A 115,343-nucleotide genomic window follows, 5' to 3' on the forward strand; every position below is an offset into this window, starting at 1 on the left:
CAACCTGTTTTTTCATCTCTAATTCACAATGCTAAGTAATTTGGACTCTGTTTTCGACTGTTCAGTCACGTATGAGTCAAATTAGAATCCATTCAGAATAGTAAATAAGTGTCTCAAAAAATCAATTCATACATGATAGAAGGAGGCCTCATAAGAACAGAGGAGGTTTTATCTTTGAAAAAAAACCTTATGGGTAACATGCGGATAATGTGCTGCCGTTTTGGATCGCCTGGAAGAAACTCAAGTCATATCACCTGTGTATCGTTTATAAATCGATCGCTGTGTTCCTGTCTTCTTTGAGACCCACCGGCGGGTACTTCGGTATAAGAAAATGTCATCGCCATGCAACTCATAGGCGCAGAGGTATAAATGCAAGGTCGGCTGGAAGAAAGAGCAGTAGTAACCAGGCGATTATTCCGGCAAGTAGTCCATACAAAATACACACTCCAAGATTTTCCTTAATGATTATGCCTTCCCTTCCAATAAGGCCAACGGTGGTAAGAGCTGCGACGACATTATGAATACAGATCATATTTCCCACAGCTGCTCCCACAGACTGTAACGAAAGCACCGAAACAAGATTCAACTGCGCCTCAACCGCCGTTGAGAATTGAAAGGGGCTAAACATGATATTTGAAACAGTAGCGCTGCCGGATATAAATGTTCCAAGTATTCCAACAAAGGGGGCGACCAGATACCATGCCGAGCCGGTGTACTGTGCCGCAGCCTGTGCTACTACAATGAGCATGGAATCTCTCTGGGTGGCGTCCCCTGAGTACATAAGAATGTACACCATTCCCAGAGTAAAGAAGAGCGCGATAGATGCTGGTATAATCATTTGAACGGTTTCTTTTACGGCACTAAGCGCTTCCCGGTAGGGAAGTTTATGGATAAGGGGAATGATAAGCGCGATAACTAAAAAGGGGAATATGCCAGGATTATACAGTGGCTCCACATTGCGGCTCACAGTAGTTCCAAAAATCTGCTCCCAGCCAATACTCCAGGCTCGTAGTACAGGGGTAAGCTGGAAAAAAGGTACCCGTGCCAACAGTAGTATAATTCCGATGAGTATATAAGGGGTCCAGGCCTTTACCGGGCCTATTCTGGGAGCCTGCGGTTCACCTCGCCCGGCTTTAAGATCCCCTTCCCAGCTTTGTTTCCAGTTTTCATGAGGAGGGAATTTCCATTGATCTTTGGGCATCAGGAAACCGTGTTTCACTGCAGGGATAAAGATCACCATTCCAATAAGTGACCCAAGGAGTGTTGGTAGCTCCGGACCCACAAAGTTTGCGATCAATACCTGCGGAATGGTAAATACAAGGCCTCCAAACAGTGCTATTGGCCACACTCTTAGGCCAGCTCTGAATGATCCCCCTATCACTTTGGTCATCAATGAAACGAGGGCCAGGGGCATAAAGGAACCAATAAGAAAGTGTAGTATGGCAGAAAAAGCCCCTACATTGAACAGAAATTGGGTAAAAGGGACTGCTTGTCCATTAATCAAAATGGGCCACTCTGCTACTTCCTCCAGAGCTGCAAGGCCGCCCCAAATTGGAACACCGACAGCTCCAAAGGTCACTGGTGTTGTGTCTGCCATAAGAGTGGCACCAGCAGCAATAAGAGGCGGAAACCCCAATCCAACCAAAAGCGGAGCGGCTACCGCGGCCGGGGTACCAAACCCTGCTGCCCCCTCGAGAAATGAACCCATAAGCCAGGCTATGATAATTAACTGAACTCTTCGGTCGTTTGAAATTTGGGCCATTGAGTGCGATATCCCACCTATGCCACCACTTTTTCGCATTATCTGGAGTATCAGAATAGCTCCAAATACAATAAACAGTATATCTATTGTATTTATCAGGCCACCAATGGTCGCCGCGATAAGCCACAGGGGAGGCATATCCCAGAAAAAAAAGGCAATTATTGCAGCTGCAACCCACCCCAGTGGCATTGCCCGTGCAGAAGGCCACATAAAGACGATCATCAGTATACCAACCAAAAATATCGGAAAAATGGCAAGAAATGGCAGCATGTGTAATATCCCTCTTTAAAGATCAAATGATTACCTTTTCACCTACAATAATCGTTCCACCTTCAGGTTAAACAACTATGGCCTGTCCGTTGCTCTTAACATTTATAAAACTTACAGTCCCAGGGGAGTATAAAGGAATTGGAGAGGGATATGCACATAAAGATGGTATTTATTCTAATCGTTTGTTTGTTTGCTTCTGTGTATTCATCGCAGACAGATAGCCAAAATGAAGACAGATCAAAGATAATTCAGGAAAATAATGATGAAGAAGAGGAAGAGGAACCACAGCGGGTGTTTAATACTGTGGGTGTGGGGCCAGCAGGACTGGGAAGTCTTGATAGCGACAATCTTGCTGTAAGTGCTTATTATGGAAGTATGTTGATAATCAACCCTTATGTTAATGGTAGGTTTTTGCTGGAGCTTACAACCGACGTTACCGATGCGGTTTTTAGTAACTTTGAACTTGGAGTCGATATCTTTTTAGCAGATGCGTTTCTGGCTCCCTATTTTGGAATCGGACTGGGTGGGGGATTTGCAAGAGGAGCAGAAGAAAATGTGTTTGGGTTAACTGTAAGTACACAAGCCGGCCTTATCATTTTTAGAAATGCTTCTTTGCAGTTTGATCTGCACGGTAAACTTCACCTTATGCTCAACGAAATCGACCCGGGTTTTCCACACGTCTACAGTCTGAGGCTGGGGGTTTTATTTTAAAAATAAAACTAAAGTTAAGAATAAATCTGCCGAAATGAATAAAGGAGATATACCGGTCTGCCCAGAGCAGATCGGTTAAAAAAAAAGACGAAAGCAAAATAGCTTCCGTCTTTAGGAGTAGGAGAAACGGCAATTTCTCATACTTGTGTATCGGCCAGGATGGAAAAATACTTTAGCAGGGATTGCAAATATGTTGAACAAACATGCCAATGAGGCCTTTAAATATGCTGTGGTGGAAACGGAGAAGGGAAATTTCGATACTACTGCATCGGCTGAAAAGGATAGTGTCGATACCTACTCTGACCGTACTGAGCAGCTAAGACTAATTAAACACAAAATCAGCAGAGGTTTTTATAATTCGGAAAAGGTCCTTAATGATCTAAGTCACTCTTTTGCCAAGGCAGTGGACACTTCTCTTTAATTCACCTCCCCAACGCACTTCTATCCTACCTTCCAATTATCTGATTTAAAACATTGACCTTACCTTAGAAAAAGCTATACAATTAAAAATTAATTCTGGGAAAATGTTCTTTTTTTGAAAGGTTTTGGCAAAAATGAAAAAACCGAGTAATGCTTTTGGCCTGTCACTCTGTTTTATAAGTATTCTTTTATCATGCTCTTTGTTTGAGGCACGATTTCTACAGGTACAGGTAGTGATAGGAGATGTTACATTAATTCGCTCCGGAACTGAAAACGAACCCTTTTCATCTCAGTGGCTTAAAGAAAACGATACGTTGATGCTCAAGCAGGAAGCAAAAATAAAAATAGAGAGCACCGAAGGAAGTGTTTTGTATCTCAACGGACCTGCAATAGTAGCCATAGGAGAACATGAGACCGGAAAGTTGAACCTTCATTTGTCTGAAGGTGAACTGTATGCCACATCACCTGATTCAGCAGAGGCTATTTATTGTAAGACAGACGACTTGGCACTCAGAGCTGAAGAAGCTGACTTCTCCCTTTTCACCGAAACGGAGACAAAAAAAAGTAGTCTTACGGTTCTCTCCGGAACACTATCCATTGAGAGCAGGCAGAGGGGTAGTTTAGGGGCCTGTAGCACCGTTGTTTTTTATATGGGTACAGACCTGTCTTCCCAAAGTATAACTTCAGATGAAATCGAACACCTTAAAAGGTGGGTGGGAGAGAAAACGGTTAGTTCCTCCCTCAAAGAGTGCTTCTTTGCTACCACAGAAGAGCATAATCAGCCCCCGCAGTGGGTGACTAAGCCGGTGAAAAGCATAACTCAGGGTGAGCAATTGAGGGACACTTTGCTTGCTAAAAGCATAAGTGGAGAAGAGGTGACCTATAGCATTTTGGAGGGTCCCCAGGGAATGAAAATAGGTCCTGAAAACGGAGTTTTGACATTTAAACCACAAGAACCGGGAGCATTTTCGGTAAAGTTAGCAGCGGAGGAAGAAAACGGGCTTTCCAATCACATTGAGTATACTCTCAGGGTAAAAGAGAGCGAAGAAGATGCGACAGCAACGGGGGTGAATCTGAGCATGCCTTCCGTTGCTCAACGTAACGATCGTGTTAAAATTAGCGCTTCACCAGTGCCGGAAGGTTTAGATGTAAGTAATTACCAGTTTCGGTTCGATACCAACGGGGATGGAGCTTTTGATATGCCTCATGGGGGGGACTTTGGCTCTGAATCCAGTTTTGAAAAGACCTTTGAGAATGAGGGAGAAGTAAGAATAACCGTTGAGATGGCAGGGGATGAAGGGCTAACCTATACTGCACACAACTCAATTATGATAAACAAGCCCCCTGTTGCCAGCCTAAAGATTACTCCGAAAACGGGAAGGGTGGGAACTGAATTCACTTTTGATGCAGGAAATAGCAGCCGCACCGGTGAGCAGTTGGTCGCCCGGTGGGATTTAAATGGTGATGGTTCATGGGATTACCCTGTTGAGGGCGATTTCTCAGACCGTTTAGAGGTAACTCGTACTTTTAAAACCCCGGGTCTCCATAGGGTAACAGTTGAAGTACGTGATAGGAATGGTATTACAGATAGTGCTACTGCTGCGATTTCTATAGACCCGCCTCTCAGTATTAAGGAAATTGAAGGGCCTGATAGTGCCTATGCGGGGCAGAATATCCAATTCAGATGTGTTGTTTCGCAGGCGGGAAACGATATCGAAAACTATAAGTGGATCTTTAGTAGCGATACTGTAAATATAGAGAAAGCAACTGAGAATCCCGAACTTGAACTGTTATTGCCCTATGCAGGAGAGTACAGTGTGGAATGCTTTGTGCTAAGCTATACTGGTGAGCAGGTCTCACAACAAACTCAGATCCAAATCGTAAATACTCCTGCAGAGATTAGCGCAGGAGGTCCCTATAACGGGCGCGTGCATCACCCTGTTACATTCAAGGGAGATGTTCAAACTACGTTTGGAGAAATCGTCTCTGTATATTGGGATTTTGACGGAAATGGGGAAAATGATTTTTCCGGTACAGATGGAACCGTGGCAGAGCATATTTTTAGTAGCAGCGGTGATTATAAAGCTGTGTTTAGTGCAGAGTTAAGCGACGGTTCATTGCTCAGTGACACTGCTCTGGTCAGTATCGCTCACAGACCACCACAAGCTGATGCCGGGGAGGATGTTACTTCAAGGTCAGGGCGCAGAGTAAGACTAAGGGGCAACGCCACAAAAACCGATGCTCCGATCGAAAAATATGAGTGGGATTTTGATGGTAATGGCGATTTTGACTGGTATTCAAAGGAGAGTGGAGAGGTTGTTCATCGGTTTCAGGAGTATTCCCGGGCAGTGTTTAAAGTTACCGATATATACGGTGCAGTTGCACTCGACACAGTACTAATAGTAATTTGTCCAGATGATATGGAGCTTGTTGAAGAGGGGAAATACTGCATAGACCGATACGAGTGGCCCAATACCAGAGGTACTCTTCCCGAGGTTGGAATGACTTACAAGCAGGCAAGTGATGCTTGTGAAGAGATAGGAAAGAGGCTTTGTACTCCTGTAGAATGGGAAACAGCCTGCAACAGTGCAAATCAGAGACAGGCCTATCCCTATGGAAGAAGGTATGATGTAGACCGCTGCAACACTCTGGGCAATCCGCGTTCAGAAAATGAACTTGCCCCCTCTGGCTATTTTCGTGATTGTGTGGGAAGGGCCGGTGTGTTTGATATGAGTGGAAATGCAGCAGAGTGGACGGCTTCAGAAGATAACTATGAGGCTGCGGTATATGGGGGATTCTATCAGAGTGGCCAAAGAGATAGTCGCTGTGATTCAAAACTGAAACTGAAAAAAGATCAATCGTACTTCTACACTGGATTTAGATGTTGCAAGTAATAGTAAGAAAAATAGTTCAATTTTATGAGAGTGGAAACAGGTGGTGGTTAGCGTTACTGAGTGGGTTAATGTATCCCCTTGCATTACCGCCCTTTAACAGTGAACTGCATCCTGCATTCACGTTCTTTCCTCTTATTTCAGTTGTAGCACTTATTCCGCTCTTTTTTCTGGTTACCAGAACGCCCTTAAAAAGAGCCCTGTTTCACACCTTTCTATTCTCCTTTTCACTTTGCCTGGGCCAGTTTTATTGGATAGGGTTTGTGACCGCAGACGGCCTTTGGATTCTAATTTTTGTGGGAATGTTTTTGGTATCGGCTGCAGTAGCTCTCTTTTACTTGTGTGCTGCATTGATGTTTCGGTTTTTCTACTTTAATGTACCACGCTTTTCCTTGTTGGCGTTTCCTGCCGCGTGGATTCTAATTGATTATTTTCGCACACTTACCGATATCTCTTTTCCCTGGGCTTTCCTTGGATACTCCTTAACAGGTTTTCTTCCCCTGGCGCAGTTAGCTTCGATTACCGGAGTCTGGGGGCTTACCTATCTTATTGTTATCGGTAACATGCTGATTTATGAGCTGCTGAAATCTTACTACACCAGGGGCTCATTAAACAGGGGAAATAAACTACACTTCTCCGCTTGGGCTGTAATCGTTTTAGTGGCCAGCATTTGGGGCTGGGGCAGAATGGGCTCCGAATTAGACGGTGAAGGGGAAGTAAAGGTAGCGTTGCTTCAAAGCTATATGGACCAGTTTAACTGGACTGGTAACTCTATTGACACAGCTTTTACCGTTACTGAGGAAATGATTTCAGAAACTATGGCTGAAAGTAAGCCAGATTTGATGATTTTGCCCGAAAGCGCTTTGCTTTGTTACCTTGAAAGGCAATTGGAGCGGCGCAGACGAGTGCAAAAGTGGGTTTCGCAATCCGGTGTACCACTTGTAGTAGGGGCGCTTCACTGGGATGAGGCCCAGGAGGGTGAGAGCGCGGGAAGACGTTTTAATGTGTATAATTCGGTTTTTCTGGTTGAACCGGATGAAGCAGAGCTAATACCCTATCATAAGATCAAACTGGTGCCTTTTAGCGAAGCTATGCCATTTGAGGCGAATTTCCCTATTCTTTCCAGAGTTAATCTGGGGGGGGCTGGTTTCAAAAGAGGGAAGGAGGAAACCATATTCCACATTGATGACAGGATAAATGGAGCTCCTTTTATTTGCTATGAAATTATTTATCCCGGCTTTGTACGAAACAGACTTGATGAAACGACTAATATGCTCATTAATGTCACCAATGACGGGTGGTTTGGACGTTCTTCCGGACCCTTTCAGCACGCTTCAATGGCACAGATGCGTTCAATTGAAAATGGTATATCTTTAGCCAGATCTGCTAACTCCGGCATCAGTATGAATGTCGATCCACACGGGCGTATCCTTCAGAAAAGCCCATTGTATGAAAGAGTTATTCTAACGGGCAATCTGCCTCTAAAGCGACTACCTACACTCTATTCCCGCTTTGGAGATTGGGTTGTGGTCTTTTCTTTTCTGTTAGTTGTATCGGGTGTTCTTGGCATTTTTTATACCAAAGTTAGAAGTAAAAATAGCAGTGAAGATTGTAGAGACCTCAAAAAACCTCATAACCGAAAAAAAACCAGCGAAAATCGAGTTGTCAGATAGCGTACGCTTCAAAACCGTAACATGGCTATTATGGCCTGAACAGGTCCAATCTCACTCTCTAAACTAGTAAAAATGGTGTTTTTCTGCCGTAGGGCTCCTATTCACATTATAAAAAGAAGAAACTATTATTTATATTATTCCATTATTCTGAGAGTGATAGAGTTAGAGATTTGATAAAAAATGTCCTACAAAAATTGGAGGAGTCCGTTCGATGTTAGATATCCAGCGCATAAGAGAGAACCCTGAACAGATAGCGCAGGCTGCAGTAAGAAAGAAAGACCCTGTAGATATACCTGCAATTATTGAGCTCGATAACAGGCGCCGGGAAGTTATTGGGGAAGTAGAACGTCTTAAAAGCTTACGAAACACTCGTTCACAGGAGATATCAGCACTGAAGAAGCAGAAAAAAGACGCATCTTCATTGATTGCAGAGATGAAGGAAGTCTCTGAAACGATAAAGAAAATGGATGAATCGCTTTCAGAAATTAACGACGAGCTTCATCAGTTGCTTATCCGTGTTCCCAATGTGCCTCAGGATTCCGTTCCGAAGGGGAAAAGCGAGGAGGACAATGTTGTTGTGTCTGAGTGGGGAGAGAGTGGTGAGTATGATTTTAAGCTCAAAGATCACCTGGAACTTGGCACATCACTCGACATTATTGATTTCACCAGGGGGGCTAAAGTTACGGGGGCAGGATTTCCGGTTCTTAAAGGTGCGGGGGCGATGCTTGAGCGTGCTCTGTTAAACTTTTTCCTCGATACACATGCAGCAGAAAATGGATATCATGAGATTTTTCCGCCTTTTTTGGCAAATAGGGAGAGCCATTTTGGTGTTGGGCAGCTTCCAAAAAACGAAGAGCAGATGTACTATATTGGAGCAGATGACCTTTTCTGTATTCCCACCGCAGAAGTTCCGGTAACAAATCTTCACAGAGCTGAAATACTTAGTCCTTCTCAGCTTCCCATTAAATACTGTGCCTACAGCGCATGTTTCAGACGGGAGGCGGGTTCTTACGGTAAGGACACGAAAGGGTATCTCCGTGTTCATCAGTTTAATAAAGTTGAGTTGGTAAAGATTGTTGAACCGCAAAAATCTGCCGTTGAGCATGAGGCGCTTCGCAAAGATGCAGAAATGATACTTCAGAAACTTGGCTTAAAATACAGAGTCCTTGAGCTTTGTGATGCTGATCTGTCTTTTGCCGGCGCTAAGTGTTATGATCTGGAGGTGTGGGCTCCTGCAGAAGGAAAATTCCTGGAAGTGTCTTCATGTAGCAATTTTGAAGATTTTCAGGCCAGAAGAATGAATATTCGCTACAGACCTGAAGGTGAAAAGCGACCAGCATTTGTACATACTATAAATGGTAGTGGGCTTGCGACTGCAAGAATAATTGTGGCATTGCTTGAGACATATCAAACCAAAGAAGGTTCTGTTCGTATCCCACCCGTACTCCAGCCTTATATGCGTGGGTTGACTGAAATTACCTCCTGAATAAATTTCGGGTGAAAATGGAGACTCTATGTCTACATCAAGAAAAAAAATTTTATGGGTAGATGATGAGATTGAGTTTTTCAGAGCTCATATTAGCTATCTTGAAACTCGTGGGTACTATGTTATTCCGGCATTCAATGGAGACGATGCGATTGAAAAAATCAAAAATGATCCAGATTTTTTTGACATCGTTTTTATTGATAAATTGATGCCTGGTAAAGACGGACTTGCTACTCATTCAGAAATAAAAAAAATCTCATTCACCACACCTGTAGTATTGCTAATAAACAGGGCTACTGATAAAAAAGAAATAGCAAGGTCCTTAGAGACCAAAATTAGTGCTTTTGTTACAAAACCTGTCGGTTGTTCTCGGTTGTTATCAGTATTAAAAAACCTTTTCGACAAAAAAGAAACTGATACCAGGCATATTGTGGAAACGTTCTTAAGGGATTACACTCAAATTAAGAATTTGCTCTCGGCATCATCATTGGATTATGCGGGATATATTAAGCTGTACCAGTCTCTTAACAGGTGGAGTATTAAACTGGATAAGGTGGACAATGAGGAGCTGCGACAAATGCATGCAGGGCAGGTATCTGACTGTAATATGCATTTTAGTAACTTTGTATCAGAGCAGTATGTTCGTTGGGTCAGTGGGTGTTCCAAAAAACCACTCTTGTCAAATGATGTAATGAAGAAAGTTGTTGTTCCAAAGCTTATAAAAAAGCAACAGGTAATACTGATTGTTTTAAGTGGTATGAGAATGGATCAGTTTGTTTTGATGGAATCTTGGTTAAAGAAGGCCTTGTCCTATAAAAAAAGATACTTTTTCTCAGTTTTACCTTCTTCTTTTCAGTATTCACATCGTTCGCTTTTAAGCGGCCTGTTACCTGCTGAGCACTCTGCAGCCTGCATGGGTTCATCTGTTATGGATTCCCTTAAGCTGGGGTTAAAAAAACACTGCGATTGCGAACCGGCCGCAAAACATATTGATGCTTCCGGGAAGAATAATTACAGCAGTTTGATTTCGCAAGTGAATAGAGATACCCGGTCTTTTATTGTGATTACTTCTGATATTATGGAGCATCTTAAATCAAATAAAGGGACCTCAAAAACTTTTGAAGATGATTCTACACTTAGAGAACAAACCTGTGAATGGGTAGCACAGTCATCTATCGTTGATTTTATTAAAGGTATATCCAATGAAAGCAGAGAAGTAATACTAACCTCCGATCATGGACATGTTTATAGTACCAGGTGTACTGAAATCTATGGTACAGATGAACTACCGGAAAACAGGAGGTATTTTACCGGAGAACGGATAAGCTCAGATGAAAGGAATGCTTTGTATATTTCTGAACCTGAGCAGTATGCTCTTCCAAACACTTCACCTCAATGTAAATGGCTTATTGCCCGTGAAAACTTTTGTTTCACTAAACCTGGTAAGTTTGAGATGTCACTTCAGCAAAGCAGGTTCAGTTTTCAGCAAGGGGGTATTTCGATGGAGGAGATGATTATGCCATTATATATATGCAGCCCCAAATAGGGTGTGTAGTGAGACGTCAGTAGTACACCGTGATAAAAAGATTAAAAAGGTATAGGTAATGATCCTGCTTACAAAATCAATTATTGAAACACGAGCTATAGGTGAAAAGTTAGCGTTATATGCAACACCGGGAGATGTATTTTCTCTTGAAGGGGATCTTGGTTGTGGTAAGACTGAATTGGTCAGAGGTTTTGTACATGCTCTTTCACCCGACGCATATGTTCGCAGTCCTACCTTTTCTATAGTAAATACGTATGAAACTTCTAAGCTGCCGGTTTACCATTTTGATTTTTACAGGTTAGCAGATCCTTTTGAGCTTGATACCATAGGTTTTATGGAGTATGTTGATTCTGAAGGGGTGTGTTTGATAGAGTGGGGGAATATGTTTAAGGATTCACTTCCCTGTGAAGCAAAAACCATTCGTATCGAGGAATCCGGGGAGAATGAGCGTATATTAAAGAGTGATTTTGATTTTAACCTGGAGAACGTATCGTGAGTAGTGCTATATGTCAGGTGTACTATTTAACCGGAACAGGAAACAGCGTTCAAATTACCAAAAGACTTGAAGCTGAGCTTGGAGCTGAGATTAGGGGAATGGCTTCGTTTCAGTCAGAACAGAAAATCAGGGTTGAGTGCGATATGCTGGGGTTAGTAGTGCCGGTTTATTTCCTCGACATACCACATTTTGTAAAAGAGTTTGTTTCTAAGCTTGAGATTCATCCTGATACATTCGTTTTTTCAATAGTACACTGTGGGGCTCTTCCTGGCTTTTCACTCTCTACTCTACACAAAATGATAGAAAAAAATGGGGCAAAACTAAACTCTGCACATATTGTTTACATGCCTGATAACAGTATCGTTTTTTATACCAAAAAAGAAAAAATACACAAAATGCTTCAGGACTTCGATCACCGACTCAATGAAGTAATTGCTTCTCTGAGGGTGAAAAAGGAAAAGTCTGTAAAACGTGATACACCAACTTTCTTTTTACCTGAGATTACTAAATCAATATTCCATCTTTTTGGTGTAAACAAAAAAAGGGTACTAGCTCAGCAATGTATCAACTGTGGGTTATGTAAACGGCTATGCCCGGTAGAGTGTATCAGTTACACTGATGGGGAACCTGTGTGGAAAAAAGGATGTGTATACTGTTTTGCCTGTATTCATTGGTGTCCAAATCGTGCTATCAGATTTGGATCTTTGAAAATAACAGACAAGAGTGGTTACACAAATCCAAATTGCAGTGCAGAGGAGATTGAAGCTCAGAAGTTTGTTAGCTAAAATTAATATCCCTCAGCCTTTTCAGAGTTATTCGTCTTCCTTAAACAACTTCCCTTTATTATCAAGCAGCCATTTAGCATAATCCCGGTACACAGTATTTAAAAGTGTTTGGGTACTGTCTTTTGCTGGATCAATGTTTATGGCTTGTGAGAGCAGTTCTGAAAACCGGGATTTATCGTTGTTCTGCAGTGCAAATGATTTTGCACCAGTTACAAAGGTAGACGCCCTGTTGTTTGAAGAGTATTGAAGGGCTTTCTGGAAGTGATAGTTTGCTTTTTCTTTATCACCGCCAAGGGATGAAGGTGCGGATGCAAGGTAGATACTCAGCGCTTCATGAGCCGAACCGTTACCAAAATTACTTTTGAGCTCAACTGTTTTCTGTAGCATCGACAGAGGGCGTCTGGCTGTAAGACCCAGGGCAAAATCTCTTCTGTCTGCATTAACCGCTCCAAGCCACGCTGCGGATGCCCAATAAAGATAGGAGGTGTCGGCAAGAGAAACTCTGCTCAGCGCTGAATCGACTGACCCGCTTCGTATTTCAGCTTTTATTCCGGGATGAATCAGATCGAGCCCGTTTAAGATATAATCTCTGCCTCTGAGAAAGTGGCTTTTGGCTCGCTGGCGCAGCGCGTTAGCCTGTATGGGGTCGCTACTCATAGTGTCCGCCTGCATCATTAAGAAAACCTGTGCATTAAGAATAAACAATTTGCCGGTTGATAAGTGTAGCTGCGGGTTTTTGTTGTCCTGATTTAACAATATTTCATGAAACTTGATGGTGAATGGCAGGGCATCTCTAACCAATTGAGGATCATCATCACCAGTGAATACCGTTGATTCCTTTGCGAGATTATCGCTGATATTTCTAAGCATCATCTGGCGTGGGGAACAACCAAACATAAAAGCAATAAGCATAACAGAGATAAAAAAGATTATTTTCATGGCTCAAATCGTAATAAAAGGGTTAAAATTGCTGTTTTTAAGTAAAAAAATCTAAAGATCACTATAAAAATTACTTCAAGCCGTTTGAAAAAAACATATTTTATCGCCTTAGGATAAAAAGCGAATCTTTAATTTCACTTTTTGGGGAGGCATGCAGAATGGATCTTGATAAAGTTATAAGAAAAGTACCCGATTTTCCCAAACCAGGGATCCTTTTTTATGATGTTACAAGCATTTTTCTTGAACCTACAGCATTTAAGTATGTAGTAGACACTATGCTTGAGAGTTATAAGGATAAGCAGGTTGATGGTGTTATATCGATTGAGAGTCGGGGATTTCTTCTGGGGTCTTGTTTTGCATATACCAATAAAGTTCCTCTTGTGCTTGCACGCAAAAAAGGCAAACTGCCAGGGAAAACAATTTCACAAAGTTATCTTCTTGAATATGGCTCCGCAACTTTGGAGATACATGAAGCAGACCTTATACCTGGGAAAAATTGGTTAATAATCGATGATTTAATTGCCACTGGCGGAACGCTTGAAGCAGTGAGCTCGATGATAGAAACGGTTGGAGCGAATGTGGCGGGAATTTTCTCGATTATTGGGCTGCCGTTTCTTAACTACAAGGAAAAAATCGGAAAGTATCGCCCCAAAACACTTATTGAATATAACTCTGAGGAGTGCTAAGTTCTGATTTGCTGATACTTTCGTTGTGGTATCATTTGCTCTTAACATTAAAATTAAAGATTTCTATGGATGCAAATTTATGGATAAGTTAATAAAAGAGATACTCTCTTCTTCTAATGCCGGTGTTGATGTAAAGGTTAGCGGCTGGGTCAGAACCCGACGAGAATCTAAAGAGTTTTCATTTTTGGAGATCAATGATGGTTCCACACTTTCGGGACTTCAGGTTATTGCTCCAACTACACTACCTAACTATACTGACGATGTTGCACGCATAACTACAGGAAGTAGTGTTACTGTTGAAGGTAAATTGGTTGAGTCACCCGGTAAGGGGCAACGCTACGAAGTTCAGGCTACAAAGATTAGTATTCATGGATTAGCGCCAAAGGATTATCCGTTGCAGAAGAAACGGCACTCCTTTGAGTTTCTAAGGGAGATTGCTCACCTTAGACCACGCACCAATTCCATTGGTGCTGTAGCGCGGGTAAGAAGTAGCCTCTCCAATGCTGTGCACTCCTTTTTCACACAAAATGGCTTTGTGTATGTACACACTCCCATTATCACCACCAGTGATTGTGAAGGTGCCGGTTCGATGTTCAGGGTATCGACTCTGGACCCAGATAACCCTCCCCGTAAAGAAGACGGCGCAGTAGATTACACCAAAGATTTTTTCGGCAGGCAAGCATCTCTTACGGTGAGTGGACAACTTGAAGGTGAAGCGTATGCTCTTGCATTGAGCAGAATCTATACTTTCGGACCTACCTTTAGAGCAGAAAATTCAAACACTGCCAGGCACCTGGCTGAGTTTTGGATGATAGAGCCAGAGATGGCGTTTTGCAGATTAATGCAAAATATGGATGTGGCAGAGGAGTTTGTGAGGTATCTTGCACAATATGCACTGGAGCACAATGGTGAAGATCTTCAGTTCTTTAATGATCGCATTGATAAGAGTGTGATTGCAACACTTGAAAATATCAAAGCACAGCCTTTTGAGAGGCTTAGCTACAGCGAAGCTGTTAAGATTCTTAAGTCTAATGACTCGAAGTTTCAATATCCGGTTTCTTGGGGTGCCGATTTACAGTCAGAACATGAACGTTTCCTTACTGAAGAGGTGTTTTCCAAACCTGTAATTGTATACGACTATCCAAAAGAGATAAAAGCTTTCTACATGCGCCTTAATGATGATAATGAAACCGTTGGCGCTATGGACCTTCTGGTTCCCCGAATCGGTGAATTAATTGGGGGAAGTGAGAGAGAGGAAAGGCATGAGGTACTTTCAAGCAGAATGCGTCAATCGGGTCTTAATGAAGAAGAGTATCGCTGGTATCTTGATTTAAGAAGATTCGGTAGTACCCCTCATGCAGGTTTTGGGCTCGGTTTTGAACGTTTGTTACTACTTGTAACAGGTATGCAGAACATAAGAGAAGTGATTCCATTTCCGCGGTTCCCGGGAAATGCTCAGTTTTAACACTCTTTATAATTTATGTAGCCTTTGAATCGTTTGTGAAACCACCCGAACCAGTGCTCCGGATATTTTCGTATCAGCTCCGAGAGCACATCATTGTGTTGGGTTTGTAACATAGTAATCGCCTCATCATTACTTAGTCCGGTTAGATCTGGTGGTTGTATCTCCTGTATGTGGATGTCATAGCTATAATTCTTGGTCATTATGCCATGAACAACAACCACTGGCGTCCCGGTCTTTTTTATCAGGCCGGCAACCGTGCGTACAGTATTGGCTGTTTTACCCAAAAAAGGTGCTGGAGTTCCCATTTTTTTGCTAACGTGCTGATCAATGAGAATCGCTACACATTGGTTCTTTATTAGAGCCTCATACATTTTTCGTAAGGCATTGCGAGTATAGATTGTATTGGTATTAGCACCACATCTCTTTTTGTGTAGCCAGTTTTCAACGATTGGATTTTTCATTGGCTTTGCTACGACGTTTACATTGCCAACTTTGGATCCAAATATATCAGCAAGAATTTCCCAGTTACCTAGATGAGCGAGCAATACAATCACACCATTTCCCCTCCTTAACTTTTCATTAATAAGGTCAAAATTTTGAACGTTATAAGGCGGAGTTTTAGCACCCCCACGCAGAAAATCTGTGATATACAAACCCATGTTTCTGTAAAGAGAATAGGTGAATTTTTTTATTTCACTCTCGGGAATGATTCCTGTATGCTGTAGATTCTTTTTAACAGTTTTACGGTAAGCTCCGGAAAAATATAAAAATGTGCCCAAAAGCAAACCAATTGTAAGGGCAACTCTTCTTGGAAGAGCTTTAAAGGCCGATTGAACAATACGTAGAAAAATGTATTCAAGGTTGTATGTAAGGTGCTTACGATTCAACATTAACTCGATTCTGTCTGACGGGTCGTTTGTTTATTGCTAATCATACTTGTAATTCTCTCACGAACCTCAAGAGCTATTTCAGCCTTGTTTTTATTTTTTAGTTCGGATGGGGATATCGGGTCTCCAATAGCTAAAGTTACTTTGCCGGGAACAATACGGCATGAACTCTTTGGTAATCTTTTGGCAGCGTCAATAATCGCCACAGGAACAAGTTTAACATTCGCTTGAAGAGCCAGTGAAAAACTTGCTTTTTTAAATTCCCCAACACTTCCATATTTGCTTCGGGTTCCTTCAGGGAATAGGATAAGTGAAACCTTTTCTTTGTGCAAACGATTGATGGCTCGTTTAATAGAGTTGTGCGCTTTGCGCGCGTTGGTTCTGTCAATCCAGATATGTCCAACAGCCGCGAGTCCCCACCCAAAAATTGGGATCATGAAGAGCTCTTTTTTAGCGATAAAACTTACGTTGTGGTACAGTTGGTAAAGAACGGGTATATCAAGAGCGCTTTGGTGATTTGAGACAAATACATAATGCTCATCAGAAGAAAGTTTCTCTTTACCAATAATGTGTACTTTGACTCCAGCGATTTTTAAGAGCTGAACATTCCATAAACGGGCAAGCTTCCTGGCTATATTTTTGTTGAAAACGCTTAAAAAAATACAAGCTAAACCATAAAGGATAGTAAAAACAAAACACCAGGTAACAAAAAGGAAGGTATGTAAAAGGTTACTTTTTCCTTCTATGCTGCAGTCTTTGAAATCCATACATTTTCCTTTCCTAATTTCTTTTTAAGCTCATTTAAAAGATTCTCACTTGGTGCGACTTTGATTTTCCCGGCTTTTATGTGATATTCATTTTGTGATGCTGCCAAAAGATGCACTATCAATGAACATTCACCACTGGTTTGATTACAGACATTACAGATATCTTCAATCTTTTCTTTTTCCAGTGAATCGGTTGAGAGTTTAATGTGAACACTTCTTGTAAGTTTTTCACGGGCTTCGTCGAGGGCGATACAATTTTCAACTCTTAATTTTGGTTTGTCATCGCTGTTTTTGTGACTGATTTGTCCGTGTACAAGTACCATTGCGTCTGTTCCAAGTAGAGTATGAAACTTCTCGTAAGCATCTCCAAAAACCAGTAATTCAATGGAACCGTCGAGGTTTTCGAGTTGAAGAAACGCCATCTGTTTACCATTTTTTTGGGTGTAAGGCTTAAAGGAAGTTATCATACCGCCTACAGTAGCATTTTTGCCATCCTTTATGTCCGCCAACTTTTCGGGCTCAAGAGAGATTGTAGAAAAACCTTTAATTTCATCAAAATAACGGTCCAGAGGATGACCACTGACATAGAAACCAAGGATTTCCTTTTCTTTCTGAAGTAAGATATTGTAAGGCCAATCATTGATTTCAGGAAGAGATGGTTCCGGTATAATGGTTTCTGCTGAATTTTGGTTATCGAACATGTCTTCAAAAAGATTCGCTTGTCCGGAGATTTTATCCTTTTGAAAACTGGCTCCAAAATCTATAGCCTTGTCAATCGCTTCTGAAAGTTGGGCCCTCGTTCCTTCAAGGCAATCCATTGCCCCCGCACAAATAAGTGATTCCAGACTTTTTTTGTTGATACTTCTCAGATCAACTGTCTTACAGAGGTCAAAAATTGAGTGAAAAGGAGCTCGGTCTTTCCTTGCGGTGATTATCGCTTCTGAAGATTTCCCCACGTTTTTAACTGCTCCCATACCAAGTCGGATATTACTGTTATCTATGCTACACTCATCTTCACTTCTGTTTATGTCCGGTGGGAGTATTTTAATGCCCATGCGGTTAGCTTCATTTCTCATAGTCAAAAAACCATCAGGAGAACCGAGCCATGAGGTAAGGTTAGCGGTCATATATTCAAGCGGATAATGGGCTTTTAGGTATGCTGCCTGATAAGAAACATGGGCATAAACGGTGGCATGAGCTTTATTGAAACCATATTCGGCAAACTTAGCCATTAAATCGAATACGCTTTTAGCGGTTTTGGGGTCAATGCCTTTGTTTTTTGCTCCATCAATAAACTTCTTTCCCATCTCTTCCATAGCTGCAGCATTTTTCTTTCCCATAGCCTTACGAAGTATATCCGCTTGCCCTAGCGAAAAACCACCCATGTTCTGGGCGATACGCATCACCTGCTCCTGATAGATAATGACTCCATAAGTCACATCAAGAATCTCTTCGAGCATTGGGTGCAGATAGTTTATGGTTTCTTTACCATGTTTACGGGCAATGAAAGTATCGATGTTGTCCATTGGTCCCGGGCGATAAAGAGCAGCCATAGCGATTAGATCTTCAATACAGGTAGGTTTAAGCTTACGGAGATATTCCTGCATACCCGATGATTCAAACTGAAAAACTCCCGTGGTTTCCCCTCTTCCAAAAAGCTCATAGGTCTTCTGGTCACCGTCTGATAAGTTCCACAGATCAATGTCCCTATCGTGGTATTTTTTTATAAGACGCAATGATTCCTGAAGTACCGTAAGTGTCCGAAGTCCCAGAAAATCCATCTTTATGAGACCGACCTTTTCGACATAGTTCATGTCGAACTGTGTCATTACAACCCCGGAACCCGGCTGTTTAAATAGGGGAGACCACTTAACAACGTCTCCGGGAGCGATGATTACACCGCCCGCGTGCATACCAGCCTGTCTGGCTAATCCCTCAAGAACAGAGGCATGCTTGAAAAGTTCACCGTATTGTGAATTGCTTTCAATTGCTTTAGCTAAATCAGGGTTTGCTCCTAGGGATTTTTCCAGATTTTTTTCGTTAACCAGGGATGATAAACGGTTAGCTTCAGCTACGGGAATGCCCATTGCCCTGGCAACATCCTTAACTACCATTTTCGCTTTCATGCGACCGAAGTTAATAATCTGGCACACTGCATCTCTACCATATTTATCGATCACATAGTCAATAACCTTATAACGGTCTCTATCGGCAAAGTCGATATCAGCATCAGGCATGGACACACGTTCTGGATTGAGAAATCGCTCAAATATAAGGTCAAATTTTATGGGGTCAACGCTTGTAATACCGGTTACATATGCTACCAGACTTCCGGCAGCGGAACCCCGGCATCCTACCATAACTCCCTGTTTTTGTGCAGCCAAAACAAAATCACGAACAATGAGAAAGTAACCTGGAAATCCCATGGAGCGTATTATTTCAAGTTCATACTCCAGCCGCTCTTCAATTTCGGGTGTAATGTTTTCATATTTCTCTTTTAGCCCCTGCCTTGAAAGTGCAGCGAGATATTCATCGCCTTTTTCAAACCCTTTAGGTAGATCGGGGACCGGAAGCTGTGGTTTTTCCTTTATCGAGACATCGCAGCGCTGAGCAATTTCCAAAGTATTTGACATAGCCTCAGGGATATCAGGGAAAAGCTGGGCCATTTCCTGAGGCGATTTAAAATAAATTTGATCTGAAGAGAAACGATATCTGTTTGGATCGTTCATGGTTGTTTGGGTTTGTATGCAGAGGAGCACTTCGTGTGAAATAGCATCTTCTTTTCTAAGATAGTGCGCGTCATTAGCTACTATGAACGGTACACCGATCTCCTTACCCAGTGAGATTAACTGCTCGTTGGCGATAATTTCGTCTTCTATACCATGGTTTTGGAGTTCGAGGTAGAAATTGTCCTCTCCAAATATTGAAAGATGCTCATGAATGAGGTTTCGTGCTTTGTCTAAATTGCCTTCAAGAACAGCCTGTGGGATCGCACCTGCTACACAGGCACTCGTTGCAATGATTCCTTCACTGTATTCCCTAAGCACTTCCATATCGATTCTTGGTTTATAATAAAACCCTTCCAGATACCCAATCGTGCTTAAGCGCATGAGATTTTTCCAACCCGTATTATTACGGGCCAGAAGAATCAGATGACAGTAATTACGTTCATCCTTAAGAAGTGTTTTCTCTTTACGAGAATTTGGTGCCACGTAGGCCTCAAATCCAAGTACCGGCTTGATGTCTTCGCTTTGACATGCTTCAAAAAACTCTACGGCTCCAAAAACGCCGCCGTGATCTGTTATGGCCAAGGCTGGCATTTCAAAAGCTTTGGCCTGCTTTACCAACTCTTTTATCTTTATTGCTCCATCCAGAAAACTGTACTCTGTATGGTTGTGAAGCGAAACGAAATTTGAACTCATTTGGAAATAACTCCGATTTTCCTGATTTTTCGAAGATAAAATTGCTTGCGGGTTCTTGTTCTGGGTACTTCGGCTTCGATTATTGGTTCAGTACCCTTTTGTATCTGAAGAGGTAAAATAGTGTAAATGTTAGGTTTAATATATGGACTACCTTCGTAATCTATAATTATTCTCTGCCCCGTTAAAATTGCATAATCTATGACATGAGTCATCTCACTTAATTCAAGCTCTTTAAGTTCTTCTCCATATTTTGTTCCCCTCATAGCGGTTTTATGGGGTTCGGTTTTCTGATCTATTTCTGTAACCGGCTCCCAGATGCTAAGGCTTTCTTTTAGTGCCTCCGGGATATGATCTTCGCATGAAATTTTTACACCGTCTTCACTTGGCATTCTCGGATCGAAGCCCAGAGATGTGAGTATTTCTTTTACCTTATTTTCGCTACCAGGGTGTATTCTAAAAACAGCGTGGGCGCTTACTGGTTCCAGATGTTTTCTTAGTGGTTCGTATGATGAAATTTGAACCGTTACTCTCTCTTCGGAGGAAACAAGAATACTGTTTGAGCTTACATAAAGGCGTAAAAATTCTCTCATCCATTCCTGAACAGTGGAAATTACGTTTGTCGGTGCTGAGTGCTCAACAAGCCAGTCACGTATTGTCGTAGATTCGACACCTTTGCTCATTGCACTGGAAATAACATCCTTATCTATAGACCCTTTATATACTTTGTCAAAATCAGTGGCTTTGCCAATCTGCATATACTGGAAAAAATGTGCAGGGTGAATTTCCTGTGGAAGAATAGTGGTAAAATCCGGCATTATAACGATAGGGGTAGCTTTAAATCCTTCATGAGTTATTTGCTCGGATTCATCATTGAAATGGTTGATCACAGCGAACTGAATTTCATTATTGGATTTACGGGTCTCCAACATACCCATAGCCTGAAATGCTTTTAAACCCTCAGTGAAAAATTTAAGATTAGTATCCGAAAAAACTGAACTTGATATCCAATAACCATCTGATTTGGTTAAGATTTGTTTCAACAGTTCGACTCTTATAGCCCCGCAGTATATTGAAGCATAGTCTGTCATTTGGCGCAACTGATCTTTAAAAGGTTTGGCTAACCAGGTTTTAAAGCATCTGCTATCAAGAGCGAATTCATCGCCTGTATCAGTTAGAAAAGATTTCTTTATACAGAAACTGATTAGAAATCCTGATGCTGAAGGGTCACCCTGGCCACTTTTGCCAGATAGTGTTTTGTCGTGGGTTATTTTCTTTAATTGATTGAGAGCGCTTCTTGAAAGACCACCGGTTTTTGTTTTAGTGATTTGGCCCTGGAACGCAAGTCCTGCTACTGCGGTCAAATCACAAAGTGGTCGCCAAAAGGGGATGGGGGGAAGGTGAGATTGCTCATCGGTTTTTGCGGCTTTGAGAAATGTTTCTACAAGCAGTGTTCTTAAAAATGGTTCAAATTCATTGAAACCAAAGTAGCGAATATTTCCGCTATTATCTTTAGCACCAAACACAAGAAAAGACTGAACGAGGGGATTGTCTATACCGTCATATTCGCTGATATTGATCCCATTACCTCCACTTAAATAGGCAAGGGCACATTTTAGCTTAAGCTCCTCATCAAGCTCCTCAAAACGTTCAGTTAATTTGGCTTTGGATATAAACTTTGCTGCTTCTTCCTCAATCATACTCGAAGAAAGTATGCGTCTGGATCCATTCGATTCTCTGATAAAGTGTTCAAATACCCACTTAGGTGGTAGCAATTTTACATATTCAACAAAATGCACTGCCCCGGGGGTTTTAACCCTTTCCATAACAGACCACTTTCTACGTTTTAATTATCGGATTTGGATTTTCATACAGAAGCCCTTACAGGCCCTAAGTAGTATATCTAATATACATAGCGCCAACAGCTTCTCTACAATGCAAAAGAGCATAATTATGCCTGAATTTTGGAATAGTACAGGGTAACCGTTGAAGCTTCTGCATATTTCAGAAAAATGCTTATTACAGTCATCTATGGTTTTGGGATATAATATTTTGAAGATGCAAATTTGGTTTAAATTCATTTATAAGTCTAAAATTACAGGAGCCGCTCAGTACAATGGCAATTTCAGCGAGATTGGATTTTAAAAGAAAACCGGGTGTTGTGCTTATAGTAGATAAAATGATGCCAGTGGATGAACTGAAGGAATTCAGCAAACGTGGTGCAGATTTATTGGAACTGAGAGTTGACCTTTTCAGTGAACCCATAGAAAAAATCCTTACTTATCTTGAATGTATCAAAAATTCGGTGGATATTCCTGTTCTCGGTACCGTTAGAGAAAATGAAAGAACCCGTTTGCACAGAGTGGAGCTATTTAAAGCTATCGCTCCTTACATTGACTGCGTGGATGTTGAGCTAGGGGCAACAGATTCAGATCAAATCGTTTCTGCTGCAAGTGGTAAAACCATAATGATCTCGGAGCATGATTTTGAGAAGACCCCGGATCAAAACGGCCTTGAAGATATAGTAAAACGTTCGATAGATCAGGGCGCTGATATAGTGAAAATAGCGGTTATGGCGAACAATCAAAAGGATGTTACGCGCTTAATGAGGTTCACTGAAGACTCTTCGAAACTACTGGTGACGATTTCTATGGGTGCTATGGGGAGTATAAGTCGCATCGCAGCACCCATATTTGGCTCACTTTTTACCTATGGATTTCTGGGTGAACCGGTTGCACCCGGGCAGCTCCCGGTAATGAAGCTTATCGGGGAGCTGAATGCATACTTCCCATTCTCAAGGGGTTGCGATCAGAAGAACGACGGCCTGGGAGAAGATAGTCCGGTTGATTAATTCTACCCCAGCTATCAAAATCAAAACCTATAGAAAACGTAAACCGGTGCCCCCCTTTATCTTTAGATTTATCGATACCGTGATCCCATCTTAGGTTGACGGCAAGGGGGTAGGTGCTAAATGTTTGTGCCTGAAGGCGAATCTCCGCTCCATATGAAAGTAACCAATCAGCTCTGTTGAAATCAAAGAAATCCATTGGGTTATCCAGTCCGGTTCCACCCGAAAGGTTGATAGCTCCGTAGAGGTATTCGAAATGGATGAAACTAAGCCGGCGATTGATATTTCCTGGCCACAGTGGGAAGCGATAAGAGAACCTTGCATCAAGAACAGCATTTCCTGAGATAAGAACGGTGTCACCAGTTCTTGAAGTGGTATCACCATGTTCTATACGCTGCAACTCGTCCCTGTAATAATAGGTATAGCCGGGGAGCCATGTTACAGGAAGATAAAACGATGGTAATTGGGTGTCGTTTACAGGTTTAACATAAGAGCCGGACAGGTCAAAGTAAAGATCATGCATATTGTGCAATGGTGATCCGGTTCCCATAATAGCTCTTGCGTTTATTTGATGAAAATTGTAGGTGTCATAATTTTCTCTCATTCTGCCACCATCTATATCGAAACTGTTTTCTTCCTTTAACGAATACTGGTTCCAAAAGTCGTATTGAACTTTTGCAGCAAAGCCACGGGGAGAGATAGATGCTCGTTTGTTATTGGAACGGTTTACAAAAGTACCCATAGTTCCGATTCTGTACCCTTTTCCTAAATTGTACGAAAAAATTCCTTCTCCTGGATAGGTTTTGCCAAGATTAAGCTTTACATCATCTCTGTTGAAACCGGTGAAAAGATACACACCAAAGCCAGCTGGTACTCTGCCCAGGACAGTAGCATTAGAATGGTGAGAAGCTATGAGGAGCAAATTGTGGATCTGAATTTTGTATGGAAGGGATAGTTCTTCACCTTCGGATTCATCATAAAAAGTGTCATTGCCGGTTACCCCTCTGAGCATATAATCGATTGTTACATCTACTGGAAGCAGGCTTGTTACGGCAAAAGCACCAAGATCGTAGTTTACAGAGGTACTGATCCCCCCATCATCAAAATTAAAAAATCTGAAAATTTTACCTGCTTCAATTAGCGCGTAGGCACCGATCTCAGTACCTAATCCGGCCCATGCGAAGGGGTCCATGAGATTAATGATAGCACCAAGTTTAAAACTACTTACACCTTTAAATACGTCGTCTTCACTCGTTGTAGCTGCTTCAGAAATAAGAGTTGGGGTTAGCAGTACTTGACGGGGATAATAGGAGTATGCGCGGGGTAAACTTACAGAAGTTTGTGGTTGATCGATTTGTGGCTTACTACGGGCTGTAACCCCATCGACTTTAGTCTGTGAAGAGAGCACTTTAATAGAATCGAGCATGTAAATATGGTGCCCCTCAGGGTCGTAACCTGCATAAACAAGTCTTTCTTCATCAGGACAAACACCGGGAGAGAAAGCACCACCTGAAACATTTGTCAGTTTTTCGAGAGTATTGGTATCAAAGTTAAATCGGTATATGTTAAATATACCGGTGCGATCCGAAGAAAAATACAATGAAGAGCCATCGGGGCTGAAATAGGGGTCTCTTTGATCGTGTTTAGTTTCACACACCACGGTAAATGTACCAGTTAAAGTATCATACAAACCAATTTTGCGGTTAGTGTTATCTATGTAATCAAGCGCTATAGTTCTGCCATCAGGAGACCATGTCACGTCGTAAATTTTACTAAAAAAGTTTTCGTAGGAAGATGTATCGGGGTACAGGACTCTAAAATTTTCACCAGAGGTATCTACCTGAGCGAGAAAATAACGATCAATTCGACGCTGTACGGCAGCCAGTATGTCTCCATCAGGTGAAAAGGAACCTGAGAAGATACCTTTTTGTTCGGTAACTTGTCTGTAAGTTTTGTTCCTGCGAAAAAAGGAAGGCTTAACAGGTTCAGAAGGCAAAGTGTCTATAAAAAGGTCAAACCTTCTCTGCCCACCATCTTTTGCATTCATTCTTGAGCTTCTGGAGTGGTTAGAGGTAAAAGATATAAGATTGCCTGGTCCGTTAAAATGGAAATTACCACTAATGGGGGACTCAAATCTTAAACGATTATCCTCTTCAACTGTATCACTTAAGCTGTAGGATACAAGCGTCTGTCTGAAGGAGTGGCTTTCGCCATTGGAGAGATAATAGATACGATCACCAGATGGTGAAAAGCGGGGCCTGAAATTGGAAAACCCAAATTCACTGATTTTTCTACCAAAAACCTGGGTACCAATGTTTTCAATTTGTTCATGGTAATTATTGTAGAGATATAGTTGCCACTCATTGTAGAGCTCTTGACCCGATATACCTAAAACAGCCTTAACTGCTCCGTCGAATGTAAGTCTGTCAATTCGTGAGCACTCACGCAGCAATGAAACAACTTTTTCGTATCCATAGTTTTCGGCAATGTAGATAACCAATGAAAACCCATGATTATATGAGTTTTCGTACTTATCTATGGTACCGGTAAATACATGCATATGGTCCCAGGAAAGCATATTTCCCGATAGTGCAAGGGTACGCATGATCATATCTCTGTGGCTATCCCATCGATCGGAGCCGTGCAAAGAGCTTTCATACTGTGCTATACCTTCAGCAAACCACTGTGGAAGAATTGTGGATGGGAAAACGTGAAGTGCTTCAAGGCGGTTGGGTTCATTTGGATGCGAGAAGGCACCGCCCTGTATATAAGGGATCCAGGGGGGTAATTTGGAGGAGCTTCTGATTGAAACTATATGGGCAAATTCATGAGTAATAACATCATCAAACCATTCGTGACTTCCTCTGAGATTGAAATCAAAGTTATGGGTGCCAATAAAGATAGTGTTTAGTGGGGGATAGGCAAATGCATTTGGTAAGTCTTCATCATAAAGAATTACATCTGTTTTCCCGGGTAGTTCGATATGGTACGTGTTGGCGAAAATATCGTAGAGTTCTTCAAGTTTGCAGGCTGTTCTATGAACAAGATGATCTAGGCCGTTGTGGTAATGGATACGAAAGTTTTCAGATTCCACAGTATACAGATCAAGGCCAAAGGCATTGAATCTGGCAGTATGGCCTATACTAAAAAAGAAGAGTAGAAACAGAACAGAAATAACATATTTTTGCATATTTACCTGCTTAGATAATTCCCTAATTATTTTGTAACAGCCATTTTCCAGTATTTAACATGTCGCCTGCCATTAATTGTCGCTTCAAGACGGCATCTGTAAACACCAGGGCCGTAGTGTCTGAGCGGTACCGCAAACTCATTCCACCCGGGATAACTTCCGGAGATGTCTCTAAAGGAATCCATTTCAAATCCGGTGACTGAGAAAATGTCAAGCCTCACATTTTGTGCTTCATCTGAAAACTGGTATTTGAAAACAGCCTCCCTGCTTCCCTGGGTAGGATTGGGGTAGCTGAAGAACTCAATAGGTTCCGTTTGAACTTCGATAATGTCAGTTAAAGAGCCCAGGTATGCAAATGATCTTGCAGCATCATAGCCGGTTTGGGGCCAGAAAAGTGAGTCGGGCATGATTTTTTGCGGTAATCTCCAGCGATAAACAGACCCTCCGGAAGATACTGCAAAAAGATCCGGTTGCGCTCGGTGATCGGTTCGTGCAACAAGAGGGGATGTGGTAACAGGGGAACCGGTTGTAATTGGCCATGGTGATTGAGGTAGAGGTCCGGAGCCGGGTAATGATGATGAAAGCGGACGATTTGCAGATGAATTAAGTGCATCGATGAATCCGCCGGGTAAAACATAAGGAGCTATGATTGAATCATTGAGCGTAAGTATAGTATCAACTTCTGAGCTCGAAAGATCCCATATGCTATCAAGCACCCCATCAGTTCTGTAAAAAGAAACAACACCTCTTTCCCTGTCAGCACTTTCTATTTTGGTAAAAGTGTAAGTGGAGTTTTCACCGGTAGGGGATGAAAACAGAATGTGAGGTTCTGAATTTTCATTGGTAAGAATTATGGGAGAAGAGGTAATACTGCCCCGTTGATACCAGTAACGATTATCCAGGTATGCTGGCCAGTCACTTAAAAGCACCCCTTTGTAATTAAGTGCATACACTCCGTTTGTTCCTCCAACAACTATATCCAAATAACCATTTCGGTCAATGTCTGCAAAAACAGGCGCGGATACATTATAATGATACTTGTTGCGGTCTCGATTTTCGTCTATACTTTCGTAATGATATGCATTAGGCCAGTCATTGGGTTCTTCGCTCCATCCGTAAGCAAGCTCAAGCTCAGAAGTATACACCCAAATGCCCTGTCTGCTGTCGGTAACAATAATTTCACTGTTTTCATTTCTATTAAGGTCTCCTGTAACGAGTGAAAACGGAGGGATACCATGAGAGATCTTCGTACTTCGTTCAGGAGATTCTGAGTAGAGATTACAAATGGAGAGCTTACCGTTGCTTTGAACCGATACAATCTTCTCCGGTGCATCCCTGAGCGCTGCAATAGCGTTAACGGAGCTGTCTGATGAAAGCTTGACCATTTGAGTGGTGTTTGCACCCGATCCGAATACTACGTAGCCACCTTCAAGCCCTACAGCCCAGGTCGAATCACCAATCGAACTTATGTAAGAGCTTGGGGGGTGTGGCAGTGTTATGTGCTCTATCTCAGACTGGGATGAATTTACTGCGCGTAAAACGTGGATAAAACCATCTTTTGAAGGAGTGTAGACATGGTCATTCACCAGTGTTGAAAAGGTAAATAAACCCGGTATACTATCCAGATATGTTACAGAGGTTGAAGAGTCAGTAAGTGTATCTCCCAGGAAGTTGACCTGTTTATGATATTCGCTTCTTTCACCAAAGGACTGTGGTGTTAAACTATCTAAGCTAAATACATACATTCTGCCCGAAGCACCTGTAAGTATCAGTTCCCGGTCTTCAGATTGCGAGTCTAAATTGGCGAGTAAAGGATCATAGAAAAAATCCGGAATCGCTTTACGTGGCCAGGATGGGTGACTGTGATCTCTTCTGACTGTAACATTGAAGATTGAGTCCACGTAGTTATAGGAGAAATAATCTCCACCACCACTTCTGATCATTCGCTCACGTCTGGGAGAATCGCTTGAATGATCGATAGTAATTTCAAGAAAGCTGTGTCCACCATCGTTGCTTCGGGTTGATGGGCTGGTATAGGGGCCAAAGCTGTTTACTCTTGATATCGCCCCGCTTGAATCCCTGGTGTGGGGAAAGACATCCTCGGCACCCCCATAATCATAGGCTGCCTGGTAGAACATGTTGGTGAAAGTAACCCCAAGATCATTGATCCCATCAGCTTCCACAAGACGAACACCTCTGTAACTCGAATCAGCGTTGACCTGATTGTACCTCATTCTTTTGCGAATAATTCGTTCATCCACATGCCATACAAGAACCCCTGATGCAGGAAGGCTGATGTCATTATTTATTGCGCTTTGAATAACATTTGATCTGCCTGTAACCGAATCGATATTTTCATCAAGATCGAAATTAAAAGGATATGAACGGATATATTCCCGGTTTCTTAACGTGTCATACAAAAATTTATCCCTGTTTCCCGAGAGATTGCGTTGTCTGTTTTCAACAAGGTAATACTCATGATCATTTATAGGAATAAGCAGGATGGTGGTATCATTCCACAACTCTTCGGGAGGTTTATCAAGAACCATTGAAAGAGCTTTCACCCGATTTGTATAGTTTTCTCCAATTTGTACTGTATGAGCCCGATCCCATCCCATAAAGGCGCGCACCCAGGCTGAAGGGTAGGGTGGAATAAAACCTCTACCAGCTGAGTATCCAGCGAAATCCATAATGCAAAAAGCTCCTATAGCAGTAACGCCGCTTGATGTAGAGAACAGGTCAGGAATACCGAGCTGACGAGCAATTTGATTAACGAGAATACCCTGAATACCCCAGTTGAGTCCGTCCTGGTTCGAGGTCTCTGAGCACATCATGACTTCATCAATGAGAATGGAACCGGAAGAACCGGTAACGGTAACCCCTTCCTGATCGAGCTCAAGGGTATCCTGGTAATAGCTGAAAAAATCAGGATTGATAAAAGCATCAATCATATCTGAAGGAGAGTCGGCATAAGCCGCTCCATCCATCCCTCCATCAGTGAGGTAGGATGAGCCAGCGTGAAAGATGAGTATAACAGCTTTTTTGTTTGTGCCAACTTCCCGCAAAATTCCATTAGAGTCGCGGTAAAGATTTCGAAAGGGAGATGTCGATTGGTCTCTATCAGCTACTTCAATTGCATCTCGTATGAATTCGACTAATCCAAATGTTTTTCTCTCATAGTATTCATCCCATGATTCTGCACTCCTTTTGTATCCGGGTGAGTAGTGGATCATCGTTGAATCTACCTGGTATCCTGTTTCACCGGAACCTGAGGGATATATTCTATGCTCTAAGGTAAGACGACCACGAGAGACTTTATTATAATATTGACTTACAGCATCAAGCTGCTGAGCAAAGTAGAGAGAGTCATGAGGTAGTTTGTCATACCTGTAAACGGTGTCTTTGTTAATGTATTTCTGTTCTTTAGAATCACCACCACCTCTCATTCCAAAGAGGCCGTTTCCTGTATTTAAATCAGAGGTATCCCTTTTAAATTCGACCCTAAGAGCAATGACGAGAAGTGTATCATTGCCTTGCATCGGGAAATTCAATGACCATTGATGATCTCGGGCGGTTTTAACCAGGTTTTTTTCACTTGTACCTTTAAACAGATAGGGATAGTTACCTCGTGGTCCACCGACAACTGATTCGGAGCTGGCTTGAATAGTACTGAGTGCTCCGGTCATAAGAAGACCGGAGATTAGTAAAAAGAATTTAATCATGATTGTGTTTCCAAAAAAGATTACCCTGGAGTTTCGCTTCTGATGTAAGCATTAGAAACTAAAGAGAAGTGATAAACGCCACTGGCCATGACGGCTCCCATTAGCACCAGTTTTTTGAGAGTTAATTTTGTTTACAACACTCTCCATAAAACCTTCTGGCGAATGAATGTATGACCAGTCAAAATTGAGATTTCCATATTTAATACCAAGCCCTAAAGTAAGCTCATAACGTTCCCCTATATAGTCTGCCATAAATCCGGACCGCAGGGCTACAAAATCAGAATACCAGTATTCTGCCCCCAAGCTCAGTATTATTTCTGCCAATTCATCAGTCCATCTGGTGTCTTCATTTGCAAGCATCCCTGTCCATAATGCTTTCCAGAATGGATCCGGAGGATCGTCCTGATAATTTTTAACGACCTCTCTGTATGCGTCAAAAACAAACGTCAGATCATGGATTGGCGTTTGAACCGCATGATAGGCAAGCCCAAGTCTTAAAGTAAAAGGGATTGGGTCTGCCTGATCCTGACTAACATAAAATATCCGGGGTCCCATATTCTGAAGCATAAATCCAAAGTCAAGATTATCTATTAGCATATCTTTTTTGAGTACAGATGCATCAACCGCGAAGGTTCGCCCTACCCCTTCACCATGATCCCCAACTCCCGGGGCAAGTGCACTGTGAACGTATTTTACATTTAATCCAAGCGCGAGATCTTCCTTAATTGAGAATCCATAAGAGAGGCCAAAAACCCCTTCCCATGATCTTTGTTCTCCAATAACTACATCCGATTCGGATGTTAGCTCGTTATTTCCCATGTTAATATAATTAACAAAGAAACCAAATGTTCCCCAGTCTTCTGTGGGATAAACAAGCGTGAGGTATATATGCCAGAGATCAGGAAGGTTAAATTCTGGCAAAAGCTGCTCATAGAAGAAAGAGAATTGACGTTCTGCATAATCGTATTGTTGAACAGCCTTGTCTGTGGCTAACCATACGTCATTGTCATGCATAGCTATATGATAAACATTATCGCCCCGTAATACGTTCCTTGAATGATAAGTCTGCCACTCGGGGGTGCTGCGAATAGCAGTTCCATCTTCACTAACCTTGGCAGGACCTTCAGTATAAGTGATCACACCCTGGTTTGTTCCTATCCATACGGCCCCACTGTTATGCTCTGCAAAGGTGTAGATATAGCTATCGGGGAAACGAAAACGTCTCCATCTGTTGCCTTGGTTTATTGAAATGCCTCCCTCACCACCTGTCCACAATCTTTGCTGTGAGTCATAGAAAAGTGCTGTAACGGAGTTGGAAATTAGTCCCGCTGAGGTATCTAACACAGTAATACCGGTATTATCTTTCCGAAGAAGGCCTTTTGATGTACCTGCATAGATCGCGTTTGACGCAGTAATAGCTATAGAAGTAACAGTTGGGTGGGGGAAATGTTCAGAATCGATCGTATCCCATCCTCCGGTTCTAAAAACAGCTGCACCGTTGTCTGTTCCTACTGCAACTACTCCACCTCTTCCGGTTGAAAGGGCAGTGATTCTGTTTGAAGGTAGGCCATTCTGGGTTGTATAATGGTTCCACTGTTCACCATCGAGGCGCCATAGTCCCTTTGGTGTTCCAATCCATAAACGCTCCGAATCATCTAAAAGCATTGCTGTTACTGTATCTTCAATAGCAATTGTGTATGGAATTTCGATGTCTAGGAGGTCTTCAAGGTGTCTGTCAGGAGTAGCGAAAAGCTCGACAATTGTTTGTGAGAAAGTGTTTACATTTGCAGAGTCAACATAGTCAGAAAGCAGTGATTGGACATGAAATAAGTTTTGTTGAGAAGGGGGCAGAGAACTGAGTTCTCTTGCAAGGGAGCCGGGAGTTTTTTGGGCAGCTTCAAAAATATCGGAACTAATATTGTCCTTAAGAGCGGAGGAGATAAGTGCATATGTTTTCATTCCTATATCATTATGCTTTTTTATCTCCCAGATTGCGTCTTCGATCATCGATTCATCATCAATGTTTAACCGTCTTTTCACGATAGATTGTAAGTCATCATCGGGGTTCAATAGATAAGAGACGCTGTTTTCCCATGCTCTTCCGTTAAATCGTAACAGACCGCCATCAAACCCGGCCCATACTCGGTTTCTGACTCCAAATTCACCTCTGGGTTTTGTTGCAACAGCATTAAATGAGGTGTCTGGCAGAAATGTCTTCCAGGTGCTTGCCATGGGTGAGAGCCCCAGGCCAGCGGGATTGTAGAAGGTCGCGTTGGCATCATTAGCAAGCCCGGTAAATGCTTCACCAAGAGCTGTAGGACGGGCTCCTACGGGAAAGGCAAGAGTTATAACAGCAGACTGAGACGCAAATGCTTCATTGGCATAAATTAACAGTAATGCTGTAAGTAGAAGATATTTCCCGGATTTTTTTGGATTATTTACCGCTTTCATCAATTGCATACCTCTGTTTGTCAGGAGATTTTACTATACAGGTCCACTCAGGAAGTTGAGGGATCTGTCCTTTATCGAAAAATGGGCGCAAGCCCGTTTCAGTCGTTTCCCTAAGATTTTCGGTACCACTGTGAGGAATAATCATGCATACACAGCCAAGGTGAAAAGGAGGAATAATATGGGGGTGCTTATATATCTCCTCCCGGCTTACATAGTGCCCCCTTGAGAGAAAGTCTTTGCACCCGGGGCACTCATAGGGAAAGTCGTAATAATAGAATTCAACACCCTGACTATCCCCTTTCTCTATGGCCAGGACATTTTTATCGATATAGCTATTCCAGGCTACGATTATCTCCTCACGATCAGAGTCACTGAGCGGCAACTTACCTATGTCTTCGTTTTTAGCGCTTAGATATTTTCGGATTTCTTCTTCTGAAGGTCTGATTTTTTCAAGTTGCTCCCGTGGATCTCTTCTAAACACAGAGTAGATTCCACTTACATGGATCTGTGAATCGATTGGGGTTTCTTCCGCCTCCTCCTTCTCCACGCCTACTCTTATTGCAATAATAACAAGGATTAAAACAAGTATCAGACCTATCAGAAACGCTGCCATTTTGTTTGCTCCAGAGTCTAAGAAGTGGTTGTGTCCGGGTTGAGCACAACCACTTTAAAACATCTTACATATTATTCACGATTTCTTTACCGAACTGTGAACATGATACTGTCTGTGCACCATCCATAAGACGTGCAAAATCATAGGTAACAGTTTTCTTACGAATGGCATTTTCAATGCCATTAATAATCAGATCCGCAGCCTCTGTCCAACGCATATATCGAAGCATCAACTCACCGGAGAGAAGAACGGATGAAGGGTTAACCTTATCCTGGTTTGCATATTTGGGTGCAGTACCATGGGTTGCTTCAAAAATCGCATGCCCTGTATCATAATTGATATTTGCCCCCGGGGCGATTCCTATACCCCCGACTTGGGCTGCAAGAGCATCACTGATATAGTCACCGTTAAGATTCATTGTTGCAACCACATCAAATTCATCTGCCCGTGTAAGTGCCTGCTGAAAGAAAATGTCTGCGATGGCATCCTTAATAAGTATCTGCCCTGGCTGTGGATTCCCGTTACACTCATCCCAGCTTACAACTTTTCCGGCGAATTCGGATGCAGCAAGCTCATAGCCCCATTTTCTGAACGCGCCTTCAGTGAACTTCTGAATATTTCCCTTATGAACAAGAGTAACACTTTTGCGGTTATTTTCAATGGCATAATTTATGGCTGCGCGAATAAGGCGCTGTGAACCTGTTTTTGAAATGGGTTTGATTCCAATACCAGAATCTTCTCTTATATCCCAATTATATTCTTTTTTACAGAAATTGATAAGTTTTTTTACTTCATCTGTACCCATTTCAAGCTCTTTACCAGAATAAACATCCTCGGTATTTTCCCTAAAAACTGCCATGTCTACCTTTTCGGGGTTTTTAACGGGAGAAGGGACACCTTGGAAGTATCTAACAGGTCTGAGGCAAACATAAAGCTCAAGGATCTGTCTGAGCGCAACATTCAAAGAACGGATACCTTCACCTACAGGTGTAGTAAGGGGCCCCTTTATACCCAAAAGGTATTCTTTAAAGGTACTGATAGTTTCATCGGGAAGCCAACTGCCAGTCTGATTAAACGCTTTCTCACCGGCTAAAACTTCTTTCCACACTATTTTACGTTTGCCCCCATAAGCCTTCTGAACGGCCTGATCAAGAACATAGCTTGCCGATTTCCAGATATCTGGACCTGTTCCGTCTCCTTCAATGTAGGGAATTACCGGGTTTTCAGGAACCTTAAGCACCCCATTTTCCATTGCTATCTTCTCTGCCATTGATAACTCCTAAAGATATTTTTTTAAAGGTGAAAGTGAAATTAGAGCCCAATATAGCAAATACCTGAGAAAGATGCCCATGATTAAAGCATTTTTACCTACTTTTTCTACAGGTATTGTAAAATACGTTTTCACTCACTCCACTTACAAGCCTCTAGGGTATTGACAGCGATTGCAGTAATATATATCTTTATCCACATTCGCGGGAGTAACTCAATGGTAGAGTGCAACCTTCCCAAGGTTGAGGTCGCGGGTTCGAGTCCCGTCTCCCGCTTTAATTTACTCCTCAGTCTTTCTTTCCAAAAAAAACAGTAAGATATTGCCACAAAAAGAAGAATGCTCTCCAGAGCAATCAACTATGTTTAAATCAATGGTTTAGGAAGTGGTTGCGGACTTGGGCAGAGAAGTATATTTATTTTTCTGGTGACGTTTTCAATGTAGTGAGAAGCAAATAGTATGAAGAAAAAAATCGTTGTTGCTGTTTTGGTCAGTTTAGTACTTTTGCCACCGTTATTTTATTTCGGTGGAAATTTTCTTCTGGGTATGTATGTTACTATTGGTGCAAAAAGACTCATCGCTTTGGAAGAAAAAGGGCTTTTGAGCACCGATTACGGATTCGTCTGGCAGGAGATTAATCTCAATGCAGAGATGGCTCAAGCGGCTCAGAAGGAAGTGGCGGAAAGAAAAAAAACAGGTGACGATCAGAAAGAAAAGATACGGGATTTTCCCTCACTTGCCGCAGTTACTGAACTTAACCAGATACGTGATTTTAGAAAGACTATACGAGTAACTGATAGGCACGGTATACCGCTTTCGGAAATACAGACAACTCATACCTGTGTTTCACTGGATGAAATAGATGATTTGCTGCTAAAAGCGTTGATCATTACAGAGGACCAGCGCTTTTATGAGAGAAAAAATGCCTACGACTATAAAGCTCTGGTCAGATCTTTGGCAGATGCCTTGGCACGATCTGCTTCTTCCGGGCGATTATTAATGCCCAGAGGAACAAGTACCATTCATATGCAGGTCGCCAGGTTTCTTATGCTACGGACCAACAATCTGGGCTACGCCTATTCTCAAAGGGGAATAGCTAACAAATTAAAGGAATTGCAACTTGCCCAGGCTCTTAAAAAACGTTTCACTGATGAAGAAATTTTAACAGTCTATATCAATCACTGCGTTTCAGCTGGTCGGGGAATGCGGGGATATTATGACATAAGCAGGGGACTTTTTGGTAAACCTCCCAATGAACTCGATACAGCTCAGAATCTTTATCTGGCCAGATTGGTTAGATGGAACCGACATCTCCCGGGCAGAATAATTGCCCAGGTTAAAGCCAGTATGCCGGAGTTGGCCAATCATCTACAATGGTCCGATAAACAGGTAGAATCGATTAAAGGTTCTCTTGATAATCTCACCTTTCAGTCTCCCCGGCCAATCATTCCCAGGCACAGCCATATACTTGATCTAGCCAATGAATACTGGCGAAAAGTAGCTAAATCAAAGGGGATGAGCACTGAAGAAGTTACTCAAATGGATATCGCAAACCCGGAGAGTATGGTCAGGCGCTTTGGAAATCTCACTATTCAATTAACAATCGATTACAGGCTTCAGAGATACCTTGAAAAACAGGTAGACTCAAGAGGCTTTGGTCCGGATACCGTTATTAGAACCGATAGGAGAATCGGGAGCAAGGGAATCAATCTGGAAATGGAAAAACTACCTCCAGATACCCTTAGACGTTTATATGTGTTACAAAAGGATTCTGTATTCACAGACCCTGTTTCTAAGACTACCGTCCAATTAAATAAAAATGATACCATTGTCACAAACATCCGTTACCGAAGCAGGGATGGAGGAGTTGTGCGACGTTCCTGTTTCTACTATCTGCGTGATACCATGTCTGTACCTGGCCAGTACTATGCTTATGCAATGATGGATTCAAAAAACCATCAGCTCCTTGCCTACTATTCGAAAGACCGACTTGGCAGCAGGCTTACGTCACTTTTACGAAACAGGATTCCCAATGGTTCAAGTATTGCCAAGCCGATTCTCTTTGCCCTCGCTTATGATCTTGGGATCTACCGTCCCTATGAAATGGCCTCAGATGAGCTTGAGATTTCAGATTCGGTTGCATGGGCAAGAACGCTTCTTCTAAACGACAAAGAGCCTGTTGGGATGAGATACATTAATGCACAGGGGGATCAGGGATATCCGGTCCATAATCATCACCGCTCATTCGACGGATATGACTTTCTGTATAATCACCTTGCACGATCCAATAACATACTAACTGTAGAAACCATATACAGACTCAACACCGATTTGAAAGAAACTGAGAATTCTCTAGCAAAAGAAGTTATACATTTCTATAAAAGGCTTGGATTGCAAGTGCCCCGCAATGAGATTACCGGACCCGATATTTACAAAGCCATTGCAGGCATTATTGCAGATCCTTCTGCTGTTAAATCATCAAACACACCATCAGATCTGTACTCTGTAGCACTTGGAACACTTGAACTGTCTCTTTTCGAGCAGATGTATCTGTTCAATGCGCTACATAATAATAAGCTTGTGCTTCAGCCGGCAAACAACCCCGGATTGGTGCTAAAACAGATCACCCTGGCGGGAAGAGATATTCAAATCAACGATACCCTACGACATGTTGAATTGCTTGGCGATCCTGAGAGCTTAAAACCTGTACAACTTGCGCTGCATAAAAGGCTTACCTCCTCACCTCAGGATAATTTGGGGTCTTATGATATATGTCTTGAAGACAGTTTTAGAGAGGGAGTGGTAAGCAATTTTGCAAAAAGTGGTACTACCGATCATATAATAAGGCCATTTAATGCCGATGTGAATGATGCTTCACGGACAAACTATGGGTTATGGAACGCTGTTTTGAGACTTCGTCTCACCCGGGAGGATTTGATTAGAAGCGTAGAGAAGGATAAGTGGGTAGATACGATTTCAGATCCGGAAAAGATACCTGAAGAGGAGCTATTGGATGTTACTCTGACAGGTATCGCAGAAGGTAATTTGCATTATACTGGAGCACGTGATGGCAAGGGGCTTCATGGCTATTTATCACGTAATCTGTTACACGACTTTGGGATCTCCTGCACGGAAGGTTTCTATAGTGACTATGAGTCACAAATTACTAATCAGGTATCAAGAGATGAGATATATAGTTTTCAAATGGAGGAAACCGATCTTTCCCTGCTATCCCGTACTTTTATTAGGCTTAGGACCGGTTTAAGATCAGATATTGAACCTGATGAGGTGGTATTTGAAAGAGCAAGGAGAGGAAGGTTAAGGTTGAGGGGAAAAAATTACAGCAAAATGTTAAGTTTTGCACCCTATTTGGGTGAACAATCTGAAAAGTATCATAACCTTGTAAACGAGCTTAGAAACCCGGGTTCCAAAGAGCGGGCAGAATCTGTTTTAGCTCAAATCTTAGAGCTTGAGCCTGATAATCGCTTTTTAAAACGGGACATTCAAACAGCGATACAGTCACTGCTTAGTAGTTTAAAGAATTGAATCGTGCATTTATTTAACGCTTTTGGTCAAGGAATTCACGTACTGTTTTTAAAAGAGTCTTAATTTCAAAGGGTTTTTCCAAAAATGCATCTCCACCTGACTCTCTGGCCATCTCTTTGTCGCTTTTTTGAGTGGCAGCAGTTAAAAACACCACTATGGGCATGTAGTTATCGGAACCTGTTTTTAACTTTTTACATATCTCCCAGCCATCAATGTCGGGGAGTCTTACATCAAGCAGGATGACTTTGGGTTTGTGCTTGTAGGCAAAGCGTATCCCTTCGCTTCCGTTTTGGGCTACAATAACGGATATGTTACGAAGGGTGAAGTTAACCTTTACTAATTCAGAAAGTGCTTTTTCGTCCTCAATAATCAGCACATCTATAGTCATAGCAACCAATTCCTATAACGGTGTAGGGGTGATTACCTTTTTGGGCAATTACTAATAGTTCCACTGATCAATATGTGATTAGGGTAACTATAAATTAGTAAGCAACGAATATACCTTTTTTTACCATGGGCTTTTAATTAATACTACTACTTACAAAATGAATAGAGTATTGGCAGTGTTAAATCTGCAAAAAGAAGTGAGAAAAGCGAAGGGGTTTAAGAAAGCAGCTCTAACTTAATGCACCTTAAAAAGTGCATTAAGTTAGTAAAATCGGCTTACTCTTCAATTTTTTCGATCTTGGTCCCTATGTAATCTTTACTTAATCCAATGATATACTGTACATCACCATATCTTCTTCTAATATTTTCGGGAATGAAGCTGTCCATAACTGACTCCGTGTCTGTATTCCCTTCCATTTCTACCGGAACAACTTCCATCACTCCGGCTGCAGCTCTTGGAGTGGCAACAACCTGAAGAACAGTTCCCTTGGGAAGGATAGCCCTGAAACCATCACTGTTACGATGTAACTCTGCTCTTTTGCTCATCTCTTCAGTGACTACGAATCTGTCACCTTTAACAACTTCATCTTTTGAACCACAGCCCATGAGCACGGTGATCAAAAGTGCTGACAACAGTACAGTTTTTAATTTTAACACGGGTGCCTCCTTTGATAGATTCAACTATCGTTTATCTTAAATATCCAGAAAACCAAAAAAAATTTACATATAGCCTCAAAATAATTCAATATTTTTAAATACATTTCATTATTAATTATAACCGTTAATTCAATTTAATACAAGTTAATACGCTTTTGGGAGATGATACTCTTGAGGTTTTGCCGAAAATTGATGTTTAACTGAGACTGCGGGAGTAAGCAGAGACTATGATTTGTATTCCGGGTCTCTGCTTTGGAGGTCGGGAGTAAAATGTGGCTTATTGTTTAAGAAGGTAATTCACTAATAATCTAACACCAAAGCCAGTTCCAAACTGCGGGATTTCAGCCTTGGCCGATCCTTCATTAAATGCCGTTCCTGCGATATCGATATGAGCCCAGGGTACATCCTCAACAAATTCTTTGAGAAAAGCGGCACCGATTATGGAGCTGGCATGCCCGCGTTTGAATTTGGAAAGGTTTCGCAGGTCACTAATGTCACTTTTCAGCGATTCACTGTATTCCTGATATAACGGTAGTCGCCACAATCTTTCACCACTCTGTTCGCCTGCTTCAAACAGATCCTGGGCTACTTTATCGTGATTACTAAACAGGCCAGCCACCACATCAGCAAATGCCACCATTACACCACCGGTTAGAGTTGCAAGGTCAACGATAGTGCTTGGTGAATACTTGTCCTTGCAATAGGAAATTGCATCAGCCAGTACAAGTCGTCCCTCAGCATCTGTATTACATATTTCTACCGTTTTACCGGAGTAGGAGCGATAAATATCACCGGGAAAAAATGCTGTTGAACCAATAGCGTTGTGTGCTGCTGCTATGACACCTATGACATTACTATTTGGTTTTAATGTTCCAATACTTTTCATGATTCCAAGAACTGTAGCTCCCCCGGCCATATCTTCACGCATCGTTTCTATGCTTCCGGAAGGCTTAAGATTCTGTCCACCGGAATCAAATGTTATTCCTTTTCCTAGGATTGCGATCTTTTGCTCTTCTTTTTGATTACCGTTGTACTCGATAATGATCAATCTGGGAGGATAAACCGAGCCTTGCCCAACGGCCTGAATAAGCCCAAGCTTCTGGTGCTCAATCTCTTTTTCATCCAGCACGGTTACTTTCATCGAAAGCTCTTCTCCCAGTGTTTTTGCTTCTTTTGCCATTTGCTCGGGAGTCATAGTTGAAGCATTTTCATTCACAAGGTCTCTGGTGTAATTAACAGCTTCACAGATTGATTTGGTTTTTTTAACTTCGTTTTCATTCAGAGTTTCTGTAATGATTTCAAGATCTTGCAAAAGAACAGGTGGTTCCGATTTGTATTTACTGAATTTATAGGAACCAAGTAACGCCCCCTCTATACAGCTTGAAGCTAATTCATCATTAAGCCACTCTTTGTCTGAAAGTATAAGGGATACCTGGCTTCTTTTTGCTTCCAGGGCTATTTGAACCCCACGGGCAACGGCACTTCTCAGAACACGACTGGATATATCTTTTTGCTCTCCGACGCCGCAATAGATTTTTGCACTCTCACCTTCGTATCTTAGAGCTGTTTCAGTTTTTTTTCCGGAGAAATCTACTATTTTGGAATTGGAATTTTGGGCTATTGGAATGATCTGAGTTTGAAAATGTGCTGTTTTAGACAGATTAATTTTCATGTATCCCACCTGAATTCAGAGTTTAAGATTTAAAATTCTGAGATTATTTTGTGATAAGAATAACAAAAAGTGATTATTAAAAGATAAATATATATATTTGTTTAGTCTGCGTCTTCTATATTTAGGATATTTGCAAAAGTTGGGACAAAGCGCTCTTCTGAAAAAAATTAGGGATAAGCAGTAATGAGTAAAACAGCAGTTTTGTTCCCTGGGCAGGGAAGTCAGTATCTTGGCATGGGAAGAGACCTTTTTAAAGAGGATACTCTTTTTAGGTCATTAATAGAAATGGCTTCTGATCTGACCGGGAAAAATGTGGAAGATATTTGTTGTAATGGTCCTGAAACGGCTTTAATACGACCCACCTACCTTCAGCCGCTTATAGTTTCTATTTCCTTGTGCTATTTTAACCGTTTAGAGCAGCAGGGGCTTGGTGTTGATGTATTTGCGGGCCACTCTTTGGGTGAGATAAGTGCTCTGGCTGCAGCGGATGTTATCACTGTTGAAGAGGCGGTAACTATAGCGGTTAAACGTGGCCAGTTAATGGACAAGGTCGCAAATGATCATAGTGGCGGGATGATGGCGGTGTTGATGCTTTCCGTTGAAGAGGTAAGAGCACTACTCAAAGACATTGGGGACCCAGAGAGAATCGTTATAGCAAATGATAATGCTCCCGGGCAAGTGGTAATCTCAGGTGAAACAGAGATGCTTCAAAAGTTCTGTGCCTACGGTAGAGGAAGACCAGTTATGATTAAAGTTGCCGGTCCTTGGCATAGTCCCTTTATGAAAGAAGCATGCAGTGAGTACAGAGAGTGGGTTAAGCCTATTGAGTTTTTTGCACCTAAAACACCTCTTATTTTGAACGCTACAGCAACCATAGAAAACAATCCCGAAACTATTAAACAACATCATATCGCTCAGCTTACCAACCCGGTATACTGGAGAGACTGTATGACTACCCTCTCAGGGCTGTTTACCGAAACGATTTTTGAAGTCGGGCCGGGTAAAATTATCTCCGGGCTTGCCAGGGCAAATGGGTTACGAAGAGGTGTGAGCTATTTCTCTATAGATTCTTGTAAAAGCATTGATATGCTTATGCAGCAAGCCGCAGTTTGATAGAGGTGGTGGCGTAATAACCCGCCCCCTTTTTTCTTCTAACTATTTCTTTTTCTTCCTTTCGTGTTGCGATGCTCCATTGCTTAATATAGGCCTGTTTTTAGGCATGCTGTTTGCTCTTGATTAAAGCAGCAAAACGGTTATGCCGTTAATCATTTCAAACGGAAGGACAAAACATGGCGGATAATGAGCTTGGTAGAGGAGCAGGTAACGGAAAAAACGGTGAGCCGGGTACTCAGGGCAAATTTGTAATGTGGCGTTTTTTGATGTGGGCTGCCATATTAACCATACTGTTTTCCTACATTTTTGGTAGTTTCACCTCAGAGCAGCGTGTTTCGATTCCCTACAGTGAGTTTAAAAACCAGGTCAGAACAGGGAACATTTCAGAAGTGATGATTCGTGGAGAAGAAATTGAGGGAGAGTTTGTTGAATATTATACCGAAGAGATAGCAGATGGAGAAACTGTTGAATACAGTCACTTTGCTACAGTCAAACCACCCTTTGACGATTCTGATCTGATGGGGCTGCTTGAAGAGGGGAATGTAACCATTAATGCACAGACAACCGAGCGTAACTGGCTTTTCAGCACTATTTTACTCCTACTACCCTGGGCTTTGGTGCTCCTTTATTTTGTGTATGCCGGGGGCAGAATTCAAAGACAGATGAAAGGATTTGGTGGTGGTGGCGGGTTATTCAGTGTAGGAAAGTCAAAAGCCAAACGATTTGAAAAAGAGATGACCAATACCTCCTATGACCATGTTGCCGGTTTGAGTAATGCTAAAAAGGACCTTCAGGAGATTGTGGATTACCTTAAAGATCCGGGTAAATTTGCCAAACTTGGTGCCACTATTCCTAAGGGAGTTCTTCTGATGGGGCCTCCTGGGACCGGAAAGACTCTTCTTGCAAAAGCAACGGCAGGTGAAGCCGGGGTTCCTTTTTTCAGCACATCAGGCTCAGAGTTTATCGAGATGTTTGTCGGAGTAGGGGCTTCACGGGTACGGGATATGTTTGAAACCGCAAAAAAGGAAGCGCCGGCGATAATCTTTATCGATGAATTGGATTCTGTTGGAAGGGCCAGAGGGACCGGTTTAGGGGGCAGTCATGATGAAAGAGAGCAGACTCTTAACCAGATCCTCTCTGAAATGGATGGTTTTGAGGCCCATCAATCTGTTGTGGTAATTGCGGCAACCAATCGTCCCGATGTTCTCGACCCTGCCCTTACACGGCCAGGGCGCTTTGACCGACAAATCGCTCTCGAATTACCACAGAAAACTGCGCGGTTAGACATATTAAAGATTCACGCAAGTCACGTCCCCGTTGATCCCGATCTTAACCTTGAGAAGGTTGCCGCCAGAACGGTTGGCTTTTCGGGGGCAGACCTGCAGAATCTGGTTAATGAAGCGGCTCTTCTTGCCGGCAGAAAAGATAAACAAACGGTTGATATAAAAGATTTTGATGAAGCTCAGGATAAGATCCTTCTGGGCGCCGAAAGGGAAGATAAGCTTAATGACAGTGAGAAAAAGATAGTAGCATATCATGAAGCGGGGCATGCCCTTGTAGCCAAACTCCTTCCTGAGGCAGATCCACTGCAAAAGGTGACTATCATCGCACGGGGAAGATCTCTTGGTGCTACTGAGCAGATCCCTGATACCGACAGGCATAACTTTAACAGAGAATATCTTCTTAGTCGTATCTCTGTGGCTTTGGGTGGAAGAGTTTCCGAGAAGCTGATATTTGATGAGTTTACCAGTGGCGCAGCACAAGACCTAAAGCACGTGACTCAGATTGCCAGAAAAATGGTCTGTCAGTGGGGTATGAGTGAAAAGATCGGGCCAGCGACCTTCACTCAGGGCGAAGAGCATCCTTTTTTGGGAAGAGATATGATACAGCAAAAGGATTTCAGTGAACATACTGCTAAAATGATCGATGAAGAGATTCAGCGTATTATCGTTGACCAGGAGCAGAAAACCTATCGAATTCTCAATGAGAACAAAGAAAAGCTTAACCGTCTTGCTGAAGCACTTATCGAACACGAAACCCTTGAAAATGGCGAAATAGAGAAACTCCTAAACAGTGTCGATACTTCTGAAAACTCACCTACCAAGAAATAGTGAGTAAAAAGTTATTCCCTTAAAAGCATATCTCTGTCTCTCTAAATGAGGGCAGAGATGCGTCTTTATCGGAAAGTACAGGGTCTTTAACCGGCCAATCGATTTTAAGTTCAGGGTCATTCCATTTAATCCCACGGTCCAATGAAGGAGCATAGGGATAATCTACTTTATACTGAAGCTCGCAGTTTTCGGTTAAGGTACAAAATCCGTGGGCAAACCCTTTGGGTACGAAAAGAATATTGAAATTTTCTTCGGTGAGCTCGAAGCTGCTCCATTTACCAAAGGTGGGGGACTGTTCCCGTAAATCCACCACTATATCCATAACTGCTCCTTTAGTTACCCGAACCAGCTTGCTTTGAGCCGCCGGGGGAGCCTGAAAGTGTAGCCCTCTTATTACGCCTCTTTTTACAGACCTGGAGTGGTTGTCCTGAATGAAATCTGTATCTATGCCTGCATGTTGAAATTTTTCCCTTGAATAGCTCTCCAGAAAAAAACCCCTGTTGTCCCGAAAAACGTCGGGTTTTATCAAAATCACACCATTTAGTTCTGTTTGTAAAAACTCCATATCCTATACTTCCTCAAAATTTCCATTTGCAAGTTCAAGAAGATATTGTCCGTAGGCGTTGTGTTTCATGGGGTTTGCAACTTTAGTAAGCTGTTCTGAATCAATATAGTTAAGTCTATAGGCGATCTCTTCAGGGCAGGAAACTTTTTGGCCCTGACGGGTTTGTATCGTTTCCACAAACTCTGAAGCCTTAAGCATCGATTCGTGTGTTCCGGTATCCAGCCACGCTATGCCGCGGCCCAGGTTAACTACATGAAGCTGATTTTGTTCAAGATAGAGACGGTTAAGGTCAGTAATTTCCAACTCCCCCCTTTGGGACGGTTTAAGGGTTGAAGTTAGATCGCTTACGTTGGAATCATAGAAATAGATACCGGGAATTGCATACTTTGATTTCGGTTCAGAAGGCTTTTCTTCAAGGGATATAGCCTTACCATCTTTATCGAATTCTACTACCCCGTATCTGCTTGGATCATGTACTCTGTAAGCAAAGATAGTGGCACCAGTTTCTCTGCTAATCGCTTCCCTGAGACACTGTACAAGCCCATGGCCCCAGAAGAGGTTATCACCTAAAATCAAGGCTGCAGGACTGTCTCCCAAGAATTCTTTTCCGATTATAAATGCCTGAGCAAGCCCCTCAGGGCGTTTCTGCTGAGCATAAGAGAGGTTAATGCCCCATTGTTTTCCATCACCAAGCAGCTTCTTGAAACTTTCGCTGTCCTGTGGTGTTGTAATTATTAGAATATCCCGAATCCCCGCAAGCATCAGAATGGAAAGTGGGTAATAGATCATTGGTTTATCGTAAACAGGCATAAGCTGCTTAGAGACCGCTATAGTGATCGGGTAGAGACGAGTTCCCGATCCACCGGCAAGAATAATGCCTTTATACTTCATTTAATCTCCAAAGGTGCGAATAATCTGCAGTTGCAATTGCTATGAATATACATAAAATGATGCAGCCGGAACCACTCGACAAAAAAGGTGGCATGTTGTATTTACATTTAAACAGGTCCGGTATAGGAAAGAAGGTACAAATGAAAACTGAACTGGAAAAGGTCATCTTTGATTTTCTTGAATACACCAAAAAAGAAAAGGGGTACTCAGAAAACACCCTTTGTGCTTATAGAAGAGATCTTGCACAGTTCGTTGAATTTCTCAATAAAGCAGGGGTGCCCCCATCAATCAAAACCTCTCTAAACAAATCGGCCATAAGAACATTTAGCTACTCAGTTCGGGAAAAAGGGCTTAAACCCAAAACCCTTGCCAGAAAGTTAGCAGCAATAAAATCACTGTGTCATTACTGCGTAAAGCAGAAAATTTTGTCCGCCAACCCTTCAAAAGCACTCGCTACCCCCAGGATAGAGAAACCACTTCCGGTCTTCCTAACCCGTTCTCAGGCTGAGGAGCTAAACAGTGCAGAAGCGCCAACCAAGGAACCGATTCGTAACAGAGCAATTATTGAGCTGTTTTACGGTAGCGGTATCAGGCTGTCTGAGCTTCATGGGTTAAATATTGGCGATATCGACAAACACTCAATGACACTGAAGGTTTTAGGAAAGGGCAACAAAGAAAGGATCGTTCCGGTTACAAAGGTGGCCCTTGAGCTTACAGAACACTACCTGAGGGAAAGGGCACAGACGGGTTTATCTGACCCTGTGTTTACCACCAAAGAGGGAGCCAGGTTATCGAGAAGGCAGATAGAACGCATAGTATCAAAGGGGCTGCAGGGAGTGAGTTTGAGAAACAAAAGAAGTCCTCATGTGCTCCGCCACTCATTTGCGACTCATTTGCTGGATGCCGGAGCAGACATACGGGCAGTTAAAGAGCTGCTGGGTCACGCCTCACTTTCCACCACTCAAATCTATACCCACGTATCCAAAGAACACCTATTAAAAGTGTATCGCCAGGCACATCCGCGGGCAGAAAAGTTTGAATGAGTTGGCTGTCCCCGCGCCAGTTAATACAACTGAATACTCCTTTCAGGGCTTTAGGTAAAAAGGTGCTTAATAGTGGGTGAATTCTATTTATATTATAGCTAATAGAGAGACGATAAAATTAAGCGATTAAGGGAGCGCGGTATGAAAAGTACCTCTTTTCTAAAAACAGCATTTTTGTTAATGTTGTGGATACTCTCCTTATCCACTGTGCAGGCGCAGGTCTATCCTGATACAATTTGGGTTCCTGTAACATTTTATGATTTTCACTCCGATCGTTCTAATCCCGAATTTGAACAACGTCATCAGGCTGGACTTAAAACTGGTATGGTTGCCCCTTATTTGGATGAAGATGATAAACCACTACCCGGTCCTGAGCCATACATGAATCATTATATCAAATATTGGTATCGCCATTGGGAGGAAGCGGCAAAGGGGGATTATACTATTCCGGTCTACACTCCAAGGGCCAGACAGGCAATGGGACACACCGGACAGGAGGAGCGGTATGAAGAGTTCAGGCTCCATTATCCCGATAAGGAGATCCCCCCTCAGGGCTTACCCGAGCGTTTCGGTGGTGATCGATGGGAGATGGAATACCGACAGGAAGTTACCTATGAAGGAACCCGGCGGGTAGACCATGACACTTCGTTTATAAATATGGTTATTGAAGATTCATTGCCATTTTCCCACATCGGGGATGGGGTGTATGAGTTTAGAGATGCTGAATTTTTTCCGCTGGATAACAGAGGGTTTGGCAATGAGTGGAACCATGAACTCGAAAACTACGAGTGGAACCAACAGCAGGGAATTAACCCCGATCGTAACTACTCCTTTACTATGGAGTTACACTGGAAATTCGTAAAAGAGCCAGGAATGACTTTCTGGTTTCAGGGTGATGATGATGTGTGGGCTTTTGTGGACAGAAGACTTGCTTTGGATCTAGGTGGAATTAAAGAGGCAGAAATCGGGCATTTTAATGTGGATGATCTGCCGGGGCTTGAGGATGGACGTGAATATGACATGCATGTATTCTATGCCGAACGTCATTCCGCTGCTTCAACCATATGGATTCAAACCAACATTATCTTCTCTCCATCACAACTGCTGGTTTATCCTGAACCCGGGGCACCTAATGAGGGCTCAAATCAGCCGATATCTTCAGAACAAACTATTACCGCCGGAGTTCCCTTTGAGTTTTATGGGCATATTTTTGACGACAACGATGAGTGGAGACCCGAATACGCCGATGGGATTATCTGGGAAGTGGAGAGTGGTGACGCTGAGCTGTTAAACGATCGTGGTTCACGCAATGTTCTCAATTCCAACAAGGCAAATTCAACTACTGTAATCAAAGGTACTTTTCACGATCCGGAATATCCTGACAACCCACCCTCAGAGGTGCGCATAACTTTCACCATTGAGCCTGGTCCGGCATATATGCTCGACATTGTAGAGGATAGCTTAAACTTTAATCGTCACCAAAAGGATGATTTCGATGGTCTGTATTTTGCCGAAAATGAGTCGATGGCGGAGATCTTTGCCGTTGTTAGGGATAGGTTCGGTAATTACATACACCATGCAGAAAACCCTCAATGGCAAAGCCTCGATCATAATGTGGCAGATGTGCAGCGAATATCCACCAGCTCAGCTTTAGTTACCAAAAATTTTATAGGCGTAGGGGAAGAAACCTTCATAGTGGTAAGGCAGGACGATCTGCTGCCCGATACGATTGCTGTAGGAAGCATAGGGGAGAAAAACGTGTCTGCAAGCCCCAATCCATTTGTCCCGGGGAAAACAAACCTGAGTAACCAATTACCTGCCCAGTCACTTGAATTTTACAGAAACGTTATAAACAACAACACTCACGGGACCCTCATTACTATCGATACCCCCAAACCACTAAGGGCAGAGACACAGGGTTCAGAGTACTTTGGACGTGTACTGATCTATGATGCTGTAGGGAATTTAGTACGATCGGATCTTAAATTGCGACGCGCGTTGGCATCCAGATCCTATGGTGTTGTCTGGGATGGTTATAATGCAAACGGAAGAAGAGTTGGGCCGGGAGTTTATTTGGTTACAATCTCCGGAACCGATGTGGATGGGAAGCGAATCACAGAAACTTATAAGGTAGGTGTAAGAAAATAGGGTTAAAAGCACCATTCCTGAGCTAAGGGAATGGTGCTTTCGTGTTCGGTGACCCAAAGAGGCTGGAAGCCCTTAGAAGAAAAAGGGCCTTCTTTTTGAAATCGAAATTCTTCTTCTTGGGCAAACAGGCCTGAATCTTACACCCGTTGTTATTCTTCTTCTTCCTGGTCTTGAAACGCTAACCTGTTTCTCTTCCTCAGGTTTTTGTCTCATCGCCCTTTTAAACTCCTGGTCACCCAGCACCGATTTAAATCTCATGAGATATTGAGTTCTTTTCTGTTGATAGGAAAGTTCAATGTTGCTCATCTCTTCAGCGTACGATTGCAGTCTTCTCTCTGAAGGGTTACGTTTGTGTAATTCGCGGTCAATCTTGCGCTGAAGCTCAACTCTTCGCTTGTAATGTTCTGTACCCAGTTTTCTCATGGCTTTATGCAGCCCACGTGCATTGCGACTCTCACCAGGCAGGAAATTTAATCCCATTGGTTTCATCTCTAGTGTGCTGGAGGGGGTATTTTCAGCTGAAGATGAGAATGCTGGCACTGTAACCAACGCGGCAGTAAGCAATGTTAAGATCATTCTTTTTCGATACATAGAGAATCCTTTCTCGTTATTAATAAAAATCATGAGTGAAGTTCGAAAGTGTGAGACAATACGCTTTGGGGTTTGGATTGATTGAAGGAAGGTTTAGCAGTCGATAAAAAAAGGAGAGTGCTTCATGAAGCACTCTCCCTGCACGCAGTGTCTTGCCGGCTCAAAGCTTACTCAGATCTTCTTCGCTGGCCTTTATGTCCTCTGAACTGTGACGGTCTTTGTTTTGACTCAGCAATTTGAGCAAACTGTTCCTCAGTCAGAATCTCTTTTAATTCAAGAAGATAGCCGATTCGCCTTTGGTTTATAACTTTATGCAACTCCCCCAGTTCAGCTGAATACCGGGTGAGAGTTTCGCGGGAGGGGTTCTCCTTTAACAGTTCGGTTTTGATATTTTCACGCAATGAAATCATTTGGTTCACATTGGTTTCACGATCACTTTTGCGGCTTTTGTGGATCTCCCTGATGCTCTCTTTTTGCTCTGATGTCAGCTCAAGGTTGGCCAGGGGTGAGCGCGCTTTGGTTGGTCGGTTTCGGGCCTGAATACCGCCGGCGCCCATAGTAACTAGTAGAGCCACCAACAAAAATGAGTTGAAAGTCGACTTACTGTTCATACTACTGTTCCTTTCCAGGGAAAAATTGGTCTTCAAAAGCAAAGGAGACTGCACTTAACTGTTCCTCTATATCGTTTCCGTTTAGGTAATCGTAGGCAAAATCCAGCTCTGAAAGCACCTCCGGATCAATACCGGAGTGGTACACTGTTCTGTCGTGTCTGGGCATTAAAGTGGCGATGCCCAAAAGTATGATAACAGAAGCTGCAAGAGCCGCCCATTTAGCATAGCGTGGACGTCTGGTTTTTCTTTCTATCGTTTCAAACAGTGTATCCGGGTGACGGGGTACGTTGCCCAACTCACGGTAAAATGTGTTTTCATCGATTGGTGTCATTGATTACTACCTCCCCGTTGTTTTTTTGGAGTCGGTTTTTGATACTCGTTTTAAGCCGTGATACTTTTGTTCGCAATGCCCCTTCACTCTCCCCAATGATTACTGCCAGCTCATCATAGGTAAGTCCTTCAACTTCTCTTGCTGTGAGCAGAAATCTCTCCTCACTTGAAAGGGGTTCAAGAATCAGCTGTATCTGCTGTTGTGCTTCGAGTGTATCCTGCCGTTGTTCTCCCACCAAATCCTCTTCAAGCGGTTTGTTGAAACGGTTCCAGCGGGTGATTTTGCTATGGTATTCCATTGTAGCATTGTAGGTTACTCTAAAAAGCCAGGTGGAAAAAGCAGAGTTTCCTCTAAAGGAATTTAAAGAGCGGTGTACCTTTATAAAAACATCCTGCATTATTTCCTCCGCGATACGCTTCTCACCATTGCTTGCCCGGTAGCACAGTCGCCACACCAGGGGAGCATAGTAATCATAGAGCTTCCTGAATGCCTTTTGGCTGCCTCGCTGCGCTGCGGCTAGTGTTGTTTCTTCAATTTCGTTCACAGTTATTAGACCGTCGTTTCAAAAGAATGTTACAGAAAAAATATTACGTTTCGGAAAACCGGGAGCGTATTGTATTTTCAGATACTCTTTTTTTAGTTTTCAAATTACGGGAGTAGTGATGAATAAGGATGTAATAGGTGTTGCGGGTGATCATGCCGGTTATGAATTCAAAGAGCAGATCAAGGCCTATCTTGAACAAAAGGGTTTTTCTGTTAAGGATTTTGGTGCCTGCCAATATGATGCATCAGATGATTATCCGGTTTTCGCCAGTGATATGGCTTCTGCCATCGCTAAGGGTGAATACAGCAGGGGGGTACTTTTCTGTGGTACCGGTATAGGCGCTTCCATTGCTGCCAACCGCCATAAAGGAGTGCGTGCGGCGCTCTGTTTTACCCCCGAGATGGCTACATTAAGCCGTAAACACAACAATTCAAACGTCGTCGTCCTTGGTGCACGTACGTTGTCTGTTGATTCGGCAAAGGAAATTCTCGATGCCTGGCTAGAGGGAGATTTTGAGGGCGGAAGGCATCAAAAACGGGTTGAACTTCTTGATAATTTAAGCTGAAGCTTGCTCGGGCTTCTAAATGTGGGAGTGGTATATGAGTGATACATTGCAAAAAGAGACTGAGGTAAAATCAGGAAGAAAACGTGCTGACTGGGATGAGTATTTTATGCAGATTGCTCATCAGGTTGCTACCCGTTCCACCTGTGACAGAAAGCATGTGGGGGCCGTAATAGTGAGAGATAAAACAATTCTTTCGACCGGCTACAATGGAAGTATACGACAGATGCCACACTGTGATGATGTGGGGCACATGATGGAAAATACCCATTGTGTGGCAACTGTTCACGCTGAAGCAAACGCTATAATCCAGGCAGCCAAAAACGGTACGGCAATAAACGGCGCTGACATCTATGTAACAGCTTCTCCCTGTTGGAACTGCTTTAAACTCATCGCAAACAGTGGCATAAAGCGCATCTATTATCATGAGTTTTACAGGGATGAAAAAGTCATCACTGTGGCAAAACAAGCGGGTATAGAACTGATAAACGTTTGCCAGTCATAAGGACTGTTTCTCAACTTTCTACCTTTTAGCTTCACAGGTACTGCCGTTGCTTATCTCTTACTGTAGAGGGAGGGTTAGGTGTATGGCTGAGCAAAAGAGTAGGATCAAAAGGGGGAAAGTTCTGCTTGGTACTTCCGGGTGGACCTATGAACACTGGAAAGAGCGCTTTTATCCCCCCAAACTTGCCAAAACCAGGTGGTTTGAATATTTTGCCGCTCACTTTGATACTGTAGAGCTTAACGCTTCATTTTATCGCATTCCAACCCAAAAAGCCACTAAGAGCTGGAATGCCCGTTCACCTCAAAACTTTCGTTTTTCCATAAAGATGTCCCGCCTTATCACTCACATCAAAAAACTGCAAAATTGTGAAAATGAGCTGCAATGGTTTTTCTCCGTCTTTGAGCCGCTGCAAGAGAAAATTAGTGTTTATCTGATTCAATTGCCCCCAAATCTAAAATTTGACCTGCAACGTTTAGATAACTTTCTGCAACAGCTTCCACCGCACAACAGGTATGCTCTTGAGTTCAGAAACCCCGCATGGTATGACAATCAAACCTATCAGTTGCTAAGGTCATACGATGCAATCTTTTGTATTCATGATATGGAGGGGATGAAAACAGAACGAGTAATTACCAGTAGTGATGTTTATCTGAGGTTCCATGGACATCAGGCACTCTACGGGGGTGATTATCCGGATGAAGAACTTGAGAGGTGGGCTGGTTGGATCGCTTCTCTTAGCAGAGAGGGCAAGGGGGTGATGGGGTATTTTAACAATGACCTCGAGGGCTATGCGGTGAAAAACTGCACCCACTTAAAAGAGCTGGTAGCAAAAAGATTATAGAAAATTGAAGGTGTAGCGTCCTTTGTGCTGGTGCTCCATTGATATTTGCACTCTATGGTTGTGTGGAGTATTGGGGCAGAAGAACTACATTTCTGCCCCTGTAAGTCAAAACCAATCAGGCCATCTGTCGTGACAGCTCTCGCAACTTGCGCACTCTGTCATCCATTGATGGATGAGTGCTGAAAAGAGAAGTCATTCCACCCTTAAAAGGATTTACGATGAAAAGATGGGCTGTTGCTTCATTGCCTCCCCGAAGTGGCATTGAACGTGCCCCCTGATGCAAACGTGTCAGGGCGTTTGCCAGTGCAAGTGGTTTGCCGCACATTTTGGCTCCCGCTTCATCAGCAGCAAATTCCCTTGAACGCGAAATCGCCATCTGAATCAACAGTGCTGCCATGGGGGCAAGTATCGCCAGAGCCAGTGCGCCAATGGCATTGCCCCGGTTATTGCTGCTTCCCCGCATACCGCCACCAAAAATAGCGCTCCATCTGACCATTGTTGCAATCATAGTAATAGCACCTGCAACCGTCGCGGCTACTGTGCTTATAAGAGTATCACGGTTTTTTACATGGGCCAGCTCGTGGGCCATCACCCCTTCCAGCTCATCCTGATCGAGCAGTCGCAGTATGCCTACTGTTGCTGCAACCGATGCATGGCTGGGGCTTCTGCCTGTAGCAAAAGCGTTGGGTGAATCGTTATTGATCACAAACACCTTTGGCATCGGCATCCCATTTTTTCGCGCAAGGTTCTCAACTACACTATAGAGCTGCGGTACATCAGAGGGACCTACTTCTTGAGCACGATACATTTTCAGCACGATTTTATCCGAGTACCAATAGCTGACAAAATTCATCACCCCGGCAAAAATCAGAGCAATGAGCGCCCCCTGAGACCCACCCAGCATATTGCCGAATACGACCAGCAATCCTGTAAGGGCAGCAAGTAAGAGAGTTGTTTTAATGGAGTTCATCTGTTGAACCTCCTCGTTTTAAAGGCTTACGGTGTCATTTCACTTAAAAAATAGTTAATAGTTTTCCGGACCGGGCATGGTAATTTTCCTGCCTTTTATTACGGATATTGACTATTTTTATTGGATCTTAGGGGGAGGGGAAGTACTGATAACTACTTAGGCAGATTTTAATAGTAAAACACCTACTTTCCCCGAATAATTATATTATAAGCAGAAAAATTGTTCTTTTGACCCGAGCAGGAAAAACCCTTTCTATGCAAAATTCCCCAGAAAAAGCCCGTTATGATGTGGTGATTATTGGTGCCGGCCCTGCAGGACTCAATGCAGGTATGAAGGTAAGTGCGCAAAAGGCTTTATCGGTTCTGCTTGTGGATAAAAAGAGGCCCTGGGATAAACCGATTCCCTGCGCTGAAGGGGTTGGAAAGCTGGGGCTGGAGGATGCTCTCAGTGTGGACCCTTCATGGATACGGCTTGTGATCAGCAAGGCGACCTTTTCTTCACCGGATAATACTTCGGTTACCTATGAAGACAAAAATAAGGGGTATATAATAGATCGCGCAAAGATGCAGTATGATCTTGCAAACACGCTTTCGGATAGGGGAGTGGAGTGCGTTTTTGGGCACAAAGTAGTAGCAGCTCAGCCACCACATAATGGGTACCGAAAGCTGGAGCTGGAAAATGGTACCTCTATTGAAGCTAAAATTGTGATTGATGCTTCAGGGCCGGTTGGTCTCCTGGGGCGGCAGGAGAATATCTGCTGGAAACCCTATGATCTTGAGCCTGCCTACCTGATTCATGCAAAGGGTGTGGATGTGCCTCTGGATGCGGTGCAGATTCAAACAGGGCAAAACATTGCACCCGGTGGTTATGCCTGGACCTTCCCGAGAGCTCAGGGTGAAGCCAATATCGGGGTGGTTGTTGGTAACCGCTTCAGGGCCAAAGTAAATATCCGCTCTCTTCTGGAAAACTACATAAATGAACACTACCCTTCCGCGGAAATCGTAAAACGTTTTTCCGGAACCATATCCTGTGGCTATAAAAGAGAAACCATCGCCTTGCCTGGGTTCATTAAAGCCGGTGATGCCGCAAATTCGATCAACCCGATCTCAAGGGCAGGAATTTCCGAAGCCCTCATTTCGGGAGCCCTGGCAGGTAACTGTGCCCTTGAGATGCTCACAGAAGAAAATCCAAAAGAATTACAGAAGATATGCAGGAGGTATGAAAAAAGCTGGTTTGAGAAAAGGGGAAGTCGCCATCTCAAGCTGGCACGGGTAAAAGCTTCATTGTACTCTGTCCCTGATGGTGATTATAACAGAGCGGCTAAAACTCTATGCGCTTTGTCTCCTCAGGAGATAACCATGTCCAGAATTTTCAAGGCAAGTCTGGGCAGGTTTCCCCGTCTGGTGTGGGCCCTGCGACACCTTATGTAGGTTGTTTGGTGTGTTCTTGCTTCTGCGTTGGCGGGTAGGGTTACGATAAACTGTTAGTCATCCACAATAAATAACCGCAGCACTGAGAGGTATGGACAGGTAGAACCGATGAAGTAAATCAGGGGTGCGTAGGCGTAAGGTAAAACCGGGGGCTCCCGGGCGGCAAACATTCAGTTCCCCGGGCGGAGCCGAGGGGTCCACACCCTGCGACATGCCCTGCGGAAATTTTCCTCCCAATCCCACACCCTGCGATATGCCCTGCGGAAATTTTCCTCCGTATCCCACACCCTGCGATATGCCCTGCGGAAATTTTCCTCCCTATCCCACACCCTGAGGTATCGCCGGGCAAAGTTTTGTCTCTCAATCCCACACCCTGATTTCTTCATAAAAAAACAAATATTGCTTGATCATGTATGTAATGATACAATTATACTCTTCTATCATATTGTCGTATTTGGAGTTATGTAAAATGTCGAGTGCTTTGATTCATGAATGGTTGGTAACAGTCGCAGGAGCAGAAAGCGTTTTGAGGTCGATATATAAACTGTACCCGGGAACGATCTACACGCTCTTTCATGATAAAGAAGCCTTAAAAGAAACACTGTTTGAAAAAATCCCCGTTGAGACATCACTGCTTCAAAAGATTCCTTTTGCAAAAAAACACCATCGCCTTTTTGTTCCTTTCTATCCCCTGGCAGTAGAGCAGCATGATTTAAGAGACCATAAGCTTATTATATCCTCATCCTATGCAGTGGCTAAGGGGGTGCTTAACTCCTCCGATCAGCTTCATATCTGTTACTGTCACTCACCGATGCGTTATGCATGGGACCTGATGTATGAATACCTTGAAGCGGAAGGGTTGGATAGGGGGGCGAAAAGTGTTATAGTACGTATGTTGATGCATTATCTCAGGATGTGGGATTATACCTCAGCAAACAGGGTCAATGAGTATGTGACCAATTCCCACTACATTGCCCACAGAATCAAAAAGTGTTATAACAGAAGGGCTAAGGTGATCTATCCGCCTGTAAATATCGATAATTTCAAAGTGAGTGATAGAAAAGACAACTACTTTATCACGGTATCGCGCTTAGTTTCCTACAAAAGAATCGATCTGATCATAAAAGCGTTTAACAGGTTAAAACTCCCTCTGGTTATAGTAGGGGATGGTCCTTCACGGAAAAAACTGGAAAAGATAGCTAACGGGAATATAGAATTTTTAGGCTATGTACCTTCGCCACAGCTATCAGATCTACTCAGTAAGGCCAGAGCGTTTGTGTTTTCAGCAGAGGAGGACTTTGGGATAGTGAACGTAGAAGCACAGGCAAGCGGGATCCCGGTTATTGCCTTTGGCCGCGGGGGAGCGCTTGAGACTGTGGTTGAGGGGAAAACGGGACTGTTTTTCAGAAACCAGACGGTAGAGTCACTTATGGAGAAGGTTCATGAGTTTTTGGCCACTGAAGATAGCTTTGACCCTCAGCAGATAAGAAAGAATGCTGAGCGATTTCCCCGATCAAGATTTGAAACAGAGTTTAAGCAGTTTGTGGATAATGCCTGGGAGCGATTCCCCTATAAAGGATAGGGAAGTTAGCTAAGGATCAGATTCTTATCTGCAGGCGGTTAAGCATTTCATGGTACTTGGTTAATGTTTCATCCACCACATGAGCAGGAAGCGCTGGTGCTGGGGGAGTTCTCTGCCAGGCAATGGAATCGAGGTAGTCCCGTACGTACTGTTTGTCGAAACTGTGCTGACTTTGTCCTTCACGGTACAGGTCAGCGGGCCAGAATCTGGAGGAGTCGGGAGTGAACAACTCATCAATAACGCACAGCTTCCCATCGATATACCCAAACTCAAATTTCGAATCTGCGATGATAATCCCCGCCTGAAGAGCTTTTTGTGCTGCAAAATCATAGAGTTTAAGGCTGGCTTCCCTCACCTCTGCGGCAGCAGTTTGACCAACGATTTCTACCATCTCTTCGAAAGTGATGTTTTCATCATGACCGGTATCAGCTTTAGTGGAGGGGCTAAAGATTGGCCGTGGAAGTTTTGATGCTTCTTTGAGGCCGGGTTGAAGCTTAATGCCGGAAATGGTACCAAATTGTTGATATTCTTTCCAGGCTGATCCACAGATATAACCCCTGACAATCGCTTCGATCGGAAGTTTTTCGGCTCGTTTTACCACCATTAAGCGATCTTTGAGATCCGGATAGTCATCATGGTGCCAAATAAACTGCTGATCCGTTGAATCTATCACATGGTTGGGGCAGATGGTTGAGGTTAGATTAAACCAATACCTGCTGATTTGTGTTAGAATAACACCTTTTTGGGGAATCAGTGTTGGAAGAATGGAGTCGTAGGCACTGATTCTGTCTGATGCGACGACCAGAAGCCTTTTGGAGTCTAGTTCAAAAAGATCGCGCACCTTACCCGTTTTGGCGGGAAAGGTGCGCAAAGATTGTTTCTTCATACAAGAAAGCTTTCGGATTAAACCAGTTTTTCAAAGTCTGCAAGAGTACCGTTATCCATGCAGCATTCGATGATTTTGCGTCCTGCTTTATCGAGTTTTGGAGTATTGAACTTCTCAATCTCTTTGATGAAAAAGTTACGCAGAATTTCAGCCCCGGCATCGAAACCTTCAGTACCGACCTCTGGTTGCTCATCTACTCTGAGGAGATCGTGTGGTATTGGTGTACCCTCGATTTGCATAGACTGCAGAGTATACCCCAAAATAGAGCTGCGTGAAGCGATAAGCTGTTCAGGCTTAAAGCGTGCCATACCTCTTCTTGCCAGATACTCCCGTGCGACCCACTGTGGGTTAAATGATACCCGGTATGCTCCGACATGCTGGTTTGGAGTAAGGGTATAGCGTACATCGGGTGCAGACTGGATCTGTCGTAGAAGAAGGTTTGCGTGGTCGACATATAATCCGGTTGCAAATGGCCAGTATGAACCCACACCTTCACTGGTCATCACGTCTGTTTCGGTGATACTTGGGTTTGCATGACCTCTGGGTGAAACCAGTCTCCACAGCCATCCAAGCGCAGGTGGAAGAATGTGAAGAAATCCAACCACACCATAAGATGGAGTTTCTTTTGTGCAGGGGGGAGTACGTATACCGAAGTTGCGTATATTAACCTCTACAACCCCATCTACACTGTCAGGAACCACGCGTCTGGGCAGAATTACTCTTGGGTTTGGACAAGGTATTCCCGGACTATCCTCAACGTGGTCCCAAATAAGGCATGATGAACCCGGTACAGCATCTATGCTTAAGAATATCAAAGGTTCTTTGGGATGAATAGTGATTTTTTCGAGATTAGGATCTGTTCCGTAACGTCCAATATGGTTAAGACGGACAAACCAGGCCTGTTCTGCGTCACATGCCATGATATAACCTTTACCGTCCTGGGCTTCATGGGGACACATAGCCATATCATCGGTCACAGGTTGCAGTGTGCAGGTTTGATTAAGCGAGAGATATCGTTTTTCTCCGTTGGTGACATTCTCTCCCATCAAAATACGTCCATCTTCTTCTCGATGAGCTTGTTCAAGCATTTCACTCTTTCCACTACCACTGGCACCTTCATGCATTATAGTGGTTGTGTTGTCGTATGGTGTTACTACCTGAACTGTGCTGGCGTGAAGCGTGAGCCATTTTTCGCATTCCCCAATAGTGAGCAGTGCCCCATAAACACCCTTTTTGGCACTTGGTCCCGGATAGAGGTTATAGGAGAAGATTTCATGGGTGCCATCCAGCCGGTTATGGACCACAACCTGTTTGCCGGAGAAGTGAGTATGGCGAAAAGGTGGCGCGATATAAAGAACACAGCGTACATCAAAATTTTCAGGAATCTCACCGGGATCGAGCATGCCCTGAAGATCAGCTAATCCTCCAATGAAAAAACCTGCGTTTTTAGGGGCTATCATTATTGCTCCGTAATTACTCTCACCGAGAGTGAACGCGGTAACAGCGAGATCCTGCTCTTTTAACCAGGCGAATGTTTCTTCTTTGAGGGGATCAAATTTATATCCAAAACGTTTCTCAAAACGAACCTTATCAGAGGGTTTTTCGTCACCTACAACCATACAGTCAGGGTCACGGCGACGCATATAGGTTTCATGGTAGTTTACGGAAAGGCCGTTTTTACATTTCGCTACGCTGGCTTCAACTACTTTTCCTTGTCCTTTAACATCATAAGAGACATCGAATGTTGTATTTCCTTTACCTCCCATGGCGAGCTCAAGCAATTCATCCCGATTAGCAGGAAAGGTAATACTTTTACAGTTTTCCAGTATATCGACTACCGGTTTTGGTACGTTTAGTTGATGCCAATCTTTGCTCAAATTAATTGTTTTCATGTGCCTCTCTTCTGAGAATGTGAGAAATACAATAGTGGATTGATACCCTTATAGAACACCATCCTTCTTATATTTGTTTTGTTACTTATTGCTGACTTTTCAAAAAAAAAGCCAGCAAAGCCATTGTACTGCAGAGTGCTCTGCCAGCCTATGTGATGCTTAATTATTCAAATCACCCCATTTGCATCCACTATAGCCAGTAAAAAATAAAGATTTCCAAGGTTATAGTCAAGAATAAACAGAGCGCTTGTTTATTGGGTAGCTAAACATTTAAAGAGTTATTCAGGGTTAAAATGTATACTCGTTCACCGCTAATGGTGCTTAAATCAGTGTAAGATAATTACTTTGCAGCGCGTTATATCCCCAATAATCTTCTCAAGCGGGGAGGGCGTGCCTTTTCCAGTAATTCAAGACGAACCTTTTAGCTCAGTAATATGCCCTTTTGGTCATCAAGTTTGGCCAACTGTTTTTCTGGCTGGAGTTAGATCTCCCTTAAGGTGCCCAAATGTGGTATCTTCGATACTGTAGGTTCTTGTTTCATCAGGACCTTTTCCCATGTACTCTTTTTCATACCTAGCTTATGGCATAGATGATTTCTGAATTAAAAAACGGTCCTTTTGGAAGGTTTCCAGTTTTATTGATGATTGTATACTCCTGGCGCATAACTTTTATTACAGTAAAAGTACCTTTCTTATTGTGGTCGCTTTGGAAAAAGGTTGTTCGGGAAAGAGTAGATTTGTTAGGACCTGTTTTGCTGGGGTAACAGGGGTGTGGCTTTATTCAGGAGCATTGCAAATTTTTTGGGGAAGGATTTAACTTCAAGAGTATAGTCATGATTGCAAAACAGAAGCAGATCAGCAGTGTCACGACCTGAAAGCCCAAACTTCCTGAACTCACAAACATTACTCTGCCAAAACGTTGTGATAGCCTTTTTTACTGAATACTTACGTTGAGTTGTGTCGCGCAGAAGTCTTGTTTTTAGTTGCGTGCGTAGTGATGAATCGATAAAAATCGATAAATCTATAAAACTGCTGAATTGGGGATAGGTAGAGATCTCTCCATCGATGATAACAAACCGCTTTGGTGTGAAGCTTACTGTTTTATCGGCAGTGCCGGTAACAGCGTTGTAGACTGGTTTATCTATTGTTTGACCAACAGAGAGGGCTTGAAGGTGCTCCTTGATGAGTTGGCAATCATTAGCCTTAGGGTGGGCGCCCAGAAGGCCTGTTGTGTGACGTTTAGCTCTGGGGAATTTATAATCATCGAGCGTCAGTATAATGCTTGGGGATAACAATGCATTGATTCTTTTGGAGAGAGATGATTTTCCCGTGCCCCCAGGCCCGCCAACAGCAATGAATGCAACAGGCTTATTGGTATTGGAAAAAGCCCCGATAATTGTTTGTGCAATAAATGTAGCTACTGAAGTACTCAAAATCATACCTCTAAATTCAGGATTAATGATATTAAATACATAATGGAGGGTAGTATTAGCATAAAAAAAGGGGGGGGGAGTAAACAAAAAAAGGGCAGCCTTTTGGGCTGCCCGTAGACATACGAGTCAAAAACCCGAGTTAGTCGAGAGTAATAGTAGTGATCGAATATGGCGGCAGAGAAATATCAAACTCTGAAGTCACATTGATCGACTCTTTAGAAGGTCCTGGAATACCACTTTCAGAGGTAAGGAGCTGCTTGGTAGCACTACCTTCGAAACCAGGGATGTTCACTGAAACATCTGCACGGGTTTCTGGGTATTTGTTGATAAGCATGAGTGACTTGCGACCATTGTCGTTAGACAGGTAGCTTGTTACGTTGTGGTTATCAACTTCAGTTTCGAGCAGCTGACCACGACCGATGCTGTGGCTTGCAAGTTTGAAAGCCCAGTAAGAAGGTCTTGGAACATTACAGCCATCAGGTGCTCCGGTACGTGAAAGGTATCCATAGTCTCCACCCTGTTCGGTTACATCGTTATGGATATCCCAGTATGAAGCCTGTTCGATATTGTGTCGTGCAAGCATACCGAGGTAATCGGCAACAAAGAGACCGTTTACGATGGAGAGTGTCTGTGGTCCTGGTTCGAAATCAACAGAGTTCCATTCTGTGAGCCAGATTTCGTAGTCTCTTCCAGGTTCACCCCATTCTTCAAGCTGTCTGCGAACATTAGGAATAATGTCATCGAGAGTTTGAGGTGATGAGAGCAACAATGCATCATTTTCTTCACCGGTAGTCTGTGGATAGTGGTGAACATTGATACCATCAGCGATATCGCCTACATGTTCAAGAACAACTCTGTTCCAGTCACCATCAAGAACACCAACGAAGGTTACGAGGATAGAAGGATCAACTTCTTTCATTGCTTTAATGAACTCACGTGTACGTCTTCCGTAGTCCTCTGCAGTGGTCTGGTGTGGATGCCAGTCACCGTAGAGTTCGTTTCCGACTTCCCAGAACCTTACATTGTCATCATTATCTACGTTATGATGACGGACCCAGTCTGCTGCGTCTTCAACTGTACCGCTACCGAAGTTTACGGTGATCATAGCTTCAGTATTTGTCTCGCGACAGAATTCGAGGAACTGATCAGTATCGACCATCCAGTCCTGTGCGGCGAGAACTTCTTTCCAGTTGTCGTCGTCTGCACGAAGACCACCGGGATAGCGAAGCACATGATGGTTAACCGCTGATACATATTCCTTAGTTTCAGGAAGAAGAAGGTCACCATCCCAAAGAGCTGCATTGATACCAAAAATACCTTCATTGATATCTTCAGTAACTACGTTGTTGAAATCACCTGTGATGTTAACAGCAATCTGTTCAGGCACAGGCTCTCTTCTTGCTTCTCTGTCATTGGTGAGACGAACGTTGTCGATTTTGAAAGTGTGGCTGGTACCTTCACCTGCAGGTTTAAAATCGAGAATTATGATGTTATCGAGGTTAAACACGCCGTTCTGTTCAGAGTCTGGTGGTTGGTAATGTGGGAACTTGTAGAAGTTTCTAAAAGGAACAACTACTTCGCTCCATCCGCGCTCGCCACCAGCAGAAGCGATCCAGATTTCGTTACCGGCATCGTGTACCTGCACATTAACAGCCTGGTACGCTCTTTCTGTGTAAAAGTCGAACTTCAGACCATAGTGGTTTGTCCAGTCGCGGTCTTCAGCAGGACGATTGTTTTCTTCATAGTTGTAGAGAACATCTACCCAGTCTGAAAGTCTGTAATTGATTTCAAGGGCATAACTGCCGCCATCTTCAGCGCCAGATTCTACGAAGTCAAAACTAACGGTTGATTTTGGTCCTGTAGAGGTGGTCCACACTTTGTCGATTTCACTTTCAAAATCGTGAAGCATGTGATCTGGTGCATCAGAGTCGAATGCATCCCAGTAATCGTCAGGGTTAATATAATCAGGAATTTCTTCAATGAAAGTAACATCACTTACAAAAAGAATTACCGGATCATCCTCTGCAACATCGTTTTCTCCAACACCAACAGAGAATCTAAGTTCGTTGATGTTTTCCCAGTCCATCTGTGCGATAAGTTCAGAACCGGCTTCATCACACCAGTATCTTCCCTGATCGATAAACTGACGGATAGGGATCATGAAGTAGTTCCACTCTTCTTCGATTGGTCCGTAGTCACCAAGTAAAACTCGTGTTTGAGTTTTATGACCGTTGCTTTCATCATCGAGCAGACCTAAATGGATAGTACTTGTTCCCGGACCACCCTTTGCCCAGAACGCCAGACCTGCAGTACCGTCATCACGGTAGTCTGAAAGATCGATAGTTCTTGAGCCAAGAGAGATTGTAACACCTGACCAGTCGGTTCCATCGAGATAACTGGTAAAAACTGCGTCACCGTCTGGAGTGGTCTGGACATTGTATGCAGTCTGTCCACCATAAACGTAGGCAAATCCCCCAGCTGGCACATCACCATCGGTGAAAGTTGCAAAAACTTCGGTTTCTGGCTTATCAGAAGGGATGGAAGGGATAGACTCTTCACGCTGATCCCAGTACTCTACTTCAACCATTTCAGTTGGTTCGACAGCATCACTTACGATAAAGATGTCTTCAACCCAAACAGTAAATTCTGGGTTTTCGTTAGCTTTAATTTCGATACGAAATTCTTCAACAAGATCCCACTGAAAAGGTTCTGGTACTTCAACCTCGTTTCTTGGATCCCAGTACACACCACGACGACCGAAGTCTCTAAGTGGTATAGTAATCTGTGTCCATTCATCGGTGATACCACCGTATTGGTTAATAGGAAGACGAACAACAGTTTTTTTACCATTGTTGGCTTCATTATCTACCAGACCAGCAGTTGCTATTTCACCACCGTTTTTCCCTTTGATCCAGAACTGAAGTGCTCCGGTTTCGTAGAGAGGTTCAAGGTTATAGGTCATATTCCAGAGACATACAGCACCACCGGAAAAGTCTGAAGCATCAAGATCAAACTGAAGTGCTACTTCACCGGTATGTCCTGATTCCTCGGGAATCCATACTCTTGATTCATCGGGATAGTGGTATTCAAATCCACCGGAAATAAAATCATCATCAAAGAAACGGTAGACCACATTTCCTTCTGAAGCTGGTACAGCACCTGAAGCATCTTCTGCATCAGGCGAAGTCGTTTGGAGCTGAACACCGCAACCAATAAGAATTGCGGCACCCAGAACAAGCAGTAACAGAGAGTTGAATCGTTTTTTCATAAAACTCGTCCCTTACGGTTAAAATGAAACAGTTAAGAATAGTTCTGGTTGTATAAAACTTGCGTCAGATTTATCATCACCTACTTTAAGTTCTTTGTTTGTGCTGGTGAAAAGAGCGGTAAGAGAGCCACCTTCGGTAACTTCATAACGCAGGCCACCTGAAAGAATTGACTGGGTTTCGGTAGCATCTTCACCAGTAATGTAATCATAATCAGAAACCAAAAACATCATTCCGCCAAGAAGGCTGAATCGTTGGAAGAAATTCCAGTTCAGATCCAAACCGACCAAATTGTTGGTCCATGAAGTTCCTTCTAAGCCATGTGCCCCTGGTTGTTTTGCTTCAGAGTGGTTAAAGGTTGCACCGATAATGAAATGTCTGTCCAGGTTAGTTACACTGGAAACATCAAAACTTCCGCCGATTTGAAAGTCGATAAATTCAACTTCAGGGAACTCAAGAACTACACCCTCCTCTATTTCTATACTTTCCCTGCTAATGGATTTAAGGGAATGAAAATTACTTTTTAGCTGAAGCGCTCTGTCCAGTAAAGAAACTCCAAAAGACCCCTTTATACCCTGACGGTCGGGTGTAGCAAGTCCATAAGGAAGAGTAAGCTGTGTATAGGGGTTAAGTCCCCAGGGGCTAGCTTTCAATTCGCTATCAATACCTTCGTGATTAAGAGAATTGATCTCCTCCTCAGTAAGATGGCGGTGAATGTTATTTCTAAGGGCCTCATCCTGAGTTAAAATAGAACTGGTGTAGGATAACTTTTGTACAGGACGACGGTCTGTGTATCCGCCAGTACCATCGGATGCATACTTAAACACATTTCTATACATTGCATCGAAAATGTTATACAGTTCCGGAGTGTTATTACCGCTATGCAGGATAGGTCTTGTACCAATGAAAGAAGGGCTTTGTGCAAGGTCGTTACGAAAGCCTTCTTCATTGTAGAGAAAACCACCCGAGGCCCTGAAGGTGCTGTTACCAAGATCAATACGGCCAAAAACATTTGCATTGAATGCTAATCCTTCGGTAGTAGGCAATGGAACAGAAACTGAAGTTGTATCATCAATGAATACTTCTTCTGTTTTTTTAGACCTTCTGATACCGTTAGCAAAATAAGAAGTTCTGTAGCTAGAGTCGACAGAAAATGCACCTTCAAGCTCAACCCCAAAATTTATAAGGTCATCAGGCATAAACAGAGCATTAGTTGCATTGGCGCGGCCAACAGTAATACGGGTGTGTTGGGTGTCTACTCTGACATTACCATGGGCTGACCTGTGATTATCAAATATATTCATATAAGTAAGTCCGAAACCAAGGCCGCGGTTAACATCGATTTCGAGATTTGATCCCAGTGCATATTTATCCATTTGTGCTGGTTCATGAGTAACTGTGCTCTCTGTTGTACCTGAGCTGCGAAGTCTTGAACCAAAGAAGTTTAGGTGTACACGGTCAACAATAGGATAAAGCTGTACATCGGCTCTTAGGTCAATACCAGGTAATACTCTCATATTATTCCCCAAAAATTCCTCTCCCATTGCAATTTCACGCATTTGAGCGAATACTTCCGGCTCAAAGAGGATCTCCATATCGGGGCTCCAAACAGTTAACGGGCTGATACGTTTATGGAAATGACCAGCAGAATATCCTATCATGTTGTTTAGAACAGAACCATCAACACTGATCCAACGTGTAAAAATTGGGTTTGAAGGATCACCGAAGAAGTTTCTCCAGTCCTGGTGCATGCGAAACATAGCCCGAGCTCCCAGAGCAGTATTGGGACGTGCAGTAATATCAAAATCAACCGATGTGAAAGAAATACCTTCACTTTTTCTGGCATTTTCGTTTGCCAGGTCGCTGCCGTCACTTATTCTGGAATTTAGGAACTGAGATCTGAATTCACCACCAAAATGGATGCCGGCTTTGGAGAGTACACTATTGACCGTACTTTCCAACTGGTCAAGGCGCTCTTCAGTGTCGCTTGCCGCCCACGTACTCATACTTATTACAAGAGCGAGAATGAGAACCTTTCTCATAATGTTAAGCCTTTCTTTACTGAGATGATTATTGTAGTTATGTCTGTTTTTTACTGTATTCATTTTTAAAACCATGTTTTTAGTTCAAGGGTTACAACTGGCATTTTCCAATTATTATCGCTAAATTCTTTATCTTCATGAGTCATGTATTTGAATCTACCATTGAGCCAAACTCTTTCGAGCATGCCAAGGTCGAAGCCGATACCATACGCCCTGTCTACGAAGTTTATAGGAACGTTAACGAACTCATTATTTAGGTGCATCCATGCTTTTTGGGAGCGCCAGTTTTCTAAACCAAAAAGACCAAGTATGTAGAAGTTGTTGGTAATTGCAATGGCTGGTTCCAATCTTAGGTAAAAAGACCAAAGTAAAGATTCTTCCGACTTGTCATTGAATTCAAGTAAAGAGAATGAACGAGAAACTCCGTTAATGGCCGCGTATCCACCAACAAACAGATCGTTGTTGTAACCAACCAGTCTACTGATACAGTAAGCTATATCTGCCTCAAGATTGAAGGTAAACTTCCTGTTTTCTGGTACAAAAGAGGTGTTGGTATAGATTGTATCATCTTCACCTAAGTAAATGGCTGACTCGTTAAAAACAGTAGAATAGGCCATGAGGGTATCGTTTTCCTGAGTAACAATGCTACGATCACCGCCAAATCTACTGTTCAGTTCGACTTGTTTTGCATTGTCATAGGCGGCAAATCCATTGTACACGGACATAAAATCAGCTCTTAGTCCGCCACCATGGTGTCCAACCGGGTTTAGGTATTCAGTGCGGAAAGCAAAAGATTCATCGCCAAGACGCTTGTTGTATTTATTATCAAGTGAATGGTCGAGAAGATTATTACCCCATCTGTTGTATGAAGACTGGAAAACCGGATACAGGTCGGGGCTGTTCAGTCGATAGGGGAAGTAGAGTACATCTTTTGATGGATCGATCTGAAAATGCTGGCCGTATTTAACTCTGAAATGACCATACCCACCAAAGTCGGGGTTTAAGGTAACTTGTGCACCGGCCATATTTTGAGTGTATGGAGAACCTTCACCTCGGCCAATGAATTTCCCCGGTCCCACCATATTTGAGCCAAATGCGTAGAAACCATCTACTGGTGTTGCAAAGGAAAATGGTGAGTAAAATCCAGGACTTATATAAGCCAGATCGAGTTGGAATGGCAATCTCCCATCAACGTCAAACTGTGCATAAAAGGCTGGAGTTAAATCTGAAGATGTTTGTTTGGAACTGTCTATTATACCCTCTGCATTGGAAATTTTCCAGGTAGTATCAATCTTTCCAAGTGCAAAGTCGGTATGAAGAGAGATGTTATCGGTGATGTTGCCTTTAAGATCAAGAGAAAAGACTTTTGGTTCTTTATAAAAACCTCTTCCTGCTGAGAGCAAGTTGCCGTCTTCATCGTAGATATATTTATGAGCGAGTCTAGTGCCAATATCTGCACCGGGATTTATGGTACCAATCCTAAAATGATTTTTGAAAACGTTCCCTCTCTCATCATTTGTAGTATAGATAACATCTTCATTATAGAGAATGCCAAGGTAGTTTGCACCGATATTTAGATCTCCAAGAAGATTGCGGGATGCTATTCTTGTGTGAAGAGCTTTTCTGTAGGAATCACCAACACCATGAGATTTGTATGGAGTATCGTCCCCGGCATAGGATCTATCGGCCATTTCAATGTATTCACGTTCAAAGTTGTCGAAACGCTCAAAAGTTCCGTAGACAAAATTAAAGTAAATGTCGCCAGGAAGCATTATACTTTCAAGGTTGAAACCATTAAACGGTTTTTTGTTCCATGCGGCGCGTCCGGTTCTAACTCCCCTTGCGATATTATACTCATAGAATCTGGCTACCGGCTGTTCGACCTCAAAAGGCAGAAATTCCCAGGCAAAGTTACGTGGTTGAGCTTTCCAGATTGTAAGAGGTGAAGCCTCTGTCCAGATGGTATTACCCATTCTAACCCAAAAAGATGCTGGGATTGTTCTGACTGCAAGTCCTGCATTCATGTCTTCATGAATAGCGGCAGCATGTCCGTCTTTGTCATGGAGCCCGGTACCAATACGATGGCTATCAGATCCGGTTATTCCGGTGAATGTGTGCTGAAAACCGATCCTGGAGTATAAAACAGTGTTTCTACCAGGTCGTACAGTCATACCCAGACGGAATAGGTTTTCGTTGCCGCCCCAACCAGACTGCAGGTATGTGTTGTCCTGAGACATGTAATCAGGGTAAACAGTCGCATTGTGAAAACGCGTATTAAAACGAGCTTCTCCGGAAAAGGAGATAGGGCTGGAGCCGCCAAATACGTACGTTGAGAGAACTTTGGATTCTAACCTATCCACCGAACTCGAAAGGCTGTCTATTCGTTCTGAGATAGGAACGGACTGAGCATGAGCTCGTTGCATCCCCGCCCCCAGAGCGATAGTAACAGCTACTATGCTACTTAAGCGATGAATCAGTTTAATCAAACGGACCTCCATATAAAACCGGTTATAGGATTAGTTAATTGTGTTCTGTTTTTTTTTAGTGACTGAAATAAAATTGCCGTTCAAGTGATAGGGGACTGCTTACTACTTCTGCTATTTAAGCCCTTAGAAAAGAGAACGTACCTGCTCGTTATTATGATATACTGCATAGTGTTATACTGCCCAAACCTTCACCTAAATGTTATTACAATTATGTCTAATATAATTAAATTCATTAAAAAGGTTTAAAATAATTTCAAACAAGACAAACATTTCCCTATCGATGGTTATAATAAGTATTAAGCTGCTAAAAAGGGGAACTATATTAGGGTAATTTTAGTGTATTACTATCTTATTTCTTATTAGCTCCTGCGCATTCTAACTATATTCAAATTTATTATTGAAATCAAAGCAGAGAAAAATCAATATTTTTTAATTTGGGATCCATTTGCGGGAAAATCGAAAACAGAGGCTTAGATATAGCTGAATTATGGTCAAAACCCACAAAAAAACACTATTCAATAATATATATAGGTTACTATTAAACGAAGAAATGATTCTCTCAAATTTGTTTGCCAAAGAAATAACCATATGATATTTTCCACCTAGATATATATTGGGTTTTTTGGCAAATCGGAAAACGATTTAAATCTTTTATACTGAAACCTGAAAAGGGGATACTGAATGAATCTAAAAAAATTACCAGCGTATAAGTTTTTTCTGGTCGGCGCATTATTATGCGGCCTTGTATCTTTTCATTGTGGAGGAGATGCTGCTTTTCCCCGTTCAAAGACTCTTTATCTTGCAGGATCTCAGTGGGGTGGTCCAAATACCTTTAACCCTCTTTCAAATATGCCAGATTTTCCTGTAGGTGGTAATTATAATTTAATGTATGAACCACTCATGGCATTTAATTCTTTAAGCGGTGAAATGGAACCACTTCTCGCCAAATCGGTTGAAAGTTCTGATGAAAAAGTCTCTGTAATCATGGACTCTCGTGCACAATGGAGCGATGGAGAGCCGCTTACTGCAGCTGATGTAAAATTCACTTACGATCTTAGCAGAGAGTACAGAAGTGCTCCGACCCGTTTTGTTCTTGATTACATCTCTGAGGTCAAAATTGATACAATTATAGACGAAGAAACGGAAGAAGGCTTCGAACGAGTAAGCTTCTATATCAATGAAGAGCGCAATAATCCTCTCGTTGTAATGGACTTTCTGCAGTCTGTTCGTATTATCCCTAAACACGTGTTTGAAGCGGAACTTGCACAGGTTGATGAATTTCGCTCAATTCAGGAAAAAAAGTTCGATGAAAATCCTGTGATTTCGGGACCCTATAATCTGCACAGCTACAGCAGCGAAAGAATCGTTTTAGAGCGTAGGGAAGACTACTGGGGTAATGAAGCACTGTTTGACGGTCGTCTTCCACAACCAAAGTTTATAATTCATCCAATCTACAGAAGTAATGATGCTTTTGGTGTTGCGCTGAATCAGGGTAATCTTGATTTTACTTCAACTTTCATCCCAAGAATTCAGCAGAGGTTTAGACATCAGATAGCGACATGGTATGATGAAGAGCCATATTACCTGCCTGCTTCAATACCTATGCTTATGATCAATAATAACCGCCATCATCTTGCAGACAGAAATGTACGAAGAGCAATGGCATTTGCTATAAACTACGAAGATATTCGTGAACTTGCTGTTTCTGGTTACAGCCCGGAATTAAAAGCCGGTTTGGTTTTGCCTTTTGGAATCGAAGAGCCATATTTCTCAGAAGAAGATATTGAAGAACTTGGGACTTATTACAACCCTGAAAAAGCAAAACAGATTCTTGCAGATGCCGGATATACCTCAGAGTTTGATGATAATGGGAATCTGGTTGAAATGAGAGGCCCGGATGGTGAAAAACTACCTACTCTATCTGTAACATCTCCAGCCGGTTGGACAGACTGGGAATCGATGGTGCGTATAGCTGTTAGGGGTATGAGAGCTGTGGGGATAGATGTTCGTGAAGGTTTTGTTGATGCGAGTCAATACTGGCAGGTTATGCCTGTTGGAGAGTTCGATCTTCTGATGCATACTCCTTCTACTTCTGTTACTCCTTCAAAGCCCTGGTCGCGCTTTAATGAAGTTATGTCTTCAAGAAACTGGAGTCCTGAAGGTGAAAGGATGAATGAAAATCAGGGCAGATATAACGATCCTTCAAGCGAAAACTACAATCCTGCAGTTGATAGCCTCTTGAATGTGATTCCTAATCTTACTGAAAAAGAGCAAAGAGTTGCTGCTTACAGAGAACTCAACAGGATATTTATGAAGGACCAGCCAACTCTTCCTATGGTTTACAGGCCCGAACAGTACTACACTTTCAGTACACGGCACTGGGAAAATTTCCCCACAGCAGAGAACCCATATGCTCCGCCACAGCCTTTGACCTTTGGTATAGGTACAAGAATTCTATGGGAACTAACCTCTGCAGCAGAATAGGAGTTATTTGATGCTGAAGCAACATCCGACACTTAGATATATCGTATTACGCGCTGGATGGTATTTTATAACCTTTCTGGTTGCGATCTCAATAAACTTTTTCCTGCCCCGTCTGGGGGCAGGAAATCCCGTTGATGTTATAATGGGGCAGATCGGGCAGGGACTCGATACTCAGACTGCACGAGAAAGAGAAGATGATTTTTTAATTGACTTTGGCTTGGCTGAAGTAGACGAAGCTGGAAATGTGCTTCGTGATGAAAATAATCAACCGGTCAGTACTTCATTGTGGAGTCAGTATTTCAGTTATTTTGGAATGGTTTTACAGGGTGATTTGGGAACATCGTTCATGAATTATCCCAGGGGGGTTACAGAATTAATCAGAGAAGCACTTCCCTGGACTCTTGCGCTTCAGATACCGACAATCCTTTTTGGATGGATTATAGGTAATGTACTTGGTGCACTTGCTGCCTATAAAAGAGGTGTTTTTGATAAGGTACTGTTCCCCCTTAGCCTTCTTACCAGTGCAGTACCGTTTTTTGCCTTTGGACTTATTTTGGTTTACTTATTTGGTATTCACTGGCAGATTTTCCCATCCATCGGCGCTTATGGGCAGGGATTGATGGAGGGATTTAACTGGCCTTTCATCTCAAGTATCGCATACCACTACGTACTGCCTTTTTTCTCAATATTCATGATACTTGCCGGTGGACAAGCAATTGGAATGCGTTCAATGTGTATTTATGAGCTTGGTACCGATTATATCAAGTATGCCAAATGGCTCGGTGTAAAGGAAAGTAAGATTGTCTACTATATGTTTAGAAACGCAATGTTGCCTCAGCTTACCGGACTGGCACTTTCTCTGGGGATGATGATCGGTGGAGCTTTGATTACTGAGATGATTTTTTCATATCCCGGATTGGGTTTAAGGATGCTTGATGCAATTCAAAACAACGATTATCCTCTCATTCAGGGAATTACTCTCCTTGTAACAGTGTGTGTGTTGGCTGCTAACTTCTCTATAGATATACTTATAGGGTTTCTTGACCCACGAGTAAAAGCTGGGCAAAGGGGATCATAACAATGAAATTACTTAAAAATCTTTTAAAAACACCTGCATTCTCAATTGGTATGGGGCTGTTTCTGACCGCACTTTTTATCGCTCTTGTGGTACCATTCTTTTATGATATTAATATAGCAACAAGAGTAGGTCCTGCCTATATGCCTCCTAATAGTCAGCACTGGCTTGGGACCAATCATATGGGCTATGATATGGTTTCATTACTGATTGATGGATTGAGATCATCAATGTATGTAGGGCTTCTTGCCGGATTAATCGCAACATTTACAGGTACATTTCTTGGAATATACGGCGGTTACAGAGGTGGATGGCGTGATGATTCAATCAACCTTTTTACTAATCTTGTTTTGGTTATTCCACAGCTTGTGATTGTTATATTGATAAGCAGTATGTTAACTGATGGGCGTTCACTTACTCTCATTGCTTTAATTATTGGATTTACGGGGTGGACCTGGAGTGCAAGGGCTGTCAGGGCTCAGGCTGCGAGTATAAAAAGCAGAGATCATATCGGCCTTGCAAGGGTCAACGGCTCCGGTACAGTAAGCATAGTATTTAAACAAATACTGCCTTACTTACTATCCTATGTATTTATGGTATTTATCATGCAGACTGCATCAGGCATTTTAACTGAAGCATCGATTAGTATGATTGGGCTTGGCCCCTTTGATACTGTTTCACTTGGAACCATTCTAAACGATTCTATGAGAAATGAAGCGCTCAATGATGGTGCTTGGTGGGCATTTATTCCTGCTGTTATCCTTGTAACGTTGATAGCTTTTGCACTTTATGTAATTAATACGTCTATGGAGGGCGTGTTTAATCCACGTCTGCGTAAATAGGAGATCCTATGGCGATAACTGATATTGAAAAAAATAAAACACCTGGAGATAAAACCGAAAAGGTAGGTTCCGGAGGGAATACCCCAATTTTTGAGGTTGATGATCTTCACCTCCATTACCTTACCAGGTTTGGCGACAAAATCCCCGCCGTTGCAGGTGTATCATTTTCTATGAAACAAGGGGAAGTGCTTGGTATTGCCGGTGAATCAGGTTGCGGAAAATCGACCCTGGTTAATGGATGTATGGGGCTTTTCATACCACCACTCAATCCTACTTCCGGTGATGTTCGTGTTGCGGGTGAGTCAATCATGAGTAGAACACATGCAGATGTAAGAAAAAATGTGTTGGCAAAAAAGGTTGCTATGATTCCCCAGGGAGCGTTTAATTCTCTAAATCCAACCCGCAAAATCAAAGACATTGCTGCAGATATGATAGCAAGTCACGAAGGTAATGTTAATAGAAAAGAGCTATATGAACGGCTGAGGGATCGTTTCAATCTTATTGGAATGGATCAGAGTATCTTAAACTCTTATCCTATCGAAATTACAGCAGGAATGCGTCAGCGTTCAGTTATAGCTATTTCTACTCTACTGAATCCAAAAATGGTTATTGCTGATGAGCCAACATCCGCTCTTGATGTTACGACTCAGAAATCTGTAATTAAAATGATTTTCGATCTACTTGACAAGGGAATCTTTTCAAGTATGATCTTTATCACTCACGAATTACCGCTTCTGCGCCATGTGGCAGGACGTATTGCTATCATGTATGCGGGGCAGTTAGTCGAAGTGGGAACAACAGATCAAATCGTTTTCGATCCAAGGCATCCTTATACTAAAGCACTTATGGGTTCAATGTTAAGTGCTGAGCCTGGCCAGAAACAGAGAAAACCGGTTGCAATTGAAGGTGCTCCGCCCAATTTGGCAAAGCCAATTTTCGGATGCCGTTTTGCAGAAAGGTGCCCTGAAGCCAGAAAAGATTGTAAGGGAAAAGAACAGGAAATACGAATTGTCGCAGACAGACAGGTGAGGTGTGCTTATGCCAGTTGAAACTGATATCTTTAACGCACAGAATGTTACCTGTGTTTTTGGTCATGGTAAAAAAAGAGTCACCGCAGTAGATGATGTAACATTTAAAATCTGTGATCAGGAGATTGTGTCTTTAGTAGGGGGATCTGGATGTGGCAAAAGTGTTCTTGCCAAACTTATGCTTAGTCTTCATAAGCCTACATCTGGTGTTTTTCTCTACAAAGGAAAAGTGATTGAGGATCAAAAGGAACACTGGAGAGAGGTGCAACCTGTGTTTCAAGACCCTTTTAGTTGCTTTAATCAATTCTTTACCATTCGCTCACAGCTAAAAGATTCTTTTGGTATCATAAAAGAAAAACCATCTAAAAAAGAGATCGAAGAGAGAGTGGACCAGGCTCTGCTTGCTGTGAATATTAAGCCTCATGAAATCGAAGGTAAGTATCCCTTTGAATTATCGGGCGGACAGATGCAAAGAATGCTTCTGGCCAGAATTTTTATTCTGAGACCAAAAGTGCTTATTGCAGATGAACCAACCAGTATGGTAGATGCCTGTGTAAGAGCAAATATTCTCGATTACCTTATGAAGCTTAAAGAAGAGCTCAAAATGACAATCGTATTTATTACTCACGATATTGGGCTTGCTTATTATGTAAGTGACCGGCTCTTTATTATGCATAAGGGTAAAATTGTGGAACAGGGTTCTCCAGATGATGTAACCCAAAGACCACAAAGCGATCACACAAAGCAGCTTCTTTCGGATATTCCGGATATCCACAGGGAGTGGATTACTGCTTAGATAATACTTTTGGATAGAATAGTAAAGGGGGAGGTGATCATAGGTCAACCTCCCTTTTTTTGTGTGCCATGCATGGCACTTCTCTATAGGATGAAAGTTCCAAACGGGCGCAGTCGGTTGCGAACCGTAGCAAAGGGCAAGGTTGCTACTGCGAAGTAGAGACTGAAAGAAGCCTGAGGCAAAAGGTGGATTTGACGAAAAGAAATCGGATATAAGGCATAGCAGGCGGGTAACCGAGCAATGGATTGGAACGCCCAATAACCGACCGTAACCCTGCAGTGTAAATCCGGCAAGTTTACCTGAAAGAGGGGTGTCTTACCATGGGAGGTCTCCGTTCCGAGAGGAGTGGAGAAGTCAGCAGAGGCCATAGTATTGCCGTGAAAACGGGAGAAGGGCCGAATTTTCAAATCAAGAAGCAGTTAGTTGCAGACCTGTAAAAGCTATGATACTTGCAGAAAAACATGTAGAACGACAGATAAATCTGCTGGATGCAGAAGAATGGCGGGAGTGTAGCCCACCGGTGAGAGGGGAAGACGTATTCGACTCTGATACTGGCAGGGTTAGCAAGCAATGGCTTTCAGAGTGTGCAAAAGAACGAGTCTTGACAAAGCGACTACTCGAAGATGTTGCCGATTTGGGTAATCTGGATCGGGCATGTCGCAAAGTAGTATCCAATGGTGGTTGTGCTGGAGCGGATGGGATGAAGACCTCTGAGTTGAGAGAATGGTTCTCCCGAAATGCTCCAAACCTTCGCACCAAGCTCTTGTCTGGAGAGTACCGGTCAGAAGCCGTGCTTGAGGTGCAAATACCCAAAAGTAACGGGGGTAAACGAACGCTGGGCATACCGACAGCAATAGATCGGGTGGTTCAGCAGGCCATAGCGCAGGTACTGAGTCCCAGATATGAGCGGATTTTCTCCGATTACAGTTACGGGTTTCGCCCAAACCGCTCCGCTCATGAGGCACTCAGAACAGCGGGCGCATTCATAAGAGCAGGGCGGGAATGGATTGTTGACATTGACCTGGAGAAGTTTTTCGATACGGTCAATCAACAAAGGCTTATGTGGCTATTAAGTCGCAGAATCGGAGATAAACATCTTCTCAGGACAATCCACAGGATACTCAGGTCTGGTATCCTGAAGGGTGGTTTTGTTAGTCAAAGGATTAGCGGAACACCACAGGGAGGCCCTTATCCCCGCTTTTATCAAACATAGTGCTTGATGAGCTGGATAAGGAACTTGAGCGTCGCGGACATACTTTTGTACGGTATGCAGATGATCTTCGTATCTTTGTTGTAAGTAAAGAGGCAGCTTTGCGGGTGATGGGTAGTACTACTAAGTACATAGAGGCCCGTCTTCGCCTGAGAGTAAACAGGGAGAAAAGCAGAGTGTGCAAGGGATGGAGTACTGATTTCCTTGGGCACAGTCTGAACAGAGACGGTTCGCTCATTCTAAGCAAAGAAAGTGAAAAGCGTTTTCGGCAAAAGATGCGTCAAGTTACCTGTCGAAGACGTGCGATCAGCTTACAATGCCTTATTACAGAACTCAACACTGTACTTCGGGGGTGGCTGTATTACTTCAGGTATGCTGAGATGAGAGGACGATTGATAAAACTAACGAGCTGGTTACAACGTCGTCTTCGTTGCTTTAGATTGAAGCAGTGTAAAAGAGTCATTGGTATAGTACGCTTCCTCAGGAGCAGAAAAATACCTGAATGGCAATGCTGGATAATGGCACTGTCTGGTAAAGGATGGTGGCGATTATCCGCTACGCCACAGGCTCATGAAGCAATGAACAACAAATGGTTTTATCATATCGGCCTGTTTAATTTGATGGATAACTACAAACGTTTGAAATTTGAAGAAACCGCCGTATACCAACAGGTACGTACGGTGGTGTGAGAGGCTTATGAGGCTGAGGGTAAACCCTCATCCTCACAGCCTACTCGATTGAGGGTGGTCTGCCATGCACGGCATTTTTAGCTATAAAACGTGTAAAAAGGTAATTGATAACACTCTGTTTGTGAGGCAGCAACATACGGTAACCTGGTGTAGCAAAATTTGTCATGTCCAGGAAAATGGTGATGGTATAGAGCACCACAAAAGGACCTTGGAGCACTGAGATGTAAGTGGCTCTGCCAAAGTCGATTTATATGATCTGACAACTCAGATTAAACGTTTAAACCCAAAATAACGCCGTATTTCACCAGATGCGTACGGTGAGGAGATTTGTAAGAAGGGTATTACCGCTCATTCTCAAGACCCAATCTATAAATCAAACCTCAAACAAAAACTGCTGCCTACCAGGCAACCAGTACCATTTTCAAAGCATACGCATACCTCTTCTGCTTCATTCATAGTAAATGTTTCAATATTGCAGTTTCCTGCATGTTTTTTGCTGATAATCATAACTGGCACTTACATCCCTGCAGTGAAAACCCAAAATCATCACTTTAAGTAGTTTCATCAGATCCGGTTAATATAGACAAAGGAATTACCATGAAAACCAAAGAAGTAATTCTCAAAAATAAAAACCAGATGCCAAAGAGAAATCCATTTGCCGGCTCCTTCTCTTTTGGCCGAAATAGTGATATGGAGCCACCGGTTCTGTCTGTAGAGGTCGAAGAGCTGGATACGCGGGACCTGCCTTTGCTCTCAAGGGACAGTGATGTTGTAGCGTTTGCTCCCGTAATGCCTATGAAGCTCATTGAACCTGTGAAAGTGCAGTTAAGCGAAGCAATGCGTGAACAATCTGTAACATGGGGAATAAGGGCAACAGGTGCAGACACTTGTCCCTTTTCAGGTAACGGTGTTGTTGTGGCTGTTCTGGATACTGGGATCGATTCAAAACACAAGGCTTTTGATGATGTTCAGCTGATTCAACGGGATTTTACCGGAGATGGGGATGGTGACCCTAATGGACATGGAACTCACTGTGCGGGAACAATTTTTGGAAGAGATATTCAAGGAATACGAATTGGAGTGGCAAAAGGGGTAAAAAAAGCATTGATAGGAAAAGTTCTGGGTAATAACGGTGGTGGATCTACAGAGCAAATTATGAGTGCAATAATGTGGGCTTTAGAAAGTGGTGCTCATATAATCTCCATGTCTCTTGGTATGGATTTCCCTGGATATGTACGTTCTCTTACAGATTTGGGATATCCTGCTGAACTTGCAACATCCAGGGCGCTGGAGGCTTATCGTGCTAATACACAGCTTTTTGAGAGGCTGGCCTCCCTGATCAGAGCAAACGGCAGTTTCGGTCAGTCTTGTATTCTCATTGCTGCAGCGGGTAACGAAAGTCGTCGCGAAATACACCCTGATTGGGAGATCGCAGTTGCACCACCAGCTATATCAGAAGGTATAATCTCTGTCGGAGCACTGGGAGAAGGCCAGGGGGGACTCACCATTGCCAATTTCTCCAACACTGGTGCTAATGTTTGTGGTCCGGGCGTAAATGTGGTTTCAGCAGAGACCGGTGGGGGACTCGTTGCATTAAATGGCACAAGTATGGCCGCTCCACATGTAGCAGGAATCGCAGCGTTTTGGGCAGAAAAGATGATACGTTTTGGAAGGTTAAACTGTCAGGAGCTTTCCGCCCGTCTCATAGGTAATTCACAGTTGAGCCCTTTGAGAGAGGACTTTGATCCCTTTGATGTGGGCGCGGGTCTTATACGGGCACCACAAAGTTGAGGCTACCAGTGTCTTCACACTAACCATGCCGGGGGGCCTTTTTATCTCTGTCGTCTCGGTTTTATGAGGTACTGAATGGAAAAACTGCGCATTCCATTTCTCATAGTAGCGGGGGTCCTTTTATCACTGGCCTTCTTACTGCAGATTGGTTCCGGTTTTTTAGCACAATTTCTTGCAAGCTTTTTTGACTCACAGATGTTAATAGATGCTGGAGAAGCTGGTGTTCCCCCCGGACTCGCTATCAGATATATGGCTCTCTTTGATGGACTTTTTCTTTACACTGTTGTGCTGATACTTTTACCTCTTATAACCACTCATGGGATACATGCCAAATATCAGGGAGTAGTCACTCTGATATTATCTGTAATTGCGATAGTTCTGGCAATTGTTTTAGCCATTGTCGCTGTATTGCAATTGATTATAATGGTGAGCTTATTGTTTGCTCCGATTTTTGGAACAATTGCATACTTCTCGCTTTATGCATCTTTTCCGATAAATACATCCAGGGGAATACTGTCGATGATCATGGCGTTGAAGATAGGATTTGCTTTTTTCCTGTTATTCGCACATCAACGATTTTTGCAAAACAGAAGCTTGGTGATTTTAACGTTGGTTTCAATGGCTCTTGGGATAGTGATTAGTTTTCTTCATGGAATCGTACCTGGTTTTCTGGTAAGCATCACTGATGCTATTGCAGCTATCCTGGTAGTAATTGTTGCGTTCATATGGGCAGTGAAGTATCTGATCGGAGGGGTTATGTCGGTGAAAAATGTATTCACCTGATACTTCTGTTTAGTCGATTACGAAAAGTTCTGTATCCCTTAACCGCACCGATACGTTTCCTCTTATCTGAGTAAATCGTAGCTCACCTGAACTTTGAAGCATAATCATGTTGCAGCATGATGGAAAGCGTTCTGTATCTCGTACCGATACAGTACATGTTTGATTCCGTAAATCTTCAAATCTGTCTTCAGCTCTGGATGCCTGATAGTGTATGATAGTCATGGCATTTCTGTCCTGTGGTATCAGAGGGGTTACGCAGAACTCAGCGTTTCGCATCTCTTCATCCGAAGGATCTACTCTGAATGTCCGTGGAGGAAATGCTAGCTGCCGAAGTTCATTTTCCTGTAGTTTTGGGGCAAAACGTCCTAAAATGTCAGAAATAAAACCAAATACAGGAAAATCTCGTGGATCGAAGTCATCGGCTGAAACAGGTCTGTCCGGGATGTTTATGGAAACACCCATTATGAAAAGTATAATTACTGCAGCAGCGATTCCGCATAGAACAATTATTGCTTTTTTCTGATTGTCCATAAGTTGCTCTACTTAAATAGGTCATGGATGGATTATCCCTATCTCCTACAATACACATCTGGTTGAAATCACTATGTTGATATACTATCTTGTACAGAATCCATTTCTTAAGAATACCGCACCTCGTAAGTCACATAAATAGGCTTTTCTTTTTTTATAATTTGATGAATCAGACTATCAAACTTTTTAAACGCACTGTTAATGTCCACTACAATGTGAAATGGTATCGGGTTATCCGCATCTTCATTTGAATGTTCTACAACTCGAACTCTCTCATCTCCAAGAGCAATGGATATAAACACCTGTAACCCAGGGGCTGTTCCTCTCCATTTGCTTAGAAATGCACCATTTGCAATCAATTCTCTGAGTCTTTCAATCAAGAAACTCCTGTTTTCGCTAAATATTTCTGAGTTAATGCTGTAGCTTTGAACGAGCCATTCCAGATTAATCCAGTGGGCCAGAAGGGTAACCAGGTTTTCCCTTGTTCTGCGCGGATCGAAAAGAGTATCCTGAGAGGATAAGATTTCCTCCGCCGGTTTATGGAGTTCTTCCATTATCTTCAGGATAGCTTCCAGAGGACTACCGGGGTGGGCCGTTTGGCGTAGAATTTGTGGAAGAAGATTTAACATTTCTTTTGTTTGCACCCTGTCATCTCCATAGTAAAAAAGTCACCAAAATAGGTAGCTTTATCTTCTAAAATAGGTCATTGCGGGATTGGATCTTTGAACAACAAAACACAGGTTGGTAAAACTGTGCATACGAATTATATCACGTGTGAGCTCCGCCTCCTCACGGTTAGGAAAACTGCGAATAACTCTGTTCTCTTCAAGAAGAATAAACCCCTGAAATCCCGGTAGAATCGTGAGGTTTTGTGGATCGAAACTGATACAGTTTTCTCCACTGATACTTCCAGTAGGAGATACATCGTTTGTTAGCCAGTATTCAATTGATGGTCCGGGGCGTCCTACAAAACAACGTGAATTCATCTCATAGTGGTTAATAATTTCTAAAGCTCGCTCGGCATCACTCCTTTCATCAAACAATTTCATCCTTCTTCCACCGTGAGTTAATAAAAATCTTGAGTTGTCATCCCGTATTTCAAGGCGCTCTCTATCAAAGCCCAAGCAGTCCTGATCAACAGTAGGTCCTCTACGAACGAAATATCTGACCTGGTCGCCCGCTACAACTACTTCATCGGCTTCAGGTCGGGTTTCGACAATTCTGCCTGGTATCTGTCCTGTGTCTCTATGTCCTCCAAACACCGGTTCAAAACCGGCCTCTGTGAGCAGATTCCTACCACTCTCCTCAGTTGCACCTACAACCGAAGGAACCCTTACACCAATTGTGACAATAACAGCAGTATTTCTCTCAACTGATGCACCCTCTTCCGGACGTTGATCGATTACTATCCACAGAGATTGATCATTCGGTAAATTTGTCTGGATCAGACTGTCTCTTAGCTGCCTGTCCGAAAGCAAATCTGCCGCTTGTTCATAAGACATCCCTTCTAAATCTGGTACACGGACTTCCGGAGACGGGCAGGTAATTAATAAAATGATTATCAGCAGAAGCAGTACAGCTCCGCCGATTGCGATGTATATCCACCAGGGTGGTTTGGTTTTAGGCTCCGGTGCTTCCTCCACTTCAATGCTGACCGTTTGACCTTCAGTATAATCCTCATGAGGGTGTTCCTCAGAGAATGCGTCCAACCGAAAGCGATAGGTTCCTTTGGGAATCTGTGGCGGAACTTCGATATTCACATTTACATTATAGGATTCATTCGGTTCGTAGTCGCGCTCAATGCTCTTTGAATCTATTTTAAACCACTCCGCATTAGTTTCTCCCAGCGGGACTGCTCTTACTCTTCCGGTTATGCTGACAGCCGATGTATTTGTAACAATAAACGTACAGGAACCGGTTCTTACTTTTTCGGTTTTTCCTGTAACCTTAACATCCGTCTGAGTTGCTGATATTGCAAAACTTTGCCCCATTAATTCCTCCAAGCTTTTTGTCTTACGATCGAGTTCACTCTTCTGTTTCCACCACTATTTTGTGTTCTCCTGAACAAAATAGCCAGTTTGGAGGTATAGTGACCGTTTCAGTGAACACTGTATCAGAGCATATTTTAAAAACTTTTGCATCACTGCTTATGAATACACCCTTAACACCTCCAGCAAGTAAGAGTGGCTCGCTACGTTTCTGATCTGACTGTATCGCTAATACCGGCTCAAAAATCCGACCCCTGTCTCTAAATGGTAAGCCACTGTCGATAGAGTGTTTTTGCCATGAAGCAGAACTGGTTCGCGAATCAAGAGCTAAAACACCGGCGTTATGTGTTCCGGCATATGCCCTGGTGTTGTGAAAAGTGAGAGAAAAACAGGAACCACCACTCCACTGCTTATTGAAGAGAACCCATTCATTTTCCAGGTTTGATGAGCTGCTTAGTTCAAGTCTGAAACACCCTTTTCCCTCCTCTGTGCCAGCTGCGGTAACTGCTGCCCAAAGAAATATCCGTCCTCCGTACTGATTGGACTTCAATAAACGGATATCTTCTCCTTTGAGCCCGGTGTGTGAAAATGTGCCGGCTCTTCCCTGGCGATCTGAGATGAAGATTCCGCCATTGCGTCGAGACGACACTGCCACATAAGAGATTCCACGCTCATCCTTTGCCGCTTCCACTGAGTAAAACCCTCTGGATGGCTCATTGCTGTCGACCAGAATATGTCCCGGAACAGCACCCACTTTGAGTGTCAATTCAAACAACCCGCTCTCAGCAGTAAATAGTAGAATCGGCTCGTTGTCCCGCTCTGTCCAGGCAATATCATCTATCTCAAATGCGGTTTGGTGAAGAAGATCCCAGCTTCCGCTTTCACCACAATCTTTTGATAGATAAAGTTTTGAATATCGCTCATCGTTGCTTCTAAAGATAGTGGTACTCACAGCCAGGTATCCTGCAAAAGTGTTGCTGGACTCAATTTTTCGAATCTCTTCATCCTGGAAGGTAGTTATAAGCTCCCAACCATTTGCTTCATTAGAGGTGCGAAAAAGAGATGAACCGCTTGAAGCATACCACATTCTTTCCTGAAAAGAATCGACCTGTATGCATCGTACATCTGTTGAGGGAGCATACTGAACCTTCAATTTTACATTGTCGGCATATCGTACCGCAGGTTCAGCGAGCAGAATATCGTAAACTGAAGATACCCTTAGAGGGCTATTGAATTCCCACCCTGATGAATTGTTTTCAGAAGGTATTGGATTTATTGCAATGTAGAGTCGCTCTAAAACCCTTTCTTTTAATTTTGAAGTATTTTCACCCTGATTTACCACTACTCTGGCGTGCACACTCACCCCTTTATATCGTACCCAATTCACAAGAACCGTTATTCCAAGGGGAGTTCTTTTCTTCAGTTCTTCACGAATAAGGTCAAGGGTGGAAATTTTTTGCTGATTTAAAATATTGTTTATAGATATGCGTCCTGAGTTCCATTTTGACTTAGGAATTGAAGGTACAGCCAGTACTTCTACAGTACCTCTCAGAGCATATTTCCATAACTCAATTTTAGTGTAAGCATGAGCTCTGCTTACATCTCCGGAGATTTGTTTTGTAACAAGCTCAATATCGTCTGCCGTCACGGCACGCTCAAGAGATCTGAATTGAAGCGGTCCGCGAAGCAGTGCGTTGTCTATGCTTTCTGTTGGTGCGCCTCCGGTTGCAGGAGTTACATTGGTTACTGTGAGGTGAACACCCGGTACTGGATCTTTTAGTACATTGAGAACCTCCGCAGACGCGTTTCCACCATCACCACCTCCATGTGCATACCAAAGCCGGATCTCTCTGCCTTCAGGGACCGCTTCCCCCAGAGCAGGTAGTGGAGCATCTTCATCTTCATCATGTATTTTTACCGATGGTGTAAAAGTAATCACACCGGTAACGCGGTCTGCTGTGAAAACATACCTATCTTTACCCAAGTTTGCGAAGCTTTCAACCTCGCTCCAGATTCTGAACACTTTGTCTCCATAGGAGATCGTCTCAGCTCTTTGAGAGAGCTCTTCCGGTGTTGATTCAACCCCAACTAAGAGCTCTGCCCCTGCAATAATGGGTGTTTTCGCGGCTTGAACCCATTGCCCGGGAACACCGTTCCCATGCCCGGCCAGCTCCCCGGTGACCATCTCTGCATTGAATGCGTCGACTTTGATCTCCTTTTTGCCGGGTTTGATACTGGCAAGTTTAGTGGTTATGAATATGGGTGGTTCTGTTTCACTGCCAGATTGATCAAGAGTAACCCTTGTATACTGAGGGATATCTATTTGGTTTGGCATGGGTGTTTTCAGCGAAAATTGAAGTGTTGTTCTGGCGGCCTTGGGAGGATAAAGTTTAACCCCGAGCAACCGCAGAAATTCAACAAAAGCTTTTTGCGGTAAGCGGTTAATTCTATAAATCATTGTTTCAGTAAGATATGCAAAAACTTCAATGAGCATTCGCCCGGGCTCCCCCATAGAAACATCGGTCCATTGGGGGCAAGATTGTGTAATCATTTTTAATGAATCTTTTACCAGGGAGTCAAAATCACGATCATCGATATTCATAGACGGAAGTGACATTATATCCTCTTTTGCTCAAGGTCTATGGTAAAATCAAGATATTCTGTTTTGTTTGAAACATTTGTTTTGTATTCGATAGTTATTTCGAGTAGTTCCTGATGCTGGGGATTAGCTTTTGCATCAAGGCGCAAAATAGTGATACGTGGTTCCCATCTTCTGATAGCTTCGCGAATATAATGAATTGCTAAACCCGCTGTTGTATCATCATTGACAGAAAAAGCCAACTTGTGAAGACTGCAGCCGTATTCAGGGTACATTACCCGTTCTCCCGGTGCAATTGATAGGAGCATAAGCAGTGACTGTCTGATCGATGCATTCGCTGAGATCATCCCGATTCCACCTTTGGAATTAATCCTTAATCCAACCGGGGAGGGGTACTGGTCAAAGTCCTGATTCGGAAAATCGAATTTCCAGGCAGTGGCTGGCATTGTTACTCTACCTCCTCTGCCAAACTTTGCCCCGGCTGTGCTACAGTGTATTCTACTGTCCCGGGAGGCGTTCCATCGGTTAATCCTTTTACTGTATCAAGACACACTCTTTTGCCTGAGATCTTTAAAAGATCACTATATCCAACCTGCACTGCCAGAGTGCTTGTGCATGGTTTTATTCCCACTCCCATATTTGGACACCCAAGAACTGATTTGCCAACCGGATCTGGCTCTACAAGAATTTTTCTACCGCGAATCGTTACAAAATCCTGAGACCCACTCATTGGTATTGTTCCGGTTTCGTGGGCGCATTTGAGCACTGCATCCTCAGTAAGAATTTTCATTGAATAAATCCTTGCCTGGTAAATATTTCCGTTCTAATTATCTTTCGGCAATATCAGTTTATTTGTTATTAGAGATATAAACTTAATCACTTCTGTATTCTTGCTGTATGCTACATACTGAAATTAGCCTCTTTCAAAATTGATACTGTTACCCCGGATTGTAATTTTGCTTCCGGGGGCTTCAATTAAAAGGTCACGTTTTGAGTGAAAAGTAACCTGTCTTGGGGCAAGCTCATAAAAGCTTCCCTCTTTGTTTTTAACTACTATGCTTTCTTCTGCATCATTGAGCATTATGGATTGCCCATCTTTTGTTTTTACTATGTAATTTTTAACAGCACCATTAACTACACCCCACCCGGGGGAATCACGATCTACACCGAAAAGCCCACCAAGTACGATTCCAAAGGACAGATCATTGTTAATTAGAAGGACCAAAACCTTATCACCAACATCAGGCAGCGCCACAATACCTTTATCAGAACCCGCAGCAGGGAATAGTACCGTTAACCAGTCTGACTGAACATTATTACATGTCGGAAAAGAGACCTTAACTCTTCCAAGATTTTCAGGATCATCAACCGATAGTACATTAGCCAGCGTAGCGACAGGGCCAACCTCATTTGAAACCAGTTCTGGAGGCTCGGTAGAAAATTTCGTTATAAAACCACTATGTACATCAATTTGATGAAGCACCTCTGTTAGTATATGAGTGGCACTAAACATTTTCTGTACACCTTCAATCTTAATTGCACTACCGGGAAAAAGTTCAGGATCTCCTTCAGCTACTCCTGTAATTGTAACTTCAGTCCCCTGGCTTCTGTTACCTATTGAGTTTGATAGTGAATCTGCATGTTCGTTATCAAAAAGTGGAATGTGATAAGTGGCTAAAGAAGGTGCATCTTCTTTGAGATTTGAAAAATTTCTGGCTATATCTGAAGAACTGGGACTATTTTCTGCTCTGCCTTTGTGCTCACTTACTCTGAATGGATTCCACCCAAATGTTTCAAATGAATCGTAGCTTTTGGTACCGTTACACTCAATTGTGCATTCAAGAAGGTTTTTGCCACGTGTTAAAATTTTGGGTTCCTCTTTTAATTCAGGAAGAAAGAACTCAAGTGTTTCATTTTTGAGGTAAAAGTAGAAGCCTGTTCTCTGTGAGATTGATGTTATAAAGTCCAGATCTGACTGTTGATATTGAATAATATAAGGAAAATGAGGACCACTTTTCTCTGCATTGACCAAGATAGTGTATTCTGCTGCAATCTCTGCAATAATATCAGAACAGGTGAGATTGGAATGCGACCTGCATTTTTGTTTTTTTCGCATTTTATAGAGTGAATCATAGGCCCGTAAAGTTACAACTTCTCCTGAAAATGGTTGATTTGTATATTCAACCGCCGCAGTTGTGCCCTTAAAAATCTGGTCTCCATCACATTTAATTATTAATTCTGTGGCAGGCTCAGTTTGCAAATTTTCATAAAATGAATCTGGTGGCTCTGTGAATGTTATTAGAGCCGCCGTTGGTAGATAGAGCGCCTGCCGGACGACGATACTACTAACCTTTCGGGCTGTTTGGGGATCAATGAGCTTTCCGTTGAGCTCAAGTTGCAGATTCGGAAGTACTGCAATCTGATTCAATTTGTCTCCTTCAAAATATTTACAGGGATTATTTCTATTGTTTCCCCTGGTTTAAGATTGAATGGATCATCTATGCTATTATAAGATGCCAGAAGGCGCCAATATGAAGCGTTGCCGTAAAATCTGGTAGCCAGATTGTCGAGTCTGTCGTGGGATGAAAGTGTATAGTTTGTAGTTTCTGTGTGTGAAAGATCCTGGCGTTTTTCAGGGATAAGTACGTTTTTATGTCTGAACCGTGGGGATCCTTTGAGGAGAATATCCTCCATTACTCTTAAAATTCTAAGGCGCATCCAAGAGCGTTTCGGAGCCCCTCCTCTGGTAAATTTATCAAATCTTTCTGCAACTTGTAAAACAACACCAGGAATGTTCCAGCTTTTTCCCCATACAAAACGAATCTGTGGTGGGATCTGTCTTCCTTCTGAGCTAATAAGGTTTTCTGCCATCTCCCAGAACGGGGATGTCAAATCACGCACATCTTCAGAGTGAATTGTAGATCCTGATATATGTACATCAAAGAGCAGATCTAACTCAAGCTCAGTGATACCACCTCCCGTATGAAGAATCGGGTTGTCTGAAAGCTCGGTGGAAACAAATGCACCTCCCAGTGAACTACGTGAGTGAATTCCAGCAGTTCTGCGCAACGTTAGTGACTGAGGGTTGAGCATGCAGGAGATTCGCTCATCTGAATGCACTAATATAAACGCAACACGTTCCATTTATATCCCATCTGTTCCAGTTTCAATTTTTCTAAGCTGGATTGATCCAGTTTTACAGTTATACTGTCTATTGTGCTTTGAACCTCTCTAAAATCCATTAGCTCTGGCCATTTGTTTGTGTTTTCATCATTAAAGGAGAGAAATTTATGGCCTTTTACAATTGGTCTATCATAGTTATTTCTCGCTGCCAGGAAAGATTTGCTGCATTCTAAGCTGTTCTGCTGTAATTTTGAACTCTTAAAGACAGGTGATTCCATTTGGTGTTGTTGCTTTGATTGTTTTTGAAAGACAATATTGTTTTTCCCCGTTTGCGCTATTTTGGATTCGCTACATTGTTTTAGTTCATTTCCTATACTATCATGCATGAAACAATCTTTGTCGCTTATGCTTGTAGATTCATCTCTACAGGTGGTGAGTTTGAGTGATCTCAACGGAGCTCTTTTATCTTTGTTTAGATCTTTTTTTAAAATTGGAACTTGTAATTTTTTTGATGATTGGCGGGCATGTGTTGTGATTATTGGGTGAAACCATGTTTTTTCGTTTGAGCTAATATACTTTGATGAGAGTACCTCTTTTTCTACAGCTTTACTCAACTTCAATGAATAAACCAAAGTCTTTGGAGAGCTGACTATAAAGCTTCTTTTCTTTTCTACATTAATATTCGATTTTTTTAAAGCAGCTGTATGAATTTGACCCGGTTCATTTAAAGCTGTCCTATCACTAGAATGCTTTATTTTCAGGCCTGATTTTTTGATGCACTTTTGAGGCTGATTCGTAATACTTACAGATGTATTGTCAAAATTCGGCGTGCTAATATTTGTAAGATTTGATGAATCCTCCCAATTGAGTTCGGTGAAGGAATTGATCTTATCAATCCAAAGTTGGGGAACCCCGCTGGCAGCCCGTGCTTTAAAATCAGCGACAGGGTCCCATTCACTACCTACTAGGGTCGTTTTCTCTGATGCAAAACACGCTTTTTTAAATATGTACTTCAAAGCTGCTAAAAAACTGAACCCCGTATTTTTAAGAAAAAGTATCCAAAATAAGTGACTGCTCATCTTTATGCCCTTTCAAGCCTTTCAAATGTCAGTGACATCGATTCAATGGCCAGCTCACTGGTCTGGGCATTCAAACGGGCTGTTTTCCAGTATGATGGCCATGCATCAAAGAGGTTCCATCTCAAGTGCTCAGATTGCTGGTCCGGCTTCATCAATATTACCGAAACTTCTCTTCTGTTCACAACAGAGCTATCTAATGAATCGTGAAACCATTCCCATACACTGTTATCATCTGTTAAACCATATCTGAACGTCACATCGCTGTAGTTTATGAGGCCTGGCAATCGATGAACATTGGCATCATCACCACCTTCCCTGTAATTAACTTTTGTTATTTCGACCTCTATACCATCGCATTCAATAAAATGAGCGACGATCCCCAGTCCATCTATATCAAGTTTCCAGTTGTACCCCTTGAATGGTTCTTTCCAACTTGCAGCCATAGATCAACTCCATGTTTTAGGTTATCTGTGAATGGTAGTTATGAGATATCTGTACCATCATTGCTTTGGCCGATTCTAAAGATCACAAACTCAGCAGGCTTGGCTGGCGCAACCCCAATAACTGTGACAACCATTCCTGCATCGATTGTTTCCTGAGGGTTAGTTTCGTTGTCACATTTAACAAAATATGCCTGCTCAGGGGTAGTGCCCTTAAGTGCACCCTGGAGCCACAATCTATAGAGGAATGCTTCAACATTTCTTCTTATCGATTTCCACAGCACTTCTGTGTTTGGCTCAAACACAACCCATTTTGTACTTGCGGCGATTGATCTTTGAACCATAGTCATCAGCCTGCGAACATTGATATATCTCCACTCACCGGCACCGGGAGCCAGAGTTCGTGCTCCCCACACTCTAATTCCTTCACCCGAGAAGGATCGAATGCAGTTTACACCGTTTACATTTAGTTCACTTTGTTCACTGTGGGTAATTTTATAAGCAAGATTAAGTGCACCATTCACAATTACATTGGCTGGTGCTTTATGAACACCACGGCGGGTATCGGTTTTGGCGTAGATTCCTGCAACATGCCCTGAAGGGGGAACCATTACGGTCGAGACAGGATCGAAGGGGTCGGTAATCTCTATCCAGGGAAAGTAAAATCCACCAAACCCCCGGTCTGTTTGCCTGGGTTTTGCGCCATCGGTACCATCGGGAGTTGCTACTTTGAGCAGTGATCGCAACGATTCGACCTTTTCGGGAGAATCCAGTATGGCAAATCTGTCCTCCAGCCTTTCGCAGTGAGTAAGCATCGCATCGTATGTTTGCGCATCAGTGAAACCCGGGGCTGCGACTATGGCGATATTATCTATCTCCTCAAACAGAGCAAGCCCTTTTCTCCCTTCTCCTTCACCCAGTATCGTTTTATCATTACCTATATTGACAATATGACACATGGAGCCGCCATTCTGAAAGAAGCCAAAGACCGCATGTGATAGGTCTGTGCTATTTTTTTCCTCTGAAACAAATTCCTGCTGAAACTGCGTCCAGTTTGCGATCTGAACAGCTTTGTGTACATTTTTTGTTCTATCCGGTGCTACTCCAATAAAACCGGCTGTGCTGGTTCCGACTGCTTCTATTGGTTTTGCTCCGGAGGATACCTCTTCAATAAATACTCCCGGCGTTCGGTAATTCATTTACACCTCCAGGGTTACTTTTAGCTTTACAGTGCCTTTATATTCTGTTTCTTCAACTTTTTTTACTTTTACTTTACGATCATTAATTTGGAACACTAACGATGATACTAACTCAGAAATGTTGCTAAATCCGGGTGTTTGAGTAATTTTAAATGAGCCATCTTCAGAAGTCGATGTATAATAACTGATCTGTGGAATTGAAATTTGCACGCTCTTCCGGGGCTTTCCATTCTTATCAAAACAGTGACCTGATATGCGGGTTACAAATGCTGGTTTTATAACAAGGGGTTTTTTTACAAATTTTGCCTCAGGCAACGATAGTTTTTTTGCAATTGTAAGAGATACCTGAAAACACGGGATTATAGGAATGTTTAAAACAGCCAGTTCCTGTGGAGTGGGAAACTTCGCATTAAGACTATGGTTTATAAGTGCTTCGAAGATCAGGTTATCTAATATTCTGCGTGCATTCGACAAATCATTATGCCATACTGTGATCAAATAATTCAGCGTCACTCTTATAGGTGTTTCAGGAAGAGAATCTCTCATTGGAGCTGGTGTTATTGAATACAAGTAGGCGTTGATCACATCTTCCGGAAGTGCTGTAATAGGAGAACTGAAGGAGATCGAATCAGTCTTTGAAACAGTCGTGATCCATTCTTCTAAGAATTGATCTGATTCTTCTATAGAGCTAAAAAAAAGGTCACTCATCTTTTTTGAATTCTCCATTTACCCTGGTTCTTGAACAACAAACAGATGAAAATGAGAATACTTCATTTAAAAAGGTTTTGTACCTCCGGAATGATAGGCTGCTTGTTCCAGTGGATTTCCAATGTTTTTACTGGGATGCGCTATAAAAAAGTATCTGATATCGAAAGGGTTACTGGATAGCATCGAAGTTATTAATCCCCAAATACCACCAAGCAGCCAAAACGGGATAAACCAGTCACGAAATATCATATATTGCCGGGTGTGGTAGAGTTCGTGCCCAAGCAGTGTTGAGAGATTGCCTTTCCATGTATTTACTGTAAATCCTAAAGTGGTGGCAAAGCTATAGTTTCCTCCAAAATTCCATTCGATATAGGGTGTTCCGCCCAGGAATCCAAGGCGGGTGTTGTTTCTAAAAATTGCAACCCATATCCCACTGAAAAGAAAGAATATTATAAGCGATACACCTGAGGTTATGAGAGTAAATGGAGCTTTAAGCGGAAAAATTAACAGTGACAACAAAAAACCCGCAGTATTCATTGATTTACCGATTGTGAGAGCAAGCCTGTCCAGTAGTGCCGTGATTATTACTGCTGCAATCATAAATAATGCACTCCACTGATACAACACCATTCTGTTAGAAAAGTCCCTAATGCCTGCCACTGAAAACAATCCAAAGAGGCCATGTGAGAAAATTAGCATAAATTGATCAATAGCATGGGGGGCAGGTTCTGTTCCTGTCATGAAAAAGTAGCCAATACAAATTCCAGCAAAAATACAGAACAGAAGCTCACTCCAGTTAAAAGCCTGGGATATAAGCATATTGAGAAGAGTTGCCGCCACAAGAGTGCAAGGCCAGAGAATCAAAATTACGAAAAGGTAATTATTCATGATCTCCACTCAAAAAGATTTTAATTTTAAAAACGATTTAAAAAACAGGTGAAATCTGAGAATCGAAAACAAAGAGAAATGAAACGATCGGAGAGAAAAACTAGGATGTGACTGATTGTATACTACAATATCTGTTATATAACAGGATTAAAGCAATAAAAAAATAAAAAAGTGCAGTAAAGAATGGTTAACTCGGTCTTTTTATCTGACGGAGAATTTAAAGGGTTAAAACTGAAACTACTGTACATCAGCAGGTACGTACGGTAGTGTGAGAGGCGTATGCGGTTGAGCAATATCCCTTCATGGCTTTTTCCAAATCCCCGCCAAAACATCTGAAAAACTTCCTAAATATTAGCCATCAGTGGTCGTAATTACCAAGAAATTACTGACCCATAAAAGATTGTTATACTGTGTCACAGGAAAGGATTCCGGATGTATAAATTTTTGATAATGGCTTTACTTGCACTGTACCCCATGGTGAAGATGGGATATTCTCAGGACACTGGCTCAGAGAAACTTCCTCAGGAAATTCTTAATTACTATTCAAATTATAATTATCTCTCTGGTATCAGGGCTGGCACACGATCACCAGACTCTACGATGCCCTCTGTTGAACAAATTGAATCAGAATTGATTGAATCAACACAGATTAAACAGTATAGAGGAAAAAGTGTTATTTCACCACCGGATGTTGGTGCAAAGGGCTCCGTTCTTCAGGCAAATAATCAGCTCAAAATAAGGCGGTATCAAATCGAAGATGACCAGATTACAGTGCATCTTAGATCCTATCCACTACGAAGCCATATGGCTTTTAACCGGGATGAACCTTTCCCCGGATCAAATCAGATCCACAGATGGCACAGGGACCAGGACGGCAACTGGATAAGGGAAGCAGCAATTATTGAGCAACTATAGTTGTAGTGCTCTGGAATCTCAGGAAATCAGTTTCCTGAGATTCTTTAATTCATCCTCGTTTAAGTGTAAACAGTGACTATCCGTGGGGAATGTCCTTGATTCAACTTCTTTACTATAGTTTTGAAAGCTTTGAAAAATATCGTCCTTAATATTTGCATAAGGTTTAACGTGCTTGAATACCTTAGGTGTCATTCCCAGCAGATCGTTTATCACCAATACCTGGCCATCGCATCTATTTCCGCTACCAATACCGATCGTGGGTATAGAAATACTGTTTGAAATAATTTCAGCAACTTCCAGAGGTATTTTTTCCAACACTATAAGAACTGATCCTGCTCGTTGCAGTTCAAGGGCACTCTGTAAAAGTTCGTATGCCTGAGTAGCGCTTTTACCAAATGTACGTGGTATACCATCATGAATTTGAGGATTGTAGCCAATATGTGCACATACCTTTATACCTGCTTGGCTAAGCTCTTTAACAATGTTTACCTTCTCAGCCCATCCTTCAATTTTTATGCAATCTGCACCACATTCCAAAAGACGTTTTGCATTAGACAGGGCAGAGGAAACGGTTCCAGTTGATCCAAAGGGCAGGTCTGCAATCAAAAAAGCGGAATTAATTGCACGTTTCACAGCTTTAAGATGGTGAGCGATATCATGAATAGTGACTTCCCTTTCGCTTTGATACCCAAGAACATTAGTCCCCAGGCTGTCTCCAACAAGAATGCTGTCTATATGGGCCTGTTCAGCTAATTGGGCAGTAGGGTAATCGTATGCTGTTACCATAGTAATTGGCACACGATTTATTTTTTTTTCTTTAAGATAATCGGCGGTTTTTTTTGACATAAACATCTCCAGAAAAGCATTGAAATATACATAATGGCGTCTGGAGATGGGAATAATGGTAGTGTCAAGGGTACATTGATTTAATGAGTTTATCGAGTAGTGTCAGAACCGAAAATTGCCTCTTCTAACTCTGGTGCATTGATAGAATCGGATCCAAAGCCACCTCCGCAGCCGGAAAAAACCACAGTAAGCCATAAAAGAATTAGTGAAGAGGTGCACAAAACGAAACGTAGGAGATTTTTAAAGCTCATCTCTCCTCCTCCTTGGTGGTGAGAAGTTTAACTGTAACCCCAGTTGAAGAATATGCCATCTGGTGCGCAATGTTTGGCCGAAGGGAAATTTTACTTTTGCATATAAAGCGGGCATTACAGGAAGATCGGTAAAAAGGTCCCTTTTGACCTGTATTTCATGAAAAAAGAAATCATTATCGAAAGTTACATTGTGGAACTCTCCATCATTTTCGCTTTGTAGTTGCTCTATAATGATATCTTCCCACTGATACCCTAACGCATAAATGAGTGTAAAACGGTTGAGCTGATATCTGACTCCCAATGAAACGGCGGTGCTGGGAAGGTAGATTGTTGGTTGAATTCCTGCCAGGGAGTCTTGATATACAAGGTAATTGTCTGATGGTGTTTGTAACCTTAGGGTGTCGCTTCTTGAGTACCTGAGCCCTGAAGACCATTGCCCCAGTTCAAGCTGTGCTATCAGTCCTCTCCAGGAAACATGGAAAATGTTTCCGGCAGCTATACCTCTGTAGTTATTGACCATTGCCGCCCGGCCACCGGTAAAAGTGGAGATAAAATCACCAAACTGTCTTCTGGTTGGATTACGGTTAATAGTGCTCACAAGAGAAATGCCAAAGGTTAGCGAGTCAGACCTGACATACTCTTCTACTTCTGCCATCTTTAAAGCAAAAGCATCCCGAAAACGTAATGTAGGGCACCCAAAATATAATCCATATACATCCGGACAACGGTCAACAGAATCAGGAAACCCATCCTTATCTCGGTCAAAATCTGAGCCAAGAGTGAGTTGCAGGTGGGTGATTACATCCGGCTGAACCAGAATTCTTCTAAATTTTGTATCATAGCCTCTTTTGCTTGCAGTAAGGCTGTGTAGGCCGGTTTTAAGTTCCAGAGTTTGTTTACCTGCATTACAGGGCACTCCCTCTATGCACACTAAAACATCTTCAGGAAAAGTAGAAATTTTTACAGTGCCATAGAGCCGTGAATAGGGGATATTGAAATAGGATACCTTTCCACCTTTGATGGTTACAGTTGTATCTATACTCCTGTATCTGCTACCCCCATCCCAGCGTACCCTGTGTTCACCATCAAGGAGTTTAAAAGAGTGACCCCTGAAAGTAGAATCACCTATCACAAATGGAGTATCAACCGGGGGATAGGGAATTACCAGTAACCCATGTTGTTCTTCTCCAATGATATGCAGAGTATCGAAATCAGATATCAGCTCGAATGAGGCACTTACAATGCTATCCTGGTAAACATTTATTTGTCGTCTGTTGAAATTATGCTTGGGAAGAAAAAGTTCAACTTCGTAAGTTCCTGGAATCAGATTTTCCAGTGTGTATGGCGTTTTAAGCCCGGTTTTTTTGCCAGAGAGGTACACATCAGCACCTGGCGGATTGGAGGTCAAAAAAAGAGAACCGGCAGGGCGGGTATTTGATCCTTTGAGGTTGTGCCAGTGCTGATCTCTGACAAAGAAAATGTCGCTATGCGCCATAACATAGATGCGCTGGTTATCAAAATAAACTTTTTCAATGTCCAGGCTGTGGTTGTCGGTGATATTTTGGTAAAATTTATACGTTACTATGTTCTGGAAATTGCTCCAGGCTGGGATATCAAAGCTGTAAAAGGGGGGAAAGGTATTAAAAGCATTTGTATCGATATATCCCTTATAGAGTTTATATCTCCCCTCTTCTTTTACTCTTACTACAAGCTCGCCCGGATTAATAGATCTTGGGATGCCGGAGAGTTCGGTGAGTGGTGCCGAACCTTCATTTTTAATCAGCATATCACGCGGTCGTGCAGAGTCTTCAGGTTCAGACTCAAATGAGGCTATCCTAAAGGGGTTTATTGGCTGAGAATCAGCTAATGAGATTAGTAAAATAATTAACAGACAGAGTATTTTTGTCATAATGGCCATTTGCTCATTTTTATTATTCGTTCGCTATTCGCTATAAGTTAAATAGCAATACCGGTACCTTTTCTAACCCCTTACTTAGGATTGGTGGGTATTTAATCCCCATAGGTTTACCCATATCCAAGTGACTCAATGATTTCTGCGACAGTTGTTGACGGTTTTTTCTCACCAAGTATGTTATTTAATTTATAAAGCTCACTGGCACAATTATAATAAATTGAAGGTTTTTTTACCAACTTGAGTATCTTTGAAGCCATTTTTTCTGGTTCGGTTTCATTTTGTATACACTCGGGCACAATTTCTCTGCCGGCAATTATATTTGGTAGTCCAATATGTGGAATGGTTATCAGAGATTTCAATATGTGGTAATTCAAAGTAGAAGTTCTGTATGCAACTACCATTGGTACTCCAAGGAGTGCGCATTCCAAAGATGCAGTACCGCTTGTGACCAGAGCTAAATCCGACTGGCTCAATTGCTGGCGCAGTGGACCGGAGAACAATTCAATAGTATCAATTTCAGAAACAGAAGAAAAGTGCGAATCGTGCAATCCCGGACATTTTGAAACGGTAATAATCGTCTGTGGATACTGTTTTTTTACAATCAAAGCTGCTTTTATCATAGGATTAAGCATTTTTGACACTTCCTGGCTACGGCTACCAGGTACAATCGCCAATCTAAGTGGCTGATCTGCAGTAGGGGCCGTTTTGGGAGAAGTGAGTGAATATCCCTCTTCAGCATTTGCTTCAATGAGAGGATTACCAACAAAGCTTACAGGAGCTTTATATTGTTTAAAAAAGTTAACCTCAAACGGAAAGATCACCGCAATGTGTGATGCTTGGGTTCCCAGCGTTTTGGCTCGCTTTTTTTTCCATGCCCAAACCATAGGAGCGATGAAATAAAGAACCGGAATGTTTAACTTTTTTGCTTCTTTCATTACAGGCATATTGAAGCCAGGGTAATCCACACAAACCAGGACATCCGGACGTCTCTGCTTTAGTGCATTTACCATCTGACGTTTTGCTTTGAGGAAAAAGCCTATGTGTTTGGCTACCTCTACAAACCCCATCTTATTAAACGGAGCGAAAGGAAATAGTGGTTCAAATCCTTCCCTTTGCATATTCGGGCCACCAATTCCCCAGGTTTTTAGTCCTTCAGATCGTTTTAGAAGTTCTTTGATTACAGGCGCACAATGTAAGTCACCGGATGGGTCTCCGGCTATAAATGCAATTGAACGAGGTGAAGCCATAGTGTATCCATTTTAAATCACAGCAAAATTACTACAGTAAAATATAGTCTTTGGTCAAAACAGTGTGTTTGGAAGTTTATCACTCTTTTTAATATCTTCAAGATATTTCTTTATTTGCGGCAGCCGGGAACGCTCAATTACAAGCACTGCATCATCTACGGTAATTACAGCTACATTTTTAAGACCAATAGCCGCAACAGAGCTGCTTGATTTATTAACGATCAGTGAGTCACTACACTCCTGTTCAAAAATATTATTGCCAGTTGCAGTTGTGTTATGGTCGTTATTGCCAAAAATTCTGCCAATCGATTCCCAGGAACCTATATCATCCCACTGGAAATTAACTGCAACAGCAGCCACTTCTTTGGAATATTCCATTACTCCAAAATCGATCGATTCTTTGCAACAATCCCGGTAGAATTGCTCGATAGCACTTTCGGTGAATCGGCAATCAGCAAGCGTTTCCATTTGTGATTTAAGCTGAGGCATATGCTTTTTAAATTCATCAATAATTACTGATGATCGCCACACAAACATACCGCTGTTCCAGAGATAGTTTCCGGAATCTTTAAATACTTGTGCCTTTTCCGGTGAAGGCTTCTCAACAAATCTTTTAACTCTGAATAATTCCAGCTCATCTTTTTGGCCCTCTTTTGAGTCCAGCTCTATGTACCCGTATCCAGTTTCGGGTCTGGAGGGTCTGATGCCAAATACGATAAGGCGCTGGGAATCCTTAGCAACTGATACCGCATATTGCGCAGCATCAATAAAAGCACTCTTAGGTGCTATGGAATGATCCGCAGAAACAACAACCATAACAGCATCTTCATACTGTTCTCTAATCCAGGCAGCCGCCAGCGCAATGGCCGGGGCAGTATTTTTCCCCTGTGGTTCACCGATGAGGATAACCTGATCGGGGTCGGGCAGAATGGATTCAATTTTTTGGGCGATAGTTGTACTGGTGATTATCAGTGGTTTTGTGTCTTGAGAGCACAAAGGTGCAATTCTTTCTATAGTTTCCTCAATCATGCTTTTGGGGCCAGCTATGGAGTGGAGCTGTTTTGGCATGGCTGATCGGCTCAGAGGCCAGAAACGCTCTCCTATACCTCCGGCTAAAATAACGGGAACCACTTTCATAGTATCTTCCATTCTTTTTAAAGTGCAGGAACCAGTTTTTGCTTGAGACTTTTCACTGTTCCACCAGGTGTACGGGGCAGTCCGATATCTGATTTGTGGTGGTTGGCTGAGTAGTGAAAATCAGACCCACCGGTATACGCCAGGTGGTATTTCTTACAAATCTTTAAATAATGACGTTCTGCAGCTCTGGGGTGCTCCGGATGGTATACCTCAATTCCCATCAATCCGTCACGGATAAACTCAGGTATACGCTCATCAACTTTAGTGACTGCAGGGTGAGCAAGTACCGGAATACCCCCGGCCTGTTTAACCAGGTCAAATACCTCTCGGGGCTGCATTTTTAGTTTTTCTACATAGGCGGGTAATCCATAGCCGATATATTTCTCAAAAGCTTCCCGAAAAGAGTATACGAGTTCCTCTTTTAACATCGCAGCAGCTATATGAGGCCTCCCAATAGCACCAAGCCCGGCTACACTCAGTACCGTATCAAATCTAAGGTCGACGCCCTGTTTGTTGAGGTTTGATACAATTTTTTGAGCTCGAAGGTACCTTGCAGCTTTCATCTCCTTTAATTTGTTGATAAGGGCAGGACAGGTAATATCAACATAATACCCCAGAATATGAATATCGGTCCCCTGAATATCACTGGAGAGCTCAACTCCCGGTATTACTTCTATACCCATTGATCTACCCAGCTGTAACGCTAAAGGATAGGCATCAGTGCAATCATGATCGGTAATCGAAATTGCAGAAAGTCCCCTGGCTACAGCAGCCTCCATAACTTCTTTTACGGTATATGAACCGTCAGAGAAAGTGGTATGTATATGGAGATCAACATATTTTCGTATTGATCCGTTATTTGGCAGCATCCTGTTAATCGTTTAGTAAAGGTATACAATTTTGTTCAAAGAACTAAAATAAGCAAATAGTGTTTTGATGGTCAAGGAAATGCTGATAATCTTTTATATATTTAGTAAGTATTGGGAAGAGAGGGGTATATGAGTGATAAAAATAGCGACGAATTCGAAAATGGATTGAGAGAAATTCTCTCTTCAGGGGGAAACTCATCAAAAGATAAGAGGAAAACGGGTAAAAAAAAGATGAAATTAGAGCCTAATGAGCCTGAAAAATCTCACATCAACAAAAAAACCGTAATTATCTATACAATTATTCGAATAATTGCGGCTCTTTTAGTACTTATATTTTTTATTATGTTTGTGTTACAGATATCGTTTCGATAATTCACCAACGATCAAAGTTGTTTTGAATGCGAAGTACTTTGAAATATTCCCAGGAGCGGGGGGATAACCTGTTACCCAATCTGTACAGATGTGCCTGCGCCAGGCGGGTGTTTCCCTGAATGCTGGCCTTAAAGGCTACATGGAAAAGGTAATTGGGGTTTTGGGGCTGAAGATGATTCCAGTGTCGTATAAACCCTGATTCAGAAATCTCATCCAGATAATATTTTGCGATCAGCCTTGGTAATGGGAATGGATGATGGCTATCAATGACGTCTCTAAAGATTGGTAAATTCAGCGTTTTTGCCTCTCGTGCCTTAATTTCTCCGGTTTTAATAGCTGAAAGCCACTTGTTTAAAGATCCTTCAGAGACTTCACGGTGCACCTTTTCATATAACGAGAGCGCATACTCATAAGAAAAATCGTATTCATAAATTTCTGCAAGATTCATCCAGGCTCCCCATACACCGGAAGTAACATCGTTTGTGTGTGCACATTGATTGAATATCTCTGCGGCGGCACTTATTCTACCCCGGTTCAGGTATGTTTCTCCAAGCAATGTACGGGCTTGAGTTTGTATCTGGTGCTGGGGGTAGAGGGCGATAATTCGCTCTGCAACTTCCTCCGCCTCCTGCAACAGACCTTCTTTGGAATAGTGCTTTAGGATTGAAAGATGGAGTTGTGCCCACATATGGATATATCTTCTGTTTAAAGGAGTATGGGCACTGATTATTCTCTCTGCTACCTGAAACTGATTCCTTCTGAGCGCTTCTGCTGCGGTTTTTAGTGCAGATGCTTGTACAGAGAAATTAACGGGGCTGTTTGAGTGGTTTAAGTCTATTGCTCTGTTTATACTATCGGCAATTGTATACTGCCCCAGTCTTCTGTAGGTTACTGCCTTTAAAAAGTTTTCTTGGGCTGAAAACTCTCCGTCCCTGGTAGCTAAAAGCGCACTTTTTTCCAGTGTTTGCAGGGCTTCGTTATATTGTCCCATTCGTATTTTGCAATCAGCGACTTTTATAAGCAGCTCTCTTCTTTTTTCTGGGTTGTTTTGTTGGATTAGGAGTCCCTCGTATTCATCCTTAGCGGCTTGAAAATCTCCTCTTTCCCAGAATCTCATGGCTATAAGTGTTGGGCTGGGTACAAGGGGGATAGATCTGCGATAGATACGGGGGTTTATAAAATCGGCAGTACCGTTGTTAACAAAAAATCCGATCTTTTCATGCCCTTCTCCTCTGGGCGGAAAAAAATCATAAATTTTAGCTATGTGTTGGTCGTTTATCGTGAGGCTAAGCGATTTATCTATTCTCTCAACAGTGACCCTGTTAATGGTTTTAAGTTGAATAGGATTATCAGTGATATCGGTAAAAAGAAAAGAGCTGTTAGGAAATGTGATCCCGGCTTCACCGGTACCGTTGCGGTTAATGTGTATACAGTAGGCATCATTGGGATTGTCGCCAAAGAGGAAAATACCAGCATTGAAGAGATCGTTTTCCACTGCACCGATCTCCAGATCTATTCTCAGATCTCTGTTGAATGTTTCATTTAAAAGAGCGTAGGATAAACCTTGAGACTGTGCTCTTAAATGTCCCTCATCAGTGACCCACATTGTGCCGGTTCTTCCATCTATATCGATAATAGACCATCGTTCGAGGGCCTCTGCTCTAATAAACTCTTCCTCATACACCAGTTGTAATCGTGAAAGCCCTCTTCTGCTTTGAATATAGCGACTGGTTAGAAACGCACTTGAAAATGCCAGAATTATTGCAAAAATGACCAGTGGAGCCCAATGCCTCTTTAAAAACCTTCTGCTTAAATACCACAGGGATGGTGGCTGAGCCATAACAGGTTCACCGCGTTGATACCGGTTTATGTCTTCCTTAAACTCCTGCATCGACTGGTATCGATTTGCACTATCCTTTGCCATTGCTTTGAGAATGATTGCTTCAACCTCTGAGGGCAACCACTGAATAATTTTTCGAGGTGGGGTAGGGTTCGCTTCCATTACATTGATAGTAGTTTGGTGCAAGTTGCTCTGATCCAAATAGGGGTTTTGGAAGGTAAGCATTTCATAGAGCATAATTCCAAGAGAGCAGATATCACTGCGATGGTCGACTCTGGCTCCTGTAAGTCTCTCGGGAGCCATATAAGCGGGTGAACCCATAATTTCACCAGTTCTGGTGATACCGGTGTCTTCGCTTTCTATTGCTTTTGCCAGGCCAAAATCGATAAGTACCGGTGTAAGACGGTCTTTCATTATCACATTATTGAGCTTAAGATCACGGTGAATAATTCTCTTGGAGTGAGCGTAGGCAAGTGCATCGGCCAGGCGTGCTATAATTTCCAAAACATCGACCAGCTTTGGTTTAGTTTCATGTAGAAAATGGTATAGGTTTTTACCCGGGATATACTCCATAGCCAGGTAATAGATATTGTTTTGGGCTGCTACTTCGTAAGTGGTTACGATATTGGGGTGGCTCAGCTTTGCCACCGAGTGCGCTTCAGAAAGGAAACGCTCTATGAAGCGATTGTTTAGAGTGATATTTGCAGGCATTACTTTGAGTGCAACTTCGCGTCCAAGATCAAGTTGCATTGCTCTGTAAACGACAGCCATACCGCCTCTGTCGATCTCTTCTATGATCCTGTACCTACCCACAGTTGAGCCTACGGGCAATATCGTCCTCCTTATGGAGGAAATCATATTTCGAATTCTGAATTTACCACCTTGGGACGGTTTGTTTTCAGGGTTAGTTTGTGGGTTGTTCATAGTTGATCATTTTATGTTGAGTCAGAGTATCCGTATCGGCTTGTTATTTTAAATTATTATCTTTTTCAGATAAAAACAATCAAATACATGTAACTCAAACTACCTTTATATTTTTGAGAAAGCAATTGATAAGTTTAAATGCTGTTTTCTAAAATTCTTAAAAACTCCTCTGGAATAGTGGCTTCAATTCGAAGAGTTTTTTTGGTGTGTGGATGTGGGAAAGTTAGCTTATGTGCATGAAGATAGAGGCGGTTAGGTATGGTTTTTTGGGAGAAAAGGACTTTATCAAGAGTACTGTCTCCATAACGGACATCACCGACAACAGGGGCCTTTAGGTAAGACATCTGAACTCTGATTTGATGGGTTCTGCCGGTATGAAGAGTCACTTCAACACGAGAGAGATCATGTTGATAGCTAATTAGTTTATAGCTGCTTTTTGACACTGCCCCCTTTTGATCAACGGTCATTTTCATCCCCGTTGCCGAGCGGTCAGAGCGTTTAAGGGTGGTGGTAACCGTGTCATGATTTTTAGGGGGGCGGTGGTGACATACAGCGATATACTTTTTTCCAAACTTGTCGCTTTGCATGGATTGGTGTAAAATACGTGTCACCCCCTTGTTTTTAGCCAGTAAAATTACTCCGCTGGTATCACGATCAAGACGGTGCACCAGTACCGGTGTTTGTGATTCAGAGCTGCACTCACCTTTGGAGATGAGGTAGGCAGTTGCCATATCGATGAGGTTGTCGTGATTTAGATGGCCGCTGCCGGAGTGAACGACCAGTCCGGCGGGTTTATTACAGGCAAGTATGTAGGGGTCTTCATAGAGAACGTGAAAATTTTTCTTGAAAAATCTGGTATTGATAAGGCTTTCAAGAGATTGATCAACCCTGGAAGCGGGTTTAAGCTCTGAGGGATCAATTTTTAACTGAAGACAATCACCTTCTTTAAGGCGGTAGTTTTGTTTAACTTTTTTCCCATCTACTTTAATTCCTCCCTTACGAATAAGTCCGTAGATCTCTGAGAGGCCAAGTAGAGGTAATCTTTTCCTGAAATATTTATCAATACGCGACCCGGCTTCATCCGGGCCGCATTTGAGCTCAACCACATTAATATCCGTTATAAAGTCCGCTAATCGATTTTCCCTGGTTGGTAAACATAATTGCTTTTGCAAAAAGTTCGGAAACAGAGATTACTTTCAGTTTTGGAAATTTCTTCTCTTCTGGTATGAAGATTGTGTCGGTTACGACAAGTTTAGATAATGCCGAGTTGTTCAGCTTTTCAGCCGCATCACCACTAAGCACAGGATGCACACAACAGGCCTGAATTTCAGTTACTCCAAGATCTTCAAGTGCTCTAACCACTTCCAGAATAGAGCCACCGGATGCAATTTCATCATCAAAAATGATAGCTCTTTTTCCTTTAACATCTCCGATAACGTGATGAATATATGGTGTTTCAGAATCGTCGCTTCTTCTTTTATCCAGAATTGCCATTGGAAGATTCATTCTGATTGCATAAGCTCCAGCACGTTTTGCGCTTCCTGCATCAGGGGCAACCACGACACAATTATCTGTACCACATTCTTCAAAATAGTCACACAGCAGTCTTCCTGCTAAAAGATGGTCCACCGGAACTCTGAAGAAACCCTGAATCTGAGGTGAGTGCAAATTCATCGTCATCACTCTGTCTGCACCGGCAGTTTCAAGCAAGTCGGCCATCAACCGTGCAGTAATTGAAATTCTTGGTTCATCTTTTTTATCTGATCGTACATAAGGGAAGTAGGGTACTACTGCAGTAATTCGAGCAGCGCTGGCGTGCTTGATAGCATCTATCATAATCAGCAGCTCCATTATACCATCATTAACCGGTGTACACGAAGGCTGGATTATGAAAACATCATGTCCCCTCACACTATCAACTATTTTTACTTTGATGTTTTCATTACTGAATCTGATTACTTCCCGTTCCCCCAATTCTATGCCAGCATGTTTGCAGATTGCCTGGGCCAGAGGAACATTTGCATTTCCCGAAAAGATCTTCAGTTTACCTGTCATTACTAATTAGCTCCATTCTTTCGCTCGTCCCACTCAAATGCTATATCCATCATCGTCTCAGAGATCAGTCTTGGTTGAGTGATCTCTTTGGGTTCAAAATAAAAATCGCCCTCTTCTAATGAAAGCATCAAAAAAATCGCTTCCCTGCCAGTTTCATTTCTATAAAAAGCATCGATTACCTGGCCTTTGAGGAAAGTCAGATACCCTTTTCTTCTTCCACAGTACACATGGAGTATACCTTCACGTCTGCCGATTTCAAGAAACTGAATAGCATCAAGCAAACTGGTATGTTTGAGGTTACCGCTGAAAACGAAGCTTGTGTTAAAGGATTGAGTTTGAGTTTGTTGAACATTTTTCTTGTGCATAAAAAAAATCCATGCACCACCTCCACAAACACCGCACAGCAGCCCAGATAATAAAAGCCAGACCGGAACTTCGAAAATAAACATAAATTACTCCCTCTGTTGAGAGCTGTCCTGAGGGTAGTTAATATAATCTTTTACACGGGTAACGTTTTCAATTCCTTTAATTCTCTGCAATCTTCTAAAAATCTGTTTTAATTGATTTCTGTTTCTGATTTCGATTCTAAACTTGCTTCTGGCTTGTTGGCTTATGGTTTTTATTGAGCCTTCAAGAACATTTGCTCCAAATTCTGAGTACACCTGGCTTATCTCGTGCAAAAGGCCCGGTCGGTCACCTCCTACCACTTCAAGAGAAACATGGTACTTTTTCTGCTCGCCTTCATCCCAGCGTACATCAATTTTGCGTTCCGGGTCAGCAGAGAAGAACTCTACGTTGGCACAATCGTCCCTGTGCACCGAGATCCCCCTCCCACGGGTCACAAATCCCACAATCGGGTCTCCCGGTATAGGATTACAGCACTTAGCAAAGCGAATCATTAGGTTATCATTTCCGCCCACCAGTATACCTTGATTGCGCCCGGTAAAAGTGCCCATAAGGCGCGATACCATATTGGATGGAACCGACTTTTTCACCTTACGAACTTTAAAATACTGCATCACTCTACTTATTGGTAGCTCACCATTACCAACCAGTTCATAAAGGCGATCGAGGTTTATCAGGCCAAGAAACTGAAGAAGACCGGGAGTATGGTCGTTAAACGAAGTCGTTGAATGGAGTTTTTTATAGGAAGTATGGACGATTTTCTTGCCAAGATCAATGCTTTCCTGTTTCCCTGTGTTTTTAAGCCAACGCCGTATGGCACTTCTGGCCTTTGGGGTTTTTACCTCTCTTAACCAGTTTATTGAGGGAGATTTTGAGTTAAGGTGGAGAATTTCTACTGTTTGACCACTTTTTAGTTGCTTGTTGATTGGTTCGATTTTGCCATCAATCTTGGCGCCAATACAGTGAAGACCCAGTTGAGTGTGTACAGAAAAGGCAAAATCAAGTACCGTGGCACCTTTGGGAAGCGAAATTAAATCCCCATTTGGAGTGAAAACAAATATTTCTGCATGAAAGAGATCGATTTTAAAAAATTCATAAAATTCGGTTGAGTCTGTAAGGTCTTTTTGCCATTCAATTAAATTTTTTAACCACACCAGAGCTTTATCATCTCTGCTCATCTCTTTTGAACCACTTTTGTACAGCCAATGTGCAGCGATACCATCCTCAGCTACTTGGTTCATCTCCCATGTACGTATCTGAAGTTCAACAATATGTCCCTGCTCCCCATAGACCGTGGTATGCAAAGATTGGTACCCATTACTCTTAGGGGTACTTATGTAATCTTTAAACCGCTCCTGAACCGGGGTCCATAAAGAGTGTATAATGCCCAGTACGTGATAACAATCTCTTATGGACTTGGTGATAACCCTGAGTGCAAGAAGGTCAAAAATCTCCTCAAAGGGTTTGTTGCGTTGAACCATTTTTCTATAGATGCTATAGAAATGCTTCGGTCTGCCTACAATTGTTGCCTCAATGCCCTCCTCTTCCAGCCTCCTTCGGAGCGGAAAAGTAAAATTATCTATTAAAGACTCTCTTTCAACACGGTTTGCAACCACCTTAGCTACAATGTCTTTGTACTCTTCGGGGTAGAGATGCTTAAAGGCAAGGTCCTCAAGCTCCCATTTAATTTTAGCCATTCCAAGCCTATGTGCCAGGGGAGCATAAATATCTAACGTTTCGGTTGCAATCGCCCGTATGCGATCGGGCTCAAGATATTTTAGTGTTCTGAGGTTATGGAGGCGATCGGCAAATTTTATGATTATTACCCGTAGATCCTTAGCCATGGAGAGAAGCATTTTTCGATACGTTTCGGCTTGTCGCTCCTGACGGGACTTCAGTTGAAAAGTGCTTATTTTAGTCACACCATCCACAAGAAGTGCGATTTCATCACCAAATTCTTCAGCCAGTGTTTCCTTTTTAATCGTTGTGTCTTCAAGCACATCATGAAGGAGACCGGCAGAGATAGTGACAGAATCAAGGCGCTGTTCGGCAAGGATCAGGGAAACAGCAGCCGGGTGGGCCAGGAAAGGCTCTCCTGATTTTCGTAGCTGATCTTTGTGGGCTTCCCAGGAAAATCTGAATGCTTTTTCAATCAGCTCTGTATGTACCTTTGGATTGACCTCTTTAATTTTGCTGAGGAATAATTCACAGGTCTGATCTAATGATGCTGATGGGAGAAAAAGCCCTGAATCCATAATAAGTTATTTCGTTTTTTTAGATGAAAAATTTCTTCCTGATTTTCTTACCCGGGCTAAAATATTTGCCTATAAAAAAATAGTGTTTCGATACCGCTAATAACAGCAGTATCGAAACTAAATGGTGACTACAGCTGGCTACTGTTGAGATGGGGAAGTATTTGCTTTTGATGGCTTAATCCATCAACTGCTCCTTTTCTCTTCTATAAAGATTTAGCTTGGATTCAACTTCTCCCAGCAAAAAGCGCAATTCGCTTGTTTTCTCAACAGCATCCTGAATCCTTTGCTCCTCAGCATTAAGGTTGGCCATCGACGCCTTTATGTCTTCCATCAGGAGATTAAGGCTGGAGATACGATTTTCAGCTTCTTTAATGAGTTGCTTTTCCTTTGCAAGGTCTTTAATTCGTTTCTCAACAGTGTCCATAGTAGTGGTGATATCTTCGACCTGGTTTCCAACCTTTTCGATCTCTTTAGCCTGACTGTTGATTGCTTCAATCTGCGAAGATGCTCTATCGATAATTCCGGTCAGGCTATCAATCTTGGATTGAGTTGAATTAACGAGATCCCGTCCCTTATCTATTGATTCTATGCGTATTTCCATATCCGAAACCACCGTGTCTACACTATCGATCCTGGCGTCAATAGCTTCAATCTTAGAAGTGCGTCTATTGATTTGGTCCATTTCTGTTTTGATGTTTTCCAGCAATTTTTCCACAGTAGCCAGTTCCTTCTCTGCGCGATTAATGTCGGTGCGATGTGAGTCTATGACCGTAATCTGCTCCTGACTTTCCTGTAGTATAGATGAGAACTGGTCTTTGTTTTGTTCTACATTTTCATTGATTTGGGTGATTTCGCCTTGGAATTCTTCAAGCTTGTTGTGAGCATCTCCTACCAGATCCTGCAGCTCTTTTCTCATAGTGCGAATATGGTTTTCTTCCTGAAGCAGAGTTTGTTTTTCTTCAGACAGTCGATGCATCATACTTTTAGCTTCAAGAGACTGAACGGAAATAGCTGAAAGTTGCTCAAGCACCTCCTCGACTTTTTTCTGTTCTTTAGAAAGGCTTTGAATTTTCATGTTTATGTCGCCGAGCAGGTAATTAAGCTGATCGAGTCTTTTTTCAGTTTTTTCGATCATCGACTTACGCTGCAGCTGAGTATTAATTCTGTCATCGATTTCGAGCACCATTGTGCCAAGATTTTCGATTTTTCTTTGTACCTCTTCGATAAGTTTGGCTTTATCCTCAGTTTGGCGTATTTGCTCCTCAGCGCCATCAGAGATTAGTTTAAGTTCTTCGATTCGATTGGTAACCTCCTCGATTTGACTTTCATGATCCTGAAGGCTCTGAATTTTCTGCTCTACTATATCGGCATTGGTGAAAAAGGTGTCGATACGTTCATTGGTGGAATCAATTTCCTCGCGATGAGCATGGAGCGTCTCTTCTTTGCTGCAGGTATCTTCGACAAGAGTTTTTATATCAATCAGTTTTGACTCGAATGCCTCAATTTCTTTCTCTTTATTCACAACGATGTCTAATCTTGAATCAAGCTCGTCAATTTGGGATTCTGTAGATACGATGCGCTGATCCATTGCATCTATTGCCTCCCACTCCTTACTTACTTCTTCAATTTTACGTTTCACTTTATCGAGTGATTTTTCATATTCCAGCACCTGGTTGCGACTGCTTTCAACCATCTGGCGATGTTTATTAAGCGTGTTTAGAGTCGCTTCGGTATTCTTAGAAATGGTGTGAATTTCGTGCACTTTTTCGTTCACCTCATCAATGTGCTTGCTGTGGCGCTGAAATTCAGTAAGTCTGCCATCGAAACGAAGATCCAGCGAACGAATGTCTTCTATCTTATGATTCATCTCTTCCATGAATTGTTCAAAGTGCCGTATCTCATTAATTGAGGTTTGGGACTGTTGGAGCATAGAGTCGATGCGAACAATATTTTTCTCTGTTTTTTCCAGAGAATTGAGTTTGGTTTGCAAGTGTTTGAGATTGGAATCGATACTCCAGGTAAGGGCGTTAAGCCTTCCCGCCTCTTCGTTTGCTTTTTCAACCACAAGTCTTTGAGCCTCAAGAGCTTTAATTTTGGATTTCACATACTCAGAAAGGCTATTGAGATTGTCCAGTTTCTCTTTAAGTAGCCTGAAACGCCCCATCTCACTTTCAACGCTTGAAAGTTTAGTGTTGATGTTATCAACCTCTTCGTTTAACTCAGAGAGCTTGTCCCTTGAATGATCAAACTCATGTTCACGGGAGTTTAATTGTTGCTCAAGTTTGGCCATTTTCTCAAGGGCGCTATTCTGCCGCTCTTCAATTTGGTCAAGATGTTTAAAGCTCTCCTGTAACAACTCACCCTCCGGCGTTTTAAGCCTCTCAAGCACACTGTCCAGCTTTGAACTTATGTTGTGGATATAATCCTCTCCAGAGCTTATCTTCTCAAACACCTGCTCCATGCCCCTTATCCTGCTATCAAGATTAAGAGCAGTCTTCTCAAAAGCCTCCAATCGATCCGAAAGCCCGAGGGCAGATTGCATATTCTCTTTCAACTGATCGTATCTGGAGTCCATCTCTCCCATACTGCTTCTAAGTTCAGTAAGGTTTTGGCTATCATTTTGAATCAGAGACCGTTCATTTTCTGCTGAAGCAAGAAGGGAGTGCAGGTCAGCCTTTTCTTCCCGGCTGTTTCTGAGAAGATCCTGAATCTCTGAGATATGTTCTTCAAGAGTTTCTGCAAGTTGCTGTGGATCTTTAATCTCTTTTCTTCTGGAAAATATCATAAGAAGAGCTCCTGTTTGGGGAAAGTAGATTCCTGGGTTATTTTCCACTCCCCATTATCATTAACGAATATTAATCTTTTACCATTCACGAAGCGGTTGAGATTGGTCGAATAGATCTGGGAAAATTTAACCGTCGCTTCTGTTTCCGAAAGTTCTGTTAATACGAAGTGGTCTATTTCAATCTCTATTACATCATATAGATTGAAGGTTCTGACCTTTCTTTCTCTAAAAGAATTCCAGTGTTCCCGACCACTTCTAAAAACATTGGTGCTGTAGAAAGTTGTGTAGTGCTCTATGTCCATAGATTCCCAAACCCCTTTCCACTCCTTAACCAGATCATAAAACATTTCTGAATGCTTGTTGTAGTCATGTACCAGCTTGGTGTTTCTGTTTATCATACGCTCAAAATAAGTAGTATCAAAAACTGGTACATGTTCGCCACATACTATAACTACCGGAATGCCATATCCTGCCTGAAGAAAAGAACCTAAATCAAGCACATCATCATTTGCTATCGCAAGACATCCGGCGGTGAACTCTGGTGGGGTGTTACCTAAGTGACTTCCATGTATCCATATTCCACTTCCTGTTCTGTTTGCTTCAATGTCCCAGGGGTTGGGGTAATCCAGCACATAGGCAAGGGGCCCGTATAGGGGGGTAAGTTCATGGTTACCTTTTCGACCGATTATAAAATAGAGTCCCTGTGGAGTTTTTTTATCCCCCTCTACCTCCTTGGGACCTTCTACTTCGCCGGTGGCCATGGGGTATTCACGCACAACATCCCAGCCATTTTCCACTCTTTGGATAAGAAACAGTGTTGCCACGTTTTTGTCGGCAAAAATAATATGATCCGAGAATGAAGTGTCGGGGATCGATGCCACAAACGCTTCATAAGGTTCTAAATCTTCTTTTTGAATCGAATCCTGCTTTTTCGTTTCCAGGTCCAAAACATCATCATAACTATTTTTTTCTATAGTAGGAGAAGCTACCTGTATGGAATCTGTTGCTTCAGGTTCATCTTTTAGGGCCATTCTCTCACTGATCCGTTGTGGAACACTTAGGACTGTGGTATAGATTTGAGAAAATGGTATAAATGAAATCGCTTTCCACAGAAAAAAGATGCTCAGAAGCCCTATCCCTAAAAGAGAGCCTATAAAGATCACCCTCTTAGCTTTAGTCTTCACCTGAGCTACATTGATCCATGGAGTATGACTATAGGCACGGGATATATCACGCGCTTTTCGCCAGGTTTGATACCTGAACTGTAGTTCTTTGTATTTATAGATCAGATATAGTTTAGCTTTTTGCCACATGTTGTGTCATGCTTAAAACTGAATAAAGAGCAAAAAAAGTTTCAGTTTCAGGCGCATTGATCCCTTCTTTTTTTAGATAATTACGATGCAAACTGTTGTTAAATATAATAACTGTAATTATATCATTTATTTAACAGTAGTGGCATTATTTTTTTTCTGTGATTTATAATCTGATTTAATTAGGAACTTCATTACCTGTTCTATTGTGTTTCTGTCAGGCGTATTGTTGTAAGAAATTATATAAGTTTTTGAATTTTCGTAATATTTAGCATCTTTTTTCTCAAAAATAGCAATATTTTTAGCTGATAGCATAGTTGATATAGCAAACAGAGTGCTTTTTCCTGTAATAATCGTGTCGGAAAGAGAAATCAGTGCTGCAGCCCGGGGTAAAGAGAGTTGGGGAATTACTTTGAGATTCAGCTCACTTATCCAGGAAGGTGTTTGCTGCTCGGCACATAATGCATCGAAAGCAAATAGCGAAAACCTGCAATCTTTTTTTATACATTTTATAAGCTCCATTATCCACCCCTTATCAAATGTAGATAAAAGGTAGGGAAGATCAATTCCAAGAAGGGGCGAATTTTGTGAAATAGAGTGTTGTTTTAGCAGATGCTCTATATCTTTAAGGGTCGATTTAGCAACAGACCATTTAATCTTTTGCCTTGTATTTCCCAGAAGCTGTGTTAATGCTCTATTTTGCTCAAAGATGTTTGCCGTTTCAGATTGGTTTTTTAGCTGAATGTTTAAAAATGGTGCATTATAACCATCTCCAAAACCAATTCGGGCAGTAGCACCACTTTTGGCTGCCAGATACAGCTGACACAGCTCAGGGGTTTTGTCGAGCACAATGCATAGATCAAATTTTCGCTTTATTTGCTGACATAAAGATTTCCACTGCTGGGTAAAAAGCTGTTTTTGATCCTCTTCATAGCTTAATATATTGCTTACTTTCAAAGAAGAAAGAAGTGTTGAAGCTTTTTTTTCACACACAAGCGTAATCTGGGCGGAGGTGAATTTTGAAGTAAGCATTAAGATCGTATCGATCTGAAATGCCACATCTATTGGGTTAGAAGGGAGTATAATGAGAAGAGAATCAGCAGAATTTAGGCTCCGGGGGATTACAACCTCTGGTATTTTATATATTTTTAATAGATATTTCGATAAGAGGGCTTTTGAATGCTTCTCTCCAATACTATTAAAAAAAACTCGTCTTAAGATGCTGGATTTTTTTGCTTTATTTTTCATTTAAGTGTAAAATCAGATAAAAGATGTATAGGACTGAGAGTATCTATGAAAAATAGCTACATTTCCAATCACATTGCAAATGCAGCGCTGGTAAGAAGATGAAAATGTTTGTTAAGTTGATAAAAATTTTATTACTAATAACTTCTGTAGTGATGATTACAGCGTCAGTTTCGGGAATTCCTGAGGCATTTCTGGGAGAAGTAACTAAATCAGATTACATACCGGTTTTAGCTGTTTTAGGGTTATTGATTACTGTTTTTTTATCTACTCTCAGGCGCAGAGACCCTCAGATAGGTGCTGCTACACTGGTGTTTCTTTGTGCATGGGCCATATTTAGCTTTTCTGTGTTTTCTCCGGATCCGGTGTATAACACAAGCTTTATCTTTTTGTACCTGGTACTTATTGTTTCATCCGCTCTTTTAAACAGGCATTTAGCCTGGGTGTGGGTAGTATCGCTATTTTTTATCTATAAAATAAGTGTTCTTCTATATAACACCTCTTTTGATATCGTTCTGTTCTATTCGATAATATCCGAAAAGCTCCTGATTCGTTTTCCGCTAGTTGCAACACTGTGCATGAGCGGATTTTTGCCGTGGTTTTTTTTACGTAGAACGGCTGTAAGGCATACAGTAAAAAGGGAAAAAGCAAAAACAGGTGGTACAAAGGCAGCTAAGAGCTCAGGGCCGGAGGGTATCCCTTCTTCATCAAAAAGTGACAATGTGGTAATTGAGGCGATAACCAATGATTCAAGCCATAAATCCCTAGAAGAATTGTTGTCCAGTATCGTTTATTTTGTGAGCAGAAACTTTAAAGCCTATTCATCGATGGCCTATATCTATAATCCAGCCAAGAAAGTTTTCAGACTCAACTCGTTTCAGTCTAAAAGCATATATATTCTTCAAAATGCAATAATTCCTGCAGGTCGGGGTGTACTTGGGAATCTTGGAAGTAACAAACAGATCTTTATGAGTGGAGATATAAGTCTTTACCACTCTGATATGGGGTATTACTCAAAACCAGAGCCTGTGAATTCCATACTGGCTGCTGCAATAATTTCCCAGGACGGAGAGCTTCTGGGGTGTCTTGTTTTGGACAGTAAAGATAAAAACGCATTCAGAGATCAGGATAAAGAACTTCTTAAAAGGTTTACAAAGATAGCTGCCGCTTTGATTACAAACGTAAGAATGAGAGTGTTTCAGGAGCGGGCTGCAACAACGTTTCAAATTTTTTATGAAATGAGTCATAAGTTCACAACAGCACTTAAAAAAGATGACGTATTTGATATCCTGTTTGAGATGGTCCAAAGAATCACAAACTGTTCACGAACCATGATTATTCTGCTTGATGAGAAAAAAAGAAAAGCTGTTGTTCACAAAGTCTGCGGTGAGGGGGACGAAATCCCCGAAAATTTTGAGTTTCCAATTAATGCTGGTCTATATTCATTTGCTATTCAGAAAAACCGGGTTTTAAATATACCGGATATGCAGGCTTACAAAAATGATAAGTTTTTCCGATTCTTTGCTGGGGAACCCACCCCTGACAACCTCAACTCTCTTCTCCTTTTACCGATAACAGATGATGAGAAGCGCTGTACTGGTTTGGTATCTTTAGAAAGCAAAGAACTTAACTATTTTTCTGCTCACATACAAAAGATCTTAGCAACTATGGTAGAAAATGCATCCGTTGCTTTTACTCGTGCTCTTTTATATGAATGTATGGAGAAACTTGCCACAACTGATGGGCTTACAGGGCTGAATAATCATAGAAACTTTCAGGAAATATTGACAAGAGAACTTGAGCGAAGCAGGCGTTACGGACATACGCTCTCGCTGCTGCTGATGGATATTGATCACTTCAAGAACTTTAATGATACCTATGGACACCCTGTTGGTGATCTTGTGCTTAAAGAAATTGCTGCATGTATACGCAATTCCGTGAGAATTAATGATATTCCTGCACGGTACGGAGGCGAGGAATTTGCGGTAATAATTCCCGAAACACCGGAAAAGGGGTCCTTGTCGATTGCTGAGAGAATCAGACAATCCATAGAAGAACACGTTGTAGTAAGTGAAAATCACCGACTAAAAGTTACAATAAGTGTTGGGTGTGCAGTGTTTCCATTTCATGGTGAAACCCAGCAGCAATTAATCGATAATGCCGATAAGGCACTTTACTACTCTAAAGAAAATGGAAGAAACAGAGTAACCCTTTGCAACAAGAAGGTAACCCTTAAATCCTCCTAAAGTGCTTCTTTAATCATAGTAAATAATCGGGAGTTACATAGTGAAAATTACATTTCTTGGTACAGGAACATCTCATGGTGTGCCATCTCTTGATTGTATGATACATGATTACTCATTCTGTCCATCAGGCGTCTGTAAGCGCTCACAGACTGACAAAAAACACAGGCGCACCCGTTCCTCACTGTTAATTACATCTCAGAATAAAAATATACTTATTGATATTACCCCTGATTTCAGATACCAGGCTTTGCGTGAGAAGATAAAGAGAATCGATTCCATTCTTTTAACCCACGCACATGCAGACCACATAGGTGGTATTCCCGATATCCGTTCATACACCAGAAACAGGCGACTTTTTATATACGGTTCACAGGAAAGTATTAGGTCCGTAAAAGAAACATTTTCCTACATTTTTAAAAGCGATACTTTCGTCGGGGGTGGAATACCAGATATTGGAACTTGTACGGTACGGGAACCATTTGAACTCCTGGATCTTTCAATACAACCGGTACCAGTGGTGCATGGCCCACTCAAGGGGTGCTTTGGTTACAGAATAGGAGATGTGGGGTATATACCTGATGTGAAAACAATACCCGGTAATTCTATGGATCTGTTAAAGAGTGTAAAGGTACTTATCCTAAACTGCTTGAGAAAGAACAGGACACACTCAACTCACCTTACGCTTTCTGAAAGTATGAAAATAGCAAGAGAGTTGTCTCCTGAAAAGTGCTATTTTATACATATGGCCTGTGATATTGATTATGAGTTTGACACAGAGCTTTTAGAACCGTGGATGCAATTTTCTTATGATGGATTAACTATAAAAATAGATCAATAATTTTTATACAAAACGTTAAACAAGGAATGGAATATGGAGCAGTATAAAAAAGAATTCATTGAATTTATGGTAAGATCTAATGTCCTTACTTTTGGTGATTTTGTTACAAAAAGCGGAAGACGTACTCCATTTTTTATAAATACCGGAAACTACAGTACAGGGGAGCAATTAAATAAACTTGGTCAGTTTTACGCAGAAGCATTAAACAGAAGATTAGGTACCAGCTTTGATGTATTA

The 115,343-nt window shown here is 42.3% G+C and carries 88 protein-coding genes, 1 tRNA gene and 1 pseudogene (1 of these 90 running past the window's edge); 36 read left to right on the forward strand and 54 right to left on the reverse strand.

Going from position 1 to position 115,343, the window contains the following annotated elements; genetic code table 11:
- Positions 1-349: 349 nt before the first annotated feature.
- Positions 350-2,032 (reverse strand): L-lactate permease, encoded by a 1,683-nt coding sequence (locus QA601_03025; GenBank protein ID MDG5814036.1) that lies wholly within the window; start codon positions 2,030-2,032, stop codon positions 350-352.
- A gap of 150 nt (positions 2,033-2,182) precedes the next feature.
- Between QA601_03025 and QA601_03030 the strand changes: the two genes are divergently transcribed.
- The 8 genes from QA601_03030 to QA601_03065 all read left to right on the forward strand — a co-directional run bounded on the left by QA601_03030 (position 2,183) and on the right by QA601_03065 (position 12,040).
- Positions 2,183-2,743 carry a hypothetical protein gene (locus QA601_03030; GenBank protein MDG5814037.1) on the forward strand — a complete coding sequence of 187 codons (561 nt, stop codon included), beginning with the start codon at positions 2,183-2,185 and terminating at the stop codon, positions 2,741-2,743.
- Positions 2,744-2,933: 190 nt separating this feature from the next.
- The gene (locus tag QA601_03035) at positions 2,934-3,164 is read left to right on the forward strand and encodes a hypothetical protein (GenBank protein MDG5814038.1); all 231 of its coding nucleotides are present in this window, start codon (positions 2,934-2,936) and stop codon (positions 3,162-3,164) included.
- Positions 3,165-3,297: 133 nt separating this feature from the next.
- Complete coding sequence (locus QA601_03040; GenBank protein ID MDG5814039.1) at positions 3,298-6,057, forward strand: PKD domain-containing protein; 2,760 nt, start codon at positions 3,298-3,300, stop codon at positions 6,055-6,057.
- Positions 6,045-7,727, forward strand: a complete 1,683-nt coding sequence (lnt, locus tag QA601_03045; protein MDG5814040.1) for an apolipoprotein N-acyltransferase — start codon at positions 6,045-6,047, stop codon at positions 7,725-7,727. The genes QA601_03040 and lnt overlap by 13 nt, the downstream gene beginning before the upstream one ends.
- Positions 7,728-7,938: 211 nt before the next feature.
- Entirely contained in the window at positions 7,939-9,213 is a 1,275-nt protein-coding gene (gene serS / locus QA601_03050; GenBank protein ID MDG5814041.1) for a serine--tRNA ligase, read from the forward strand.
- 28 nt (positions 9,214-9,241) lie between these two features.
- Positions 9,242-10,759 (forward strand): response regulator, encoded by a 1,518-nt coding sequence (locus QA601_03055; GenBank protein ID MDG5814042.1) that lies wholly within the window; start codon positions 9,242-9,244, stop codon positions 10,757-10,759.
- 58 nt (positions 10,760-10,817) lie between these two features.
- The gene (gene tsaE, locus QA601_03060; protein ID MDG5814043.1) at positions 10,818-11,255 is read left to right on the forward strand and encodes a tRNA (adenosine(37)-N6)-threonylcarbamoyltransferase complex ATPase subunit type 1 TsaE; all 438 of its coding nucleotides are present in this window, start codon (positions 10,818-10,820) and stop codon (positions 11,253-11,255) included.
- Entirely contained in the window at positions 11,252-12,040 is a 789-nt protein-coding gene (locus QA601_03065) for an EFR1 family ferrodoxin (GenBank protein MDG5814044.1), read from the forward strand. The genes tsaE and QA601_03065 overlap by 4 nt, the downstream gene beginning before the upstream one ends.
- 27 nt (positions 12,041-12,067) lie before the next feature.
- Here QA601_03065 and QA601_03070 read toward each other — a convergent pair whose 3' ends face one another.
- Positions 12,068-12,979 carry a TRAP transporter TatT component family protein gene (locus QA601_03070; GenBank protein ID MDG5814045.1) on the reverse strand — a complete coding sequence of 304 codons (912 nt, stop codon included), beginning with the start codon at positions 12,977-12,979 and terminating at the stop codon, positions 12,068-12,070.
- Between the two features lie 158 nt (positions 12,980-13,137).
- Here QA601_03070 and QA601_03075 point away from each other — a divergent pair, with 158 nt between their 5' ends.
- Both QA601_03075 and asnS read left to right on the forward strand, forming a co-directional pair.
- Positions 13,138-13,665, forward strand: coding sequence for an adenine phosphoribosyltransferase (locus QA601_03075; GenBank protein ID MDG5814046.1), 528 nt, complete (start codon positions 13,138-13,140; stop codon positions 13,663-13,665).
- A gap of 79 nt (positions 13,666-13,744) precedes the next feature.
- Positions 13,745-15,130, forward strand: a complete 1,386-nt coding sequence (gene asnS / locus QA601_03080; protein ID MDG5814047.1) for an asparagine--tRNA ligase — start codon at positions 13,745-13,747, stop codon at positions 15,128-15,130.
- Here asnS and QA601_03085 read toward each other — a convergent pair.
- The 4 genes from QA601_03085 to QA601_03100 are packed head-to-tail and all read right to left on the reverse strand — an operon-like array spanning position 15,127 to position 22,029.
- Positions 15,127-16,020: a lysophospholipid acyltransferase family protein gene (locus QA601_03085; GenBank protein ID MDG5814048.1), complete on the reverse strand. Its 894-nt coding sequence runs from the start codon at positions 16,018-16,020 to the stop codon at positions 15,127-15,129. The two genes, asnS and QA601_03085, sit on opposite strands and share 4 nt — an antisense overlap.
- Positions 16,020-16,784, reverse strand: a complete 765-nt coding sequence (locus tag QA601_03090) for a lysophospholipid acyltransferase family protein (protein ID MDG5814049.1) — start codon at positions 16,782-16,784, stop codon at positions 16,020-16,022. Before QA601_03090 ends, QA601_03085 begins: the two co-directional genes overlap by 1 nt.
- A complete protein-coding gene (dnaE, locus tag QA601_03095) occupies positions 16,760-20,206 on the reverse strand; it encodes a DNA polymerase III subunit alpha (protein ID MDG5814050.1) in 3,447 nt (1,148 codons plus the stop codon). The genes QA601_03090 and dnaE overlap by 25 nt, the downstream gene beginning before the upstream one ends.
- Positions 20,203-22,029 carry a hypothetical protein gene (locus QA601_03100; protein MDG5814051.1) on the reverse strand — a complete coding sequence of 609 codons (1,827 nt, stop codon included), beginning with the start codon at positions 22,027-22,029 and terminating at the stop codon, positions 20,203-20,205. The genes dnaE and QA601_03100 overlap by 4 nt, the downstream gene beginning before the upstream one ends.
- Positions 22,030-22,319: 290 nt before the next feature.
- On the opposite strand from QA601_03100, the gene aroD reads away from it, so the two are divergent.
- Complete coding sequence (aroD, locus tag QA601_03105) at positions 22,320-23,054, forward strand: type I 3-dehydroquinate dehydratase (protein MDG5814052.1); 735 nt, start codon at positions 22,320-22,322, stop codon at positions 23,052-23,054.
- Here aroD and QA601_03110 read toward each other — a convergent pair.
- The 5 genes from QA601_03110 to icd form a co-directional block, all read right to left on the reverse strand.
- Positions 22,966-26,241, reverse strand: a complete 3,276-nt coding sequence (locus tag QA601_03110) for a hypothetical protein (protein ID MDG5814053.1) — start codon at positions 26,239-26,241, stop codon at positions 22,966-22,968. The genes aroD and QA601_03110 overlap by 89 nt on opposite strands.
- 26 nt (positions 26,242-26,267) lie before the next feature.
- Entirely contained in the window at positions 26,268-29,963 is a 3,696-nt protein-coding gene (locus QA601_03115; GenBank protein ID MDG5814054.1) for a hypothetical protein, read from the reverse strand.
- Between the two features lie 51 nt (positions 29,964-30,014).
- Positions 30,015-32,414 carry a PorV/PorQ family protein gene (locus QA601_03120; GenBank protein MDG5814055.1) on the reverse strand — a complete coding sequence of 800 codons (2,400 nt, stop codon included), beginning with the start codon at positions 32,412-32,414 and terminating at the stop codon, positions 30,015-30,017.
- Positions 32,398-33,027 (reverse strand): hypothetical protein, encoded by a 630-nt coding sequence (locus QA601_03125; GenBank protein ID MDG5814056.1) that lies wholly within the window; start codon positions 33,025-33,027, stop codon positions 32,398-32,400. The genes QA601_03120 and QA601_03125 overlap by 17 nt, the downstream gene beginning before the upstream one ends.
- A gap of 64 nt (positions 33,028-33,091) precedes the next feature.
- Complete coding sequence (icd, locus tag QA601_03130) at positions 33,092-34,297, reverse strand: NADP-dependent isocitrate dehydrogenase (protein MDG5814057.1); 1,206 nt, start codon at positions 34,295-34,297, stop codon at positions 33,092-33,094.
- Positions 34,298-34,499: 202 nt separating this feature from the next.
- On the opposite strand from icd, the gene QA601_03135 reads away from it, so the two are divergent.
- Together QA601_03135 and QA601_03140 are read left to right on the forward strand one after the other, a co-directional pair.
- A tRNA-Gly gene (locus QA601_03135) sits at positions 34,500-34,571 on the forward strand.
- Positions 34,572-34,753: 182 nt separating this feature from the next.
- Positions 34,754-37,840, forward strand: a complete 3,087-nt coding sequence (locus tag QA601_03140; protein ID MDG5814058.1) for a transglycosylase domain-containing protein — start codon at positions 34,754-34,756, stop codon at positions 37,838-37,840.
- Between the two features lie 13 nt (positions 37,841-37,853).
- On the opposite strand, the gene QA601_03145 is transcribed toward QA601_03140, so the two are convergent.
- From QA601_03145 to QA601_03155, 3 genes are all read right to left on the reverse strand, one after another.
- Positions 37,854-38,228, reverse strand: a complete 375-nt coding sequence (locus QA601_03145) for a response regulator (GenBank protein ID MDG5814059.1) — start codon at positions 38,226-38,228, stop codon at positions 37,854-37,856.
- A gap of 275 nt (positions 38,229-38,503) precedes the next feature.
- The gene (locus tag QA601_03150) at positions 38,504-38,884 is read right to left on the reverse strand and encodes a hypothetical protein (protein ID MDG5814060.1); all 381 of its coding nucleotides are present in this window, start codon (positions 38,882-38,884) and stop codon (positions 38,504-38,506) included.
- A gap of 277 nt (positions 38,885-39,161) precedes the next feature.
- A complete protein-coding gene (locus QA601_03155; GenBank protein ID MDG5814061.1) occupies positions 39,162-40,556 on the reverse strand; it encodes a leucyl aminopeptidase family protein in 1,395 nt (464 codons plus the stop codon).
- 183 nt (positions 40,557-40,739) lie between these two features.
- Between QA601_03155 and QA601_03160 the strand changes: the two genes are divergently transcribed.
- The gene (locus QA601_03160; GenBank protein MDG5814062.1) at positions 40,740-41,669 is read left to right on the forward strand and encodes an ACP S-malonyltransferase; all 930 of its coding nucleotides are present in this window, start codon (positions 40,740-40,742) and stop codon (positions 41,667-41,669) included.
- Between the two features lie 176 nt (positions 41,670-41,845).
- Positions 41,846-43,780 carry an ATP-dependent zinc metalloprotease FtsH gene (ftsH, locus tag QA601_03165; GenBank protein ID MDG5814063.1) on the forward strand — a complete coding sequence of 645 codons (1,935 nt, stop codon included), beginning with the start codon at positions 41,846-41,848 and terminating at the stop codon, positions 43,778-43,780.
- A 19-nt stretch (positions 43,781-43,799) separates the two neighbouring features.
- On the opposite strand, the gene rfbC is transcribed toward ftsH, so the two are convergent.
- Positions 43,800-44,345, reverse strand: a complete 546-nt coding sequence (rfbC, locus tag QA601_03170) for a dTDP-4-dehydrorhamnose 3,5-epimerase (protein ID MDG5814064.1) — start codon at positions 44,343-44,345, stop codon at positions 43,800-43,802.
- Positions 44,346-44,348: 3 nt separating this feature from the next.
- Positions 44,349-45,236 carry a glucose-1-phosphate thymidylyltransferase RfbA gene (rfbA, locus tag QA601_03175; protein ID MDG5814065.1) on the reverse strand — a complete coding sequence of 296 codons (888 nt, stop codon included), beginning with the start codon at positions 45,234-45,236 and terminating at the stop codon, positions 44,349-44,351.
- A gap of 41 nt (positions 45,237-45,277) precedes the next feature.
- Between rfbA and QA601_03180 the strand changes: the two genes are divergently transcribed.
- Complete coding sequence (locus tag QA601_03180; protein MDG5814066.1) at positions 45,278-46,279, forward strand: tyrosine recombinase XerC; 1,002 nt, start codon at positions 45,278-45,280, stop codon at positions 46,277-46,279.
- Between the two features lie 141 nt (positions 46,280-46,420).
- Positions 46,421-48,427 (forward strand): fibro-slime domain-containing protein, encoded by a 2,007-nt coding sequence (locus QA601_03185; protein ID MDG5814067.1) that lies wholly within the window; start codon positions 46,421-46,423, stop codon positions 48,425-48,427.
- Between the two features lie 72 nt (positions 48,428-48,499).
- Here the strand turns inward: QA601_03185 and QA601_03190 are convergent, their stop codons facing one another.
- The 4 genes from QA601_03190 to QA601_03205 all read right to left on the reverse strand — a co-directional run bounded on the left by QA601_03190 (position 48,500) and on the right by QA601_03205 (position 50,504).
- Positions 48,500-49,018 (reverse strand): hypothetical protein, encoded by a 519-nt coding sequence (locus tag QA601_03190; GenBank protein MDG5814068.1) that lies wholly within the window; start codon positions 49,016-49,018, stop codon positions 48,500-48,502.
- Positions 49,019-49,185: 167 nt separating this feature from the next.
- The gene (locus QA601_03195; GenBank protein ID MDG5814069.1) at positions 49,186-49,629 is read right to left on the reverse strand and encodes a periplasmic heavy metal sensor; all 444 of its coding nucleotides are present in this window, start codon (positions 49,627-49,629) and stop codon (positions 49,186-49,188) included.
- Position 49,630: 1 nt separating this feature from the next.
- Positions 49,631-49,960: a hypothetical protein gene (locus QA601_03200; GenBank protein ID MDG5814070.1), complete on the reverse strand. Its 330-nt coding sequence runs from the start codon at positions 49,958-49,960 to the stop codon at positions 49,631-49,633.
- The gene (locus QA601_03205; GenBank protein MDG5814071.1) at positions 49,944-50,504 is read right to left on the reverse strand and encodes a sigma-70 family RNA polymerase sigma factor; all 561 of its coding nucleotides are present in this window, start codon (positions 50,502-50,504) and stop codon (positions 49,944-49,946) included. Before QA601_03205 ends, QA601_03200 begins: the two co-directional genes overlap by 17 nt.
- 118 nt (positions 50,505-50,622) lie before the next feature.
- Here QA601_03205 and rpiB point away from each other — a divergent pair, with 118 nt between their 5' ends.
- The 3 genes from rpiB to QA601_03220 all read left to right on the forward strand — a co-directional run bounded on the left by rpiB (position 50,623) and on the right by QA601_03220 (position 52,412).
- Positions 50,623-51,069: a ribose 5-phosphate isomerase B gene (gene rpiB / locus QA601_03210; GenBank protein MDG5814072.1), complete on the forward strand. Its 447-nt coding sequence runs from the start codon at positions 50,623-50,625 to the stop codon at positions 51,067-51,069.
- A gap of 34 nt (positions 51,070-51,103) precedes the next feature.
- Positions 51,104-51,571 (forward strand): dCMP deaminase family protein, encoded by a 468-nt coding sequence (locus QA601_03215; protein ID MDG5814073.1) that lies wholly within the window; start codon positions 51,104-51,106, stop codon positions 51,569-51,571.
- An 82-nt stretch (positions 51,572-51,653) separates the two neighbouring features.
- The gene (locus QA601_03220) at positions 51,654-52,412 is read left to right on the forward strand and encodes a DUF72 domain-containing protein (protein ID MDG5814074.1); all 759 of its coding nucleotides are present in this window, start codon (positions 51,654-51,656) and stop codon (positions 52,410-52,412) included.
- A 115-nt stretch (positions 52,413-52,527) separates the two neighbouring features.
- Here the strand turns inward: QA601_03220 and htpX are convergent, their stop codons facing one another.
- Positions 52,528-53,382, reverse strand: coding sequence for a zinc metalloprotease HtpX (htpX, locus tag QA601_03225; GenBank protein ID MDG5814075.1), 855 nt, complete (start codon positions 53,380-53,382; stop codon positions 52,528-52,530).
- Between the two features lie 254 nt (positions 53,383-53,636).
- On the opposite strand from htpX, the gene QA601_03230 reads away from it, so the two are divergent.
- Both QA601_03230 and QA601_03235 read left to right on the forward strand, forming a co-directional pair.
- Positions 53,637-54,812, forward strand: coding sequence for an NAD(P)/FAD-dependent oxidoreductase (locus tag QA601_03230; protein ID MDG5814076.1), 1,176 nt, complete (start codon positions 53,637-53,639; stop codon positions 54,810-54,812).
- A gap of 469 nt (positions 54,813-55,281) precedes the next feature.
- Positions 55,282-56,394: a glycosyltransferase gene (locus tag QA601_03235; protein MDG5814077.1), complete on the forward strand. Its 1,113-nt coding sequence runs from the start codon at positions 55,282-55,284 to the stop codon at positions 56,392-56,394.
- Positions 56,395-56,410: 16 nt separating this feature from the next.
- Here QA601_03235 and QA601_03240 read toward each other — a convergent pair whose 3' ends face one another.
- The 6 genes from QA601_03240 to QA601_03265 all read right to left on the reverse strand — a co-directional run bounded on the left by QA601_03240 (position 56,411) and on the right by QA601_03265 (position 68,398).
- Positions 56,411-57,280 carry a phosphoribosylaminoimidazolesuccinocarboxamide synthase gene (locus QA601_03240; protein MDG5814078.1) on the reverse strand — a complete coding sequence of 290 codons (870 nt, stop codon included), beginning with the start codon at positions 57,278-57,280 and terminating at the stop codon, positions 56,411-56,413.
- A 17-nt stretch (positions 57,281-57,297) separates the two neighbouring features.
- A complete protein-coding gene (locus QA601_03245; protein MDG5814079.1) occupies positions 57,298-59,172 on the reverse strand; it encodes a DUF4914 family protein in 1,875 nt (624 codons plus the stop codon).
- Between the two features lie 739 nt (positions 59,173-59,911).
- A complete protein-coding gene (locus QA601_03250; protein ID MDG5814080.1) occupies positions 59,912-60,604 on the reverse strand; it encodes a hypothetical protein in 693 nt (230 codons plus the stop codon).
- Positions 60,605-60,743: 139 nt separating this feature from the next.
- Entirely contained in the window at positions 60,744-63,872 is a 3,129-nt protein-coding gene (locus QA601_03255) for a carbohydrate binding domain-containing protein (protein ID MDG5814081.1), read from the reverse strand.
- An 18-nt stretch (positions 63,873-63,890) separates the two neighbouring features.
- Entirely contained in the window at positions 63,891-65,975 is a 2,085-nt protein-coding gene (locus QA601_03260) for a hypothetical protein (protein MDG5814082.1), read from the reverse strand.
- A gap of 2 nt (positions 65,976-65,977) precedes the next feature.
- Positions 65,978-68,398: a hypothetical protein gene (locus QA601_03265; GenBank protein ID MDG5814083.1), complete on the reverse strand. Its 2,421-nt coding sequence runs from the start codon at positions 68,396-68,398 to the stop codon at positions 65,978-65,980.
- Positions 68,399-69,079: 681 nt separating this feature from the next.
- On the opposite strand from QA601_03265, the gene QA601_03270 reads away from it, so the two are divergent.
- The 9 genes and pseudogenes from QA601_03270 to QA601_03310 all read left to right on the forward strand — a co-directional run bounded on the left by QA601_03270 (position 69,080) and on the right by QA601_03310 (position 79,096).
- The gene (locus QA601_03270; protein MDG5814084.1) at positions 69,080-70,882 is read left to right on the forward strand and encodes an ABC transporter substrate-binding protein; all 1,803 of its coding nucleotides are present in this window, start codon (positions 69,080-69,082) and stop codon (positions 70,880-70,882) included.
- A gap of 10 nt (positions 70,883-70,892) precedes the next feature.
- Positions 70,893-71,960 (forward strand): ABC transporter permease, encoded by a 1,068-nt coding sequence (locus QA601_03275; protein MDG5814085.1) that lies wholly within the window; start codon positions 70,893-70,895, stop codon positions 71,958-71,960.
- 2 nt (positions 71,961-71,962) lie between these two features.
- Positions 71,963-72,799, forward strand: a complete 837-nt coding sequence (locus QA601_03280; protein ID MDG5814086.1) for an ABC transporter permease — start codon at positions 71,963-71,965, stop codon at positions 72,797-72,799.
- Between the two features lie 8 nt (positions 72,800-72,807).
- Complete coding sequence (locus tag QA601_03285) at positions 72,808-73,848, forward strand: ABC transporter ATP-binding protein (GenBank protein MDG5814087.1); 1,041 nt, start codon at positions 72,808-72,810, stop codon at positions 73,846-73,848.
- Positions 73,838-74,623 (forward strand): dipeptide/oligopeptide/nickel ABC transporter ATP-binding protein, encoded by a 786-nt coding sequence (locus tag QA601_03290; GenBank protein ID MDG5814088.1) that lies wholly within the window; start codon positions 73,838-73,840, stop codon positions 74,621-74,623. The genes QA601_03285 and QA601_03290 overlap by 11 nt, the downstream gene beginning before the upstream one ends.
- 700 nt (positions 74,624-75,323) lie before the next feature.
- Positions 75,324-75,988, forward strand: a pseudogene (locus QA601_03295) (reverse transcriptase domain-containing protein).
- A gap of 21 nt (positions 75,989-76,009) precedes the next feature.
- Positions 76,010-76,522, forward strand: a complete 513-nt coding sequence (locus tag QA601_03300; protein ID MDG5814089.1) for a group II intron maturase-specific domain-containing protein — start codon at positions 76,010-76,012, stop codon at positions 76,520-76,522.
- A 597-nt stretch (positions 76,523-77,119) separates the two neighbouring features.
- A complete protein-coding gene (locus QA601_03305) occupies positions 77,120-78,313 on the forward strand; it encodes a S8 family serine peptidase (GenBank protein ID MDG5814090.1) in 1,194 nt (397 codons plus the stop codon).
- 75 nt (positions 78,314-78,388) lie between these two features.
- Positions 78,389-79,096, forward strand: coding sequence for a hypothetical protein (locus tag QA601_03310; GenBank protein ID MDG5814091.1), 708 nt, complete (start codon positions 78,389-78,391; stop codon positions 79,094-79,096).
- Between the two features lie 9 nt (positions 79,097-79,105).
- Here QA601_03310 and QA601_03315 read toward each other — a convergent pair whose 3' ends face one another.
- The 13 genes from QA601_03315 to QA601_03375 form a co-directional block, all read right to left on the reverse strand.
- Positions 79,106-79,627 (reverse strand): hypothetical protein, encoded by a 522-nt coding sequence (locus QA601_03315; protein ID MDG5814092.1) that lies wholly within the window; start codon positions 79,625-79,627, stop codon positions 79,106-79,108.
- Between the two features lie 107 nt (positions 79,628-79,734).
- Positions 79,735-80,271 carry a phage tail protein gene (locus QA601_03320; protein MDG5814093.1) on the reverse strand — a complete coding sequence of 179 codons (537 nt, stop codon included), beginning with the start codon at positions 80,269-80,271 and terminating at the stop codon, positions 79,735-79,737.
- Positions 80,272-80,313: 42 nt separating this feature from the next.
- A complete protein-coding gene (locus QA601_03325; GenBank protein ID MDG5814094.1) occupies positions 80,314-81,618 on the reverse strand; it encodes a PASTA domain-containing protein in 1,305 nt (434 codons plus the stop codon).
- A gap of 34 nt (positions 81,619-81,652) precedes the next feature.
- Positions 81,653-84,232 carry a putative baseplate assembly protein gene (locus QA601_03330; protein MDG5814095.1) on the reverse strand — a complete coding sequence of 860 codons (2,580 nt, stop codon included), beginning with the start codon at positions 84,230-84,232 and terminating at the stop codon, positions 81,653-81,655.
- Complete coding sequence (locus tag QA601_03335; protein MDG5814096.1) at positions 84,232-84,660, reverse strand: GPW/gp25 family protein; 429 nt, start codon at positions 84,658-84,660, stop codon at positions 84,232-84,234. The genes QA601_03330 and QA601_03335 overlap by 1 nt, the downstream gene beginning before the upstream one ends.
- 2 nt (positions 84,661-84,662) lie before the next feature.
- Positions 84,663-85,004, reverse strand: a complete 342-nt coding sequence (locus QA601_03340; GenBank protein MDG5814097.1) for a hypothetical protein — start codon at positions 85,002-85,004, stop codon at positions 84,663-84,665.
- A gap of 123 nt (positions 85,005-85,127) precedes the next feature.
- Positions 85,128-86,642: a phage baseplate assembly protein V gene (locus QA601_03345; GenBank protein ID MDG5814098.1), complete on the reverse strand. Its 1,515-nt coding sequence runs from the start codon at positions 86,640-86,642 to the stop codon at positions 85,128-85,130.
- Positions 86,639-87,358 carry a hypothetical protein gene (locus QA601_03350; GenBank protein ID MDG5814099.1) on the reverse strand — a complete coding sequence of 240 codons (720 nt, stop codon included), beginning with the start codon at positions 87,356-87,358 and terminating at the stop codon, positions 86,639-86,641. Before QA601_03350 ends, QA601_03345 begins: the two co-directional genes overlap by 4 nt.
- A complete protein-coding gene (locus QA601_03355) occupies positions 87,334-88,416 on the reverse strand; it encodes a hypothetical protein (protein MDG5814100.1) in 1,083 nt (360 codons plus the stop codon). The genes QA601_03350 and QA601_03355 overlap by 25 nt, the downstream gene beginning before the upstream one ends.
- Positions 88,417-88,418: 2 nt before the next feature.
- Entirely contained in the window at positions 88,419-88,859 is a 441-nt protein-coding gene (locus QA601_03360; GenBank protein MDG5814101.1) for a phage tail protein, read from the reverse strand.
- A gap of 38 nt (positions 88,860-88,897) precedes the next feature.
- Entirely contained in the window at positions 88,898-90,055 is a 1,158-nt protein-coding gene (locus QA601_03365) for a phage tail sheath subtilisin-like domain-containing protein (GenBank protein MDG5814102.1), read from the reverse strand.
- On the reverse strand, positions 90,056-90,763 hold the full coding sequence (locus QA601_03370; GenBank protein ID MDG5814103.1) for a hypothetical protein: 708 nt from the start codon (positions 90,761-90,763) through the stop codon (positions 90,056-90,058).
- Between the two features lie 66 nt (positions 90,764-90,829).
- Positions 90,830-91,651, reverse strand: coding sequence for a hypothetical protein (locus tag QA601_03375; protein ID MDG5814104.1), 822 nt, complete (start codon positions 91,649-91,651; stop codon positions 90,830-90,832).
- Between the two features lie 432 nt (positions 91,652-92,083).
- On the opposite strand from QA601_03375, the gene QA601_03380 reads away from it, so the two are divergent.
- On the forward strand, positions 92,084-92,566 hold the full coding sequence (locus tag QA601_03380) for a hypothetical protein (GenBank protein MDG5814105.1): 483 nt from the start codon (positions 92,084-92,086) through the stop codon (positions 92,564-92,566).
- Between the two features lie 18 nt (positions 92,567-92,584).
- Here the strand turns inward: QA601_03380 and panB are convergent, their stop codons facing one another.
- The 6 genes from panB to QA601_03410 form a co-directional block, all read right to left on the reverse strand.
- Positions 92,585-93,412, reverse strand: a complete 828-nt coding sequence (panB, locus tag QA601_03385) for a 3-methyl-2-oxobutanoate hydroxymethyltransferase (GenBank protein MDG5814106.1) — start codon at positions 93,410-93,412, stop codon at positions 92,585-92,587.
- An 89-nt stretch (positions 93,413-93,501) separates the two neighbouring features.
- Positions 93,502-93,663: a hypothetical protein gene (locus QA601_03390; protein ID MDG5814107.1), complete on the reverse strand. Its 162-nt coding sequence runs from the start codon at positions 93,661-93,663 to the stop codon at positions 93,502-93,504.
- The gene (locus QA601_03395; protein MDG5814108.1) at positions 93,653-95,572 is read right to left on the reverse strand and encodes a PEGA domain-containing protein; all 1,920 of its coding nucleotides are present in this window, start codon (positions 95,570-95,572) and stop codon (positions 93,653-93,655) included. The genes QA601_03390 and QA601_03395 overlap by 11 nt, the downstream gene beginning before the upstream one ends.
- Positions 95,573-95,688: 116 nt before the next feature.
- Complete coding sequence (lpxB, locus tag QA601_03400) at positions 95,689-96,825, reverse strand: lipid-A-disaccharide synthase (GenBank protein MDG5814109.1); 1,137 nt, start codon at positions 96,823-96,825, stop codon at positions 95,689-95,691.
- A 54-nt stretch (positions 96,826-96,879) separates the two neighbouring features.
- Positions 96,880-97,962: a sugar phosphate nucleotidyltransferase gene (locus QA601_03405; protein MDG5814110.1), complete on the reverse strand. Its 1,083-nt coding sequence runs from the start codon at positions 97,960-97,962 to the stop codon at positions 96,880-96,882.
- 17 nt (positions 97,963-97,979) lie between these two features.
- Positions 97,980-98,831, reverse strand: coding sequence for a PHP domain-containing protein (locus QA601_03410; GenBank protein ID MDG5814111.1), 852 nt, complete (start codon positions 98,829-98,831; stop codon positions 97,980-97,982).
- A 129-nt stretch (positions 98,832-98,960) separates the two neighbouring features.
- On the opposite strand from QA601_03410, the gene QA601_03415 reads away from it, so the two are divergent.
- Complete coding sequence (locus tag QA601_03415) at positions 98,961-99,203, forward strand: hypothetical protein (protein ID MDG5814112.1); 243 nt, start codon at positions 98,961-98,963, stop codon at positions 99,201-99,203.
- A 1-nt stretch (position 99,204) separates the two neighbouring features.
- Here the strand turns inward: QA601_03415 and QA601_03420 are convergent, their stop codons facing one another.
- The 8 genes from QA601_03420 to QA601_03455 form a co-directional block, all read right to left on the reverse strand.
- Positions 99,205-101,874, reverse strand: a complete 2,670-nt coding sequence (locus QA601_03420; GenBank protein ID MDG5814113.1) for a serine/threonine-protein kinase — start codon at positions 101,872-101,874, stop codon at positions 99,205-99,207.
- Between the two features lie 227 nt (positions 101,875-102,101).
- Entirely contained in the window at positions 102,102-103,073 is a 972-nt protein-coding gene (locus tag QA601_03425) for an RluA family pseudouridine synthase (protein ID MDG5814114.1), read from the reverse strand.
- Between the two features lies 1 nt (position 103,074).
- Complete coding sequence (locus QA601_03430) at positions 103,075-104,022, reverse strand: ribose-phosphate pyrophosphokinase (protein ID MDG5814115.1); 948 nt, start codon at positions 104,020-104,022, stop codon at positions 103,075-103,077.
- Positions 104,023-104,024: 2 nt separating this feature from the next.
- Positions 104,025-104,471 carry a DUF4388 domain-containing protein gene (locus QA601_03435; protein ID MDG5814116.1) on the reverse strand — a complete coding sequence of 149 codons (447 nt, stop codon included), beginning with the start codon at positions 104,469-104,471 and terminating at the stop codon, positions 104,025-104,027.
- Between the two features lie 3 nt (positions 104,472-104,474).
- On the reverse strand, positions 104,475-106,682 hold the full coding sequence (locus QA601_03440; GenBank protein MDG5814117.1) for a bifunctional (p)ppGpp synthetase/guanosine-3',5'-bis(diphosphate) 3'-pyrophosphohydrolase: 2,208 nt from the start codon (positions 106,680-106,682) through the stop codon (positions 104,475-104,477).
- A 175-nt stretch (positions 106,683-106,857) separates the two neighbouring features.
- Positions 106,858-109,467 (reverse strand): hypothetical protein, encoded by a 2,610-nt coding sequence (locus QA601_03445; GenBank protein ID MDG5814118.1) that lies wholly within the window; start codon positions 109,465-109,467, stop codon positions 106,858-106,860.
- Positions 109,464-110,780, reverse strand: coding sequence for a L,D-transpeptidase family protein (locus tag QA601_03450; GenBank protein ID MDG5814119.1), 1,317 nt, complete (start codon positions 110,778-110,780; stop codon positions 109,464-109,466). Before QA601_03450 ends, QA601_03445 begins: the two co-directional genes overlap by 4 nt.
- 126 nt (positions 110,781-110,906) lie before the next feature.
- Positions 110,907-111,770 carry a glycosyltransferase family 9 protein gene (locus QA601_03455; protein ID MDG5814120.1) on the reverse strand — a complete coding sequence of 288 codons (864 nt, stop codon included), beginning with the start codon at positions 111,768-111,770 and terminating at the stop codon, positions 110,907-110,909.
- A 359-nt stretch (positions 111,771-112,129) separates the two neighbouring features.
- Between QA601_03455 and QA601_03460 the strand changes: the two genes are divergently transcribed.
- The 3 genes in view from QA601_03460 to pyrE are tightly spaced (at most 40 nt apart) and all read left to right on the forward strand, a layout consistent with a single transcriptional unit that may run on beyond the window.
- Positions 112,130-114,268, forward strand: coding sequence for a sensor domain-containing diguanylate cyclase (locus tag QA601_03460; GenBank protein ID MDG5814121.1), 2,139 nt, complete (start codon positions 112,130-112,132; stop codon positions 114,266-114,268).
- Between the two features lie 40 nt (positions 114,269-114,308).
- A complete protein-coding gene (locus tag QA601_03465; GenBank protein MDG5814122.1) occupies positions 114,309-115,106 on the forward strand; it encodes an MBL fold metallo-hydrolase in 798 nt (265 codons plus the stop codon).
- A gap of 33 nt (positions 115,107-115,139) precedes the next feature.
- A protein-coding gene (pyrE, locus tag QA601_03470; GenBank protein ID MDG5814123.1) for an orotate phosphoribosyltransferase crosses the window boundary here: on the forward strand, positions 115,140-115,343 show its start. It continues 474 nt past the right edge of the window; 204 of the gene's 678 nt are visible here — the first part of the coding sequence; it begins with the start codon at positions 115,140-115,142; its stop codon lies beyond the right edge, outside the window.

Source organism: Chitinispirillales bacterium ANBcel5 (genome assembly GCA_029688955.1).
GTDB classification, from domain to species: Bacteria; Fibrobacterota; Chitinivibrionia; order Chitinivibrionales; family Chitinispirillaceae; genus Cellulosispirillum; species Cellulosispirillum alkaliphilum.

What these genes read in the sequence shown, in the direction of transcription:
- QA601_03025 (MDG5814036.1), bottom strand. Translation starts at nt 2,032, where the DNA reads ATGCTGCCATTTCTTGCCATTTTTCCGATATTTTTGGTTGGTATACTG.
- QA601_03030 (MDG5814037.1), top strand. Translation starts at nt 2,183, where the DNA reads ATGCACATAAAGATGGTATTTATTCTAATCGTTTGTTTGTTTGCTTCT.
- QA601_03035 (MDG5814038.1), top strand. Translation starts at nt 2,934, where the DNA reads ATGTTGAACAAACATGCCAATGAGGCCTTTAAATATGCTGTGGTGGAA.
- QA601_03040 (MDG5814039.1), top strand. Translation starts at nt 3,298, where the DNA reads ATGAAAAAACCGAGTAATGCTTTTGGCCTGTCACTCTGTTTTATAAGT.
- lnt (MDG5814040.1), top strand. Translation starts at nt 6,045, where the DNA reads ATGTTGCAAGTAATAGTAAGAAAAATAGTTCAATTTTATGAGAGTGGA.
- serS (MDG5814041.1), top strand. Translation starts at nt 7,939, where the DNA reads ATGTTAGATATCCAGCGCATAAGAGAGAACCCTGAACAGATAGCGCAG.
- QA601_03055 (MDG5814042.1), top strand. Translation starts at nt 9,242, where the DNA reads ATGTCTACATCAAGAAAAAAAATTTTATGGGTAGATGATGAGATTGAG.
- tsaE (MDG5814043.1), top strand. Translation starts at nt 10,818, where the DNA reads ATGATCCTGCTTACAAAATCAATTATTGAAACACGAGCTATAGGTGAA.
- QA601_03070 (MDG5814045.1), bottom strand. Translation starts at nt 12,979, where the DNA reads ATGAAAATAATCTTTTTTATCTCTGTTATGCTTATTGCTTTTATGTTT.
- QA601_03075 (MDG5814046.1), top strand. Translation starts at nt 13,138, where the DNA reads ATGGATCTTGATAAAGTTATAAGAAAAGTACCCGATTTTCCCAAACCA.
- asnS (MDG5814047.1), top strand. Translation starts at nt 13,745, where the DNA reads ATGGATAAGTTAATAAAAGAGATACTCTCTTCTTCTAATGCCGGTGTT.
- QA601_03085 (MDG5814048.1), bottom strand. Translation starts at nt 16,020, where the DNA reads ATGTTGAATCGTAAGCACCTTACATACAACCTTGAATACATTTTTCTA.
- QA601_03090 (MDG5814049.1), bottom strand. Translation starts at nt 16,784, where the DNA reads ATGGATTTCAAAGACTGCAGCATAGAAGGAAAAAGTAACCTTTTACAT.
- dnaE (MDG5814050.1), bottom strand. Translation starts at nt 20,206, where the DNA reads ATGAGTTCAAATTTCGTTTCGCTTCACAACCATACAGAGTACAGTTTT.
- QA601_03100 (MDG5814051.1), bottom strand. Translation starts at nt 22,029, where the DNA reads ATGGAAAGGGTTAAAACCCCCGGGGCAGTGCATTTTGTTGAATATGTA.
- aroD (MDG5814052.1), top strand. Translation starts at nt 22,320, where the DNA reads ATGGCAATTTCAGCGAGATTGGATTTTAAAAGAAAACCGGGTGTTGTG.
- QA601_03110 (MDG5814053.1), bottom strand. Translation starts at nt 26,241, where the DNA reads ATGCAAAAATATGTTATTTCTGTTCTGTTTCTACTCTTCTTTTTTAGT.
- QA601_03115 (MDG5814054.1), bottom strand. Translation starts at nt 29,963, where the DNA reads ATGATTAAATTCTTTTTACTAATCTCCGGTCTTCTTATGACCGGAGCA.
- QA601_03120 (MDG5814055.1), bottom strand. Translation starts at nt 32,414, where the DNA reads ATGAAAGCGGTAAATAATCCAAAAAAATCCGGGAAATATCTTCTACTT.
- QA601_03125 (MDG5814056.1), bottom strand. Translation starts at nt 33,027, where the DNA reads ATGGCAGCGTTTCTGATAGGTCTGATACTTGTTTTAATCCTTGTTATT.
- icd (MDG5814057.1), bottom strand. Translation starts at nt 34,297, where the DNA reads ATGGCAGAGAAGATAGCAATGGAAAATGGGGTGCTTAAGGTTCCTGAA.
- QA601_03140 (MDG5814058.1), top strand. Translation starts at nt 34,754, where the DNA reads ATGAAGAAAAAAATCGTTGTTGCTGTTTTGGTCAGTTTAGTACTTTTG.
- QA601_03145 (MDG5814059.1), bottom strand. Translation starts at nt 38,228, where the DNA reads ATGACTATAGATGTGCTGATTATTGAGGACGAAAAAGCACTTTCTGAA.
- QA601_03155 (MDG5814061.1), bottom strand. Translation starts at nt 40,556, where the DNA reads ATGAAAATTAATCTGTCTAAAACAGCACATTTTCAAACTCAGATCATT.
- QA601_03160 (MDG5814062.1), top strand. Translation starts at nt 40,740, where the DNA reads ATGAGTAAAACAGCAGTTTTGTTCCCTGGGCAGGGAAGTCAGTATCTT.
- ftsH (MDG5814063.1), top strand. Translation starts at nt 41,846, where the DNA reads ATGGCGGATAATGAGCTTGGTAGAGGAGCAGGTAACGGAAAAAACGGT.
- rfbC (MDG5814064.1), bottom strand. Translation starts at nt 44,345, where the DNA reads ATGGAGTTTTTACAAACAGAACTAAATGGTGTGATTTTGATAAAACCC.
- rfbA (MDG5814065.1), bottom strand. Translation starts at nt 45,236, where the DNA reads ATGAAGTATAAAGGCATTATTCTTGCCGGTGGATCGGGAACTCGTCTC.
- QA601_03180 (MDG5814066.1), top strand. Translation starts at nt 45,278, where the DNA reads ATGAATATACATAAAATGATGCAGCCGGAACCACTCGACAAAAAAGGT.
- QA601_03185 (MDG5814067.1), top strand. Translation starts at nt 46,421, where the DNA reads ATGAAAAGTACCTCTTTTCTAAAAACAGCATTTTTGTTAATGTTGTGG.
- QA601_03190 (MDG5814068.1), bottom strand. Translation starts at nt 49,018, where the DNA reads ATGTATCGAAAAAGAATGATCTTAACATTGCTTACTGCCGCGTTGGTT.
- QA601_03195 (MDG5814069.1), bottom strand. Translation starts at nt 49,629, where the DNA reads ATGAACAGTAAGTCGACTTTCAACTCATTTTTGTTGGTGGCTCTACTA.
- QA601_03200 (MDG5814070.1), bottom strand. Translation starts at nt 49,960, where the DNA reads ATGACACCAATCGATGAAAACACATTTTACCGTGAGTTGGGCAACGTA.
- rpiB (MDG5814072.1), top strand. Translation starts at nt 50,623, where the DNA reads ATGAATAAGGATGTAATAGGTGTTGCGGGTGATCATGCCGGTTATGAA.
- QA601_03215 (MDG5814073.1), top strand. Translation starts at nt 51,104, where the DNA reads ATGAGTGATACATTGCAAAAAGAGACTGAGGTAAAATCAGGAAGAAAA.
- QA601_03220 (MDG5814074.1), top strand. Translation starts at nt 51,654, where the DNA reads ATGGCTGAGCAAAAGAGTAGGATCAAAAGGGGGAAAGTTCTGCTTGGT.
- htpX (MDG5814075.1), bottom strand. Translation starts at nt 53,382, where the DNA reads ATGAACTCCATTAAAACAACTCTCTTACTTGCTGCCCTTACAGGATTG.
- QA601_03230 (MDG5814076.1), top strand. Translation starts at nt 53,637, where the DNA reads ATGCAAAATTCCCCAGAAAAAGCCCGTTATGATGTGGTGATTATTGGT.
- QA601_03235 (MDG5814077.1), top strand. Translation starts at nt 55,282, where the DNA reads ATGTCGAGTGCTTTGATTCATGAATGGTTGGTAACAGTCGCAGGAGCA.
- QA601_03240 (MDG5814078.1), bottom strand. Translation starts at nt 57,280, where the DNA reads ATGAAGAAACAATCTTTGCGCACCTTTCCCGCCAAAACGGGTAAGGTG.
- QA601_03245 (MDG5814079.1), bottom strand. Translation starts at nt 59,172, where the DNA reads ATGAAAACAATTAATTTGAGCAAAGATTGGCATCAACTAAACGTACCA.
- QA601_03255 (MDG5814081.1), bottom strand. Translation starts at nt 63,872, where the DNA reads ATGAAAAAACGATTCAACTCTCTGTTACTGCTTGTTCTGGGTGCCGCA.
- QA601_03260 (MDG5814082.1), bottom strand. Translation starts at nt 65,975, where the DNA reads ATGAATACAGTAAAAAACAGACATAACTACAATAATCATCTCAGTAAA.
- QA601_03270 (MDG5814084.1), top strand. Translation starts at nt 69,080, where the DNA reads ATGAATCTAAAAAAATTACCAGCGTATAAGTTTTTTCTGGTCGGCGCA.
- QA601_03275 (MDG5814085.1), top strand. Translation starts at nt 70,893, where the DNA reads ATGCTGAAGCAACATCCGACACTTAGATATATCGTATTACGCGCTGGA.
- QA601_03280 (MDG5814086.1), top strand. Translation starts at nt 71,963, where the DNA reads ATGAAATTACTTAAAAATCTTTTAAAAACACCTGCATTCTCAATTGGT.
- QA601_03285 (MDG5814087.1), top strand. Translation starts at nt 72,808, where the DNA reads ATGGCGATAACTGATATTGAAAAAAATAAAACACCTGGAGATAAAACC.
- QA601_03290 (MDG5814088.1), top strand. Translation starts at nt 73,838, where the DNA reads ATGCCAGTTGAAACTGATATCTTTAACGCACAGAATGTTACCTGTGTT.
- QA601_03305 (MDG5814090.1), top strand. Translation starts at nt 77,120, where the DNA reads ATGAAAACCAAAGAAGTAATTCTCAAAAATAAAAACCAGATGCCAAAG.
- QA601_03310 (MDG5814091.1), top strand. Translation starts at nt 78,389, where the DNA reads ATGGAAAAACTGCGCATTCCATTTCTCATAGTAGCGGGGGTCCTTTTA.
- QA601_03315 (MDG5814092.1), bottom strand. Translation starts at nt 79,627, where the DNA reads ATGGACAATCAGAAAAAAGCAATAATTGTTCTATGCGGAATCGCTGCT.
- QA601_03325 (MDG5814094.1), bottom strand. Translation starts at nt 81,618, where the DNA reads ATGGGGCAAAGTTTTGCAATATCAGCAACTCAGACGGATGTTAAGGTT.
- QA601_03330 (MDG5814095.1), bottom strand. Translation starts at nt 84,232, where the DNA reads ATGTCACTTCCGTCTATGAATATCGATGATCGTGATTTTGACTCCCTG.
- QA601_03335 (MDG5814096.1), bottom strand. Translation starts at nt 84,660, where the DNA reads ATGCCAGCCACTGCCTGGAAATTCGATTTTCCGAATCAGGACTTTGAC.
- QA601_03340 (MDG5814097.1), bottom strand. Translation starts at nt 85,004, where the DNA reads ATGAAAATTCTTACTGAGGATGCAGTGCTCAAATGCGCCCACGAAACC.
- QA601_03350 (MDG5814099.1), bottom strand. Translation starts at nt 87,358, where the DNA reads ATGGAACGTGTTGCGTTTATATTAGTGCATTCAGATGAGCGAATCTCC.
- QA601_03355 (MDG5814100.1), bottom strand. Translation starts at nt 88,416, where the DNA reads ATGAGCAGTCACTTATTTTGGATACTTTTTCTTAAAAATACGGGGTTC.
- QA601_03360 (MDG5814101.1), bottom strand. Translation starts at nt 88,859, where the DNA reads ATGGCTGCAAGTTGGAAAGAACCATTCAAGGGGTACAACTGGAAACTT.
- QA601_03365 (MDG5814102.1), bottom strand. Translation starts at nt 90,055, where the DNA reads ATGAATTACCGAACGCCGGGAGTATTTATTGAAGAGGTATCCTCCGGA.
- QA601_03370 (MDG5814103.1), bottom strand. Translation starts at nt 90,763, where the DNA reads ATGAGTGACCTTTTTTTTAGCTCTATAGAAGAATCAGATCAATTCTTA.
- QA601_03375 (MDG5814104.1), bottom strand. Translation starts at nt 91,651, where the DNA reads ATGAATAATTACCTTTTCGTAATTTTGATTCTCTGGCCTTGCACTCTT.
- QA601_03380 (MDG5814105.1), top strand. Translation starts at nt 92,084, where the DNA reads ATGTATAAATTTTTGATAATGGCTTTACTTGCACTGTACCCCATGGTG.
- panB (MDG5814106.1), bottom strand. Translation starts at nt 93,412, where the DNA reads ATGTCAAAAAAAACCGCCGATTATCTTAAAGAAAAAAAAATAAATCGT.
- QA601_03390 (MDG5814107.1), bottom strand. Translation starts at nt 93,663, where the DNA reads ATGAGCTTTAAAAATCTCCTACGTTTCGTTTTGTGCACCTCTTCACTA.
- QA601_03395 (MDG5814108.1), bottom strand. Translation starts at nt 95,572, where the DNA reads ATGACAAAAATACTCTGTCTGTTAATTATTTTACTAATCTCATTAGCT.
- lpxB (MDG5814109.1), bottom strand. Translation starts at nt 96,825, where the DNA reads ATGGCTTCACCTCGTTCAATTGCATTTATAGCCGGAGACCCATCCGGT.
- QA601_03405 (MDG5814110.1), bottom strand. Translation starts at nt 97,962, where the DNA reads ATGAAAGTGGTTCCCGTTATTTTAGCCGGAGGTATAGGAGAGCGTTTC.
- QA601_03410 (MDG5814111.1), bottom strand. Translation starts at nt 98,831, where the DNA reads ATGCTGCCAAATAACGGATCAATACGAAAATATGTTGATCTCCATATA.
- QA601_03415 (MDG5814112.1), top strand. Translation starts at nt 98,961, where the DNA reads ATGAGTGATAAAAATAGCGACGAATTCGAAAATGGATTGAGAGAAATT.
- QA601_03430 (MDG5814115.1), bottom strand. Translation starts at nt 104,022, where the DNA reads ATGACAGGTAAACTGAAGATCTTTTCGGGAAATGCAAATGTTCCTCTG.
- QA601_03435 (MDG5814116.1), bottom strand. Translation starts at nt 104,471, where the DNA reads ATGTTTATTTTCGAAGTTCCGGTCTGGCTTTTATTATCTGGGCTGCTG.
- QA601_03440 (MDG5814117.1), bottom strand. Translation starts at nt 106,682, where the DNA reads ATGGATTCAGGGCTTTTTCTCCCATCAGCATCATTAGATCAGACCTGT.
- QA601_03445 (MDG5814118.1), bottom strand. Translation starts at nt 109,467, where the DNA reads ATGATATTTTCCAGAAGAAAAGAGATTAAAGATCCACAGCAACTTGCA.
- QA601_03450 (MDG5814119.1), bottom strand. Translation starts at nt 110,780, where the DNA reads ATGTGGCAAAAAGCTAAACTATATCTGATCTATAAATACAAAGAACTA.
- QA601_03460 (MDG5814121.1), top strand. Translation starts at nt 112,130, where the DNA reads ATGTTTGTTAAGTTGATAAAAATTTTATTACTAATAACTTCTGTAGTG.